The following is a 114,105-nucleotide window of genomic DNA, read 5'->3' as shown; positions in this document are numbered from 1 at the left end:
TCGCGGCATCGTCATGCATCCGCAGCACGCGGCAATCGACAAACCGGTCGCGAAACAGCCGATGCTCGATCTGGTCGACCGCCAGCCGGATCAGCCCCAGCGCATGGCCATGGCCGCGGGCCGATGGCCCCGAAATGTCGAGCGCCCCGACGATCGCACCGCGCGGATCGAGGATCGGCGTCGCCGCACAGCTGAGCACCGCATGTTCGGCAAAGAAATGCTCGGGGCCGTGCACCGCGATCGGGCGACGCTCGGCGATGGCGGTGCCGATCGCGTTGGTGCCGGTGCTCGCCTCGGTCCAGGAGACGCCGGGCCGGAGCGCCACCTGCGCCGCGCGCGACAGGAAGCCGGTATCGCCGATCGTGTCGAGGATCATGCCGTCCGCGTCGGCTAGGATCACGACGCTGCCCGTATCGCGCGCCTCCCCCGCCAGCATCTCCAGCTCGGGACGGCACAGGCGGCGCAACGACTCGCGACGCTGGCGCAGCGCATGGAGCTCGTTTTCGGCCAGTGGTCCGCCACCCTGAAGCCTTCCCTGCGCCAGCCCCATGTCGGTGCAGCGCAACCAGGATCGCAAGACCGGCTGGCGCACGGTTTCGAGGGGCAGTTGCCCCTCGTCGAAATAGGCGCGTCGCCCCTGTTCTATACCGGCGCCGTCCATCGCCGCATCCTCTTCCCACTGTCGCAAGTTGCGACACCGGCGCGGCTTCGGCGTCGCGCCCTGCAACACATGCTACGCCTCGGCCCCGGAAAGTCCACCACGTCCCCTACACTTCGTGGCGCAACGTCTTGCCCCTCACGCACGACGGGCAGACCCTTGGGTCATAACAGACCAAGGAGAGGTTCGATGACGATTCAGGAAGCCATCAAGGCGCGCACCGCGCCGTTCAAGCAGCGCTATGGCAATTTCATCGGCGGCCGCTGGGTCGATCCGGTCGATGGGCGCTGGTTCGACAACCGATCCCCCATCGACGGGCAGGTAATCTGTCAGGTCGCGCGCAGCCAGGCCGCCGATGTCGAACTCGCGCTCGATGCCGCGCACAAGGCGAAGGACGGCTGGGGACGCACCAGCGTCGCCGAACGTGCGCTGATCCTCCACCGCATCGCCGACCGGATGGAGGAGAATCTGTCGCTGCTCGCCACCGCCGAGACCTGGGACAATGGCAAGCCGATCCGCGAGACGACCGCCGCCGACCTGCCGCTGGCGATCGACCATTTCCGTTATTTCGCTGGGTGCATTCGCGCGCAGGAGGGCGGCATTTCGGAGATCGACCACGACACGGTCGCCTATCACTTCCACGAACCGCTCGGCGTGGTGGGGCAGATCATCCCGTGGAACTTCCCGCTGCTCATGGCCTGCTGGAAACTCGCACCCGCGCTGGCGGCGGGCAATTGCGTGGTGCTCAAACCCGCCGAACAGACCCCCGCCTCGATCATGGTGCTGGCTGAACTGATCGCCGACCTGCTGCCCGATGGCGTACTCAACATCGTCAACGGTTTCGGCGTCGAGGCGGGCAAGCCGCTGGCGCAGAACCCGCGCATCGCCAAGATCGCCTTTACCGGCGAGACAACGACCGGCCAGCTCATCATGTCCTATGCGTCGGAAAACCTGATCCCCGTCACGCTGGAACTAGGCGGCAAGAGCCCGAACATCTTCTTCGCCGACGTGGCGGCCGAGGATGACGATTATCTCGACAAGGCGATCGAAGGTTTCGCCATGTTCGCGCTCAATCAGGGTGAGGTCTGCACCTGCCCCAGCCGCGCGCTGGTCCACGAGTCCATCTATGACCGCTTCATGGAAAAGGCGGTCGCCCGTGTCGAGGCGATGATCCAGGGTGATCCGCTTAACCCCGCCACCATGGTCGGCGCGCAGGCCTCGCAGGAGCAGATGGACAAGATCCTCGGCTATCTCGACATCGGGCGCGGTGAAGGGGCCAAGGTGCTGACCGGCGGCGAGCGTAACCGCCTCGAGGGGCTAGAGGGCTATTACGTCAAGCCGACCGTGCTGAGCGGTCATAACAAGATGCGCGTGTTCCAGGAGGAGATTTTCGGTCCCGTCGTCTCGGTCGCGACTTTCAAGGATGACGAGGAAGCACTGCGCATCGCCAACGACACGCTCTTTGGCTTGGGTGCGGGCGTGTGGACCCGCGACGGCACCCGTGCCTATCGCATGGGCCGCGCGATCCAGGCGGGGCGTGTGTGGACCAACTGCTACCATGCCTATCCCGCCCATGCGGCGTTCGGCGGCTATAAGCGGTCGGGCATCGGGCGCGAAACGCACCGCATGATGCTCGATCACTATCAGCAGACCAAGAATCTGCTGGTCAGCTATTCGGCCAAGAAGCTCGGCTTCTTTTGACCGTGATCAAGGCGGGGGCGGCCCGATGCGCCGATTCCCGCCTCATTCTCATCCGACAGGAGAAATCTCATGACGAAGACGATGAAGGCCGCGGTCGTTCGGGCATTCGGACAACCGCTGACCATCGATGAAGTCCCCGTTCCGGAAGTCAGCGACGGCATGATCCAGGTCGCTATCCAGGCATCCGGCGTCTGCCATACCGACCTCCACGCCGCCGAGGGCGACTGGCCGGTCAAGCCCAACCCGCCCTTCATTCCGGGGCATGAGGGCGTCGGCTATGTCTCGGCGGTCGGCAAGGGCGTGAAACACGTCAAGGAAGGCGACCGGGTCGGCGTGCCGTGGCTCTACACCGCCTGCGGTCGCTGCACGCATTGCCTGGGCGGCTGGGAGACGCTGTGCGAAAGCCAGCTCAACACCGGCTATTCAGTCAATGGCGGCTTTGCCGATTATGTCATCGCCGACCCCAATTTCGTCGGCCGCCTGCCCGCCAATATCGGCTTCATCGAGATCGCACCGGTGCTGTGCGCCGGGGTCACGGTCTATAAGGGGCTGAAGATGACCGATACCAAGCCGGGGGATACGGTGGTCATCTCCGGCATCGGCGGCCTTGGGCATATGGCGGTGCAATATGCGGTCGCGATGGGGCTGAACGTTGCCGCTGTCGATGTCGACGACGCCAAGCTCGACCTCGCCCGTCGGTTGGGGGCCAAGGTCACGGTCAACGCCCGGACCGAGGCGGATCCGGCCGCCGCGATCAAGCGCGAGACTGGCGGCGGGGCGCAGGGTGCGCTGGTCACGGCGGTCAGCGAAAAGGCCTTTGCCCAGGCCGTCGGCATGATGGCGCGCGGCGGCACCGTGGCGCTCAACGGCCTGCCGCCCGGCGACTTTCCGCTCAACATCTTCGGGCTGGTGCTGAACGGCATCACCGTGCGCGGATCAATCGTCGGCACCCGGCTGGACCTGCAGGAGTCGCTCGACTTCGCCGCAGATGGCAAGGTCAAGGCGACCGTATCCTCCGCTCCGCTCGCCGAGGTCAACCAGGTGTTCGACCAGATGCGCCGGGGCCAGATCGAAGGCCGCATCGTCCTCGACCTGACGGCCTGAAATCGCGGTGGGCGGTGGCCCCGGCCCCGCCCACCAGCGTTGGAGAAACAATGACTGATCGTATCGCGTGCGCCGCCCTTCGTTCCCGTATCACCGATGCGGACACCGCCGCCGCCCTGATCCGCCCCGGCGAGACCGTGGCGGCCAGCGGTTTTACCGGATCGGGCTATCCCAAGGCGGTGCCGCAGGCATTGGCGCGTCGCATCGCGGCCTCTCATGCCGAGGGGCAGCCCTTCCGCGTCAACCTGTGGACCGGTGCTTCAACCGGGCCGGAACTGGACGGCGCACTGGCGGCGGTCGACGGCATTGCCCAGCGGCTGCCCTATAGTGGCGATCCCGTCGCTCGCGAGAAGATTAATCGCGGCGAGATCGACTATCTCGACATGCATCTGAGCCAGGTCGCGCCGATGGCGTGGGAAGGCGTGCTGGGCACGCTCGACACCGCGATCATCGAAGTGTCGGGCATCCGCGCCGACGGCTCGCTCATCCCCTCCTCCTCGGTGGGCAACAACAAGACTTGGGCAGACCGCGCGGCCCGCGTCATCCTGGAGGTCAATCGCTGGCAGGATGCGGCGCTGGAGGGGATGCATGACATCTATTATGGCACCCGTCTGCCGCCTGCCCGGGTGCCGATTCCGCTGGTTCGCCCCAACGACCGGATCGGCACGCCCTATCTAGCCTGCGATCCCGACAAGATCGTCGCCATCGTCGAAACGGACGCACCCGACCGCAACCTGCCCTTCGCCGCGCCCGACGATACCGCGCGCGCCATTGCCGGGCATATCATCGAATTCCTGACCCATGAGGTGTCGCGCGGCCGCCTGCCCGCCGCCCTGCTGCCGATCCAGTCGGGGGTGGGCAATATCGCCAATGCCGTTCTGTCGGGCCTGATCGACGCGCCGTTCGACCCGATGACCGCCTATACCGAAGTGATCCAGGACGGGATGCTTGACCTGCTCGACGCTGGCAAGCTGCGCATGGCATCGGCCACCGCCTTCTCGCTCAGCCCGCAGGCAGCGGCGCGGATGAATGCCAACATGGCCGCCTATCGCGACCGTATGATCCTGCGCCCGCAGGAGATCAGCAACCATCCCGAACTCGTCCGCCGCTTGGGGTGCATCGCGATGAACGGTCTGATCGAGGCGGACGTCTATGGCAACGTCAACTCAACGCTGGTCATGGGATCGCGCATCCAGAACGGAATCGGCGGGTCGGGCGATTTCGCCCGCAACGCTTATGTCTCGATCTTCATGACGCCCTCGACCGCCAAGGGCGGCAAAATCTCCACCATCGTGCCGCAGGCGGCGCATGTCGATCACATCATGCAGGACGTGCAGGTGATCGTCACCGAACAGGGGCTGGCCGACCTGCGTGGCCTGTCGCCCCGTCAGCGGGCCACGGCCGTGATCGAACGCTGCGCGCATCCCGATTATCGTCCCATGCTCGCCGATTATGCCATGCGCGCCGAGGGCGGGTCCTATGGCCTTCATGCCCCCTCGCTCCCCGCCGAAGCGCTGTCCTGGCATCGTCGTTATATGGAAACAGGAACGATGTTGCCGTCTTGACGATGGTCAATGTCGCCAAGGGGCAGACGCACCATGGTCGCAGCCATCGAGGAGAACATCATGACGATCGCCGACACCGAGTTGCTTGTCACCCGCCAAGGCGTGCGGCTGCACGTTCGCCGCGCGCGCGTCGAGGATGAAACGGCGCTGGCCGCCTTCTTCACCCATGTCTCGCCCGAGGACCTGCGTTTCCGCTTCCTGACCGGCGTGCGCGAGGTCAGCCATGAGCGGCTGAGGAGCATGATCGACACGAATGACAGGCACACCGAAAGTCTGATCGCCTTCGCCGACGACGGATCGATCCTGGCGGCGGCGATGCTGGCGGGCGACGACAGCTCGACCACGGCCGAAGCCGCCATCGCCATCCGACACGATATGAAGCGGCAGGGTATTGGCTGGACGCTGCTCGACCAGCTGGTCGAACACGCGCGGCGCATGGGATATCGCACGATCGAGGCGATCGAGGACCGCGAAAACCGCTCCGCCATTATGATCGAAAAGGAGATGGGCTTCGAACCTCATGCGGTCGAAGGCGCCCCCATGCTGGTCCTGCTGAGACGACACATCGCGTGACGCGGGTGCGGGTTGATGGCGAAGCCCTATCCTATCGAACACCCGACAAACCGATCGCCCCGGCACCAGCGGATACCAGTACATGGGCCTGACGGACCGGATCAGACGGTGCTACGGACGATCCCCGCAGCATAAGAGGTACGGTCCCACCCGGCCTTTGCATGACATGGCGGTTAGTCGCGCAACAACGAACGGACGATTTCGGCAACCATGGGCTGGCGGCGTCGATGATAGCGGCGCCAGCCTCTGCGCAATAGGCTGATGTTCTGGAGATCGACCGCCGCTGAAAGCCGGGCGAGCTCGTCGATCGTATCCGCCATCAAAACGGCCTCGACCAGACGGACCGCATGGAGGCGTGCGTTGATGTCACGAATGGCCCGTTGATGCTCCTCGTTGCGCGACGCTTGTGCCAACCGCATGGTGAGGGCCGCCGTCGCTGTCGCGGTGTCGACGGCAGGCCCCGGTTCGGTGAGGCCACCCGAAAGCCTGCCCGTCGCCGATCGCAGAATGATCGCGATGACGTCCTCGTTCCAGCGATAGAGGTCGGCGAGCGCGGGCGCGTCGATCATCGGGACATGGAAGCCGCCGCCAGGGCGGGCATCGACCAACCCTGCGCCGCACAGCTGGTTCAACGCCTCGCGCACGGGCGTCGCGCTGGTGGCAAGGCCATCCGCCAGCACGGCCGGGTCGAGCCGCGCGCCGGGTCGCAGGCCGCGCGTCAGGATCACCCGCCGGACCGCGTCATGGACCCGCTCGGTCGTCGCGCCGGCGTTCATCCGCCCGGCCGTTGCCCGGCGACGAAGGCCGCGACCATCTCTTCCTGGTCGGGCCGGAGCGCATCGACCGGGCCGATCGCCGCGTCAACGTCGCCTCCAAAGAGGATAGACGGGCATTGGCCCTCGTAATTGCCTAGATTGGGTCGATGCTGACGATAGCCGACCAGCGCTGCCAGTTCGGGCGTGAAGGTTCGCGCCACCGCCGGTGGATAGGCGAGCCACTGGTTCTCATAGGGCTTCAGCCATCCCAGTGCATAACCGACCACCACGCCCCGCCGTACTGCGTCGCTCCGGTTCGGCCCCGCGCCGTGCAGCGTCGAGCCCAGGAAGAGCAGCGCCGAGCCCGGCGCCATCACCGCCGCGCACGGCGGCGTGTCGGGATCATGGCTTGTCGCGTGCCTGCCATGGCTGTGCGGCCAGACGAGGGTGGCGCCATTGTCGGCCTCGAACGGCGTCAGCGGCCAGATCACGTTGACGAGATACTCCATCGCGCCCGGCTCGACCCGCCACATGTCCTGGTCGCGGTGCGGGACCTGCTGCAGCGCGCCCGGATGGACGGCGATCGCTTGCGCGACATTGAGCTGGATCGTGTCGCACCATGGCGCGAGCAAACCCTCCGCCACCTCCCGCACCAGCGGATGCGGAACTCGTGGGGGGTGCGAAACCCTGACGGCGGTGAGAATGGCGACCGCCGCCACTATTACCTGCCGCCTGCCTATTTCGAGGGCAAGCTGGTGTATGAACGCTACGCGATCAAAGGCGTCGTGGACTCCTAGGCCCGCAGAGCCGATCATCGGTGTCCGTCAAACCGAGGTATAATCAGTCGCACAAGCTCAGCTTCCTGCGCAGCCAGACCGAGCCGCTGGTCCACGAACTCATCGCCGTCTGGCCGCGCGATACGCGCTTTGCCCAGCGCTGCTTCGAGCTGCTCCGCCAAGCCTATGTCAACGTCCGCTATTCGCCGCATTACAAGGTGACGCCCGCCGAGCTGGAATGGTTGGCCGAACGTGTCGAGCTTCTCCAGCAGCTGGTCAAGGATGCCTGCGAGGCACGGCTCGCCTCGGGCTGATCGCCTGATCTCCAGATAGAAAGAGGAACTGGCGCCCCGGGCGCTGGCGCACCCGGTCGTGCTCTTGCGGCACGCCGCCGAGCCGCGGCTGCGTCTCGGCCATTCGGCGTCGATCACTGGCGCGGGGACACGGTCGCCGCTTGCGCGGCGGCGTCGTGGTCTGTGCCTCCCCGGTCAGCGGGAGTGGCCGGCGCGCCCTCCTAGGCCCGGCGCGGCCGGCGGCAACCCGCAAGCCTTGCGGGTGCTCCAGTGCCTTTCGCCCTGCGGTGCCGCCGCCCGCTCGAACCGGGCCTTCCGGTCGCTCGTCGCCGCCCGTCCCCCGCTGTCCGGGGAGCCATGCTGGGCGGGGAAAGGAGATCGGGACATGCACAGCAACAAATCTTCAAATCGCTTCCGGCTGGGCTGTGCGCATGCCATGCTCCGTGCGATGAAGAAGGACGTCTATGAATCGCGGCTGCACGCGTTGCAGCTGGCGCTGGTCGAGACCCAGGTCGCGGCGGCGGAGAGTGGCGAGCGGGTGGTGATCCTGTTCGAAGGGCGCGATGGCGCGGGGAAGGACGGCACGATCAAGCGAATGGTCGAGCATCTGTCGACCCGGTCGACGCGCGTCGTGGCACTGCCCAAGCCATCCGATCGCGAACGGTCGCAATGGTATTTCCAGCGCTATGTCGCGCATCTGCCCGCGGCGGGCGAACTCGTGATCCTGAACCGGTCTTGGTACAATCGTGCCGGTGTCGAGACGGTCATGGGGTTCTCGACCACGACCGAACAGGAATCGTTCCTGCGCGATGCGCCAGATTTCGAACGGATGCTGATCGAAAGCGGCATCCGGCTGGTCAAGCTGTGGCTCGACATTTCGCGCAAGGAGCAGAAGGAGCGGCTGGATGCACGGCGGACCGATCCGCTCAAGAAGCTGAAGGTATCGGACCTTGACGCGGTGGCACAGGAGCGCTGGGACGATTACTCCGCCGCGCGCGATCGGATGCTGTCGCGCACCCACACCGCGCTGTCGCCGTGGCACTGCATCCGTGCCGACCGCAAGAAACAAGCGCGCATCGCCGCGCTCGCCCATGTCGTAGCGCGGATCGCGCCGGACGAGGTCGCCCACGGGCAGGATTTGCCGGACCCGAAGGTGCTGTTCGCGTTCGAGGAGAGCGCGACGACCGACGGGCGGTTGGCGCGTTGACGCCGAACCCTCGCCAAGTTCTCACCGTCACCCCGGCCTTGAGCCGGGGTCCCGCTTCCTACTGACGGTCAGAAGAAGAAGCGTGACCCCGGGTCAAGCCCAGGGTGACGAGCGTTTGGGTTGCTATCGAAACGCCCCGTCAGAAACTATACGCCACCCCGACGGCGCCCAGCCACTGGTTGCTCGACCCGTTGCGCGCGACGAGCGGGCTGTCGGCGAAGTCGTTCAGCAGCTTGCGATAGACGACGGTGCCGAACAGCTGCCAGCCCGAGCGCAGGTCGCCGCTGATCGAATGGCCGGCCAGCGCGCCCAGCGTCCAGTTCTTCCACCCGCTGCGCGCATTGTAGATCGGCAGGCCGCTGGCGAGCGATTGCGCCTGATTGACCGAGAAATAGCGGTCCGCATAGCCTTCGCCGACCCGCTCGGCCGACACGAACACCCCGGCGATCGCGCGCAGGCTGAGCGGGGTGACGTAGTTGATCGTGGGGGCAAGGACGGTCGATTTGTGGCCGCCGGCGACGTCCTTGCGATAGCTGAGCGAGGCCGACAGGCGATCGAACTGCGACGTGATGACCCCGGTCTTGCCGATGCCGACATAGCCGCCCAGTTCGATCGCGGTGCCGACGGTGCCGAGCGCGCGGACCTGTGCATCGTCGATGCCCTTGGTCGAATTGCGGTTCAGATTGACCACCGCGATCGGCCCGGCCTGAATGTCCCAGGTGGGGCCGACGCCGTCGCGGATCAGGTCGACGCTGGCGCGGTTCCCCGCCAACAGGAAGTTGAACCCCGATACGCGCCCGGTCGCGGCGGGCACCGGCGAGAAGCTGTAATCGTCCGACCCTTCGTAATCGGGCAGCACCGCGGCACCCAGGCCGACGACGTAGAAGTCGCCGCCTGTGTCTTCGTTCGGAACTGCCGAAGCGGGCACCGCCGGCCCCGTCGCATCCTGGGCAAAGGCGGGCATGGCGACGGTCGTGGCGAAGATAGCGGCGAGAATGGCGCGCAAGGGCGTAGCTCCGGATGAATGTTGCTGGAGCGTAACGCTGTCCCGAACGCTTCGGTCCGTATGGAAAACTATAGCAGGTAGCGAATCCGCACCTGTTGCATGGTTGCATCATCCGCCAGCGGGAACTCCGCCGCGCTGAACTTGGGCGGGCCGAAGCGGATTGCTGGATTGCGGGAGAAGCCGAAGCCTTCGCGCGGAACGCCGGCGAAGGTGTCGAGCTTGGCGTTGTTGTTCTCGTCGTGGATCACCGACACGGCGTAATCGCCGCGGCCGAGGCCGGCGATGCGCACCCCGCGTTCGCCGGCGGCAAAGGTGCGGGTGACGGCGTTGCGGTCGTCGGTGCAGCCCGGAAAGTTCTTCGGATCGGCGGTCAGGCAGAGCAGGATCACGCCCTTGGTCGAGCGCAAATCGCTGATCCGGACGTCAAGCGTGCCCGTCGGCATGGCCCCCGGCAGCGTCGCCAACGCCAGCGCCGCTGCGCTCACGCGCCGCACGACGTGCGAGACGCGCGCGTTCCTTTTCGAAGTCGCCGAGACCGCCATCGGTGCCGCACACCCGGTCCCAGAAACGGAAGTACAGTCCGAAATTGCAGCCATAGCGCTCATGATGCCTCTGATGATGGCTGGCGGTAATCAGCCAGCCGCCCAATCGTCCCGTCCACATGAACCGGGGAAACATCTCCCACCCCATGTGGTTCGTCACGCCCATAACCGTCATGATCGTCAGCACCAATGCCAGTGCGCCGATGTGGATCGGAATCAGGAAAACCAGTAGCGGAATTACCACAGCGCCGGTCAGCGCCTCGATCGGATGGAACGCCATCGCCGCCCATGCGGTCGGCGGGCGGCTGGCATGGTGGACGGCGTGTGCGATCCGGAACCATTTCGGCCGGTGCATCCAGCGATGCGTCCAGTAGAACCACGTATCGTGCGCGAAGAGGTACAGCAGTACCGACAGCGGCAGATACCAGAGCGGGTAGGCGTCGACCTGGCGGTAGATCTGCGTCCAGCCGCGATGCTGCCACCCCCATGCGACGATACCGGCGGGGATGCCGTAGATCGCCGCGGACAGCAGCGACCAGCGGATTTCCTTGCCGATCTGCGCATCGAGCCCGCGATACAACCCGGGATGCCGCGCCCGCGTGGCGAACGCGAAGCCGGCCGAGGCGAGCAGATAGCGTACGCCGACGATGACCGTCATCGCCACGGCGGACAGCAGGATGGCCAGCGGGATCGACATGGGAGGGCTGTAGCGGATTGTGGAGGCGGAGAACAGGCTTACATCCTCCCCACGAGGTGGGGAGGGGGACCGCGCCCGCAGGGCGTGGTGGAGGGGGTATCGGCCGCATAGGACACCCCTGCATTTGCGGCGAAGCCCCTCCACCAGCTTCGCTGGTCCCCCTCCCCGCACAGCAGGGAGGATGTGAGTCGTGGCGTTGCTACTGCTGCCCACCTCCCCTAGGGCGGACCCCATGCCCACCATCCATCAATGCGACCTCGCCATCGTCGGCGGGGGATTGTCCGGCGCGCTGATCGCGCTGGCGGCGGCGAAGCGGCGGCCCGATGCGCGTATCCGCCTGATCGACGGCGCGGCGCAGTTCGGCGGCAACCATGTCTGGTCGTTCTTCGGCAGCGACGTGTCCGACGCGCATCGCGCGCTGGTCGCGCCGCTGGTCGCCTATGGCTGGCGCGGCTACGACATCGCCTTTCCGGCGCTCAACCGCACGCTCGACACGACCTATTATTCGATCACGTCGGAACGGCTCGACACCGTGCTGCGCCAGAGCGTGTCGGACGAATCGCTGATGCCGTCGGTCCGTGTGCTAGGCGCTAGCCCGACCGCGGTGGTGCTGGCAGATGGCGACCGGGTCGAGGCGCAGGGGGTGATCGACTGTCGCGGTCCCGGCGACCTGTCGCTGCTCGATCTGGGCTGGCAGAAATTCATGGGGATGGAGCTCACCACCGCCTATCCCCACGGCGTCGAACGTCCGATCGTGATGGACGGCTCGGTCGAACAGCTTGACGGCTATCGCTTCCTCTACGCCCTGCCGTTCGACGCCTCGACGCTGTTCGTCGAGGACACCTATTATAGCGATACCCCCGACCTCGATACGCAGGTGCTGGCGGCGCGCATTACCGCCTATGCCGCGGCCAAGGGCTGGGACGCCGCCACGGTTGGACGCAGCGAGACCGGGGTGTTGCCGGTCGCGATGGGCGGCGATTTCGAGGAATATTGGCGGTCGGGCGGCAACCGCGTGGCGAAGGGCGGGATGCGCGCCGGGCTGTTCCACCCGCTGACCGGCTATTCGCTGCCCGACGCGGTGCGCCTGGCGCATCTGGTCGCCGACAGCGGCGACTGGTCGGGCGGTGCGCTGCACACGCTGACCCACGATCACGCCGCGTCGCTGTGGAAAAAGCGCGGCTTCTACCGGATGCTCGCGACGATGTTGTTCCGCGCGGCCGAACCGGCGGAACGCTACCGCGTGCTCGAACGCTTCTACCGGCTGGACGCGGGGCTGATCGGGCGCTTCTATGCCGGGCAGTCGACGCTGCTCGACCAGGCGCGGGTGCTGACCGGCAAGCCGCCGGTGCCGATCGGCCGGGCGGTGAAGGCTTTGATGGGGAGACAGGGGTGAAGACGGCAGTCGTAATCGGCGCAGGGTTCGGTGGTCTCGCGCTCGCCATCCGGCTGCAGTCGGCAGGCGTGCAGACCACGTTGGTCGAAGGGCGCGACAAGCCCGGCGGCCGCGCCTATTATTGGGAGCGCGACGGCTTTGTCTTCGACGCCGGCCCCACCGTCATCACCGCCCCCGAAGCGCTGCAGGAATTGTGGCAGCTGACCGGCCGCGACATGGCCGAGGACGTGACGCTGGAAGCGGTATCGCCCTTCTACCGGCTCAACTGGCCCGACGGGACCAATTTCGATTACACGAACGACGACACGCTGCTGCGCTCGGAGATTGCGAAGCTCGATCCGGGCGATCTTGCCGGATACGCCCGCTTCCTCGAATATTCGGCGGGGGTGTATGAGGAAGGCTATGTGAAGCTCGGCCATGTGCCGTTCCTCGACTTCGCGTCGATGATCAAGGCCGCACCGGCGCTGGCGAAATACCAGGCATGGCGGTCGGTCTATTCGATCGTGTCGTCATTCGTGAAGAACGACAAATTGCGCCAGGCGCTGTCGTTCCACACCCTGCTGGTCGGCGGCGATCCGATGAAGACCAGCAGCATCTATGCGCTGATTCACAAGCTGGAACGCGACGGCGGTGTGTGGTTCGCGCAAGGCGGCACCAACAAGCTGGTCGCGGGGCTGGTGCGGTTGTTCGAGAAGCTGGGCGGCACGATGATGCTCGGCGATCCGGTGAAAAGCATCGACACGCTGGGCGACCGCGCCACGGGCGTCACGACGCAGGGCGGCGTGGTGATCGGCGCCGACATGGTCGCGACCAACGCCGATATCGTCCACAGCTATCGCGACCTGCTGGCCGGATCGCGCAGCGCGCAGCGCCGGGCGCAGAAGCTGGAGAAAAAGCGCTTCTCCCCGTCGCTGTTTGTCGTGCATTTCGGCATCAAGGGCACGTGGCCGGGCATCCCGCACCACATGATCCTGTTCGGCCCGCGCTATAAAGGGCTGCTCGCCGACATCTACGACCATGGCGTGTTGAGCGAGGATTTCTCGCTCTATCTCCACCATCCGACCGTCACCGATCCATCGATGGCGCCGGAGGGACATTCGACCTTCTACGCTTTGTGTCCCGTGCCCCACACCGGCAAGTTCCCGGTCGACTGGGACCAGATCGGCCCGATCCTCGAAAAGCGCATCCTCGACGAGGTCGGGCGGCGGCTGATCCCCGATATCCACGAGCGGATCGTGACGAAGTTCAGTTATATGCCGAGCGACTTCACCCGTGATCTGAATGCGTGGCAGGGATCGGCATTCTCGCTGGAGCCGATCCTGACGCAGAGCGCGTATTTCCGGGCGCATAACCGGGATGATGATATCCCGAACCTGTATGTGGTCGGCGCGGGGACCCATCCGGGTGCGGGGATTCCGGGGGTGGTCGGGAGTGCCAAGGCGACGGCGGGGCTGATGCTGGGTGGGGAGGACTGACCACCCTCACCCCGGCCACTCCGTTTGGTTCGAGCAGCTTCGAGCTTGTCGAGAAGCGTCCGAACGCCCGAGTTTGGGGCAACCACTTCTCGACTTCGGTTCTCGACAAGCTCGAACCTGCGCTCGAAGCAAACGGGTCGGAGCGAAGGTCACTTCCCCGTTCGTGCTGAGTAGGGATAGAGCGCCCTTGCCCTGGTCCTTCGATACGCCGCTTCGACAGGCTCAGCGGCTACTCAGGACGAACAACGGAAGGGAGGCCACCTCCTACTTGCTCCCCTAACCCCAACCCCGTTCGGTTCGAGTAGCGATCGAGCTTGTCGAGCGCGCGTATCGAGAACGGGGTTCCGCTGGGCAGGCGTTCTCGACAAGCTCGAAGCTGCTCGAACCCAACGGAAAGTGGCAGAGGTCAGACCAACCTTGCCCCCCCTCCCCCAATCGCCTAACCCCGCGCGTATGAAGCGTCTGGCCATCTATTGCGGGTCCGCGACCCCCGCCGATCCCGTATATATCGACTCCGCCCGCGCCGTCGGCCGTGCCCTCGCGAAAAGCGGCATCGGCGTCGTCTATGGCGGCGGCAAGCTCGGACTGATGGGCGCGGTCGCCGATGGCGCGATCGAGGCCGGCGGCGAGGTCATCGGCGTGATCCCGACCGCGCTGGTCAAGGCGGAGGCCGCGCACAAGGGCCTCACCGAACTCCACGTCGTCGACACGATGCACCAGCGCAAGCAGGCGTTCACCGACCTGTCCGACGGCTTCGTCACCATCCCCGGCGGCACCGGCACGATGGACGAATTATGGGAGGCGATGAGCTGGGCGCAGCTCGGCTATCATGCCAAGCCGGTCGGGCTGCTCAACGTCGCCGGATTCTACGACCATCTGATCGCCTTCGTCGCGAAGATGGCGGAGGTGGGTTTCATGCGGCCGATGCATCGCGACATCTTGATGGTCGCCGACACGCTCGACGTCCTGCTCGACAAGATGTCCGCGCACGTCCCGGTGCAGGCGATCATCCATATGAGCAGCAAGGACCTTTGATCCCGCCCCGCGCCGACCTCGTCGCGCACGCCCGCGACACGATCGCGCGCGGCTCGAAAAGTTTCGCGGCGGCGAGCAAGCTGTTCGACCCGGTAACCCGTGAGCGGGCATGGCTGCTCTATGCGTGGTGCCGGGCGTGCGACGATTTGGCGGACGGGCAGGATCTTGGCCACGGCATGCAGCGCGTCGACGATGCGCAGGCCCGGTTGGCGCTGATCCGCGAACGCACGGCGCAGGCACTGGCGGGACAGCCGACCGGCGATCCGGCATTCGACGCGTTGGGCTTGGTCGCGGCCGAGGTCGGCCTGCCGCACCGGCTGGTGTACGACGTGATCGACGGGTTCCAGCTCGACGCCGATGGCTGGCAGCCGGTGACCGAGGGCGATCTTTACCAATATTGCTATCATGTCGCCGGCGCGGTCGGTGGGCTGATGGCGGTGGTGATGGGCGTTCCCGCCGGGGACAAGGACACGCTCGACCGCGCCTGCGACCTCGGCCTCGCCTTTCAGCTCGCCAATATTGCGCGCGATGTGGCCGAGGATGCCGATGCCGGCCGCTGCTACCTGCCACTCGACTGGCTCACCGAACAGGGCATCGATCCCGCCGACCCGATGGCGACGCCCGACCGGGTGGCGGTGCTCGCCCGGCGGATGGCGGCACGCGCCGCCTGCCATGAGGACAGCGCGCGCGTCGGTGCGGCGCGACTGGCGTGGCGCTCGGCATGGGCGGTGCTGGCCGCCGCCGACATCTATGGCGGCATCGCGCGCAAGGTCGCCGCCGCCGGCCCCGCCGCGTGGGACCGTCGCCAGACGACATCGAAGGGCGAAAAGATCGCGGCGATCGCCCACGCATTCGTGGCGGCACGCTGGCGCCCGGCGGTCGATACGCCCCGTGATCCGGTGCTTTGGACGCGGACCATCTGAACTTCCGTCATCCCGGACTTGATCCGGGGTCCCACTTCTTTACAGCGGTCGAGAAGAAGCGGGACCCCGGCTCAAGGCCGGGGTGACGTTGGATTTGAGGTAGGCTTCACTCGTCCTCCGCCTTGTCGGTGGCCACCGTGATATCCCGCCCCAACAGGTGCTGCACATAAATCCGCTGCACCAGCACGAACAGGACGATGGTCAGCGGCGCCGCCAGCAGCACGCCGATGAAGCCGAACAGCAACCCCATGCCGATGACCGAGAACAACAGAACGGCAGGCGGCACGTCGACCGCATGTTTCTGCACGATCGGTTGCAGGATATTGCCCTGAATCTGCTGAACGATCAGGAACAGGACGATCGTCCACAGCGCGGTCGAGGGGGACTGGGTGAATGCCAGCATCACCGCCGGCACGCCGGCGATGATCGGGCCGACGAACGGCACGATGTCCATCAATCCCGCGATCAGGCCAAGACCGATCGCGGCGGGCACGCCCAGCAGCCATAGCCCGGTGCCGGTCAGCACCGCGACGACGATGATCGCCACCGCCTCGCCCTTCATCCACCCGCGCAAGCCCCCGGCAGCGTCGTCCACCGCCTGCCGCGCGACCGGTTCGGCCGACGGCGGCACCAGCTTCACGAGGCCACGGCGATAGAGTTCGGGGTCGGCCGCAAGGAAGATCGCCCCGACCAGCACCAGCACCGCGTCCGACAGGCCCGACCCGATCGACAGGACATAGGTGCCCGCGCGCGACATGATCGTCGACAGGTCGCTGCTGCCCTGCGACAGCAATTCGCGCGCCGGCTCGCCGATACCCCAGCTGTCCAGCTGCCGCTGGATCGCCTGCAACGCCGAGGGAATCTGTTCGCGGATCGTATCGAACTGATCGACCAGCTGCGCGCCGAAGCCGAAGAAGATACCGATCACGATGCCCAGCATCACCACGACCGACAACGCCAGCGCCAGCCCGCGCGGCAACTTGGTCCAACGCTGGATACGATTGGCCCCCGCGCTGAACAGCACCGCGATCACCGTCGCGGCGAAGACCAGCAGCACCAGCCGCATCATGCTGACCACCAGCCACGCTGTGCCGATGATCGCCAATACCATAACGGTCATCGCCGCGACCCGCCCGTAGCCGGGCATCGACCGCTGCGTATCGCCATCCGCCATAGGATTTCCCCCTTTACGCGACTCCAACGGACGGCAACCCCGCGCGTTCCGGTTCGCCTGCGTTACGAAATGCGCCGATCTATTGCGGATCACTCGCAACCGGATTGCATCGAATACGATCCATGGCTAATGCGACCCAATTGCAGTAATGCTTGGGGGATAAGGTGAAGCGTTTTTGGGTTTCGGTCGCGACGGCGGCAATGGTCTCGGTCCCGGCGCTGGCGCAGGACAGGACGGAGGCGCCGGAGGACGACGAGATCATCGTGCAGGGCCGTGCCCAGCAGCTTTATCGCGCCCTCATCACCACCGTCGGCAAATCGGCGCAGGACCCGCTCGACATTCCGCAGGCGTTGCAGGTCATCAATTCGGACCTGTTCATCGACCAGGGTGCGCGCGACGCGACCGACATCTACCGCAATATCTCGGGCGTCAGCGCGTTCAGCTATGCCGGCGTCACCTTTCGTGGGTTCCGGCAGGACCAGTCCTTTTATGACGGGCAACGCGGCAATCCGTTCGTCGGCTTCTCGGTCCCGCAATTGTTCAACATTGACCGGGTCGAGGTGCTGAAGGGGCCGGCGGGGCTGTTCTTCGGCCCCGGATCGCCCGGCGGCATCATCAACTACGTGTCGAAGACGCCATCGAACCGCGCAGCGCTTCGCACCGTCGTTACCGCCGGCAATTACGACCGCTATGGCATTTCGGCAGAGGCGACCAATCGGATCGATGCCGATGGCGTGGTCAGCTACCGCATCGGGGGCTTCTACGAAGCGATGCAGCCCTATCGCTTCAACACGCTCAACAAGTCGCTGATCGGCGATGCCGGCCTGTCGATCCGTACCAATCCCGGCGGGCTGCTGACCGTGCAGGTCACCACCTATGACAATTATCTGCGCGCCAATCGCCTGCGCGGGGTGCTGGTCGACGACAGCGGCCGGTTCCGTACCACGATCCGCTGGAACGCCAATGAGCAGAGCGATTTCCTGCACCTGACTTCGACCGCGACCCAGGCGCGCTATGCGACTACGATCGGCGATGCGATCACGTTCGATGTCGGCGCGCGATACTTCAAGGCGACCGAGCGGCAGAAATATCACGAACCGCGGGGGTCAAGCGCAACCAATCCCGACCTCGTCCTGCGGGAATTCCGCGATCAGGTCCGCCCGGTCGACGGCCTGTCCTTCGCTGCCAATGCCTCTGCCAAGGCGTTGCTGCTGGGCATGGAGCACCGGTTCCAGGTCGGCGGCGACTGGTATCGCGAAACCAACATCCTGCAATCGCGCATTCTCAGGAATGGCGTGCTGCCCTTGAGCCTCAGCCGCCCGGTCTATGGCCGGTCGGATGGCGATGCGGCGCGGGCGATGGCGCTGCCCTTCACCGTCACCGACACGCGATCGACCCGCTATGGCTTTTATGCGCAGGACCAGATCGCCCTGACCGACCAACTGCTGCTGGTAGGGGGCATGCGCTACGACCGGTTCGATGACGGCGTGACCGTGGCCACCGCCGACCGAGTCACCAGCCGCTCGCAATATGCCGACAGCGACGTCACCTTTCGCGGTGGCGCGATCTACAAACCGCGCCAGGATCTTTCGCTCTACGTCAGCTGGTCGCAGGGGTTCGAACCGCAGCCCAGCGCATCGCAGGCCACCGATGCCGGCGGTCCGTTCGCGCCGATCACCGGCAACCAATGGGAAGGCGGAGTCAAATCGCGCCTGTTCGATGGCCGGCTACAGGCGAATGCGGCCGCCTATCGCATCGTCCGCCGCAACATCCTGCAGGTCGACGCCTCCCTGCCGCCGGTGCGCGGCGTCGATCAGCTCCGCCCGATCGGGGAGGTGACCAGCAAGGGGTTCGAATTCGACCTGACCACCGACATCACGCGCGATTGGGTGCTGCTGGTCAATTACGGCTATAACAACGCGCGGATCACCGGCACCGCGCCGGGACAGGCGATCACCAACGCGGTCGGCACCCGCTTTGCCAATGCGCCGGCGCACAAGATCGGTTTCTGGACCCGCTACCAGGTGCCGGTGATCGGGACCGCCCTTGCGCTGGGCGGCGAGCATGTGTCGCGGCGGATCGACCTGTCGGGGCAGACGGTCCGGCCCTACACCATCTTCGACGCATCGATCACCAAGCATTTGGGCTTTGCCGAACTGATGCTCAGGATCGATAACCTCTTCGACCGGGTCTATGCCGCCTCGGGCTTTTCGGCACAGACCGGCCAGTTCCCCGGGGAACCGCGCACCGTCTTTGCCGAACTACGCGCGAAGTTCTAATCCCCACGCATCGATCGCCGCCCAGCCGGCGATCCCCTTCAACGTCCGCGCGCGTGCCACCGTCATCCCGCCCAGCGCGATGACGGGCACGGGCGCAGCTTCGCTCTTTCCAACAGGTATGGTTCGTCATGAAGATCTGGAGATCAGGCGATCAGCCCGGGCACGCGCGCGCCACGGATCAGGCCCTGGAACCGCACCCGCCCCAACGCGGGCGCACCGGGATGCGAGCGGGTGGCGAACACCGGCGAGACGAAGATGGCGTCGACGCCCGCCTGCTCGGCGGCAATGCGTTCGCGCATCGAATGGACCGGCCGCGTCGCCAGGCCCGTGGCGTTCCGGGCCGTCCGCCCATGCACTCCGTTTGCGCCGGGAAAGGCTGGCCCCGCGACCAGCAGCACCAATGCCCGCGCCCGCGCGATCCGCCGCACCTGTTCGAACAAGCGCCGCCGTTCCCCCGCGGGCGTGGCATAGTGCCGGAACACGACCCCGCTCCCCCGCGGCAGCTGCGCGACAACCGCCGGCAGTGCCTCGCCCAGCCGTTCGTCGGTCATCAGCCAGCGGGTCGGCAAAGGGTGGCGGCGGCGCATGGCGGCCTCTATAGCGCGCGCGATGACCAAAACCGACACGCTTGCCGCCATTCGCGACCGGATTGCCCATGCCGAATCGATCGCGCGCCGGGACAAGGGCGCGACGACGCTGATCGCGGTCAGCAAGACCCACGACGCCGCCGCCATCCAGCCGCTGATCGACGCCGGCCAACGCGTGTTCGGCGAAAATCGGGTGCAGGAGGCGCAGGCGAAATGGCCTGCGCTGATCGACACGACGCCGGGCATCGAACTGCACCTTGTCGGCCAGTTGCAATCGAACAAGGCAGAGGACGCCGTGCGGCTGTTCGATGCGATCCATTCGGTCGACCGCCCGTCGCTGGTGGCCGCGCTGGCCAAGGCGATCGAGAAGACCGGCCGCACCCCCGCCTGTTTCATCCAGGTCGATATCGGCGACGAACCGCAAAAGGGCGGCTGTGCGCTCTCCGACCTGCCTGCGTTGCTTGCCGAGGCGCAGGCCGCCGGGCTGCCGATCGCGGGGCTGATGTGCGTGCCGCCCGCGGGCCTCGACGCCGCGCCCTATTTCGCGCTGACCGCCAAGCTGGCGCGCGACCATGGGCTCACCGGGCTCAGCATGGGCATGTCGGACGATTTCGAAACCGCCGTAACGCTCGGCGCCACCCATGTCCGCGTCGGATCGGCGCTGTTCGGCGCACGCGGCTGAGAGGAAGAAACGATGACCCGACCGCAAGCCTTGTTGTTCGATTTCGACGGCGTGTTGCTGGAGAGCGAATTCGCCGGCAACCGCCAGATCGCCGAGTTCCTGACACAGGCCGGTCATCCGACCAGCGCCGCCGATTCGATGGCGAATTTCATGGGGCTGTCCGGCACGCACTTCACCCAGGCGATCGAACGCTGGGTCGGCGGCCCGATCCCCGACGGTTTCTACGAAGCGCGCACCATCGAGGATGCGCGGGTGCTGGAAGAGGGCGTCGACGCGGTGGCCGGGGCGATCGCCTTCGTCCGCTCGCTCCCCGCCGACCTGCCGCGCGCGATCGTGTCGTCCAGCACGACGCACTGGATTTCCACGCATCTCGACCATCTCGGCATTCGCGATGCGTTCGGCGACCATATCTATAGCGGCAAGGAGCATGTCGCGAACGGCAAGCCCGCTCCCGACCTGTACCTCTACGGCGCCGCCCGGCTGGGCGTGCCGATCGAGCAATGCGCGATTCTCGAGGATTCGCCGGTCGGCGTTACCGGCGCCGTGGCATCGGGCGCGCGGGTCATCGGGCTGTGTGCGGGCACGCATTGCGGCGTCGGTCATGACGAGCGCCTGCGGGCGCTGGGCGTGACGGAGATCGCGCATGGCTTCGATGACGTGACGCGGATGTTGGGGCTGGAGGCGGTTTCGGCCTGACGTGCCGGCTTGGTGACAGACGCTGGAGGAAACGTCACCCCAGCGAAGGCTGGGGTCTCAAGCGGCTCCTGCTGCGTGCTATCACCGGGAAATCCCGGCCTGCGCCGGGATGACGTCCGGTTCGATCGGGGTGAATCACCCCAAGAAGATCGATTCACGCGAAGGCGCGGAGAGGGGTGCGCTCGTTGCCACGCCCGCGCGATCGGCAGACAACTACGCCCGGTTCTACCGCCTATGGGGCCGCTGGCGCGGAGGACGTTGCGCCGGGCGAAACCCCTCTACGCCTCCGCGTCTCCGTGCGAAATCTACCTTCTTCGCGTCATCGCGCCTTCGCGTGAACCCGATCAGCAGACGCGACGTCAGCGATTACTCACCCTTCTTGGCCGCCTGTTCCGCCGCGGCCGGATCGACCGACGGCGCGCCCGATGCCGGGGTCGCGGCATTCACCACGTCGGCAGTGTTGGCCGGCGCACCCTCGGCGACGTTGCCCTCGGCCTCGGTCGCAGGCGCGGCACCGGCGGCGGGAGCGGCCGGAAGCGGCAGGTTCGAACCCTGCGAATTGAGATAGGCGATCACGTTCGCCCGGTCTTCCGCACTGCCGAGACCCGCGAAGGTCATCTTGGTCCCCGGCGCGTACTTGCGCGGGCTGGTCAGCCACGCGTTCATCGTGTCGAAGTCCCAGTTGCCCGGAATGCCGGTCAGCGCGCTCGAATAGGCGAAGCCCGCCAGATGGCCGTGCTTCTTGCCGATCACGCCCCACAAATTCGGGCCGATGCCGTTCGCCCCGCCCTGGTTCACCGTGTGGCACGCGGCGCATTTCTTGAACACTTCCGCACCCTTGGTCACATCGGCGCTGGCCAGCAGCGTCGCGATCGGCACGGCCGCTGCCGCGCCGCCACCGGCCTCGGCGGCACCCTCGACCGGGTAGCCCGGCTTTTCAGGGGGACCGGAATGGAACACCATTCCGCTGGCGATGCCCAGTCCAAGGGCGGCGGCGCAACCGGCCAATACCCAACCTGCGATGGTGTTCGTCCGGTCGTCCATGCCCTGAGCCGTCTCACCTAAAATGGTTTTATTTGGCGCCATGCTTAGAGGCGGCTGCCAAGACTGGCAAGACAGGCTTGCCGCTTGGCGCCCGGACCGATAATCGGCGACCCCCATGCATAAATATGCCGCTCCGGCGCGCCCGCTGGTGGCGCGGATGATCGAAGACGCTGCGCGCGAACCCCGTCGCGCGGTCGCATTTCAGGGCGCGCCCGGCGCCAATTCGCACGTCGCGCTGGCGCAAGCCTTTCCCGACGCGCTGCCGCTGCCCTGTTTCGGCTTTGCCGACGCGATCGATGCGGTGCGCGGGGGACAGGCCGATTGCGCGATCATCCCGATCGAAAATTCGCTGCATGGCCGCGTCGCCGACATGCATTTCCTGCTGCCCGAATCGGGGCTGGTCATCACCGGCGAACATTTCCTGCCGATCCGCCATGCGCTGATGGGGCTGGGCCCGGTCGAGGGCGTCCGCCAGGCGATGAGCCACGAACAGGCACTGGGCCAGTGTCGCCACTGGCTGAGCACGCGCGGGATCGAGCCGGTGGCGCATCCCGACACGGCGGGCGCCGCGGCATCGGTCGCGGCGATCGGCGACCCCACCGTCGCGGCGCTCGCCCCGCCGGCGGCGGCCGACCTGTACGGTCTGCAGCTGCTGGCCGACGACATTGCGGACGCCGATCACAACACGACGCGCTTCGTGGTGCTGGCCCGCGCCGCGCCGCCCGAACCGCCCGCCGGGCCGTGCATGACGACGATGGTGTTCGAAGTGAAAAACGTTCCCGCCGCGCTGTATAAGGCGATGGGCGGCTTCGCGACCAACGGCGTCAACATGACCAAGCTGGAAAGCTACCAGCGCGGCGGCAGCTTCGCCGCGACCGAATTCTTCTGCGACATCGAAGGGCGTCCAGGTGAGCCGCATATCGACCGCGCGCTGGAGGAACTGCGGTTCCACAGCAAATGGGTGCGGTTGCTGGGGAGTTACGGGCGGGCGCGGGAGCGGGGGTAACGCTTCGCTATCCCGATAAAACCCGTTCGGTTCGAGCAGCTTCGAGCCTGTCGAGAAGCGTCTGTCGAGAACTCCCCGTTTGGGGCAGCCCCTTCTCGACTACGGTTCTCGACAGGCTCGGACCTCCGCTCGAAGCAAACGGATGGGGATGAAGGATCGGAGGGGGCGGATTACTCCCCCACCCAAGCCACCAGCAAACTCCGTGCAATCGCATGCGCCGGCGGCGCGATGAACCGCGCCGTTTCCCCCGCCAGCGCCGCACGAACCTCCTCACGCGTCGCCCAGAACGCATCCTCCAGCTCGGTCGTGTCGATCCGCAACGTGTCGTCCTTCGCCGTCGCGATGCAGGCGATCATCAGCTGCGACGGGAACGGCCAGGGCTGGCTGGCGACATAGCGCACCACGCCGACCCGCACGCCCGCCTCCTCCATCACCTCGCGCTCGACCGCTTCCTCGATCGACTCGCCGACCTCGATGAACCCGGCCAGCGCCGAATAACGCCCCGGTGGCCAGCTCGGCTGCCGCCCCAGCAGCACGCGGTCACCATGCTCGATCGCCATGATCACCACCGGATCGGTACGCGGGAAATGCAACGCCCCGCACCCGGCACACGACCGCGCCCAGCCAGCGCGCGCAACCACGCTCGGCGTACCGCAGCGCGCGCAAAAGCGATGCCGCGCGTGCCAGTCGATCAGGCTGCGCGCGACGCCGTATAGCGCGACGTCCGCCGCCGGCATCGCTGCCAGCACGGTCATCAGCGTCGGCGACCGCATCGCCGGGGCGGTCGCTTCCCCGTCGCCGATCGCGAACAGCGGCGCGCCGTCCAGATAGCCGAGCAGCAGCGCATCGTCCCGCGCCGGGTCCATCGGTATTAACGCCAGCGACCCGTCGTCGCCGACCGATGGCTCCAGCCCGGCAAGCAGCAACAACCGCGCCGCCGGATCGGCCAGCGCCCGTGCAAACGCGGCAGGGTCGTCGCGCTCGTGATCGGCGCGGACCAGCGCCGCGCCGGTAAACCCGATCATCGCAACGGCTGCGCCAGATCGCTGGCCAGCGCCTTGACCAGATCGTCGCGGAGCGGAAACTTGTCGGCGGGGAAGTAATTGACCATCACCGTGCCGCGCAGCTGCCGCACCGGATCGACGAACCCGACGGTGCCCGCCGCGCCGCCCCAGCCGTAGGTACCCTTGGCCGGCCGGCCCGGCAGCGTCTCCAGATAGACCGAACCGCCGGCGCCGAAGCCCATTTTCGGCCCCGCCTGTCCCCCGGTCGCGCCATCGACGCCGCCGAAGGTCACGCCGGTCGGCAGCAGGTTGGACATGCCCAGCGCCACCGTCTCGGGCTTCATCACCCGCTTGCCGTCCAGCGTCCCGCCATTTTGCAGCATGTGCAGGAACCGGTCGTAATCGCCGGCCGACATGACCAACCCCGCACCGCCATAGGGGAAGCTCGGCGGCGACAGCCAGACCGACGTCGCCGCCGGATCGAGCGGTACCAGAGTGTCGCCCGCCCACGCATAGTTGGTCGCGAACCGGCCCTTTTCCGACTGCGGCACCGTCCAATAGGTCGACCGCATGCCCAGCGGGCCGAACAACCGCGTCTGCAGGAACTGCTCGAACGACATGCCCGACGCCACCTCGATCACCCGGCCCAGCACATCGAGCCCGATCGAATAGCTCCACTTGGTCCCCGGCTCGGCGATCAACGGCAGCGTGGCGACGCGGTCGGCGAATTCCTTCAGCGACTTCGGCCGCGCCTGCGCCATCGCGACCTCCGCCTGCGCGTTGACCGCGGCAGGGACGATGCCCAGCCGCTCATATTCCTTGAGGAGCGGCCCCTTGGTGACGATGCTGTAGCCGAGCCCGGCGGTATGGGTCAGCAGGTTGCGTACCGTGATCGGCTTCGTCGCCGGGCGGCTGGCGAGGCTGGTGTCAGGGTCGGTCAGCACCTTCATCGACTTGAAGCCGGGGATGAAGTCGCTGATCGGCTGGTCGAGCTTCAGCTTGCCGTCCTCGACCAGCATCATCGCCGCCATGCCGGTGATCGGCTTGGTCATCGAATAGACCCGCCACAGCGAATCGACGGTCGCGGGGCTGGCGGTGGCATCGGTCGCGACGCGCCCGGCGGCCTGCGCGCTGGTCCAGTCGGGGCCACCGACGACCACGACCATGCCGGGCACCTTCTTCTGCGTGACGTAGCTGCGGACCATCGCCTCGGTCGCGGGCAGCGCGCGCGCCGCGGGCCGTGCCGGCGCCCGCGGCGGGGCGGCCTGTGCCCACACGATCGCCGGCTGTACCAGCAGTAGCGCGCCCGTCAGCGCCAAGGCATTCCGCATCCGACCGTAGTTCGTCATCGCATTCCCTCCACCACCGGTATCGCCCGCGCGAACAGCGTCGGGAGGCCCGCGTCGGCGATATCTGCCACCGGCCACCATTCGCCCTGCGCGGTGTCGTCCGCTGCATCCGCCACCATGACGGTGCAGGCAAGATCGAAATGGGTAAAGCCATGCCGAACCACGCCGACGGTACGCCAGTCGGCCGCTAACGGTGCCCCCTCCACCCCCGGTTCCCGATCGACCCATGGCCCGGTCGGCAGTGCCCGCATGCCGCCCAGCAGCCCCTTGTCCGGTCGCCGTACCAGCAGCACGCGCCCCTCGCGCTCCGCCCAGAACAGGGTGCCGAACCGCTGCGGCTTCGCTTTCTTCACGGCCTTCACCGGAAAGGCATCGGCCGCACCCATCGCATAGGCCGCGCAATCGTCGCGCAGCGGACACAGCAGGCAGCGCGGGCTGCGCGCGGTGCAGACCATCGACCCCAGGTCCATCATCGCCTGCGCAAAATCGCCGGCTCGTTCGTCCGGGGTGATCGTGTCGGTCGCGGCGCGGATCGCCGGGCGCACGCCGGGCAGCGGATCGGCGAGCGCGAACAGCCGTGACACGACGCGTTCGACATTGGCATCGACCACCACCGCGCGCCGCCCGAACGCGATTCCCGCGATCGCCGCGGCGGTATAGTCGCCGATGCCGGGCAGCTTGCGCAGCTCGGCCTCGGTATCGGGCAAGGCACCCCGTGCCGCGACGACCCGGGCACAGGCCAGCAAGTTACGCGCCCGCGCATAATAGCCGAGCCCCGCCCATGCCGCCATGACATCGGCATCCTCAGCCGCCGCCAGCGCCGCGAACGACGGCCAGCGCGCGGTCCAGGCCTCGAAATAAGGGCGGACACTGGCAACCTGCGTCTGCTGCAGCATCACCTCCGACAGCCAGACGCGATACGGGTCGGGCGCGGGCGTGCCGGGCGGGCTGCGCCATGGCAGGCTGCGATGGTTGCGGTCGTACCAGTCGAGCAACCGTTCGGCGACAGAGAGATGCTTGGCGTCCACGCCGGCTCTATGGCATGGAGTGCCGACAATGACGACGCGTCCCCGCCCGAAGCCGACGATTCCCGAACCCCGCCGCCGTGGTGGTGCGCGGCCCGTTGCCGAATTGCTGCCTGACATCGGCGGCGCGGCATTCCGCAAGTTCGGCTTCGTGCAATCGGCGGTGGTCAGCCGCTGGGGCGAGATCGTCGGCGAACGCTTCGCCCGCGTCTCCGCCCCCGAATCGATCCGCTTCCCGCCGGGCAAGCGCGGCGACGGCACGCTGACGCTGATCGTGTCGGGCGCGCACGGCACGATGATGCAGCATATCGCGCCCGAGATCGTCGAACGGGTCAACCGCTTCTTCGGCTATCCCGCGGTCGCCCGGTTGCAGTTCCGCCACGGCGAGGTGCGCGCACGCCGCGTCGCGCCCGCACGGCGCGAACCGCCGCCGGTGCCGGCCGACATGCAGGAAAGCCTGCGCGACATCGCCGACCCCGAACTGCGCGAAGTGCTTGCCGCGCTGGCCGGCGCGGTCGCAGCACCTCCTCCTCCGGCCATTCCGATCCTTGGCAAGGTCCGCTGATGCGTATCGTCATCCTCGTCTTTTCGTTCCTGTTCGCGCTGTTCGGCATGCCGCCGGCCAAGGCGCAGGGTACGCGCAACTGGACCAACACCGTCGCGATGCTGCCGACCGGCGGGGTCAGCATCGGCAACCCGATGGCGCGGGTGCAGCTGGTCGAATGGGCCAGCTATACCTGTCCGCACTGCGCCGCCTTCGCGCGCGATGCGAAGCCCGAACTGACCGCGCTGATCCGGTCGGGCCGGGTGCGGGTCGAATATCGCACGTTGCCGCGTGACGCGCTGGACCTGACCGCGGTGGTGCTGGCGCGCTGCGGCGGCCCGAACCGCTTCATCACCGCGCACGACGCGATCTTCGCCCAGCAGCAGGCGATGCTCGACAAGGCCGAGGCCTTTGCCGCGACGCCCGCTGCACAACAACCGACCGCGACGATCGCCAAGCGGCTGGAACAGCTGGCCGATGCGACGGGCCTGCGCGTGCTGCTGCGCGGCCACGGGCTCGACGATGCGACGATGACCCGCTGCCTGAACGACGAAGCCGGACAGAAGCGCGCGATCGCCATAGCCGAAGCGGCGCAGGCCGCCGGGGTCGAAGGCACGCCCAGCTTCGAAGTGAACGGCAAGAAGGTCGTGGCCCATGACTGGGCGACGCTGAAGCCGTTCCTGACTGCCTCCTGATCCCTGAAAAGAGAGTAGCCCTCATGCGTTTCGCACTCCCCCTGATCGCGCTCGGCCTGTTGTCGGCCTGTGGCGGTGGCGATGTCGGCACCGGCGCCAATGGCAGCGCCGCCGCGCCGGTCGCCAATGTCGCGGCGCCCGCTGGACAGAAATGGACCGACATGGTCGCGGTGACGCCCGAGGGTGGCTATCGCATCGGCAACCCCGATGCAGCGGTCAAGCTGGTCGAATATGGCTCGCGCACCTGCCCGACCTGCGGCGCGTTCGGCCGCGAAGCCAACGAACCGCTCATCGCCAACTATGTGTCGACCGGCAAGGTCAGCTTCGAATTCCGCGACTTCGCGGTCCACGGCGCGCCCGACCTCGCCGCCGCGGTGCTCGGCCGCTGCAACGGCACGGCGACCTTCTTCCCGCTGCTCGAAGCGATGTATCAGGATCAGGCGGCGACGCTCGACCGGATGCAAGCGATCCCGCAGGCCGAACAGGCGCGGCTCCAGTCGATCCCGCCGCTGCAGGCCGTTACCGGCTGGGCCGATGCGGCCGGCTTCGTCGATTTCGTGAAGCAGCGCGGCGTGCCCGAGGCCAAGGCGCGTGCATGCCTCGCCGACCAGAAGCTGCTGCAACAGGTGGTCAAGATCACCGAAGAGGGTGGCGCGACCGTCACCGGCACCCCGACCTTCCTGATCAACGGCGAGCGCGTCGAAAACGCCGTCACCTGGGCGCAGATCGAAACGGCGCTGAAGGGCGCCGGCGCCTGACGCGGTGGCCGCGGGCGACGACGCGGCCACGCTGCCCACGCCGGGGCTGACGCTCCGGCGGCTGCGGCTCAGCGGGTTCAAGAGCTTCGTCGACCCCGCCGACCTGGTGATCGAGGGCGGCCTGACCGGCGTCGTCGGCCCCAATGGCTGCGGCAAGTCGAACCTGCTCGAAGCGCTGCGCTGGACCATGGGCGAGAACAGCGCGAAGTCGCTGCGCGGCGCGGGCATGGACGACGTCATCTTCGCCGGCACCGAGACCCGCCCGCCACGCGATTTCGCCGAGGTCGCGATCCTTGCCGAGGATGCGGCGGGCGACGAGGTGGAGATCGTCCGCCGGATCGAACGCGGCGCCGGCTCCGCCTATCGTATCAACGGCCGCGACGTGCGGGCGAAAGATGTGTCGCTACTGTTCGCCGATGCCGCGACCGGCGCGCATTCGCCGGCATTGGTCAGCCAGAACCGCATCGGCGCGGTCATCGCCGCCCGCCCCGCCGAACGCCGCGCGATGCTGGAGGAAGCCGCCGGGATTGCCGGGCTGCATGTCCGCCGCCGCGATGCCGAATCGAAACTGCGCGCGACCGAGGCGAATCTCGACCGGCTTGGCGAGATGGCGCAGGAACAGGACGCACGCGCCGCAGCGCTGCGGCGACAGGCAAAGGTCGCCGCACGCTACCGCGAACTGACCGACGCGATCCGGGTGGCGGAGGCGCGGGCGATCTTCGCCCGCTGGCGCGATGCCGCTGCCGCCGCCGATGCCGCCACTGCCGAAGCGAAAGCGGCCGAGACGCAGGTCGCGGATCAGGCCGGCGCGCAGGGCGAAGCGGCGAACGCCCTGTCCGCCGCCACGCAGGCCCTTGCCACCGCCCGCGCCGATGCCGAGCGCCTGCGTCAGCAGGTCAGCGACGTCGGCCATGCCCGCGAGCGCGTGCAGGCGCAGGCCAATGCGGCAACCCGGCGGCTGGCCGATCTGACCGCGCAGGCCGTCCAGCTGGGCGAGGATCGTGCGCGTGAGGCGGCACTGGCGGGCGATGCCGATGCCGCGGTCGCCCGGCTGCTGGCCGAGCGGGAGCAGTTGGAAACGACGCTGGCCGATGGCGCGGCCACGCTGCCGACGCTCGACGCCGCGCTGTCCGACGCGACGCAGCGTTCCGCTACGGCCGACGCCGCCCATGCCGAGGCGCTTGCCGCGCAGGCCGCTGAACTCGCCGAAGCGCGGGTCGCCACCGCCGCGCACGACGCCGCTCGCGCCCGGCTGGACCGCGTGCGGCGGGACGAGGCGCGGTTGCTTGCCGAACAGGCGGCGTTGGCGGCGGTCGAACCGCTGTTTGCCGAGCGACACGCGGCGGCCGGGCGCCGCACGTCGGCGCTGGCCGATGCCGATACCGCCCGCGCCGCCATCGCCACGGCAGATGCCGGCGAACGATCGGCGCAGGAGGCACGCGGCCGGGCACAGGCCGACCGCGCCGCCGCTGCCGCCGAACTGGCCGCGATCGATAGCGAGATCGCCGCGCTCGACCGTGCGCTTCGCCGCAGCGGCCGCGCGCGGTTGATCGATTCGGTGATCGTCGAGCCGGGGTTCGAGGCGGCGCTGGCAGCAGCGCTTGGCGACGATCTCGACGCCGGGACCGATCCGGCCGACGACCGCTATTGGGACGGTGCTTCCACCGGACCCGACGGTCCGCCGGTGCCGATCGGGATCGGCCGGCTGTCGGCGCATGTCACCGCCCCGGCGCTCGCCCGACGACTGGCGCAGGTTCTGGTGGTCGAACGCGACGAGGGCACGCCGCTGGCGGTCGGGCAGCGGCTGGTGACACTGGACGGGGCGCTGCGTCGCTGGGACGGGTTGTGCAGCCGGGCCGGTTCGGGTGCCGCGGCGGCGGAACGGCTGGCGCGCACCAACCGCCTGCGGATGCTGCGCGACGGGCGACCGGTGCCGATCGAGCGGCGCGACGCCGCCGACGCCGCGCTGGCCGCGGCCGATGCCGCGATCGGCGGCGCGCGTGCCGCGCTGACCGCCGCGCGCCGTGCGCTCGACGCCGCCGAAACCGCCGCGCGCGACGCCGCCCGGGCCGAGGACCGCGCCACCGCAGCGATCGAACGCGCCGAGGCCCGTGCCGACGATATCGCGGCACGGTTGCGCCGGCTGCGCGGTGAACTGGCCGAGGCGCTGGCCCATGCCGATCGCGCCGCCATCGCGGTGGGTGCGCTGCCCGATCGCACCGTGGCGGCGGGACAGGTCGCGCGTCTGATGGCCGAGGCGACCATGGCGCGGACGCACGTCGCCGACGCCCGTGCCGCCCGATCGGCGCTCGACGCCGCGCTGGTCCGCGATCGCGACCGGGCGGCGGCGGCGGCAAGCGAAATCGCATCGTGGCACGCCCGCGCGGCCGACGCCGCCGGCCGCATCGGCGAAATCGACCAGCGGATGGCAAGCATCGCCGCCGACCGCGACGCCCTGCGCGACCGCCCCGCCGCGCTAACCGCCGAACTGGCACGGATCGATACCGACTTCGCCCGGCTTCGCACCGCCGCCGCACAGGCCGCCACCGCCGAATCGGCTGCGGACACCCGTCTGCGCGCCGCCGAACGCGCCGCCAGCAGCATCGCCGAAGCGCTGGCCGCCGCCCGCGAAACCCGCGCCGGTGCGGCCGCACGCGCCGAAGGTCATGAACAGCGTCGGCTGGAAATGGGCCGGCTGTCGGGCGAACGCTTCCAGTGCCCGCCAGCTTTATTGCCGCGGATCGGGTTCGTCGGGGCGGAGGTCGGCGATGCCGCCGCGGAAAGTGCCGCCTATGACCGCCTGCTCGCCGACCGCGACCGGATCGGCCCGGTCAACCTGATCGCCGAAACCGAACTGGCCGAACTCGAAGCCGCGCAGGGCGAAACCGCCGCCGAACGCGCCGAACTGGCCGAGGCGGTGCAGCGGCTGCGCGGATCGATCGGCACACTGAACCGCGAAGGGCGCCAGCGGCTGCTGGCGGCGTTCGCCGCGGTCGATGCGCATTTCCGTCGGCTGTTCGCCGCGCTGTTCGAAGGGGGTCAGGCGCAGCTCGAACTGGTCGATGCCGACGATCCGCTCGAAGCGGGGCTCGAAATCCTTGCCCAGCCACCGGGCAAGCGGCTGCAATCGCTGACGTTGCTGTCGGGCGGCGAACAGGCGCTGACCGCGGTCGCACTGATCTTCGCGCTGTTCCTGACCAACCCGGCGCCGATCTGCGTATTGGACGAGGTCGACGCGCCGCTGGACGACGCAAACATCGACCGCTTCTGCGATCTGCTCGACCGGATGGCGGCCGATACCGACACCCGCTACCTGATCGTCACCCACAATGCGGCGACGATGAGCCGCATGCACCGCCTGTTCGGCGTGACGATGGTCGAGCGTGGGATCAGCCGGCTGGTCTCGGTCGATCTGGGTGGCGCGACGACCCTGTTGGCGGCGGAATGAAGGACGTTATCCGACCCATATCCCTCACCCCAGCGCAGGCTGGGGTCTCCCGGTAATGGAGCGCGCGCCTCGCCGCAGGAGACCCCAGCCTGCGCTGGGGTGACGTTTTGGGCTTGGGAACGCCCCCTACTGCCCTGCCTTCACCACCGCCCGAAACTCCTCGCGCGTAATCTTGCCGTCCTTGTTCTGGTCCATCAGCGCGAACGCGGTGGCGAGGCCGCTAGCCGCCTGCCCCTTTTGCGACGGGTCCTCTTTGGCCGCCTCGGCATCGATCTTGACGCTCATCGCGTCGAACTCGGCCTTGCCGATGACCCCGTCCTTGTCGGTGTCGAACAGCGCGAAGAACTCGGTTTCGTCTTCGGGCGCCGGTTCGACGACCGGCGCCGGTGTCGGCTGCGCCGGGGCGGGAGCGGTCTGGAGCGCGAGGGCGAGGAGCGCGAACAACATCGGGGCAGCTTCTTTCCACGAGGGGCGATACGGCGCACGATTGCACCGCGTCCCCGCCGGCGCAAGCGCACGTCCTTGCGTGGCGGCCCCGCGTCGCCTAACCGCGCGCCGAACCGTTGCACATAAGGAGCCTGCCCCATGGCCGAGTCCATCAACCGCGTCGTACTCGCCTATTCGGGCGGCCTCGACACCAGCGTCATCCTGAAATGGTTGCAGCAGGAATATAAGTGCGAGGTCGTGACCTTCACCGCCGATCTCGGTCAGGGCGAAGAGCTGGAGCCGGCGCGCAAGAAGGCCGAGCTGATGGGCATCAAGCCCGAGCATATCTTCATCGACGACCTGCGCGAGGAATTCGTTCGCGACTTCGTCTTCCCGATGATGCGCTCGAACGCCTTGTACGAGGGGCTGTACCTGCTCGGCACCTCGATCGCGCGCCCACTGATCGCCAAGCGCCAGATCGAGATCGCGCGTCAGGTGAACGCCGATGCGGTCAGCCACGGCGCGACCGGCAAGGGCAACGACCAGGTCCGCTTCGAACTGGGCTATTACGCACTGCAGCCTGATATCAAGGTCATCGCGCCGTGGCGCGAATGGGACCTGACCAGCCGCACCGCGCTGATCGCCTTTGCCGAACAGCACCAGATTCCGGTGCCCAAGGACAAGCGCGGCGAATCGCCCTTCTCGACCGATGCGAACCTGCTGCACACTTCGTCTGAGGGGAAGGTGCTGGAGGACCCTTGGGACGAAGTGCCCGACTATGTCTTCTCGCGCACCGTCAGCCCGGAGGAAGCGCCCGACACGCCGCAGGTCATCACCGTCGCGTTCGAACGCGGCGACGCGGTCGCGGTCGATGGCGAGGGGATGTCGCCCGCCACGCTGCTCGCCAAGCTCAACGACCTTGGCCGCGCGCATGGCATCGGTCGCCTCGACCTGGTCGAGAACCGCTTCGTCGGCATGAAGTCGCGCGGCATGTACGAGACGCCCGGCGGCACGATCCTGCACGCCGCGCACCGCGCGATCGAACAGATCACGCTCGATCGTGGTGCCGCGCACCTGAAGGACGAACTGGCGCCGCGCTATGCCGAGCTGGTCTATAACGGCTTCTGGTTCTCGCCGGAGCGCGAGATGCTGCAGGCCGCGATCGACCACAGCCAGCACAAGGTGTCGGGCGAAGTCCGCCTCAAGCTGTACAAGGGCGGCGTCCATGTCATCGGCCGTCGTTCGCCCAATTCGCTCTACAGCGAAAAGGTCGTGACGTTCGAGGACGATCAGGGCGCCTATGACCAGCGCGATGCGGCGGGCTTCATCAAGCTCAACGCGCTGCGCCTGCGTCTGCTGGGGCGCCGCGACCGCTGATCCGTGAAACGGGCCGGGGCGACCCGGCCGGTTACTTTGCGCGCGGCTGGTCGAGCAGCGCGGCGAAGAACGACGTGACCGCGACCTGTACGCCCAGGCACGCGAGCAGCATCGACGGAATGGTCAGCCGCATCAGTTCGCCCGGTACCAGTGCTCCGAACCCGGTCTGCGCCCAGAGCCAGGTCGAGGTCGCCGCCCCGCCCAATCCGGCCAGCAGCAACACCCCCCCGACGATGCAGCCGCGCTCGACGGTCAGTGCGCTGCGGATGCGCTGCATCGCCCCGCTTTCCGGCCACATGCCGGTCAGGATACCATATTGGCGCGCCAGCACCGCTAACCCGATCATCTGGCCGCCGATGATCGCGGCCATCGCCGCGAAGATCATCGTGTGCGGTCCGAACTCGACCCCGTTCAGCCGGATGTCGCCACCGGCGAGCATTCCGACCGCGACCATCCCCACGATCAGCAGCGCCAGCCCCGGATAGAAGAACAGGAAGCGCGGCGCATAGAGCAGCAGGAAGCGCAGATGCCGCCATCCGTCGCGCCATGTGCGCAAATGCGGCGGGCGCGACCGGCCATCGGGCACCAGCGTCGTCGGCACCTCGGCGATGGCGAACCGGGCGATCGATGCCTTGACCACCATCTCGCTGGCAAATTCCATCCCCGGCGCGGTCAGCCCCAGTTCCAGCGCACGGTCGCGGCGGAACGCGCGCAGCCCGCAATGGAAATCGCCGACCGGCGTCCCGAAAAACGCGCGGCCGAGCAGGCTCAGCACCGGATTGCCGAGGAAACGGTGCAGCACCGGCATGGCGCCGGGCGCGATCCCGCCCTGAAAGCGATTGCCCATCACCAGATCGGCGCCGCCCCGCAACCGTTCGACGAAGGGCAACAGGCTGCCGAAGTCATAGCTGTCGTCGGCATCGCCCATCGCCACGAACTGGCCGCGCGCGGCGGCGATACCGCCAGCCAGTGCCGCACCATAGCCGCGCGCCGGCACGTTCACGATCCGCGCGCCCATCGCATTGGCAATCTGCAGCGATCCGTCGGTCGATCCGTTGTCGGCGACGATCACCTCGCCCGCGATGTCGTGCGCGTCGAGAAACAACTTCGCCTTCTTGATGCACACCGCCAGCGTCTCTGCTTCGTTCAGGCAGGGCATGACGATCGACAGTTCGACCGCGACTTCCTCGCGAATGGCGTCGCTGGTTGCAATGGGCAGGCGGACGGCGGGCATCGGACGCTCCAGCGGCGGACTATCGCGACCGTTATTCCTGTGAAACGACGAAGACTCGGTTAACGCTATACCGGAAATTAAGCATGATCCGGTCATGTCGGCGGCTATGACGCCCGCCCCCCGCGCCCCGAGCCCCCGCTTCTCCTGGCCCGTGCTGGCGCTCGCGCTGGGGCTGACCGTGCTGCTGACGACCGCTTGGACGATCAAGGACTGGTCGGCGCTGCGGTGGCTGCGCCTGCCCGACAATGACGACATGATGCGTATCGCCGAAATCCGCGACTGGATCGGTGGGCAGCGCTTCAACGACCTGATGCAATATCGCCTGGGGCCCCCGGGCGGTGCGCCGATGCACTGGTCGCGACTGGCCGATGCGGTGCCGGCGGCGATGATCCTGCTGCTGACACCGCTGCTGGGCACCCATGCCGCCGAAGTCGGTGCGATGATCGCGTGGCCGGCGCTGTTGTTCTGCTGCTACCTGTTGCTGGCAGGGCAGATCGCGCTGCGCCTGCACGGCCCCGCCGCGCGACCGGTTGCGGTCATCCTTGCCGCACTCGCCTTTCCGACGATCAGCCTGTTCCTCCCCGGCCGGATCGATCACCACGCCTTGCAGATCGTGTTGATGCTGGCGCTGGTCGATGGCCTGCTGCGCCGGCCGTCGCTAGCGACCGGCGCGGCGATGGGAGTGGTCGCGGCGGCCAGCCTTGCCATCGGCCTCGAATCGGCGCCCGAACTGGTCGCGGTGATGGCGGCGCTGGGCTGGCTGTGGCTGACCGGCGCGGCGGACGAGGACGCCCGCGCGCTGGGCTTCGGACTCGCGCTGGCCGGTGCGACCGGGTTCATGCTCGTGTTCATGCACCCCGATGCCTGGCCGCGCGAATGGTGCGACGGCTTCACCCCTGCCTCGACCAGCGCGACGCTGGCGCTCGGCGCGGGTTGGATCGCGCTCGGTTTCGCGGGTCGCTGGATGCCGACCATGCCGCGGCGCCTCGCGGCCGGCACGGTGGTCGGGATCGCCGTGGCGCTATCGGTATCGCGCACGTCGATGGTGTGCCTCGCCGGCCCGTACGACGCGCTCACCCCGTTCCTGAAGGACGTGTGGATGAGCAATGTCAGCGAAGCGCGCGGCCTGTTCGTCGGACAGGATACGCTGGGCACGATCGTGGCCTATGGCGCGGTATCGCTGCTCGGCAGTACGCTGGCGGTGGTGCAGGCCGTGCGCGGCGGCTGGCAGGCACATCGCGCCATTGCCTTCGCGATCGTGCTGGTCATCAGCGCGGTCGCCGCGATCCTGCAGATCCGCGTCACCTATATCCTCGCCGGACTGGCATCGATCCCCTTCACGATCGCCATCGCCGCGACGCAGGGGCGCCCCGAACGGATGGCCGCGCGCCTGACCCTGTGGGTGCTGGGCGCGGGCGTGACGTATCTGGCGATCTCGAAGCCGATGGATGGCGCGCTGGCCAAACCGATCCTTGCTGCCCGGGCGGATATCGGCCGCTGCACCACCGCCGAACAGTTCCTGACGATCGCGCGACAGCCCAAGGGACTGGTCGCGGCACCGATCGACCTCGGCTCCTATCTGATCGGGATGACGCCGCATCACGTATGGGCGGCGGGCTATCACCGCAACAATGCCGGCAACATGGCGGCCTATCGCTTCTTCCTCGCCCGCCCCGAACAGGCGGCAGCGATGGCGCAGCGCACCGGCGTCGATTACGTCGCGCTGTGCCCCGACGTCATGCGCGAACTGGCGTTGCAACGCTATCGCCCCGGCAGCCTCGTCGACGCGCTGCAATCGGGCCAGGTTCCCGCGTGGCTGGAACCGATTCCGGTCGGCGGATCGATGCTGTTCTTCCGGTTACGCGGACGCTTGCCGGATCGTACCGACCGCCTCTAAAAGCGGCCGATGCAGGGGGACAGGCTCAACTGGTGGCAGACGCGGTGGTTCGTGGCGCTGATGGCCGTGCTGGCGATCGTGCCGCTGCTGTGGCCCGACATCCCGCCGATGGTCGATTTGCCGGGCCATATGGGCCGGTATCGCGTTCAACAGCTGTGGAATACCGGACAGGCGCCATGGTTCCACGACTGGTATAATTTCGACTGGAGCCTGATCGGCAATCTCGGCGTCGACCTGCTCGTCTGGCTGCTCGAACCGCTGATCGGGCTCGAGCCTGCGGTCAAGCTGATCATCCTGACGATCCCGGCGCTGACCGCGGTCGGACTGTTGTGGATCGCGCGCGAAGTGCATGGCCGCATCCCGGCGACCGCGCTGTTCGCGCTGCCGATCGTCTACAGCTTCCCGTTCCATTTCGGTTTCGCCAATTTCGTGCTGTCGATGGCGCTTGCGCTCAACGCCTTCGCATTGTGGCTGCGGCTGGGGCGGCAGGGGCGGCTGGTACTGCGCGGCGTCGTGTTCGTACCCATCGCCGGGCTGATCTGGCTGACGCACACCTTCGGCTGGGGGACGCTGGGCGTACTCGCCGCCTCGGCCGAGTTGATCCGCGAACATGACAAGCGTCGCAACTGGTTCGCCGCCGCCTTCCATGCCGGACTCCACTGCCTCGTGCTGGCGCCGCCTGCGCTGCTGATGCTGCTGTGGCGGTCGGGCGGGCATGTCGGTGGGCAGACCGCCGACTGGTTCAACTGGCGCGCGAAGATGTTGTGGATGACCATGGCGCTGCGCGACCGGTGGCAGCTCTACGATCTCGCCTCGGTCGCGGTCTTCTATCTCGTGCTGTTCAAGGGGGTGCGCGACCCGAATATCGGCTATTCGCGCAACCTCGGCCTGTCGGCACTGTTCCTGATCGCAGTCTATATCCTGTTGCCGCGCATCGTGTTCGGGTCGGCCTATGCCGATATGCGGCTGGTCCCCTATCTCTTCGGCATTTGCCTGATCGCGCTCCGGCCCAAGCCGGGCACTTCGATCCGCCATGCGTCGGTGTTGGCGGCGATCGGCCTCGCCATCTTCGTCGGACGGATCGGCGCGACCACCGCCAGCTTCTGGCTGTACGACCGCGCCTATGATCGCGAACTGGCGGCGCTGGATCATGTGCCGGTCGGCGCGCGGCTGGTCACCTTCGTGGGCGAGACCTGCTACAACGAATGGCGCATGACCCGGCTGCAGCACTTCCCCGGCCTCGCGCTGGCGCGGCGACAGGCTTATGCCAATGACCAATGGTCGATGGCCGGCGGCCAGCTGTTGACCGTCAAGTACAAGGCGGCGCGCGGCTTCTCGCACGATCCGTCCGAGCTGGTGACCGACGTCAAATGCCCGCGCGAATATTGGCGGCCGATCGCCGGCGCGCTGTATAAATTCCCGCGCGACGCGTTCGATTATGTCTGGCTGATCCGCCCGCCGAAATACGACCGCCGCCTCGAACAGGGGCTGATCCCGGTGTGGCGCAACGGGACGAGCGCGGTGTTCCGCATCGATCACCGCGTGCCGCCGCCCGACCTGACATGGAGCGATCTGGGCAATCGTCCGTTCGCAAAGCCCCGCCGTCGCCCGATGCGCGAGATGGCGGCAAACGACTTGGTAAGGAGACGCTGATGGACCTGTTGAACAATGCCCTGAACCTTGCCGGGCGCTTCGACCTGCCCACCATCGCCGAAAAGGCGGGCATTTCCGCCGAACAGGTGCAGACCGTGCTCGGCCTGCTGGCCAAGTTCGCCGGCCATGCCGATCCGGCGCAGGAAGCCGCCGACCATAGCGGCGTGTCGCGTCACCAGATCGAGGCGGTTCTGTCCGAAGTCGGCGGTCCCGATGCGCTGGGCCAGTTCGCGCAATTGCTCGGCCTCGACGTCGATCCGGCGGCACGCGGCGGTATCGGCGATCTGCTGCCGGGCGGTCTGGGCGGGATGCTCAGCCGGAAGTAAGGCGAACACCCCATTCGCCCCGGACGTCATCCCAGCGAAGGCTGGAATCTCCCGGTTATAGCGCGGGGCAGGAGCCGGTTGAGGCCCCAGCCTTCGCTGGGGCGACGTCTCTGGTGACCGTATCGGAGGTTGGTGAACGCCGCACCTACCCCCGCCGAAACGGCGTCATTTCCTGCAAAAACGCCTGTTCCTGCCCGACCGCCGCCCGTTCGCGCTCCAGATACTCGGCCACCGCCGCCCGAAACCCCGGATCGGGCAGGAAATGCGCCGACCAGGTCGTGACCGGCACATAGCCGCGCGCCAGCTTGTGCTCGCCCTGCGCGCCGGCCTCGACCCGCTGCAACCCGCGCACGATCGCGGCATCGATCGCCTGATAATAGCATAGCTCGAAATGGAGGAACGGCACCTCCTCCACCGCGCCCCAATAGCGCCCGTACAGCGCGTCATCGCCGATCAGGTTCAGCGCCCCCGCGATCGGCCGCCCATCACGCTCGGCAAGGATCAGCAGCACCCGATCCGCCATCGTCTGCGACAGCAACGAAAAGAACCGCCGCGTCAGGTACGGCCGGCCCCATTTGCGGTTGCCGGTATCCTGGTAGAATTCCCAGAACGCGTCCCAATGCGCCTCGGTCAGCTCGGCCCCGGTCAGGTGGCGTATCGTCAGCCCCTCGACCGCGGCGGCGCGTTCCTTGCGGATCGCCTTGCGCTTGCGACTTGCAAGGTCGTTCAGGAAATCGTCGAAGCTGCCATAGCCGCGATTGGCCCAGTGGAACTGCGTCCCCGACCGGATCAGCCACCCCGCCGCCCGAAACGCCGCCAATTGTCCCTCGTCGACGAAGGTCGCATGCGCCGACGACAAGCCGTTCTGCCGCACTACCGCCTCGATCCCGCCGATCAGCGCGGGTGCCTGCGTCGCATCGCGCAGCAGCAGCCTGGGTCCCGGCACCGGGGTGAACGGCGCCGCGATCTGCAGCTTCGGATAATAGTCGCCGCCGGCCCGCTCCCATGCGTCGGCCCACGCATGGTCGAACACATATTCGCCCTGGCTATGCCCCTTGGCATAGGCCGGCGCGATCGCTTGCGGCACGCCATCGGCATCGTCGACGATGATCGGCAGCGGCTGCCACCCCGATCCGCCGCCGACGCTGCCCGATTCCTCGAGCGCCGAGAGGAACGCATGGGACAGGAACGGATTGCCCGTGCCCGCGCACGCATCCCACTGGTCGGCAGGAACGGCGCGGACGCCCTCGGCGATGCGGGCGGTGATGGTCGTCACGGAAAGGAAGATAGGGGCGATGGCATGGGTCGGGTAGTCCCCAAGTCGACACCGCACCGCTGCACGTCACCCCGGCGCAGGCTGGGGTCTCCGTCGGCTCCTGTCCCGCGCTCCAACCGGGAGACCCCAGCCTGCGCTGGGGTGACGTCGGTGGCCGCGCGGGATCACCCCTTCGTCACCTTCAACCCGTCGCGGAACAGCAACTCGCGCCGCGGCACGGGAATCTCGATCCCGTTCTCCTTGAACAAATCCCACAGCCGGTTGAGCACGTCCGACCGGACATTGCCGACGCCCTGTTCGGGATCGCTGATCCACGCCAGTATCTCATGCTCGACGGCATATTCGCCATAGGAGATCAGCCAGACATTGGCCGCCGGACTGCGCAGCACGCGCGGGCTCTCGGTCGCCGCCTGCAGCATCAGCTTCTGCGCCAGCCGCAGGTCGGTCTCATACCCGACCCCCACCGGGATGCGGACGCGGACGTTGCGGTCGGAAAAGGACCAGTTCTCCACCTCCTGCGTCATCAGGTTTTCGTTGGGGATCAGGTGTTCCTTGCCGTCGCGGGTGATGACCGACACTGCGCGCACGCCGATCTTGTTCACCCACCCGAAACTGTCGCCGACCACGATCACGTCGCCCGGCTTGATCGAGCGGTCCATCAGCAGGATGATCCCGGCGATCAGGTTGCCGACCGTCTTCTGCAACCCGAAGCCGACGGCAAGGCCGAGGCCTCCCGAAAAGATCGCGAAGGTTGTCAGGTCGATGCCGAGCAGGTCGATGCCGAAGAAGAACGCGGTGATGACCACCGCGATCGACGCCAGCTTCTGCGCCAGCAGCTTTTGCGCGGGGTCGAGGCTTTTCGCCTGCCCGACGCCATGTTCGACCAGCTTGTTGGCGATGCGCACCACGGCATAGAGTACGACCGCGGTCAGCAGCGTGCTGACCAACGCCAGCAGCGACAGCCGGCGGCGCCCGATCGAAAACCCGATCGCGTCGAGCGTCGTCGTGATCGGCTCCAGCCCGCCGACCGATCCCGACAGTACCGCGACGAACAGGATTGCCGCGACCGCCCATGCCAGCCAGCGTGCCAGATTGACTCCGCGCAGCAACTGCATCGCCAGCCGCGCTACCGCCGCGCCCAGCGCGACGCCGACGACGATATCGGCTAGCGCCCCCCAGTCGCGCCCCTGCGCCACCACCGCCAGCGCCAGCACCGCGACCAGATGGCGGACGATGTCGCACATCCGCGTGGCCAGCCCGACGGCATGGTCGGGCACCCGCTCGCGCCACAAGGCGGTCAGATGCGGCCCGGCCCAGCGTCCCGCGAACCAGCCGAACGCCAGCGCCAGCAGCACGAAGCCGAGCGCGATACCGCCCTCGGCCAGCTGCCATCCATCCCCCACCGGCAGGCCGCGCGCGGCCAGCCATGCGGCGGCCTCGCTCACCGCGCCGCCCGGTAGCGGGCGAGGCCGGCATCGAGGTCGGCGATGAGGTCGGCGGGGTCTTCGAGGCCGATCTGCAACCGGATCATCGGCCCCTCCGCTTCCACGCGGGTGACGCTGCGATAGCGATGCGGATCGATCGGCAAGGCGAGGCTTTCGAACCCGCCCCAGCTATAGCCGATGCCGAACAGCCCCAACCCGTCGATCAGCGCGACCCGCCCGGCATCGCTGCCGCCGTTCAGGACGAACGCGAACAGCCCGGCACTCCCCCGGAAGTCGCGCGCGAAAATCTCGTGCCCCGGACAGCCCGGCAGCGCCGGATGCAGGACGCGGGCGACGCCGTCCTGTTCGGCCAGCCACTTCGCGATGCGGATCGACGAGTCGCCATGCTGCTTCAACCGCACCGCCATGGTGCGCAGGCCCCGCGCGCCCAGCGCGGCATCGTCCGGCCCGACATGCTGGCCCAGCTGATAGGTCGCGTCGCGCAACGCCTGCCAGTGCGACGCGACCGCTGTCGCCGATCCCAGCATCGCGTCCGAATGGCCGACGACATATTTGGTGCAGGCCATGATCGTCACGTCGACGCCGTGCGCCATCGCCGGGAACAGCAGCGGCGTGGCCCAGGTATTGTCGAGGATCGTGGTGATACCGCGTTCGCGCGCGATGTTCGTCATCGCTGGCACGTCCTGCACCTCGAAGGTCAGGCTGCCAGGGCTTTCGAGGAACAGCACCTTCGTGTTCGCCCGGATAAGCTGGGATATGCCCGCACCCACGACCGGATCGTACAGCGTGGTCTCGACCCCGATCGCCTTCAACATGCCGTTGGCGAAGGCGCGCGTCGGATCATAGGTACTGTCGGGCAGCAGCAGGTGATCGCCGGGTTTCAGGAACGCGAGCAACGCGGTAGTGATCGCCGCCACGCCCGACGGATAGAGCAACGTGCCCTCGGCACCCGGCTCCAGCTCGGTCAGCGCCTCGGCCAGCGACCATTGCGTCGGGGTGCCGCGCCGGCCGTAATAGAGCTTGTGGTGCGTGTTCGCGCCCGCCGCCGCGCGCAGGTCGGCGACGTCGTCGTACAGGATCGTCGACGCGCGCCACACGGGCACGTTGACTACGCCCGCGGTCCATTCGGGCCGCCGCCCGCCGGTCACGACGCGCGTTCCGGGCGATTGCGGTCGGTCGGACGCGCTCATGCCGTCACCTTCGGCGTCTGGGGGTCGGCGGCCCATTCGGTCCAGCTGCCATCGTACAGCGCGGCATCGCGGCCGAGCAGGTGGAGCGCGAAGGCGGGGATCGCCGCGGTGATCCCCGACCCGCAGGTCGTGGTGATCGGTCGGTCGAGATCGATGCCCGCATCGGCGAACAGCGCCGCCAGCTCCTCCGGCGACCGCCACGTCCCGTCGCCCTGAAAGAAGCCCGCATAATGCAGGTTGATGCTCCCCGGAATATGCCCCGACGGCAGTCCGCGCGGATCGGCCTCGCTCCCGTCGAACCGCGCCGCCGAGCGCGCATCCACCAACTGCGGCGTATCGTGGTCGAGGCCGGCCAGCACCATCGCCTTGGTCCGCACCGGCGCCAGATCGGGATCGGCACCGAAGCGGGTCGATGTCGCCGCGTCCTCGCCCTCCTCGACCGGCCGCCCCTCGGCACGCCACTTGGCCAGACCGCCGTCGAGGATCGCGACCGGCAATCCGCGCGCGAAGCGACGCAGCAGCCACCACGCGCGCGTCGCGGTATGGTGCGGTGAGTTGTCATACAGCACGACCTGCGCGTCGTCGCCGACCCCGATCGCCCCCAGCCGTTCTGCCAGCTTGTCAGCGGCGGGCAGCGACGTCGCCTGCCCCGTCGACAGCGCGCGCAGATCGAGGAACCGCGCACCCGGAATATGGCCTGCGCGATACTCCGCGGCTTCGTCGCGCGGCGGGTCGGGCTGGACGGGGACGAACGTCGCGTCGAGGACGATCAGCCCGGGCGTACCGAGCCGGTCGGCGAGCCATGCGGTGGAGACGAGCGGTTGCATCGGGCAAGGCTTAGGCCCGTGGCCCACATGGTCAAGCGTCGCGCACGCGGTCGACATTTATCCCGCGTCCCATCGGCGACTGTGCTGGCCCACACCGCCGCGCCACGCGGCCACCCTAAATCCTCCTCTGCAAGCAATCTGACGCACGCGCGTCACCAAGCTGCAATGGATTGCCGATAGCGGCCCCGACCAAGGCGGCACGTCGATGCCCGCCATTCAAGGGGAATTCACATGTTGCCGCTTTCGCGCCTGCTTCGCGCCACGACCTCGCTCGCGCTCGTCACCGCCATGCCCGTCGCCGCGCATGCCCAGACCAGCGGCGGCGCGCCGGAGGCCGAAGCGGACGAGATCGTCGTCAACGGCACCTATGCCCGCAGCCTGTCGGCGGCGATCGAGACCAAGCGCCGCGCCGACCACGGCGTCGATTCGATCAGCTCGACCGATATCGGCAAGTTCCCGACGCAGAACGTGGCCGAAGCGCTGCAGCTGGTTCCCGGCGTCGCGATCACCCGCCCGCGCGGCGAGGGGCTGTATGTCAGCGTGCGCGGGCTGGGACCGCAGTTCCAGAATACGCTGCTCAACGGGCGCAGCGTCGCGCTCAACGACCTGATCGAGAATGGCGGCGCGCAGGGGCGGCAGTTCCGGTTCGAAATGCTTCCCGCCGAGTTCACCAGCAGCATCGACGTGGTGAAGACCCCGACCGCCGACATGACCGAAGGCGCGCTGGGCGGCAATATCGACGTCAAGACGTTCCGTCCGCTCGACATCGGCAACACGACCACGCTGAACCTGCGCGGCACCTACACCACCCAGACCGAGAAGGTGAAGCCGAACGCCACGGTGCTGACCAGCGCGACGACCGCCGACGGCACCTTCGGCATCTTGGCGGGTGCGCAATATTGGGGGAAGGCGGTTCGCAACGATCGCTTCATGAACTTCGGCTGGCTGCTCAACCGCTATACCGCCAGCAGCGCGGGCGGCCTGCCCACCGGCATCTATTCGCCGACCCGCACCCGTCCGACCGTAGAAACCGAGGATCGCAAGCGCATTTCCGGCATCGTGTCGGCGCAGTGGCGGCCGACGGCCGAGCTGGAAACCGTGCTCGATGTGATCGCGACGCGGCTGGACGTCGCCTATGACGAATTCGGCCTCGACATCTATCCCGACGATTCGGGGACGTCGGTGGTGCCGGGAACGGCGGTGATCGAGGGCGACACGCTGGTCGCCGCGACGATCAACCGCGCGCGCTTCATGGCGTCGCGCGAATACAGCCTCAACCGTCACGAGTTGCTGACGGTCGGCCTCAAGCAGTCGTGGAACCGCGATCGCTGGCATCTGGGCGCCAGCGCCAACTGGTCGTCGGCGCACAGCTTTCACCCCGATTACCGCGAAGGCACGGTGCGCAGCCGCGCCTTCTTCAACGCACCGCTGACCTATGACGCCCGCGGCGGGTACAAGGTGCTGCCGACCTTCACCACCACGGTCGACCCGACCGATCCGGCCAGCTACGCACTGTTTCCGTTCAATATCGCACCGAAGGACAGCAAGGACCGCGACGTCTATACGCGCGCCGATATCGGCTACGACATGGGCGGTTTCCTGACCAAGCTGTCGGCGGGCGGCGAATATCACTGGCGCAAGCGCGACTATTTCCGGCGCGACTATAACGTCAACCCGGCGGCCAATACCCCGCTGACCAGCCTCGGCAGCGGCGCGTACGAGGCGATGCCGTTCGACGATTTCCTGAAGAACGTCAGCGGCAATGCCCCGCGCAACTGGCTGGTGCCGGTAACCTCGGCCTATGTGAACGCGTTCTTCACCCCCGCGGTCGAAAACGGCGCGCTGACGCTCGGCGACCGGCGCTCGTCGTTCGTCACGACCGAAAAGATCGCCGCCGCCTATGTCCGCGCCGATTACGGTTTCGATGCCGGCACGGTGCCGGTCAGCGGCAATGTTGGCGTGCGCTATGTCCATACCGATCAGGTGGCGAGCGGGACGCTGACCAGCGGCAACACCGCGACGCCAGCGAGCTTCCCCAAGACGTTCGCCAACTGGCTGCCCAGCTTCAACCTGCGCGCCGACCTGACCCCGACGATCGTCGGCCGTCTGGCGGCGAGCCGGGTGCTGACCCGCCCCAACGTCACCGACAGCGCACCGCGCATCACCGTGTCGACCGATGCGCCGACCGCCAGCGGCGGCAACCCGCAGCTCGTCCCGTTCCTCGCCACCCAGTTCGACGGGTCGCTCGAATGGTATTTCACCCGCACCGGCATGTTGTCGGGCGCAATCTTCTACAAGGCGATGGACGATTACATCACCCAGCAGAATACCGAGATCACCATCCCAGGCCGCGGGCTCGTCCGCCTGTCGACGCAGGTCAATGGCGGCGACGCCAAGGTGTACGGCGCCGAAATCGCCTATAGCCAGGTGTTCAGCTTCCTGCCCGCGCCGCTCGACGGGCTGGGCGTGCAGGGGTCGTACACCCATACCTCGGTCAAGGCGGACTATACCGCGGGCTCGCGCGCGATCCGCGACCAGTTGATCGGGTTGTCGAAGAACAGCTTCAACCTCGTCGGCTTCTACGACAAGGGGCCGATCGCGGCGCGGTTGTCCTATGTATGGCGCGACAAATATCTGTCGAGCACCGGCAGCACGGTACAGGCGCCGACCTATGTCGATGCCTTCGGCTCGCTCGACGGCAATTTCTCGGTCCGTGCGACCGAGCAGGTGACGTTCAGCCTCGAGGGGATCAACCTCGCCGGGGCGCGGCAATATACCTTCAACGACAGCCAGGCGCGGTTCGGCGAGATCAACTATTACGGCCGGACGATCCTGTTCGGCGTGCGGGCGGCGTTCTGATGCGTGGCCCCGCCCTGCTCGCCGCTGCCGTCGCCTGCATGGCGACGGCACCGCGCCCGCCGCTCAGGATGAACGATGTGCAGGTCATCGGATCGCACAACAGCTTCAAGGCGCGGATTCCCGACGCGGTCCTCGCCGCGATCCGGGAGCGCGCGCCGCAGGAGGCGGAGGCGCTGGATTACGATCACCTGTCGCTCACCGCGCAGCTCGATCGCGGCGTGCGACAGCTCGAACTCGACATCTTTGCCGATCCCGCGGGTGGCCGCTATGCCGACCCGGCCGGGGAGCGGATTGCGAAGGCGGCGGGCGAGGCGACCGGGTTCGACCGCGCGGCGATGCTGCAACCGGGGTTCAAGGTCTTCCACATCCCCGATATCGACTATCTGTCGGGCTGCGTGACGTTTCGCCGGTGCCTGAAGGAAATCGACGACTGGTCGCGGGCGCATCCCGGACACCTGCCGATCATGATCACGATCAACGCCGCCGACAAACCGTCGGGGCGGGCGGGGATCGGCGATCCGCTGCCGCTGACCGCGCCGTTGCTCGACGCGCTCGACGGCGAGATTCGCGCGACGCTGGCGCCGGGGCGGGTCATTACCCCGGACGAGGTGCGGGGGAAGGCTTCGACGCTGCGCGATGCGGTGCAGGGGACAGGCTGGCCGACGCTGGAGCGCACGCGCGGGCGGCTGTATTTCGTGCTCGACGTGCGGCCGGAGGTGGGCGAGCTGTACCGCGCCGGTCATCCGTCGCTGCAAGGGCGACCGATCTTCGGCTGGTATGACCCGGCGACGCCCGAAGGCGTGGTGCAGATCGTGCAGGACCCGCTGGTCGACGGCGCGAAGATTCGCGACTGGGTGCGCGAAGGCGTGATCGTGCGCACGCGCAGCGATCTGCCGACGACCGATGCCCGCGCCGGGAGTCACGCCCGCGCCGATGCGGCGGCAGCGAGCGGGGCGCAGGCGGTCAGCACCGATTATTATCCCGGCGCCCCGTCCCGCCCGGGAATCAGGTTCGCGGTGACGCTGCCCGGCGGGGTGATGGAACGCTGCAACCCCCGATTGCGGCCGGAGACGTGTACGCTGCGGTGACTTCGGACGCGCCACCGTCCGATCAGGGTCGCTCGCGGCATCCTTGAACAGGTGCCCGGTCGGCTTTAGACGTCGATCGAACGGAACAGGGGGATCGCATGGCGTTGTTCGGCTATGCCCGCGTATCGACGGTCGAGCAGGACCTCGCCATCCAGGAAGCCGCGCTGCGCGCCGCCGGGTGCCAGGCGGTGCGATCGGAAAAGAAATCGGCGAGCGGCCGCAGCGGGCGGACCGAACTGCAGATCCTGCTCGACTTCCTGCGCGAGGGCGACACGCTGGTCGTCACCCGCATCGATCGCCTTGCCCGGTCGATGAAGGATCTTCAGGACATCGTCCACGAACTGAAGGGACGCGGCGTGATGCTGCGTGCGACCGAACAGCCGATCGACACCGGCACCGCGGCGGGCAAGGCGTTCCTCGACATGCTCGGCGTCTTTGCCGAGTTCGAGACGAACCTGCGTCGCGAACGGCAGGCGGAGGGCATCGCCGCGGCCAAGGCGCGCGGCGTCTACAAGGGCGGCAAGCCGCGCATCGACCCGGAAACGGTCCGCAAGCTCGCTGCCGAGGGCATGCGCCCATCGCATATCGCGCGCGAACTGGGGATTTCGCGGGGGACGGTGTACCGGTTCCTGCCCGCCGCGACAGGCGGCGGATGAGATAGGGCGACGTGATCGCTACCCTGCCGCTGCCAGAACTTGATGATCGGACCCGCTATTGCACCGTGGTGTCGGCGATTGCCGGTTCCGCTATCCGCCCGCGACGGCGCTCCTGCGCCTTCCGCTCGGCGGCGGTCTGAACCACCGCACGATCGGTACCCGGTTCGATCCGTTGTTCCCAATATCCGGCAGCGACCACGCCACCCAGCGCAAGCGCGCCGAACGTCGCGACGATCAGAAACTCGTTGCGCGTCTTCATAGGCACGGTTGTCCTCTAGCCGACGCAGAGATTGCGCCAGCGGGACAAACGGTGTCGGACCGGATTGGCTCCGTCGCCGGGGCGGGGGATCAGAGCAGCGCGATACTGTCCGCATCGACCAGGTCGACGGCGATCAGCGTCCCGACCATGCGGACACGCTTCTCGACTTCGTCGACCGGGGTACGGTGCAGTTCGAGCTGATACCGCCCGCCGGCATCGCGGCGGAGATAGAAGGCGCCGCCGTCGCGGACCAGCGTGCCGGTCTCATCGATCCGGCCGCCGATCTCCGCCGGCATCCGCGCTTACTTGTCGCGTTCGGCGCGCTTGCGATCGGCCTTGCGCGCGCGGCTGATCGCGGCGGCACGCTCACGTGCGCGCTTTTCCGACGGCTTTTCGTAATGCCGGCGCAGCTTCATTTCGCGATACACGCCTTCGCGCTGAAGCTTCTTCTTGAGTGCACGGAGCGCCTGGTCGACGTTATTGTCGCGGACGATGATCTGCATGGGGGGTAAGCGTCCTCAAAAGAATCGGGTGTGGGCCGGGGATTCGCGATTCCCGGCCTATCCACTGCCGCCTATTACGAATAGTGTGGGTTTGGCAATCGTCTCCTGTCGATCCGGTCGCGGAATCGACAGGATTCGCCGCGCATGCAGCCGCCGGACGGGCGGTCAGGCGTCGATCGCCGCGTCCGACCCTATGATCCGCGACACATTCACTTCCAGCCAGTCGGTCAGCTGCGCAACATGCGCCGCTGCTTCCTCACCGAGCGGGGTCAGGGAATAGTCGACATGCGGCGGCACCGTGGCGTGCGCGACGCGGCGGACCAGCGCATCGCCCTCAAGCAGCTTCAACGTCTGCGCCAGCATGCGTTCGCTGACGCCGTCGATCCGGCGGCGCAGCGCGCTGAAGCGGTGGGTACGTTCGCGCAATACCAGCAGGACCAACACGCCCCACTGGCTGGTCATGTGCCGCAGGATCGCGCGCGAGGGACAGGCGGCGGCAAGCACGTCGCCGCGACGGATGCGATCGGTCAGGCTTTCCATACTAACAAAAATATCCGTACTTATCTTTCGTAAGTGCCCCATCTAGATTGTATGGGTCCATCCAACAAGGAGCCATCCCCCATGACCTTCGCCATCACCGGTATCTCCGGTCAGCTCGGCCGCCTGATCGCCGATTCGCTCGCTACCCGTGCCCCCGACGTGCCTCTTGTCGGCCTTGCCCGCACGCCCGATTCGGTAGCGATCGACGGCGTCGACGTCCGCCGCTTCGACTATGATGACCCCGCCACCCTCGTTCCAGCGCTTGCCGGCGTCGATACGCTGATGCTGGTATCGTCGAGCGCGGTGGGCCAGCGCGAGCGACAGCACCGTGCGGTGATCGATGCGGCGAACGCGGCAGGGGTCGGACGCATCGTCTATACCAGCCTGTTGCACGCCGGCACCTCGGCGCTGTCGCTGGCCGACGAGCATGTCGCCACCGAACGCGCGCTCGCCGGAGCGGGGATTGCCCACACCATCCTGCGCAACGGATGGTACACCGAAAACTACACCGCGTCGGTGCCCCCTGCCCTCGCGCACGGTGCGTTCGTCGGCAGCGCGGGCGACGGCCGCATCGCTTCGGCCGCGCGCGCCGACTATGCCGACGCGGCGGCGGCGGTGCTGGTCGAGGACGGTCATGCCGGGCAGGTATATGAACTGGCCGGCGACAACGCCTATACGCTGACCGACCTCGCCGCCGAATTGTCGCGGCAGGCGGGGCGCGACATTCCCTATGTCGACCTGCCCGAAGCCGACTATGCCACCGCACTGGTCGGTGCCGGCCTGCCCCAGCCGCTCGCCGCCGCGCTGGCGAGTTATGATGTCGCCGCGGCGGGCGGGGCGCTGTTCCATGACGGCGACGCGCTGTCGCGGCTGATCGGTCGCCCGACCACGCCGCTCGCCACCTCGATCGCGGCGGCGTTGCCGCGGTGAGGCAGTCGCTCCCCATGCGAGCGACGCGGGGAGCGCGCGGCTATTTCCGCCCCACCCGCCATGCGAGGAACGACTCGACCGCATCGGTCTGGATCAGGCGGACGCCGTGATCGGCCAGCCGCCCCCACACCGCCTGCGGATCGCGCGCGGCTTCGGCATCGCCGCCCAGGCCGGTGACGAAACCCTTGAACAGTGTGTTGACCCAGACCGGCATGCCCAGCCGCCGCGCTTCGGCGGTAATCGCTGGCAGCGTGGCGAGCGGCACGACCGGCAGCTCGACCGCCACCGGCTTGCGCGCACCGCTCGTCTGCCGGCGCAGCGTCGTGACGACGTCGGCCGCGTGAGGGTCGGCGGTGGTCGGGATCACCGCGAACGGTACCCGGTCATAGGGCGGCATCGGGGCCAGCGGGGGCGAACCGACCCCGGCAAAGGTCTTGACGATCACCCGGTCGGTCGCGCCGGCACGGACCACCGCGTCGACGACCTCGCCATAGATCGCGTCCTTGACGTCGAGGTTCAGGACGATGCGCCCCTTGGCCAGTGCCAGCAATTCGTCCAGCGTCGGCACGCGTTCGTCGGTGACCCTCGCCCCCTCCCCGCCTTCGTCGTCGCGCAGATGGAGCGCGCGGACCTGCGCCAGCGTCAGGTCGGCGACGCGCCCGGTGCCGTCGGTGGTGCGGTCGACGCTGTCGTCATGCACCATCACCAGATACCCGTCGCGCGTGCGGCGGACATCGGTCTCCATCACCTCGACCCCCAGCGCCGCACAGCGCAGCAGCCCGGCACGCGAGTTTTCGGGCGCGGTGCCGAGGCCGTGCGCCGGGGCGGCAGCATGGCAGCCGCGATGGGCGATGGCGATCATACCACCCTTCGGATCGGCGATGCGGCGCAGCGTTTCGGCCGGCCCGGCCTGCGCCGTCGAAGCGACGGTGCAGGCGAGGAGAGCGGCGAGCAGCGGGCGGATCACCACGACCGGCTCACGATCAGGCGGACGTTACGCCCGAACAGCGGCCGGCCGAAGATCGCGGTCGGCACACCCTGTCCGAAGCGGTCGCCGGCGGTATTGCCCTCGGTAAAGCCGTGCGCGTTGGTGATGTTGTCGCCGACGACCTGCACCTGCCACGGCCCGCGGGTCGCGGTGGCGCCCAGCCCGAACGCGCCATAGGCGGGCAGCGCGGTGCTGTTGAAGAAGTCGGTATAGCGCCGGCTGACATAGTCGTAGCGGCCATAGACGCTGACCCCGGCGTCCGCGACCGCGAAGTCGATTGTCGGGCGGACGTTCAGGAACAGCTTGGGCTCGCGGATGATCTGCTTGCCGCTCGCCCGGCTGCCATCGGCGCCGGTGTTGCTGCTGAAATTCAGGTAGCGCGGATTCTGGAACGTGACCGATCCGGCGAGCGAGAAGGGCCCGGCGAGCCGGAGCTGCCCATCGGCCTCCAGTCCGCGGGTTTCGGCGGTGCCGATGAAGTTCGTCACCTGGTCCGCGCGTCCGGTCGCCGGGTTGAAGGCGGCGAAGCTGGCGTTGAGCGGATCGAATTTGGTGTAGAAGCCGGTAACATAGAGATAGGAGCGCCCGGCGGCGAACTTCACGCCCGCTTCGTACAGTTTCGCCTTCGTCGGCACGATCGCGGCGACCGGATAGTTCAGCGTGATGGTGGTGTTGGGCGGCACCTCCAGCTGCGATGCGCGGATATAGGCGCCGATATTGCCGGTCGCGTCGTAATTGGCGCCGACCGTCCAGTTGGTCGCCTGCTGCTTGAGCTTCAGCGTGCCGATCGCGCCGGTGAACCCGCGCGTGCTGTTGTCGGCCAGCGTCGTCGGATCGCCGAGGTCGTACGCAGCGGTCAGGCGCCCGAACCCGTCATAGCTGTACCATTCGTGGCGGATGCCGGCGTCGATGCGCAGCCGGTCGGTCACGTCCCACGTATCGGTGCCGTACAGCGCGAGCAACTGCCCATCGGCGCCGCCCCCGCCCAGCGTACCGGCATTGGCCAGCGCACCATGATCGGTGACATAGCCCAGCACATTGCCGGCTGCGTCATAGGCGGCGAGGTCGAGCGTGCGCGGCCGCGACTTCACCTCGATCAGCAGGTTCTGGTACGCGTTGAACGTCTTCTGCCCCCATAGCGAGCCATAGATGCCGGCGCGCACGTCATGGGTGCCAAAACCGGTGTCGAACCGGTGCGTCACCGACACGTCGCCCTGCGTCGAATGGAAGTCGTTCTCGATCGAACGATACTGCGCCTGCATCACCAGCCCCGAATCGGCGGCGGGATTGTAGGCGCTCTGCCCGGCGGTGCCGGCGATGCTGTAGCCGAGCCGCGCGACGTTCGCGCCGAACGCAGTCGTCGCAGCGCTGCGATAATTGCCGGCGAAGGTCGTGGCGTCGACCGGGTTGGAGGTTGAATAAAAGGCGTCGAAATGCAGCTTGCCCTGCGTCACCCCGCCCTTGGCCGAGACGTGCCAGTCGCCGAAATCGCCCTCGTAGTTCAGCGCGACGTTGCCGAAGCGCAGGTGCCGCCCGTTGGACAGGTCGCCGCGCTGGTTCTGGATCACGCCGGCGCCGTCGCGATATTTGATGTTCACGTCGCGCAGCGCCGGGCTGTTCAGCGTGCCGGTGAAATAGTCGATATAGCGGTCGAGGCTGACCGACGGATCGCGCGGATCGGCGGTCGGGATCGACAGGTAGAAGACGTTGTGATCGTCGGTATATTGCCCCGACAGCTTGACGAAGCCGTTGGCGAGATCGTGGCGCAGGTTCGCGCGGATCTGCCCGCCGCGGTCGCTGGGGAACCCCGAATTGCGATAGCCCTCATGATGGCGCAGGAAACCGCCGACCGCATAATAGGTATCGTCCGACACCGGACCCGCCTGATACGCGTCGAGGCGGTAAAGCCCGGTGTCGCCCAGCGTCAGCTGCGCCTTGCCGCGCGTCGTCGCCGTGCCGGTGACGGTGATGACGTTGGCGATCGCCGCCGCGGTGCTGGCATAGATCGGCGCCGGCCCGCCGCGCACGACCTCGATCCGGTCGGTCATCAGGTCGAGCCGGTTCATCCCGTCGCCCTGGTTGAAGAAATAGCCGTCCAGTTCCTGGAACAGCGGCAGGCCGTCCTGCTGGTAATAGAGGAACCCGCGATCGGTCGGGATGCCGCGCACGCGGGTGATGTTCTGCACCTCACCGCCGGTCGCTTCGGCATGGATGCCGGGCAGCGTGCCGATCAGGTCGGTGGTGCTTTTCGGCGCCAGCTTCTGAATTTCGGCCTGGTTCATCGAATTGACCGCATAGGACACGTCGAAGCGCCGCTGCTGCCGCGCCGATCCGGTGACGATGATGTCGGACGGTGCCGCGTCGTCGGTGGCGGCGGCCGGCTCGACCTTGGCCGGCGTCGTCTGCGCCATGGCAGGATGGATGACGACGAGCAGCGCGCATAGCGCCGCGCCGCCCAGAAGATTGCGTTGCATGGATAGGCCCCCCGAACTGTCGATGGCGGGCCATTGGCCGGGGAATGTGACGCTTTTATTTGCTTACGTGCAATTAAATCGAAGCGGGACTTTCATAGTTCCCCCTCGTCCACCCCGGCCTTGGACGCGGTGACGGTAAGAAACAAAATGGTCATCCCCGCGCAGGCGGGGATCCATAGACGCAACGGTAGCGACCCTTGTACGAACGTCAGCGTGTATGGATTCCCGCCTGCGCGGGAATGACCAGGGTGCCTACACCGCCGCCGTCACCGCATGAATCGGTATCATCGCCGCGCCGATCACCACCGCCGTGCTGCCGATCGTCGAGGCGCGTACCGGGGGCAGGGGCGCGCGATACTTGCCGTCGCGGCGGCGATTGAGCGATTCGAGCCCCGCTGCGATCCGGTCGAGCAGCGGCAGCGGCAGCGCACCCGACACGATGATCGCACCGGGATCGAGCCAGACGATCCCGCTCAGCACCGCCTGTTCCAGCTGTTCGATCACCCGGTCGCACCACCGGTCGATGACCACATGGTGGCTGCCCAGCAAGGCATCGACATCGGCCAGCGAATCGATCGCTACCCCCGCGGCGCGCAACGTGCGCAGCAGGTCGATGCCCGACGGTCGTTCGCCATCGCCGGGGAACAGCCGCCCGACCTCCCCCGCATTACCATGCTCGCCGAGGAACAGGTCGCGCTCGGCGATCAGTCCGCCGCCGATGCCGTGCCCGAGGAACAGGGTCAGTACCGACCGATAGCGGCCGATCACCCCATCCTGATAGAATTCGGCGAGTGCGGCGACGCTCGCGTCGTTCTCGATCCATACCGGCATGCCCAACACGTCACCGATGATATCGGCCAGCGGCACGTCGTCCCAGCCCGCCACCCGGTCGACCACCGCGCGGCGATCGCGTTGCCCATGCAGCGCATAGCCCGGCACCGCCACCCCCATGCCGAGGAACTTGCCGCGCATGAACCCGTGCGCGGCTGCCAGCGCCTGTAGCCGCGCCGCGACCGCATGGGCGAACACGCGCGGATCGGGGCTGTCGAACGGCGTCGCGTCATGCACCAGCGGCCGACCGCGAAAATCGACCAGCGCCAGTTCGAGCCAGCCGGGATGCGGCGTCGCGCCGATCGCCCAGCCCCCCTGCCCCGAGATCGTCAGCGGCACCATCGGCCGCCCGCGCTGCACCGCTTCCGCCGATTCGCCTTCCTCGACCAGCCCCAGCGCCAGCAACGACTGGGTCAGCCGGGTCATCGTCGCGCCGTTCATCCCCAGCACCTGCGCCAGGCGGGTGCGCGATGCCGTCCCCTCGATCCGCAACTGCATCAGCACGCGCCGCTGCGGTTCGTTCAGCGGGATCGGCGGGCGGCGCAGGCGGGACATGGCGGCAGTATATAGTTCCGGCGTGTCAAATAAATGAAATCGGGGGGTGATAGGGGCGAAACCCGCTTCGTCACTCCCGCGCAGGCGGGAGTCCATAAACGTGACGTGGCGCTTCCCGCCGCAAGGTCGGCGTCTATGGATTCCCGCCTGCGCGGGAATGACGATCATTCCCCCAAATCCATCGAGCCATGCCCGCACCCTCCTCGCTCCCCACGAAGATCGGCTACAGCGTCGGCAATCTCGGCAAGAGCGTGGTGTGGACCAGCTTCGAGAATTTCATGCTGTTCTACCTCGTGTCGATCGCGGGGTTGCCGCCGCTGGCGGCGGGCGGGTTGCTGGCGGGTGCGATGGTGTGGGACGCGCTGTTCGACTTCGGCATCGCGCTATGGGCCGATGCGCATGGCGGGCGCGACCGGTTGGGGCGGTTGATCCTGCTGGGCGTACCGCTGTGTGCGGGCGGGTTCTGGACGGTGTTCGCGCTGGACGGGCCGGGGGCGATCGCCGCAGCTGTGATGGTGTGCCGGATCGGCTATTCGTTGTGCGATGTCGGGCACAATACGCTGCTGGTGCGCGTCGCGCGCACGCCCGGCGACGCGACGACGGTATCGGGACTGCGACTGATCTTCAGCGCGGGCGGCGCGGCGCTAGTGGCGCTCGCATCGGGGTGGACCCTGTCGTCGTCCGGTGCGGCGGCGCGGCAGGATGCCTTCGCCAGCGGCGCGTTGGTCGGCGCGCTGCTCTATGCATCGACGCTGATCGTCGCCCGGATCGCGACCCGGCACTTGGCCCAGCCCGGTGGCGAAGCCTCACGCGCGCCGATCGCCCCGGTCGCCCGCGTACGCGGCCTGTGGCGCACCCCGGCCGTTCGACAGGCGCTGCTGGTAGTGGCGGTACAGGCGGGGATGGTACCGCTGTTCCTGCGCACCCTCCCCTTTTTCGGGCAGGCGGTGCATCACGACCCCAGCTGGGCGGGCCCGGCGCTGGCGACGATCACGCTCGGCCAGTCGCTGTCGCTGCCGGGGTGGATGGCGCTCGCCCGTCGCTGGAACCCTGTCGCGATCGCGCGGGTCGGGCATGGCCTTGCTCTTGCGGCGATGCTCGGGCTGGCGATCGGATCGCGCGGAATGAAGGGTACCGCGCTGCTGGTGCTGCTGGGCGCCGCGCTGTCCGCCGGCAACATCGCGATCTGGGCGATGCTGACGCTGGCAGTGCAGCGCTCGATCGCCGGCGGCTCGCCCGGCGAGGCCACACCGGTCGGGCTGTTCCTCGGCGTATTGAAGGGCGCCGCGGCGCTCGGCAACCTTCTGGCGGCGACGATCGTGTGGTGGACGGTGGCACCCGATGGCGGGGTGATCGCCGTCCCGGCGCTGACCGCCTGCGTGTCGCTGGTGCCGGTCGCGGGCTGCGCGCTGGCGCTGTGGTTCCTGCGCGATCGCTGCGAAAGCGCGACCCGCTGACAAAGTCACCACGCCGGTAACCGTATATTATCCAGTAACGTCCATACCGTACCGAACGAAGGGTCGGGGGGACACCGCATGCATTCGATCAACCGGATGGTATTGGCTGCAATCGCCGCAATCGCGCTGCTGGTGCTCGTCTCCGGCGGGGCCAGCGTCTGGTCGAACGACCGGCAGGCGGACGCCCGTGCGAACATCACGCGCGGATCGGCGCTGCTGCGCGATCACATGACCGCCGACATGATGCACGATGCGGTGCGCGGCGACGTGCTGTCGGTGCTGCGCGCGGCGTCGGCCGGCGACCTGAACCTGGCCGAGAGCCGCAAGGCGCTGACCGAAGACGCAGCCGCGCTGCGCAAGGCGCTGGCCGCCGACGCTGCCTATGCCGACGCCCCGAATATCGTGGCGCAGGCCAACCGCATCCAGCCGCAGGTCGATACCTATATCGCCACCGCACAGCGCATCGCCGATGCCGCCGCCACCGACCCCGCCCGCGCCTCTGCGCTGCTGCCCAGTTTCCTGAAGGCGTTCGAGGACCTTGAGGGCGGCATGAGCACGTTGTCCGACGCGATCGAGGCGCATCTGGCCGACGTGTCGGCAGAGGCGACCGCGATCGCCCGCCTTGCCAACATCCTGCTCGCCGTCACGACCTTCGCAACGTTCGGCGTGATCATGGCGGTGGGATTCGCCAGCCGCCGCTTCGTCGTCGCGCCGCTGCTGGCGCTGGTCGACACGCTCAAGCGGATGACGTCGGGCGACATGGCCGTCACGGTGCCCGCGACCGGGCGACGCGACGAACTGGGCCAGCTTGCCGGTGCCACGCAGGCGCTGCGCGACCAGCTGGTCGCCGCCGAACACGCCAAGGAAGAACAGACGGTGTTGATCGTCGACAGCTTCGGCAAGGCGCTGGCGCGGCTGGCCGAGGGTGATCTGGTCGCGCGGGTCGATGCCGATCTGACCGGGCCGTTCGCGCGGATCAAGGCCGATTTCAACGCCGCCGCGGCATCGCTGCAATCAACGCTCGCCACCGTGACCGAGGCGGCGAGCAGCATCAACAACGGCGCCGACGATATCCGCCAGGCGTCCGACGACCTGTCGCAACGCACCGAGCAGCAGGCCGCCAGCCTCGAACAGACCGCAGCGGCGATGGACGAGATCACCTCGACCGTGCGCGAAACCGCCGCCGGCGCGTCGCAGGCCAACCGCATCGTCGGCGAGGCGCGGGCCGAAGCCGACCAGTCGGGCGAGATCGTCCGCCGCGCAGTGGAGGCGATGAACGGCATCGAACGCGCTTCGGCCGAAATCAGCGACATCATCAGCGTGATCGACGGCATCTCGTTCCAGACCAACCTGCTGGCGCTGAACGCCGGGGTCGAGGCGGCACGGGCTGGGGATGCCGGCAAGGGGTTCGCCGTCGTCGCATCGGAAGTCCGCGCGCTGGCGCAACGCTCGGCCGAAGCGGCAAAGGACGTGAAAACCCGCATCACCGCGTCGTCGAGCCAGATCGGCGCCGGCGTGCAGCTGGTCGGCGAAACCGGCGACGCGCTGGGCCGCATCATCAGCCGCATCGGGCAGATCGACGCGCTCGTCGCCACCATCGCCACCTCGGCCGAGCGGCAGGCGACAGGCCTGCAGCAGATCAATACCGCCGTGTCGGAAATGGACGGCATGACGCAGCAGAATGCGGCGATGGTCGAGGAAGCGACCGCCGCGGTCCGCAACCTCGCCGCCGATGCCGACGGCATGACCCGCCAGATCGCCAGCTTCCGCATCGGCGACACCGTCCACCGCATCCCCCCGCCCCGCGCGCCGCAAAAGGCGGCGAGCGTGGTGCCGATGCGCCCGCGCAGTGCGGGAAACACCGCGCTGGCGGTGGCGGAGGAAGACTGGTCGGCGTTCTGATCCCGCTCTACGCCACCGGCAAGGTCAGCCGGAACACCGCCCCCTCCCCCGCATCCAGCGCGATTCCGCCGCGATGCGCCTCCAGCAGCGACCGCAGGATCGGCAGGCCCAGCCCGGTGCCGCCGGCGGCACGGCGTGTGGTGAAGAACGGTTCGAACACCCGGTCGCGGTCGCCCGGCGCGATGCCGCGGCCATCATCGGCGACCGTCACCACCACGCATTCGCCCTCGACCCGCGCCGCGATCGCCACCCGCCCCGCCCCCGCCTGCCGGCTATTGTAGATCAGCGTCGACAGCGCCGCCTCCAGCACCCCGCGCGGGACCGCGACCGGGGGCAGCACGTCGTGCGACAGCGTGACGGCGGGCGTAGCGCGCGCATCGGCGGCACAGCGCAGCACATCGAGCAGGTCGCTCGCCACTCCCGCCTCGCGCGTCGCCATGTCGGCGCGCGCCAGTTCGAGTAGCCGGCTGACCAGCAGGTTCAGCCGGTCGGCATCGGCGGCGATGTTCGAAAGGAACCGTTCGCGATCCCCCGCGGCCATGTCGCCATGGTCCTGCAACAGTTCCACCGCGCCGCGGATACCGGCCAGCGGCGTCTTGAACTCGTGGCTGACGGCATGGGCGAAGTCGCGCAGATAGCGTGAGCGGTGGGCAATCGCCTCCGCCATCACGCGAAAATCGCGGTACAGCGCCTGGATTTCGATCGCGGCCGTCGCCGGCGGGTCGGGCACGCTGCCCCCGCCGCCCGCCACCGCGCGCGTCGCATCGCGCAGCGCCTCGACCGGGCGGACGATGCCGCGCGACAACAGGCCGCTCAACACCACCAGCGTGACGAAGATCGCGACGATGCCGAACAGGATCTTGCCGCGATCCTCGTGCAGCCCGACGAACAGGCTGCGCGGCGACCGTGCCAGCAACAGGACGCCGATCACCCGCCCGTCGACCACGATCGGCCGCGCATGGTGGATGCGCAGGTTCGATGCGCGGCTGAGCCATTCGAACGGATAGTCGGGGCGATAGGCGGCGTTGCGCCGGAGCGTCGTCAGCGACCGCCCTTCGCGCGCCGCGCGTAGTTCGGGCAGGTCGCCATAGCCGCGCCCCGCCGGCCCCCGCGCCAAGATCCGCCCGTCCGGCGCCAGCAGCTGGATCGACGCCAGCGTCGTCTCCGCCGTCATCCGCAGCACCGGCGCGAGCCGCGCCGCCCAGACGCGCATCGCCGCATCCTCCTGCCCCAGCAACACCCGCGGCGCCGGGCGTTCGGGTAGGATGCGGGTCAGCCGCAGGTCGAGCGTCGAGGCATAGCGCCCGCGATCGATCCGCGCGTCGCGTCCGCCGGGCCACGCGCTCGCCCCCGCCGCCGCCAGCGCCGCGCTCTGCGCCACCAGCTCGGCCTCGGTCTGGCGCAGCAGGCTGTTCTCGTACACCCGCAGGAACAGCGCGCCGACGCCGGGCAGCGCCGCGACGAACAGGAACGTCGCGAGCAGGATCGTGCGCAGCCGCAGCCGGGGCCAGTGCCGCCGGACGACGGCGCGCAAGCCTGCGATCATCCGCCGCAGGTGCCCAGGCGATAACCGATGCCGGCGCGCGTCTCGATCACGTCGTCGCCGCCCGCCGCCGCGAATTTCGCACGCAGGTTGCGGACATGGCTGTCGATCGTGCGGTCGGTGATCGCGAAGCCCGGCCCGTGCAGCCGGTCGATGATCGCGTCGCGGCTGAACACCTTCGACGGCATCGCCAGCAGCGTGCGGAGGATGCCGAATTCGGTCACGGTCAGCGCGACCGGCGCCCCGCCCCAGCTCGCCTGCCACCCATCGGGATCGAGCCGCAGGCGTCCGTGCTGGATGGCGACAGCGGCGCTGTCGACCGCGGGCGGGCGAGCGCCGACGCGGCGCAGGATCGCCATCACCCGCGCCACCACTTCGCGGGGGGAGAACGGCTTCACCACATAATCGTCGGCACCCAGCTCGATCCCCAGCACCCGGTCGATCTCGTCGTCGCGGCTCGACAGGAACAGGATCGGCACGTCGCTGTCGGCGCGCAGCCGCCGGCACACCTCGATCCCGTCCATGCGCGGCATGTTGATGTCGAGCACGACCAGATCGGGCGCGTGCGCCGCGACCGCCGCCAGCGCCGCATCGCCATCCTCGGCCTCGACCGGGGTCAGCCCGGCCTTGGTCAGGGCGAACGCCAGCAGCTGGCGGATGTGCGGATCGTCGTCGGCGATCAGGATCGTGCGCGGCATGGGGCACTGGATCAGCGCCATCGCGGCCGCCGTCAAGGCTGCACCGACGGCACGGGCGACGACGGTATGACCAGTCCCCGACAGTCGCGCCGGTACCGATCGGCCGGCCCCTTGCGATCACCCGCCAGCGCGCGGGCCGCGGACAGCCGGCGGGCACCGCGCGGGGTCCAGCTGGTCCACCGGGACTGCCGCCACGCCAGATCGTCGTACAGCTCGACGCGCACCGCCCGGACGCCGGCACGCAGCGCGGGGTGCCGCGTCCGCCGCTCCAGCGCGATCACCGGCAGCAGCGCGCCGTCGCCGACCGCGCGCAGATAGCACAGGTCGACCTGCCCCGCCCGGCCATGATCGACGCTCCACTGCGCCGCGGTCGCGCCCAGATCGACGAACGCGCACACGCTCAGCACCAGCCCCCCGGCCAGCGCATTGCCGTTGATCAACCACCGCGCGCTCCGCTGCGCCAAAATCCGCCAGCAGATCAGGATCAGCCCCAGCGCGACCAGCCCCATCCACAGCAGCGCCGCGATCCGCCACGCGGTCAGCATCGATTCACCGATATAGTCGAGCGTGCGCAACACGCTGGAGGCGACCAACACTAGGTTCTGCGCGACCCACAACGTCACCAGCCGCCGCGCCCATGGGTTCGCCGCACTGGCGCTGCCCGGACGCAGCATCGCCAGCGCCAGGAACCCGGCCAGCGCGGCGGTACCGATCAGCGGATAGGCGCCGCGATGGGCATATTCCGCCGCGCTCATCCCTTCGGGCAGCGGCGCCCCGCTCCACAGGAACGCGATGTCGAGCCCGTTCTGCACCGCGAAGAGCAGGTTGAAGAGCCCGAGCGCGAGGAGGACCGACGGCAGCGACGTTCCCGGAATCCGCGGTTCCGGATCGGGCAGCGCGGCCGCGGCACGCAGGACCGCGCGCTGCGGCCGAAACGCCGGCCAGAGCAGCAGCGCGACGACAGCGCACAGCACCACCCGCCCGACCGGCGGCAGGCTGACGCCGGTAAACGCCTGTTCGACCAGCGGGTTGGCGGCGGCGAACAGCGCCACGAACACCCCGCCCCCGATCACCGGCAGCGCCAGCGTCGCGACCAGCGCGCGCGCCGACACGCCCTTCGCCCGGGGGCGGGTGGCAAGCCGGTGCAGGTCCATCAGCAGTTTCAGCGGCCCGCTCGCGCCATGCAGCAGCAGTCGTACGCTCCAGCGCCACGCATCGTCGAACCCCGCCGCGCGCGGCAGCAGCGCGGCGACCGACAGCGCCGACCAGAACAGCACCCATGCCAGTCCACTCGACGCATCGAACAGCGCGACCGCGAACAGCGTGGCGAATGCGACCGCCACCCACGCCCCCCGCCTTGCCCGCACGTCGCGCCGCGTGGCGAGCAGCGCCAGCAGCCACGCGCCGGCAAAGACGCCGACGGTGGCCCCGCCCGCATCGATGGGAAACAGGCGGTCGAACAGGAACACCAGCGCGCAGGTCGCGGCGGCCTTGAGCAGGAAACTGAAACGCATCGGCGGCTCCGAACGGGAGGGGAGCCGGTGGAGTAGACGGACGGTATCGGGCGGGGATGGCGCGCTCGGGGAGCTTTGGCGCAGCACGCGTGCAGATCGGGTGCAGGCCGCGATCGAACGGCGACCCTACCCGTCGTAGCGGGGCAGCTTGTCCAGTGCCTGCAAGAACCCCTTCGCCTGCGCGCGCAGTTCCTGCTGCGTCGTCTCGGCCATCTTGTCCCACGTCCGGTACGGCATCGCCATGCGCGGATTGTCGCCGAATTTCCCCCGATTGCGGACGAGAAAGTCCCAGTACAGCGCGTTGAACGGACACGCATCGGGACCGGTGCGCTGCTTCACGTCGTAGCGGCAATGCCCGCAATAATCCGACATCCGGTCGATATAGGCGCCCGACGACGCATAGGGCTTCGTCCCCAGCAACCCGCCATCGCCGAACTGGCTCATCCCCAGCGTGTTGGGCAGCTCGACCCATTCATAGGCGTCGGCATAGACCTCCAGATACCAGCGATGCACTTGGCTCGGCTCGGCCCCGATCAGCAGCGCGAAATTGCCGGTGACCATCAACCGCTGGATATGATGGGCATAGGCATTGGACAGCGTCTGGCCGATCGCCTGGGACAGGCAATGCATCTCGGTCTCCCCGGTCCAGTAGAAGCCGGGCAGGTCGCGCTTGGCGTTCAGGAAGTTGCGCTCGACATAGTCCGGCCCCTCGCGCCAATAGATGCCGCGGACGAACTCGCGCCAGCCGATGATCTGGCGGATGAAGCCTTCCGCCGCGTTGATCGGCACCTTGCCCGCGGCATATTCCTTCTCGACCGCGCGACACAGGTCGAGCGGATCGAGCAGCCCGGCATTGATGTAGGGCGACAGGACCGCGTGCCACAAATAGGGCTCGTCGGTCAGCATCGCGTCCTGATTGTCGCCGAAACCGGGCAGTGCTTGGGCGAGGAACGCGCGCTGCTGGCGCAGGGCATCCTTGCGCGTCACCGCGAAGTCGAACCCGTCGAGCGTTCCGGCGTGGTCGCCGAACCGCTCCTCGACCAGCGCCAGCACTTCCTGCGTCACGTCGTCCGGCGCGAACGACAATGGCCTCGGCATCAACAGATCGCGCTTTGCCGGCTTGCGATTGTCGTGGTCGAAATTCCATTTGCCGCCGACCGGCTTGTCCCCGTCCATCAGCAGCCCGGTTTCGCGCCGCATCTCGCGGTAGAAAAATTCCATGCGCAGCGCGCGCCGATCGTCGGCCCATGCATCGAACCGGTCGTGCGAACACAGGAACCGGGTGTCGGGCCGAATCGTCACGGGGATGCCGAAGATCGTCTCCCACGCGTCGAGCATCGCCTGCACCCGCCATTCGCCGGCTTCGGTGACGACGATTCGGGTCGGATCGTGGCGCTCGACCGCCCGCGCAATTTCTGCAGTGAAGCTGCCGGCATTGTCGGGATCGTCCAGCCGGACGTAATCGACGTCCCAGCCCTTGTCGGCCAGCGCCGCGGCATGGTGGCGCATCGCAGCGAACAGGAACGCGATCTTCTTGGGGTGATGGCGGACATAGGTCGCTTCCTCCACCACCTCCATCATCAGGATCGTCGTGTGGTCGGGGTCGGCATCCGCCAGCGACGACAGCGAGAGCGACAATTGATCGCCTAGCACCGGGATCAGCACCCGTTCCATTCGTGCGCCGTCCCTTCTACATACGCGGCCATGGACCCGAAATTCCTTGGCCAGGCCAGCCCGCTTCCCAGCTCTCCGGAAGCCGCCGAACTCGATTATGTTCCCAACCCGCGCGCCACGCCGTATCTGGTGCGGTTCACCGCGCCCGAATTCACGTCGCTGTGCCCGGTCACCGGCCAGCCCGATTTCGCGCATCTGGTGATCGATTACGTGCCCGCCGCGACGATCGTCGAATCCAAGTCGCTGAAGCTGTTCCTCGGCGCGTTCCGCAACCACGCCGCGTTCCATGAGGATTGCACCGTCGGCATCGCCGAGCGGCTGGTGGCGGAGATGCAGCCGGTGTGGCTGCGCATCGGCGGCTATTGGTATCCGCGCGGCGGCATTCCGATCGACGTATTCTGGCAATCGGGCGAACCACCGAAATCGGTGTGGATTCCCGATCAGGCCGTGCCGGGATATCGCGGTCGCGGCTGATCGTCGCACGCTTGGGGCAACTCGCCACGCGAATCGTGTCGCAGTGCACAATCCGTGCAACCATTCCGGGTGTCGAAATGTTTCCCTTTGCGGACACCGCGCTTTGCCGGCGGTTCCCGCAACGCCACAAAAGGAACGCAGATGGACCGGACGGTCGCCCTGGAATCGCTCGATCGCATCGCGCTGATCGGTAATTTCCTGCCCCGCAAATGCGGGCTGGCGACGTTTACGACTGATACGTTCAATGCGTTGCGCGACCGATATCCGACCCTCGCCGTCGACGTCTATGCGATGGACGACCGACCCGGCGCGTACGACTATCCGCCGGAGGTGACCCATGCGATCGCACAGAACGACCGCATCGCCTATCTCGACGCCGCCCGCCGGATCGAAGCGAGCGGGGCGCAGGCGGTGTGGGTGCAGCATGAATATGGCATCTATGGCGGGCCGGCGGGCGAACATATCGTCGCGCTGCTTGACCGGGTAAACGTCCCCGTCGTCATCACGCTGCACACCATCCTCGAACATCCCAATGCCGACGAACGCCGCGTGCTCGAAGCGTTGCTGCGCCGCGCTGCGAAGGTGATCGTGATGGCCGACAAGGGCCGCGAAATCCTGATGCGGGTCCACGGCACCGACGCGCGCAAGATCGTGACGATTCCGCATGGCGTCCACGACCGCCCGTTCGTCGAACCCGGATCGATGAAGGCGCGTTTCGGCTGGACCGGGCGTCCGGTCGTGCTGACTTTTGGCCTGCTCGCTCCGAACAAGGGGATCGAGACGATGATCGAGGCGATGCCGACCGTCGCCGCATCGCACCCCGACGCGCTGTATGTCGTACTCGGCGCCACCCATCCGCATCTGGTGGCGCATGAGGGCGAGGCGTATCGCGACCGGTTGAAGGCGCAGGCCGCCGATCTGGGCGTCGCCGACAATGTCTGCTTCCTCGACGGCTTCGTCGAGCAGGACGAACTGCTCGACTATCTCCAGGCCGCCGACCTGTACGTCACCCCGTACAGCAACCCGGCGCAGATCACCTCGGGCACGCTGTCCTATGCGGTCGGCGTGGGCAAGGTCGTGGTATCGACCCCCTATGTCCATGCGACCGAAATCCTCGCCGACGACCATGGCGTGATCGTCGACTTCGGCGACGCCGCCGCCTTTGCGCGCGAGATCGTCGACCTGCTTGGCAACGATGCACGGCGCAACACGCTCGCTTCGCGTGCCTATGCGCGCGGCCGGACGATGCTGTTCCCCTGCCTTGCACAGGCGGCGATGACCGAAATTCAGCAGGCCGTAGCTGCCCGTCCCCGCCGCGTGCGTCCCAGCGCCGACCTGACCGCCCTCGCGCCCGACTTCGCCGCGGTCGAACGGATGAGCGACGCGACCGGCATGTTACAGCATTCGATCTATTCGGTGCCCGATCGCCGCCATGGCTATTGCATCGACGACAATGCTCGTGCGCTGATCCTGATGTCCCAGATCGACGACCTCGATCCCGTGCTGCGCGACAAGTGGACCACGATCTACGCGTCGTTCCTGCAATATGCCTGGAACCCCGATCGTCGGCGCTTCCGCAACTTCATGAACTTCGACCGGACGTGGTGCGAGGATGAAGGGTCGGAGGATTCGAACGGCCGCACGCTGTGGGCGCTTGCCATCACCGCGCGCGATGCGCAGGCGCGCAAGCATCGCGACTGGGCGATGTCGCTGTACGAACAGACCGCGTCGATCGCGCTCGACCTCGGCAGCCCGCGCGCGCGCGCATTCGCCATGCTCGCCGCGGTGGCGATGCTCGACGTCAATCCCGGTCATGCGCTCTCGACCGAGATTGCGACCCGCTTCGGCGAGGAACTCGTCACCCTGCTCGACGCGACCCGCCGCCCCGAATGGCAGTGGTTCGAAATCGTGCTGGCCTATGACAATGCCCGCCTGCCCGAAGCGATGATCCGCGCCGGCAAGGCGCTGAAGCGCGACGACTTTCTGCGCGTCGGGCTCGACACGCTCGACTGGATCGTCGCGCGCCAGACTTCGCCCGAGGGTCGTTTCCGCGCGGTCGGAACCGAGAGCTTCGGCCGTCCCTATGCCGAACCGCTGCCGTTCGACCAGCAGCCGCTGGAAGCGCAGGCGACCGTCGAAACCTGCGCCGCGGCGTGGGAAGCGACCGGCGACGTCCGCTGGCGCGACGAGGCGATCAAGGCGTATAACTGGTATCTCGGCGCCAACGATCTCGACCTGCCGCTGGCGACGGTCGGTGACGGTGGCTGTTTCGACGGGCTGATGCCAACCGGATTGAACCGCAACCAAGGGGCGGAGTCGATTCTCGCGCTGCAATTGGCCTCCTGCGCCATTTCCGCCCTTTCAAAGGGACGCGCATCCGTGGCAGACCCGCGCCGCGCCGTGGCCTGACCGGCCACGGCATTTGCCGGGACTATTGGACGCGCGAATGCTGGATATCTACAACCACCCTATGCGGCTCTACGCCGACCCTTCGCGCGTGGTGGTGCGCCCGTTTCACATTGCGTGGCAGCGCAACGGTTCGGCCCCCAGCCGGACCGAACGACTGGTCGGCGAAGTGCTGTCGATGTCGCCCGAGGAAACGCGCGCGCAGCTCGAAACCGTGCTCAAGGACTTCGAAGCACGGCATTGGCAGACGCGCCGCGTGTTCATGACCCGCTATGACGAGATCGAGGCGGTGCTCGGCCTGAACGGCGCCGAGATCGGCGACGAGAAGCGCCAGTTGATCGGCGCCTATTTCTGCCACGAATACAGCTATGCCGCCGCCGCGTTGATGAACCCCAGCGCGGTGCCGCATTTCGACCAGACCGGCATGCCCGAGGGGTCGCTGCGCATCCTGATGTCGCTGCGCGCGGTCGGCGAAGGGCATATCTCTTCGGTCGCTTTCCGCGAAGGCATCATCACCGACGAGAACGAGCTGGTGCTGGCGCCCGAACCGCCCTTCGCCACCGCTGCCGACGCGATCGGCGAAGAGGACGAAGCGCCCGAGGGTGAGGTCACCGTCTTCCGCCACCGCGATTCGACCCTGTCGGGGACGGTGATCTTCCCGATCACCCAGGCGCAATCGAAGGGGCTGGAGGACATGCGCCTCGTCCACTTCACCCATGATGACGGCACGTCCGAATGGCTCGGCACCTACACCGCCTATAACGGGTCGATGATCCAGTCGGAACTGCTGCGCACCCGCGACTTCCGCGCGTTCGACCTCGTGCCGATGACCGGCAGCGCGGCGCGCAACAAGGGCATGGGCCTGTTCCCGCGCAAGGTGAACGGCCAGTATATGATGATCGGCCGGCAGGACGGCGAAAACCTGTTCCTGATCAAATCCGACACGCTGACGCACTGGGACGAGGGGCAGCTGCTGCTGAAACCCGTTTACCCGTGGGAGCTGGTCCAGATCGGCAATTGCGGCCCGCCGATCGAGATCGATCAGGGCTGGCTACTGCTGACCCACGGCGTCGGCGCGATGCGCAAATATGCGATCGGCGCGGTGCTGCTCGACAAGGACGATCCGTCGAAGGTGATCGGCCGCACCCGCGAACCGATCCTTGCCGCAGCGAACGAGGACCGCGAGGGTTACGTCCCCAACGTCGTCTATTCATGCGGCGCGCTGCGCCACGGCGACCGCATCTTCATTCCGTACGGGGTTGCGGATAGCTCGGTCGCGTTTGCGTTCGTGACGATCGAGGCGCTGCTCGCAGCGATGTGAATACTGCAACGCACGTCATCCCAGCGAAGGCTGGGATCTCCCCGTGGCAAGCGCGGCTCGTCTGCCGCGGAAGATTCCAGCTTTCGCTGGAATGACGTTCGTGGAGAGCAGGAAGGCGAGAGCCCGCTTCTGCCCAGCCCCCTACAGCCGATGCAACGCCTGCGTCGCGCTCCCCAGTACCGCCGCCCGGGCGCGCAGGCTCGCGACCAGAAACTCGGTCTGCGCATGCAGGAACCGCCGCGGCGTCGTCCCCAGCACCGCATGCGCATCGCGCAGGAAATGCGACGCGCTGACATAGCCCGGATCGATGTTCGAATAATCGATCTCGCCCTTCGCCTCGATCAGCGGGACCAGCGACCGCAGGAAGCGCGAGCGGATCATCAGCGTTTTCGGCACGAAGCCGAAATGCCGCTTGGACAACCGCCGCAGCCGTTCGGGCGAAATGCCCCAGCTTTCGGCGACCTCGGCGATCGCATCGGGCGTGTCGTGCGTCACCAGCCGCGCCACCGCCCGGATCAATGCCTCGTCCGCGCACGGTGGCCCCATCTCGCCGAGTAGAAACGCGTCGAGCGCCGGCTTCACCCCCTGTTCGTCGCGCACCGCCGACAGCGTCGCGACCAGCCGCTGCGCAAAGCCCGCATCGACACTGCCGAGCGGCACGATCCGGTCGGCATAACGATCCGCCCCGCCGCTGAAGAAGCGCGACCAGCCCAGCGCGCTGATCCCGAACCCGATCATCACCCCGCCATTGGTGACGGTATGGATCGCATGGCTGCTCGGCCCGAACAGGCTCGTCTGCGGCAGGGGATCGCATTTGAACCGCCCGATCGACACCGCGATCGGCCCGGCGCCCAGCGTCACCCGGACATTGGCGGTACCCGGCAGGAACCAGTTCTCCAGCCCCATCGCCGCCGGCCCGCTGGCGGCATAGAGGTGATAGCCGGTGACATAGTCGCCTAGCGCCGCCGCGGGCTGGTCATAGCGGATCGCCATGCCCGGCGGCATCGCGAACAGCGACGGGGGGATGCCGGGCGTCTCCGTCCCGCCGGTTACATGCTCGATCGCCACGCCGTCCTACCCGCGGAACAATCCGCCCAGCACGCCGCGCAGCAGCCCGCCGACGATTCCGCCGCTCTTTGCCCGACCGCCGCGCGTGGTGCCGAACACCTGCTTGCCGATTTCGTTAACGACGATCCGCCCGACCGCCGACCCCGCCGATCGCGTAGCCGACTGGGTGGCGCGCGCCCAGGGGTTGTTCGCTGCCTCGCGGTCGGCGGCGCGCGCGGCCTTTTCCGCCTCGCGTGCGTCGCGGTCGGCGGCGCGTTGCCCGGCGATCCGCTGGCGCTCCGCTTCCTTGGCGGCGCGCGCGTCCTCCTTCGCCTTCAAGGCGGCATTCTTGTCGGCAGCGACCTGTGCCTTGGCGGCGGCCGCTGCGGCAGCGGCCTCCTCGGCCTTGGCGCCCAACAGTTCGGCCGCCGATTCGCGGTCGATCGCAGTGTCGTAGCGGTCGCCGATCGCATCGGTCTGGATCAGCACGCCACGCTCGACCGGCGTGACCGGCCCAACCCGCGACCGGGGCGGACGAATCAGCGTGCGCTCGACCGGACTCGGCGATCCATCGGCCTGCAATACCGACACCAGCGCTTCGCCGGTCTTCAGCTCGGTGATCGCCTGCGCGACGTCGAGCTTGGGATTGGGGCGAAAGGTTTCCGCCGCCGCCTTGATCGCCCGCGCTTCCTTGGGCGTGAACGCGCGCAGCGCGTGCTGCACCCGGTTGCCCAGCTGCCCGGCGATCGCGTCGGGAATGTCGATCGGGTTCTGCGTCACGAAATAGATGCCGACGCCCTTCGACCGGATCAGCCGCACGACCTGTTCGACCTTGTCGACCAGCGCGTCGGGCGCATCGTCGAACAGCAGATGCGCCTCGTCGAAGAAGAACACGAGCTTCGGCTTGTCGGAATCGCCCACCTCGGGCAGCGTCTCGAACAATTCGGACAGCAGCCACAACAGGAACGTCGCGTAGAGCCGCGGCGACGCCATCAGCTTGTCGGCGGCCAGCACCGACACGATCCCGCGCCCGTCGTCGGCGACTTTCATGAAATCGGCGAGGTCGAGTGCCGGTTCGCCGAAGAAGCGGTCGCCGCCTTGGGTCCGCAACTGCAACAGCGCGCGCTGGATCGCGCCGACCGACTGCTTGCCGACATTGCCGTATCGGGTGGTCAGCTCGTCGGCGCGCTCGGCGCAATGCGCCAGCATCGCTTGCAGGTCGTCGAGGTCGAGCAGCAGCAGCCCGTCTTCGTCGGCGACGTGGAAGGCGATGTTCAGCACCCCTTCCTGCACGTCGTTCAGATTGAGCATCCGCGCCAGCAGCAGCGGCCCCATTTCGGAAACGGTGGCGCGGATTGGATGTCCGGCTTCCCCGAACAGGTCCCAGAACACCACCGGCGTATCGCGATACTGCCAGTCGTTATCGCCGATCGCGGCGGCGCGCTCGGCAAAGGCGGCATGCGGCTTGGCGGTGGCGCTGCCCGCCATGGCGATGCCCGACAGGTCGCCCTTCACGTCGGCGACGAACACCGGCACCCCGGCAGCGGAGAAATTCTCGGCCAGCCCCTGCAGCGTCACGGTCTTGCCGGTACCGGTGGCGCCCGCAATCAGCCCGTGGCGATTGGCGCGCTTGAGCACGAGCGACTGGCGGATGCCGTCGGCGGTCGCGCCGAGGAAGAGTTCGGTGTCGGTCATGGCCTGTCCCAGATGATGCGCAGGATATGGACCGGGATCGCGGTGCAGGCAAATCGCACCATCGTACGAAAAAGGGCGGTGGAATGCTCCACCGCCCTTTTTCGTGGTTACTTGGCGGCGTCGATGCCGACCGGCACGAACGCGGCCATCGGCGACCCGGGCAACTGTGCGTACATCAGCACCTGCTTCGCCCCGGCGGCGCGCGCCTGCTGGATCGCGCGGATCAGCTCGGCTTCCGACGTCACCGGCTGGCGGTTGACGGTCTGGATCACCACCCCGCGGCGCAGCCCCTTGGTGGCGGCATCGCTGTTCGGATCGACATCGGCGATGACGACGCCGCGGATGGTCGTGTCGAGCCGCAGCTGCCGCGCGATCGCCGGGGTCAGCGGCTGCACGACCAGCCCGGCGGTCGCGGCCAGACCGGTCGTCGCGCGCGGAGTTTGCGGCGCGGTGTCCGGATCGAACTGTTCGGTCTGTGCCGCCAGTTCGTCGTTCGACGGGCGCGTTCCGAGCGTGACCGGCAACTGCTGGCGCTTGCCATCCCGCAACACGTCCAGCGTCACCCGGCTACCCGGCGCCTCGTTACCGACCAGATAGGTCAGCGACTGCTGCGCGGTGATTTCCTTGCCGTTGACGGTCAGGATGACGTCGCCCGGACGGATACCCGCCTTTGCCGCCGGCGACGCGGGAGTGACGCCGTTGACCAGCGCACCGCGATCCTTGGGAATGTTCAGCGCGGTGGCGATATCGGCGCTGATCTCCTGCTGGGTCAGGCCCAGATAGCCGCGCGACACCGACTGACCCTTCATCAGCTTGTCGACGATCGGCTTGGCTTGTTCGGCGGGGATCGCGAAGCCGATGCCGATGTTGCCGCCGGTCGGCGACAGGATCTGCGAATTGATGCCAATGACGTTGCCCTGCATGTCGAACATCGGGCCGCCCGAATTGCCGCGGTTGATCGCGGCATCGGTCTGGATGAAGCGGTCATACGGCCCCTGTCCGACGCGGTTCAGCGCCGACACGATCCCGGCGGTGACCGTGCCCGACTGGCCCAGCGGGTTGCCGATCGTCAGGATCCAGTCGCCGACCCGTGCCTGTCGCGAATCGCCGAAGCGGACATAGGGGAAGGTCGCGCCGTCGATCTTGAGCACCGCCAAGTCGGACAGCTCGTCGCGACCGACCAGCCGCGCCTTATATTCCTTCTGGTCGGCCAGCGTCACGGTGATCGATTCGACCGTCGCGCCCTGCGCCCCGGCCGACACCACGTGATTGTTGGTGACGATATAGCCATCGCTGGAGATCAGGAACCCCGACCCCAGCGACTGCGCTTCCTGCGTGCGGGGCGCGGCCCCGCCGCCGCCGCGACCGCCGAAGAAATTCTCGAACGGCGTGCCCGAGAACGGGTTCGCCTGCTGCTGCACCGTAATGCGCTGCGTGGTGGAGATGTTGACGACCGCGGGCGACAGCCGCGCGACCATGTCGGCAAAGCTCATCGGCGCTCCGGCGCGCGGCGCCGAGACGGCATTGATCGCGCCCGGTTCGTTCTGCGCGGTCTGCGCATCCGACGGGTTGAGCGTCAGGGTGGCGGCAGCACCGCCCAGCAGAAGTGCGGATGTAATGGCGTAGGCGTAACGCACGGTTGGATGGTCCTCTCGAATTAGGCTCGCCCCTTCGGGAGCGGGCCTGCCACTACGTTGCTGAACGCGGTTTGAATGTCCGGAAGCGCCTCAGCGTTCCCGGCCACCGAATTCGCGGAGATAGCCATTTTCCGGCGACAGGATGATCGACGTCGATCCGCTCTGCCCCGGCGCCCCGGCAAAGGTCGTGCGATACGACTGCATCGCCCGCCAGAAGGCGTAGAAATCGGCATCCTTGCCAAAGCTCGCCGCATAGATGCGCGCGGCCTCGGCCTCGGCATTGGCACGCACGACCTGTGCGTCGCGCTGCCCCTGTGCCTGGATCGTCGCCGCTTCCTGTTCGCGGGCCGACCGCATCCGTGCCAGCGCCGAATCGAGCGGGCTGCCGGTGGGCAGGTCGGCATGCTTGATCCGCACGTCGACGATCTCGGCGCCATATTGCCGCGCGGTCCGCTGCAGCGCGTTCTGGATATTGTCCATCACCGCGCCGCGCTCGGGGGTCAGCAGCGACGCGAACGTCCGCCGGCCGAGTTCGGCACGCAGCGCCGACGACAATAGCGGTTCGAGCTGGTTGGCGACGCGCTCTTCGGTATTCGCGGTCGATCCGGTGGAGATCACCGCCTGCAACGGATCGACGATGCGGAACCGGGCAAAGGCGTCGACCTCCAGCCGCAGCTGGTCGGTGGACAGCACCGGCTGGTTGTTCAGCTCGATATCGAGCACGCGCTTGTCGATCCATACCACGCGGTCGAAGAACGGAATCTTCGCGACCAGCCCGGCGCCGGTGCGCCCGAACGGCTGGTCGGCGCGATACGGGTTGAGGATGCCGACCGGCTGCTGGAAGCGCAGGATCACCGCCTGCCGCGTCTCGGGCACAATCACCACGGTGCTGAACAGCAGGACCGCCAGCACCAGCAGGGCGATGCCGATCCCCATCGGGTTGCGCAGCACGCGGTTCATCGTGCCGCTCCCGTCGGTTCGGGGGCCGGCGCGGCGGCTGGCGCCTCCGGTTCGGGCGTCGCCTGTTGCTGGCGGCGAACCTCGGGCAGCGGCAGATAGGCCTGGACGCCGGGCTGGACGATCGTCTTGTCGGCGCGGTTCAACACCTGCTCCATGGTCTCGTAATAGAGCCGCCGCCGGGTCACGTCGGGGGCCATGCGATATTGCTCGTAGATCTTGTCGAATTCGGTCGCGTCACCCTGCGCCCGCGCGATCACCTGCTGCGCATAGGCGCGTGACCGATTCAGGTTCGACTGCGCCTCCTGCTGCGCCGCCGTTACCGCCTTGAACGCATTGTCGACTTCGGATGGGGCCGCCGCCTTCTGGATGCTGACGCCCAGCACACGCACGCCCGACTGATATTCGTCGAGCAGCGCCTGCATGCGGGTCTGTACATCCGCCTCGATCTCGCCGCGGCCCGGCCCGATCGCCTGGGTCAGGTTCTTCGCGGCCACCGCCGCGCGCATCGAACTTTCGGCGACGGCGCGCACCGTTTCCTGCGGGTTCTTGATCTCGAAGACGTAATCTTCCGGTGACTTGACGTTCCAGCGCACCGAATAGGCGAGGTCGACGATATTCTGGTCACCGGTCAGCATCAGGTTCGGCTGACTGCCGCCACCCGCCGGAAAGCTCTCGGTCCGGGTATTCTGCACATCCTCCACCTGCACGCGCATGATCGGCGCGGGCAGCGTGAACTGGATACCGGAGTTCAGCGTGCCGGTATATTTGCCGAACATCGTCACGACGCCGCGTTCCTGCGGGCCGATCGAATGGAAGCTGGTAAAGGCGATCCACACCAGCACCAGCGCGGCGACCGCCGCCAGCCACAGCCGCCCGGCATTGGCCGGAAACGACGGACCGCCGCCCGGGCCGCCGGTGCGCGCCCGCTTCAGAAATTCGTCGAGCGAGGTCGATCCGCCGATCTTGCCGCGCTTGCCCGCCGGGGGCATCGACCACGGGTTGCGCGGGCCGTCATCGCCCCCGCCGCCGCCCGATCCGTTCCCCGAATCGCCACCGCCGCCCCATGGGCCCTTGTCGCTCATTCTGCAGCACCTTGCGCGCGTGCGCGCCGCCCCATGATCCATCGCATCTGTCCTTTATAGGGGGCATCCGTCCGTTTTACAGTGGTAACGCGCCGCCCGGTCGCTACATCGCCGCCATGGCTTCCGCTTCGAACCCCGCCGCCGCGCTCGACGCGCTGCTCGGCCCCGTCGCCGCCGGCCGCGCCACGGCGCGCGTCACCGGCGATCAAGCGAGCATCATCCTCGACGTGACCGGCCTGCCCCCCGCGGCGCGCGACGCGCTGGAGGCCGATGTCCGCGCCGCCGCCGCTGCCGCCCCCGGCATCGCCACCGTCCGCATCGCGCAGACCAGCGAGCGCGTCGCGCAGCGCATCGTGGCGGTGGCGAGCGGCAAGGGCGGCGTCGGCAAATCGACACTGTCGGCCAACCTCGCCATCGCGCTGGCGCGGTCGGGCCGCAAGGTCGGGATGGTCGACGCCGACATCTACGGCCCCTCGCAACCGCGCCTGCTGGGCGTGGAGGGGATCAAGGCGGAGGCGCACGACAAGAAACTGGTGCCGGTCGCGACGCCCCATGGCGTACCGCTGCTCTCGATGGGCCAGCTGGTCCCCGCTGGACAGGCGATCGCGTGGCGCGGGCCGATGGCAGCGGGGGCGCTCACCCAGCTGGTCGACGCCCATTGGCAAAGCGCGGACACACTGATTGTCGACATGCCGCCGGGCACCGGTGACGTGCAGCTGACCATGATCCAGAAGCATCGCCCCGCAGGCGCGTTGATCGTGTCGACGCCGCAGGACCTCGCGCTGATCGACGCGACCCGCGCAATCGACCTGTTCGTGAAAGCCGGGGTGCCGATCATCGGGCTGGTCGAGAATATGGCCGGCTATGTCTGCCCCCATTGCGGCGAAGCGTCTGACCCGTTCGGCAATGGCGGTGCGGAGGCCAAGGCGCAGGCGCTCGGCATCCCGTTCCTCGGCCGCGTGCCGCTGACGCTGGCGATCCGCACCGCGTCCGACGCCGGCGTGCCGCCCGCCGCCGGGAACGGCGCGGAGGCCGATCCGTTCATGTCGATCGCTGCAAAGGTCGGCGACTGGCTGGCGAGGAACTGACATGCTCGACGATGACGGCATCCGCAATCTGTTGACCGAGGCGCGCACGATCGCGCTGGTCGGCGCCTCGGACCGCCCCGACCGGGCGTCGTACGGGGTGATGGCGTTCCTGCAGGCGCAGGGCTACCGCGTGATCCCGGTCAATCCGCAGATCACCGGCGAGCATCTCCACGGCGAGTTCGTCTTCCGCGACCTCAACCAGATTGGCGAACCGATCGACATCGTCGATATCTTCCGCAATTCGGTCGCGGCCGGCGAGGCGGTCGACGCCGCGATCGCGGTGGGGGCCAAGGCGGTGTGGATGCAGCTGGGCGTGGTCAACGAGGAAGCTGCCGCGCGTGCCGAGGCCGCGGGGTTGCAGGTGGTGATGGACCGCTGTCCGAAGATCGAAATTCCGCGGTTGGGCATTGCCGCGGTCGGGTAGGGCTCTCTCCTCACACGTCCCGTTAGGTTAGAGCAGCTTCGAGCCTGTCGAGAAGCGTCCGTCGAGAACTCTTCGTCTGAGGCACCCCTTCTCGACTGCGGTTCTCGACAGGCTCGAACCTGCGCTCGAAGCAAACGGGGAGCTTTAAACCCGTCCCCCCAACATCCGTGCGAACAACCCCAGCATCCACCCGGTCGCCATCACGAACAGCGCCGGATCGTACCTTGGCCCCTCGTCGCGCAGGAACGCATGCTGCGCGTTCACCTCATGCCACGCATACACCGTCCCCGCAGCCTCCAGCGCGCCGCGGATCGCCTCGCGTCCGGCATAGGGCACATGCGGGTCCTGCCGCCCCCACACGAACAGCATCTCGGCTCCGATCTCGCCGATCCGCGCCAGGCTGTCGTCGCTGCGCCCTTCGCCCAGCGTCCCCGAATGGATATCGGTCGGATAGAAGCACGCCGCCGCCAGCACACGGCGATCGAACGCCGCACGATAGGCGAGATGCCCGCCCAGGCACACGCCCGCCACCCCGATTCGCCCCGAACACGCCGGATGCGACTCCAGAAAATCGAGCACGACCCCCGCATCGGCATCGAACCCGGCGACCGGCTTGATGAATTTCAGGTCGTTGCCGCGATCGGTGCCGTCCTTGTCATAGGCCAGCACCGTCCCCGGCGCCTCATATTCATGATAGACCTCGGGCACCGCCACGACATAGCCATGCCCGGCGATGAACGCCGCCAGCCGCCGGATCGGCGCGGTCACCTGATAGATTTCCGAATACAGCACCACCCCCGGAAACCGCCCCTCGTCCGCCGGGCGAAAGACATGGGTGCGCATCACGCCGCTTGTCGCGCAGGGCAGGTCGGCGAATTCGTGTGCGTGCAGGATCATGGCCGCGCCGTGCCGCCGGCGGGATCGCTTGGCAAGGGTGGAACGGGGTCGGTCGGCGACGTCACCAGCTCCAGCCGCTGCGGCACCGTTCCCATCTCGATCCCCTCCGCCCGAAACCGGGTGAGAATGTCGAGCAGCACGTTGCTGCGCGCGCCATAGGCCGCCCGCGGCGAGGCGACGTGCGCGAAACAGTTGAACGCGATCTTCCCGTCGGTGATCGCATCGATGAACGCCGACGGCGCCGGATCGCTCAACACCGCCTCCTCGCGCGCAAACGCCTCCAGCACCAGCGCCCGCACCCGCGCCGCATCGGTGCCCAGCGGGACCGAAAACTGGATCTGCACGCGACCCAGCGGGCTCGCCAGCGTCTTGTTCAGCACCGATTTGGTGATGAGTTCGGAATTGGGCACGATCAGCGTCGAATGGTCGGCCAGCGTGATCTCGGTCGATCGCACGCTGATCCGCTTTACATCGCCCTCGTCGGTGCCGACGCGGATCAGGTCGCCAATCTTGATCGGGCGTTCGGCGAGCAGGATCAGGCCCGAGACGAAATTCTGCGTGATCGCCTGCAGGCCAAAGCCGATTCCGACCGACAGCGCGGACAGCAGCAGCGCGATCCGCTCCACGCCGATGCCGAGCGACGCCAGCGCCCAAATCACTGCCAGCGCGATCCCGACATAGCGCGCGACGAGGCTGACCGAATTGCGCCCGCTGCCATCGAGGTCGGTGGCCGGCAGATACCGCCCCTCCAGCCAGCGCATGAAGGCGCGCACCAGCGTCAGCCCGATCGCCAGCACCGCGACCGAGCGCAGGATCGCGCCGGGCGAAATCGTCACTCCGCCGACCTGCACCCCGCGCGCCAGATCGCCCAGCCGGGTGAACATGTCGGCGACGCCGCTGCCCCCCAGCGGCAACAGCCACAGCGCCAGCGCCAGCACCGCCAGCAGCACGCGCAGCACGCCCGACAGCAGTACCCCGAACTGGTCGACCGTCCCGCCGCGCAGTCCCAGCCCCCGGGTCAGCGCCACCCCCAACCGGCTGCCGCGTTCGAACACCGACGTCGCCACGTCGTCGATCGCGACCAGCACGATATAGACCGCCGCGCCCAGCACCAGCGTCCACGCCGCCATCTGCCCGACCGACAGGCTGAACCCGATATAGCCCGCCGCCAGCGCCAGCAGCGCGACCCCGGCGATGCCCCATGCGAACAGCGTGATCGCCGCCAGCCCGGTCTGCGCCGGGGCATCGTCGGCCGTATTCGCCTCGGCGCGCATCCGGCCCAGCGCGAACAGGCCGCCGGCGATCAGCAGGATATGCGCCAGCGCCTCCAGCGCGGCGGTGGCGGCGCGCGCGGCCGCGCTGGTCCCGATCGCGACATTGGCGGCATCGAGCGCGATGGCCGCACCCGCCAGCAGCGCGAGCAGGAACGAGTAGGGCCGCAACCGGCTGGCCACGGCATCGCCGACCGGCGCGATCCGCCAGCTGGGACTCCCGCGCATCAGCACCGCGCCCAGCACCGAACTGGAAAAGGCGGCGATGCCGATCGCCACCCACCACTGGTTCAGCATCGCGTCCCAGCTCGGTGCGACCCACCCGGCCCAGCGCAGCCCGGTCAGCAGCGCGGCGGCAGCCAGCAGCGGCGCCAGCGTGCCGACCACCACCCGGCCCAGCGCATTGGCCGAACGCCGCACCCGGCGACCCGGCGCGCCCTCGATCAACAGCCGCTGCGCCGCCCGCCCCGCCGTCAGCCGCGCCGGCCCCAGCAACAGGATCGCGACCGCAAATCCGAGCAGCGCCGGCCATATCCGTCCTGGTGTGGCGGTGCCGATCGCATCGACCTCTGCCGCGATGAAACGTTCGACGCGGTGGACGTCGCGCGGCACGGCGCGCAGGATCGCACTCCAGAACGCCGGGGTCAGCGGAGAATTGCTGCGCCCGAACCATTTCTGGCTCAGCTCGGCCGCCTGTCCTTCCTGAATCTCGTCGATCAGCTGCTGCGCTTCGACCGACAACAGCTTCGCGCGCTTGGTCGCCGAATCCAGCGCGGTGCGCTGTTTACCCAGCGCAATACGTTCGTCGCGGATCGCCGGGTCTTCGCCCGACGTCGCCGGGCCCAGCTGCGCCAGCCGCGCATCGATCCGCGCCAAGTCGCCGGTCAATTGCTGCGCGGCGTCGAGCGTCGCGGCACGTACCGCCTGCGCCCGACTGCGCAGGTCGTCGCGTTGCCCGCGCTCCAGCCGGGCGTCGAGCGCACCGTCGACCAGCCCCAGCTCGCTGGTCGCCTGATCGAGCTGCGCGCCATAATCGGGCGCGGCGCCGGTCTGGGCGATGGCAGGGACCGTCGCCACGATCAGCAGCAGCGACAACAGGCTACGGAGCAGCGACCGGGTCATCGCCCCCGCCTATCCTGCTTCCATCCCCTCGACAATCGCCCCCATGGCGAACCGCCCCCTGCGGCGTTACAGGAGGCGATGCTTCGCATCACCGAACTCAAACTACCGCTCAACCATCCCGAAGAGGCACTGGCGGCCGCGATCCGCGAGCGGTTGCGGATCACCCCGCGCGACCTCATCCGCTACACGATCGCCCGCCGGGCGCACGATGCGCGCGACAAGGACGATATCCAGCTCGTCTATTCGGTCGACGTGACGGTAAAGAACGAGGGGCAGGTGCTGGCGCGCACCCGACGCGACCGCACCGTCGGGACGACGCCCGATACCGGCTATCGCTTCGTGACGAAGATGCCCGCCGATTATGCCGGGCCGCGCCCGATCGTCGTCGGCGCGGGCCCCTGCGGGTTGTTCGCCGGCCTCATCCTCGCGCAGATGGGGTTCCGCCCGATCATCCTCGACCGTGGCAAGGTGGTGCGCGAACGTACGCAGGACACCTGGGGCCTGTGGCGCCGCAGCGAGCTGAACCCCGAATCGAACGTGCAGTTCGGCGAAGGGGGTGCCGGCACCTTTTCCGACGGCAAGCTGTGGAGCCAGATCAAGGACCCACGCCATCTGGGTCGCAAGGTGCTGACCGAGTTCGTAAAGGCCGGTGCGCCCGAGGAAATCCTGACCGAAGCGCATCCGCATATCGGCACCTTCCGCCTCGTCACCATGGTCGAATCGATGCGGGAAACGGTAGAGGCGCTGGGCGGCGAGTATCGCTTCTCGCACCGCGTCGACGATCTGGAGCTGGAAGAGCGCGCCGATGGCACGCGGCGGCTGGTCGGACTGAAGCTGTCGACCGGCGAGACGCTGGCCACCGACGCGCCGGTGGTGCTGGCGCTGGGGCATAGCGCGCGCGACACCTTCCACATGCTCCACGACCGCGGCGTCGCGCTGGAGGCGAAGCCGTTTTCGATCGGGGTGCGGATCGAACACCCGCAAAGTTGGATCGATCAGGCACGCTTCGGCGCGTGCGCCGGCCATCCCGATCTCGGCGCGGCCGCCTATACGCTGTCGCACCATTGCACCAACCAGCGCACGGTCTACAGCTTCTGCATGTGCCCCGGCGGCACCGTCGTTGCCGCGACGTCTGAACCCGGCCGCGTGGCGACCAACGGCATGAGCCAATATTCGCGCAACGAACGCAACGCCAATTCCGGCATCGTCGTCGGCATCGATCCGGCGCGCGACTATCCGGGGCACCCGCTGGCGGGAATCGCGTTCCAGCGCCACCTAGAGGAACGCGCCTATGCCGCGGGCGGCGGCGATTACCGTGCGCCGGCGCAGCTGGTCGGCGATTTCCTCGCCAACCGCCCTTCGACTGGCTTGCGAAGCGTCATCCCATCCTATCGTCCGGGCGTAAACCCGACCGACCTGAACGCCTGCCTGCCCGAATTCGCGATCACCGCGCTACGCGAGGCGCTGGTCGCGTTCGGACGGACGATTCCGGGCTATGATCACCCCGATGCGGTGATGACCGGGGTGGAAACACGGACATCGTCGCCGGTGCGCATCTCGCGTGGCGACGATTTTCAGAGTATCAATACCTCCAACCTGTTCCCCGCAGGCGAAGGAGCCGGCTATGCCGGCGGTATCCTCTCGGCGGCGGTCGACGGGATCAAGGTCGCAGAGGCGGTCGCCCGCGCCATGATCGCGGCGTAGGGGTCAGGCGATCGGCATCACCGGCGCGGCGACCGACAGCAGCACGGCGGACACGAACAGCGCGCCGAACACGGCGGCGACATGGTGGCGAAGGGTATCGGTGCGGATCATGATGGTCACTTCCTGTTGCCGTGCGAACCGTTTCGCCGGCTATGCACCATGCTTTGCAGAGGATGTGCCAGTTTCATAAATATATGTTTTTGCTTGATTTTATTCGCAGGATGATGCGAGTGTTGCAATTCACACGGCGCCAGACACCATCGATCAGCAAATTTCACCAACCATCCGGTCGCGCCCTTGTCGCTTGGCCGTATATAGCAGGGCATCGGCCCGCACGATCGCATCCCGCAGCGTTTCGCCCGGTGCGATCGACACCAGTCCCGCCGACAAAGTGATGCCTTGGATCACGGTATCGCTCTCGCGCAGACGATAGCGTCGCTCGCCCACCGCGCGGCGCGCGCGCTCCAGCAGCAGTTGCGCCTCGCCAGCATCGACCCCGCCTAGTAGCAGCGCGAATTCCTCGCCACCATAGCGCGCCACCAGATGCCCGGCGCATTCGCGTGCCAGCGTGCCGGCGATCGCCTTGAGCACCCGGTCGCCGACCGGGTGACCATGCTGGTCGTTGACCGTCTTGAAATGGTCGACGTCGCACATCGCGACATGAAACGGACCCTCGATCTGGCCGTCCAACGCCTCTTCGAACGCACGGCGATTGGGCAGCGACGTCAGCGGGTCGCGCCGGGCATCGTCGTGCGCGGCGGCAAGCTGTTCGCGCAGTTCGCTCGCCTCGCGCGTCGCCTGTTCGAGTCGCGCCTCGGCAACCTCGACCCGTGCGCGCATCGCGGCGGTGATCCGCGCCAGTTCGGTGAACGACATGTCGGTGCTGTCATCGGGGACCGATCGGCGCAGCGCATCCTCGCGCGCGGCCAGGTCGCGCCCGAAATCGCGCGTTTCGCTGCGCATCGCCGACACCATGGTTTCGAACCCGGCGACCTGGCGCCGGGTTTCGACGACCAGCGCCTCGGCGGAGGCCGCGGCATTGGTCGCCGCATCGTTCGGTTCGACCAGCGTGGCGACGGCCGGCGGAACCGGACCGGGCTGGATTGTGAGCGCAGGCGACAGCGTCATGTGCGCCGCCCCCTCGATCATCGTGCCCAGCGCCTCGACCTCGCTGCTGGTCATGCGAATGCCGCCGTCGGTGCGCCGCGCGACCTCCAGCGCCAGCGGGCCCGCCGGATCGTGTATCACGCGATAGCCGAAGCTGTAGTTGAGCGGCGTCGGCTCCAACCGCTGTTCCTCGAGAAAGGCGAGGACCGCGTGGATCAGGCCGTCGCCGACCGATACCGTGCCATCGCCGATCTTCTCGAAATACACGTCCGTCCTCCGCCGCACTACTGCGCCCCCGCACAGATTGGTGCCAAAGGACTAGGCCTGCGAATGCTAAGATCGGGTTGCGGCGACGTTAACCGACCATCTACGATTGGCGGACGGCGGTCAGCGCGCGAGGGCCAGCCCGCGAACCGCCGCCAAGGTGGTGCGCACATGGTCCGCCGGGTTCATGTCCGAATGGACGAACGCGATCCGGCCTGCACGATCAATGACATAGCTGGTGCGGGTGGTCATCGTCCGCGCCTTGCCGTCGGCACCGGCGGGACGGTTGAGCGCCACGTCGAACCCCTGGATCACCCGCGGCCCCGCGCTGGCGACGGCGAAGCGGCCGGCGCAATGCGCCTTGGAAAATTCCTGGAGCTTGTCGATACCGTCGGCCGACATGCCGATCACGGTCGCGCCCGCCGCCTTGAAATCGTCGACCGCGTCGGCAAACGCCTTCGCCTCGGCATTGCAGCCGCCGGTGAACGCCGCCGGGAAGAAATAGAGTACGACCGGCCCCTTGCGCAGCTGCGAGCGCAGGTTGAGCGTGAACGCCTTCCCCGCGATAGCCGCCTGTGTGGTGAAATCGGGCGCCTTGGCCCCCGGCGCCAGCGCGGCGGACAGCGGGGCGGCGAACGGCAGGGTCAGGGCGGCGGCGAACAGGGCGAGGCGCATCGGCAGTTCCTTGAGCGAATTTCGCTATACCCTACCAGCTTCGGTGACCCGCGCCAGCGGATGTACGTCAACGGGTAAAGGCGATGCCCAGCCGCGCCGACGAACTGCGCAGGGCATAGTCGTCGATCGCCTCGCCATAGCCGCTGAAGGCCTGCCCGAACACGTAGAAGCCGGTCCCTGCCCCGAGTCGCGCCAGCGGATAGGACGCGAACAGCTCGCCCGCGCGCCGCCGCCCGGTCGGGTTGCGCAGCGACGCGGCGATACGCAGCCCGTCGACCTGCCCGATCGCCGCCCCCAGCGACACATTGCCCCAATAGCGGTCGAGGTCGCGATAGCCGGTGCCGACATAGCTCCATAGCTTCGGCGTCGCCTCCACCTGCCAGCCATCGCCGATCGGCAGGGCATAGCTGGCAGAAACGAAGAGGCGGTTCACGTCGATCGACCCGGCATCGCGCCCGTTCGAATCATGGGCATAACCGCCCGCGGCGACGATCCGGTCGGTCACGCGGCGCTGATAATAGACTTCGGGGCTGTAGTTGGTGCTGCGGAACGGCCCCGACGACCGGTCGATCGCCCAGAACATCGTCTGCGTCCACGCAAGGCGTACATCGTCGAGCACCCCCGCCCCGTCGAACGGGCGGAACGCGAGGCTGACCTGCAGCTTCGCGCCATCCGATCCCAGCCCGAACGCGCCATAGATCGGTTCGTGCGGTTCGAACCGGTCGAGGAAGCCCGCCCGGTTCCCCTGCGCGGTGGCGACCTGCGTCTCGCCCGCCGGTGTCGATTCGGCCGGGGTGCCGATCGCGGCCTGTTGGACGGGAACGATGCGATACCGCAGCTTCGCAAAGCCGCCGGGGGCGATTCGCGTACGCGCCGCGTCGACCGGTTCGATCCGCAGAGTCGCGCGGTCGGCGGTCACCACCTCCATCGCCTGCGGTTCCGCATCCGCGGGATCGGTGCCTTCGTTCAGCACGAACACGCTCACGCCCTCTTCCGCGTCGGCGAACGAAGCCGGGGGTTCGGCGACGATGCGCAGTTGCGGTTGCGCGGCGAGCAGCAGGGCGAGGGCGATCATCTGCCCCGTTTGCCAGCCATTTGCGACGATCGCGAGCATCGTTTGCGCTTTGGGGGCCGCTCCGCCTATCTGGCGCCGTTCTCCAAGCCAAAGGCACGCCATGCCCGTCACCGCCGCCGACCTGACCCTTGCCGCCCAGCTGGCCGATGCCGCCGGCGCCGCGATCCGCCCGCGCTTTCGCAGCAGCTACGGCCTCGAGATCAAGGACGACGCCTCGCCCGTCACCCTTGCCGATCGCGAGGCGGAGGCGGCGATGCGTACGCTGATCGAGCGCGAACGCCCGTCGGACGGCATCCATGGCGAGGAATATGGCGTGTCGGAGGGGACCAGCGGCCGCATCTGGGTACTCGACCCGATCGACGGCACGCGCTCGTTCATCGCCGGGCGGCCGATCTTCGGCACGCTGATCGCGCTGGTCGAGGATGGCTGGCCGGTCCTCGGCATCATCGACCAGCCGATCCTGCACGAACGCTGGATCGGCGCGGTCGGGCGGCCGACGACCTTCAACGGCCAGCCGGCGCAGACCCGCCGCTGCCGGACCCTTGCCGATGCGCTGCTCGCGACGACCAGCCCGGCGCTGTTCGACGACGGCCAGCTGCACGGGTTCGAACATGTCGAGGCGAAGGTGCGCTCGACGGTGCTGGGCGGCGACTGCTATTCCTATGGCACGCTGGCATCGGGCCATATCGACCTGGTGGTCGAGGCGGAGTTGAAGCTCCACGATTTCGCCGCGCTGGTACCGGTGGTCGAAGGGGCGGGCGGCACGATGAGCGACTGGTCGGGCGACCCGCTCCACGCCGGCAGCATCGGCGAGGTTATCGCGCTGGGCGATGCGGCGCGACTCGAGGATGTCGTCGAACTGCTCGGTTGCCGCGGCCACTGACCATTTTCTTCGCAACCGGGGGGCGGTCGCATCGTTGGGGATGCACGTCACCCATTCAAGCGAAGGAACGACCCATGGGCCTGTTTTCCAAGGATATCGCGACGCTCGACGACCTGTTCGTCCACCAGCTGCAGGACGTCTATTACGCCGAGAACCAGATCATGAAGGCGCTGCCCAAGATGATCGAGAAGGCGACCGACCCGGAGCTGAAGGCCGGGTTCGAAAAGCATCTGGCCGAAACCGAAGGGCAGATCCGCCGGCTGGAGCAGGTGTTCCAGCTCCACGGCGCGACCAAGAAGGCGGTGACCTGCCCGGCGATCGACGGCATCATCAAGGAAGCCAACGAAGTCGCGGGCGAGATCGCCGACAAAAAGGTGCTCGACGCCGCGCTGATCGCCTCGGCACAGGCGGTCGAGCATTATGAGATCACGCGCTACGGCACGCTGATCGCGTGGGCGCGCCAGCTGGGCCGAGAGGACTGCGCCGCACTGCTGGCCGAAACGCTGGCCGAGGAACGCGCTACCGACGAAAAGCTGACGACGATGGCCGAGCACAAGGTCAACGCGCAAGCCGAACTGGCCGAGGCGTAAGGGGTGCGGGGCGGTGGTCTGCCGCCCCGTTCCAAGTCGGACAGACATTCTGTTCGTTGGATGCAGGACTACCGCCCCATCCCTTGCCGTCATTCCCGCGCCGGCGGGTATCCCCATCCGCCTGCGTCGCGCATGAAGTCGCAACCTAAACGGCTATGGATTCCCGCCTTTGCGGCAATGACGAAGACAGCTGTCATTCAACGTCGCGTCCCGATCACCCCGTCGGCGCCGACAGGATCGTACGCGGCTTGCGGGTGCAATATTGCTGCGACCCCAGCAGCCCACATTGCCGCCCGTCCTGCTTCAACCCGTCGGCCTTCCGATCGAACGTTGGTTCGTCGTCGTCACCCAGCCGGAACCGCTCGCTGCGCCGTTCCGGACAGCTAAGCGCCCGCGGGGTGAGGACGCAATTGACCGGGTCGGCGACGCCCAGCTTGGCCGGCGCGGGTGCCGCCTGCACCATCAGCAACAGCAACAGTACAGACATAAGGCTTCCCCCTGAAAAGACCGTTCGTTCCGAACGATTTGGCGGAGGATAGGTTGCTGCCGTGTTACCGCGCCAGCGGCCGTGCCCGCCCCACCGTGCCACCACGCCGGGTGGAGGCGGTGACCCCGACGAAACCACAGCCCTGCAGGAACGCGCCCGTACCGCAGGATGCCCCCGGCACCGCCAGCAACCGCTCGCGCTCGCCAAGCGCATCGACGATGTTCGGATCGCCCTCCGCCCGTGGCAGGACCAGCGGTGCGCGGTACCGGTCGGCGTGGCGCGCGGCGCACACCACGATCTCGTCGGGATCGGCGTCAGTGCGGCACGGCTGGATCACCTGGGTCGCCGCACGCGCACGGGCGATCATCGCCGTCGTGGCATGGCCGTCCTGTACCATCGCCAGCACCAGCATCCACGCCGTCATGCCCACGCCTTTCGGGAAGGATAGACACCACTTATCCGACGACGCGACTTGCCCGGCAAGAGCATGTCGCCTATCGCGCGTTTAATCCGTTTAACGGCTAGGAGCTTCGTCCCAATGCAGCCTGTCAGCAACACCCTCGACCGCGTGCTCGTCCTCGAAATGGTGCGCGTCACCGAAGCGGCGGCGATCGCCGCATCGACGCTGGTCGGGCGGGGCGATGAAAAGGCCGCCGACGCCGCCGCGGTCGAAGCGATGCGCGCCGCGCTGAACGAACTCTACATGGACGGCACCGTCGTCATCGGCGAGGGCGAGCGCGACGAGGCACCGATGCTGTTCATCGGCGAGAAGGTCGGTATCGGCAAGGGACCGGAGATCGACATCGCGCTCGATCCGCTGGAAGGCACCACGATCTGCGCGACCGCCGGGCCGAACAGCCTCGCAGTGTTGGCGATCGCGGAGAAGGGCGGCCTGCTGAACGCCCCCGACGTCTATATGGACAAGATCGCCTGCGGTCCGGGCTATCCCGAGGGGATCATCGACCTCGACCGCTCGCCGACCGAAAACGTGACCGCGATCGCCAAGGCCAAGGGCGTCGATCCGCACGACATCATCGTCTGCGTCCTCAACCGTCCGCGCCACGAAGCGATGATCGCCGAGCTGCGTGCGGTCGGGTGCGGCGTGATGCTGATCGGCGATGGCGACGTCGCCGGCGTGATCGCGACCAGCGATCCCGACACCACCATCGACCTGTATATGGGCCAGGGCGGCGCGCCCGAGGGCGTACTGGCCGCCGCGGCGCTGCGCTGCGTCGGCGGGCAGTTCAAGGGCCGGCTGCTGTTCCGCAACGACGACGAACGCGCCCGCGCGGCGAAGTGGGGCGTCACCGACCTCGACAAGCAATACGACCTGACCGAACTGGCGCGCGGCGACTGCATCTTCGCGGCGACCGGCGTGACCGATGGTTCGCTGCTGAAGGGCGTGAAGCGCATGCCGGGCAAGATGACCACCGAAAGCGTCGTGATGCGCGCCAGCTCGGGCACGGTCCGTTGGGTGAAGGGCGAGCATCGGTTGTAAGACTTACGCGCATTGAACGTACCCCCGCGCAGGCGGGGGTACGACGATGGGGGAAGGGCGCCACGCAACCCACGGGTTCAGGCCGCGTTCAATGCCGCGATTCTACCCCGCCCGCATGACCTGGAGACGCCCCATCCGCCCGATCGCCCTCGCGCTCGCCCCCGTTCTCGCCATCGCCGCCCCGGCGGCGATCCATGCGCAGGCGCCGCAGAACGACCTCGCCTCGGTCCAGCGGCACCTTGCCGCAGCGCAGACGATGACCGCGGACTTTACCCAGACCGACCGCAACGGTCGCGTCCTGTCGGGGCAGCTGACGCTGAAAAAGCCGGGCAAGATCCGCTTCCAATATGAAAAGAGCGTGCCGATCCTGCTCGTGTCCGACGGCAAGTCGCTCTACTTCCTCGACTATCAGGTCGGACAGAAGCAGCGTTGGCCGATCGGCAACTCGCCGCTCGGCATCCTGCTGAACCCCGAACGCGACGCATCGAAATTCGCGCGCGTCGTGCCGTCGAACGACCCGCGCATCGTCAGCGTCGAGGCGTACGACCCGAAGCGTCCCGAATATGGCCGGATCACGATGATCTTCGCGCGCCAGTCCTCCGCCCCCGCGGGGTTGATGCTGCAGGGTTGGGTCGCGCTGGATGCCCAGGCGAACCGGACGACGGTGCGGCTGACCAACCAGCGCTTTAACGTGCCGGTCGCCGACAGCGCGTTCAGGTTCAACGAACCCCGTCGCGTCCGTCGCTGACGACCCGTGGCCCAGCTGCGACCAATTGAATACGGAATTTCAAAAATAACGCGTGCGTTCATGTTGGCGACAGGTTTGCGGCCCTATTGCTGCTGACGCGGTGTTGGGGCGCGTCCGGGATTTTCCCCCCTGTTGCCCGGGTCTCCAACGCCCGCCTGCGTGACCAACGCTAGGTCGGCCCTCGCTCCATGCCCCCGGAGCGGGGGCCTTTCCTTTTGCGGTGCGTATCGGCCCGCAGCGGCAGCGTTCGCTATCTGGCGCAGGCGCGCCCGCGACGATACAGGCATCGCCATGGACACACTTTCGGTCGCTTCGTGGAACATCAATTCCGTCCGCTTCCGCATGGATATCGTCGAGCAGTTCCTGCGCGACGCGCAGCCCGATGTGCTGTGCCTGCAGGAAACGAAGGTCGAGAATCGCGACTTCCCGCACGAACCGCTGCGGCGGCTGGGCTATACCCATATCGCGATCAACGGACAGCGGATGCACCACGGCGTCGCCGTCGTGTCGAAGGTACCGCTGGTCGAGGATGACCGGCTCGACTGGCAGGCCAATGGCGAGGCGCGGCATCTCGGCGTGCGGCTGGCGAACGGCTTGCGGATCGAAAACGTCTATATCCCGGCGGGCGGCGACGTGCCCGACCGCGAGGTGAACCCGAAATTCGGCCAGAAGCTCGACTTTCTGGAACGGATGACGACGTGGTCGGCGGGGCTGGCGGGCATCCCGACGCTGCTGGTCGGCGACTTCAACGTCGCCCCGCTCGAAAGCGACGTGTGGAGCCACAAGCAACTGCTCGACGTCGTCAGCCATACGCCCGTAGAGGTCGCGGCATTGGCGCGGTTGCAGGCGGCGAACGACTGGGTCGATCTCGGCCGCCACTTCGTGCCCGCCCCGGCGCGGCTCTACACGTGGTGGAGCTACCGCGCGAAGGACTGGGCGGCGTCGGACCGCGGGCGGCGGCTCGACCATATGTGGGCCAGCCGCGACGTCGCGGCCCGGGCGACGGCGCACCGCGTGTACGAGCATGCGCGCAGCTGGCTGAAACCCAGCGATCACATCCCGATCGTCACGGAGTTCCGGTTTTGAGTGAAACTCGTGACGTTGCCCGGGCGATCGACGCGCTGCGCCGCGGTTGGGCCATCGCGATTCATGCGCCGGGGGAGCCGCCGCTGACGCTGTTGCCGATCGAAACCGCCGATGCGACTCGGCTCGACGCGTTCGACCCTGCGGGCACGGCGCATATCCTGCTGTCGTTCGGGCGGGCCGAGACGCTGCGCATCGTCAACCAGCGCGCGGCGGCCGAACCCGACCAGCCGGTATCGATCCGGCGCGAGGCATGGACCGACTTCGCCGCCGCGACCGCGCTGGCCGATCCGCAGCTCGACCTCGCCACGCCGATGAAGGGGCCGTTCCGCGGCATCGAGTCGCCCGCGCCACTCGCTGCCACCGCCGCGCTGCGCCTCGCCCGCATCGCCGGATTGCTGCCAGCGTTCGTCGCAGGCGGCGTGGGGGCCGAAGTGACGATTACCCCGGCGGCGATCGACGCACATGAGGATGCCGACCGGCTGACCATCGTCGCCCGCGCGAAGCTGCCGGTCGCCGGCGCCGAGTCGAGCGAGATCGTCGCGTTCCGCACCCCCGATGCGGCGGGAGAGCATGTCGCGCTGGTCATCGGGCAGAGCGACGGGCGGCCGCCGCTGGTACGGCTGCATAGCGAATGCCTGACCGGCGACGTGCTCGGCAGTCTGAAATGCGATTGCGGACCGCAGCTGCACGCCGCGATCCACGCGATCGCCGACGCCAGTTGGGGCATCCTGCTGTACCTGCGGCAGGAAGGACGCGGGATCGGGCTGGTCAACAAGCTGCGCGCCTATGCGTTGCAGGACCAAGGGTTCGATACGGTCGATGCGAACACCCGCCTGGGCTTCGCGATCGATGCGCGCGATTTCGGGGTTGCCGGGCGGATGCTGTCACTGCTGGGGCAGGATCGCATCCGCTTGCTGACCAACAACCCGGCCAAGGTCGCGGGGCTGGAAGCGGCCGGCATCACCGTGGCCGAACGTGTGCCCCACCATCTGCCGCCCAACCCGCACAATGTCGGCTATCTGGCGACCAAGCGCGACCGCACCGGGCATCAGTTGTAGGTTACAAACGTCATCCCAGCGAAGGCTGGGATCTTCTGGTGGTGGTACGCAGCAAGAGCCGCGAGAGACCCCAGCCTTCGCTGGGGTGACGTTAACGGCTCTCCGATCGTAGATATGCGATCAGGTCCGCGCGCTCCATCGGATCGCGAACGCCAAGGAATGCCATCCGCGTGCCCGGCACCACCCGCACCGGCGCCGCAAGCCACGCGTCCATTCGCGCATCGTCCCAGCGCCCGCCATGGTCCTTCAACGCCTGGGTATAGCCGAAGCGGGGATCGCCCGCGACCGCACGACCGAGGATGCCGTGCAGATTGGGGCCGGCCAGCGCCTGCCCGCCCTTGCCGATCGTATGGCACGCGGCACACTGCCCGAACGCCCGCCGCCCTGCCTCCACATCGGCGACGCGCAGCAGGGCGGGAAGGTCGGCGGTCTTGCCCGCCTTGGCGAGGCGTGCCGCGCGATCCCCATCGCCGCCGCCGCATCCGGCCAGCAGCAGCACCGCGATCAGGACCCGCATCACCGGTTCCGGCGCAGCGTCGTCCACGCGATTCGCTGCAGCGCGACCGCCTGTTCCCCGGTCAGCCCGAGATCGGCGGCGGCGCGCTCCTCGGCGCCCAGCCGGCGGACGTCATATCCGGTGACCCGCCCGAAGATCGTCAGCGCCTCCAGATAATAGCCCGCACTGCTGCCATGATACTGGTCGTCGGCCCACAGTCCCAGCTTGCCCGGATCGACGCCGTCATAGGGATTGGCATCGGCCACCCGCATCGCGATCGCGCGGTTCCATGCGCTGCCGACGGGAATCGTGCCGGCAATACCCGGCGTGGTCCGCGCGACGCGCCGGTTGGCCTTGGCCAGGTCCTGCGCCATCGCCGTTATCGGCTTGCCCGACCATGGGCTGCCGGGACGATAGGTCAGATCGGCGCGCGACCAGGTTTCGACCAGCTTCACCGACGCCTGCGGATTGCGCGCGCGGACCAGCGCGGCCAGCTGTCCGGCCGCTTCGCCGTGGCGGGTGACATCACCGGGGCGATCGGCGTCGAGCGTCGAATAGCCCTGCAGGATCACCACGTCCCAGCGCCGGTCGATCGCTGCGCGCTTGTTGGCGTAATGGAACGCCAGGTCCTTGCCGGGCGAGGTTTCGAGCGACACCGTCCAGTCGAGCCCGGCCTGTTCGGCAAAGGCGCGGAACAACGCGGGCACGCCGCCGATCCCCTCGCCATTCAGGTCGGTGACGCTGTCGGGTCGATACTTTTCGACCGGGGAGCCCGCGCCGAAGGTGAAGCTGTTGCCGATGAACAGAATGTCGCGCGCCGTTGCCGGGACAGCGGCCAGCGACAGGGCGAGGAGGCCGAGAACGAAACGGTACATACGCACAGGCTATAGCAGATCAGGCGGCGGCGGCCGCAAATTCGCTGCGCAGATCTTCGATCGTCATCAGCAGGTGGCGGGTCAGCATCGCACGCACCGCATCGGCATCGCGTGCCAGCCATGCGTCGAGCAGCGCGCGATGTTCGCTATGCGCCCGGTTGCCGCGACCGGCGGGGCGCAGATGCGCGACGACATAGCGCTCCGCCAGTACCGACAGCCGCTGCACCAGATCGATCGTCAGGTCGCGCCCCGCCGCCGCGACCAGCGCCGCGTGGAACGCGCGGTTGCGCGCCGCCGCGTCGAGCAGATCGTCGCTTGTTCCTTCCTCCAGCCGTTCGAACGCCTCCACCGCCGCCGCCCGATAGCGGTCGTCGGCATGGCGCGCGGCATAGGCGACGGCACTGGGCTCGACGGCAAGGCGCAGTTCGTAGATTTCCTCGGCCTGCGTGGCCGACATCGGCCGCACGGTATAGCCGCGATTCGCCTGTCCGGCGACCAGCCCTTCCTGTTCCAGCCGGGCCAGCGCCTCGCGCAGCGGAATCTTGCTGACGCCCAGCTCGCTTGCCAGCGCATCCTGCCGAATCGGCACGGTTTCCGGGAGTGCCCCGCTGACGATGCGTTCGCGCACGATTTCGAACACGCGGTCGGACAGGGTTCGAACGACGATGGTCACGCTGCAGTCCCTTTGCAAAGCGGTCCGTTGCCGGAACATGGACGAGAGGTAACGACCCGTTGGCGGGTCATCCGAAAGTAGTACATATTCAAAAAATACTAGTGCGAGCAATCCTTTCCGTGACAGCGGTTACCTTATTCGCTTCGCGGGGGTAGCGGACACGCTCTGGCGCATTGCCGCTTGTCGACCGTCGCGGCGCGTGGGAGCAGGGCAGCCGATGTACGCGTCCCGCCGGTTGCTCCTGTCCTGTTGCCTGATCCTGGCGAGTTGCGTCGGCGGTGGCGATCGCCGGGAGGCATCGCCGCCACCGTCACGATCGCGACCGATCGCGCAGCGTCCGTCGGGGCCGGTTACCCTGCCGACGGTGACGTCGCGCGATACCCAGCAATGCTTTGCCGACCTGTCGCAGGCCGAGGTGCGGTTCAGTCCCTTGCCCGATCGCGATTACGGGTCGGGCTGCGTCGTGCTGGGCGCCGTCCAGTTGCTCGAAATCGGGGTGCCGGTGAATGGATTGAAGGCGATACGCTGTCCCGCCGCCCGCGCGCTGGTCGGCTGGGTCCGGCACGGCGTCCGCCCCGCCGCGCGGCAGATATTGGGCAGTGAGGTGGTGCGGATCGACAGCTATGGCACCTATGTCTGTCGCGGCATCATCGGCGGCGGCCCGCGCTCGGCCGGGCGGGTGTCCGAACACGGCCTCGCCAATGCGGTCGATATCGGTGGATTCACGCTGGCCGACGGGCGCAGGATCGTGCTGGAGCGAGACTGGAACAGCGCCGACCCGCAGGTCCGCGAATTCCTGCGCATCGTCCACCGGTCTGCCTGCAAGCGGTTCGTCACCACGCTCGGCCCCGACTATAACGCCGCGCACCGCAATCACTTCCATTTCGACATGGGCGGGCGGCCGCTCTGCCGTTGATGCATCGTGCTTGCCGCCATTCACAGGCGTGCTTACAACCCTGTCACCTATGACCGATACAAAAGTACCGTCCCGCGTGTTCCGCGGGGCCAAGCAGGAAGCCGAAGCGGCCCGCGCGCAGCTGTCGACCCCCCAGACCGAACACCCCGCCTATCGACTGGCGTTCCAGGACATGGAATTCCTGCTGCGCGAGGATTTGCGGCCGGTGCGGTTCCAGCTCGAACTGCTCAAGCCCTCGCTGCTGCTCGACGAGGCGAACATCGCCTCGACCTTCGTCATCTATGGCTCGGCGCGGATTCCCGAACCCGAAAAGGCCGAGGTGCTGCTCGACCTCGCGCAGGACGACAAATCGCGCGCGATCGCCGAGCGGATCGTCGCCAAATCGCATTATTACGATGTGGCACGCGAACTCGCGTTCAACGCCAGCCAGTTCCCCGACGACGTCAACGGCAAGCGTCACTTCGTGGTCTGTTCGGGCGGCGGCCCGTCGATCATGGAAGCCGCCAATCGGGGCGCGAACGAAGCCGGTGCCGAATCAATCGGGCTGAACATCGTCCTGCCGCACGAACAGGCGCCGAACCCGTACGTCACCCCGGCGCTGTCGATGCAGTTCCACTATTTCGCGCTGCGCAAGATGCACTTCCTGCTGCGCGCCCGCGCGGTGGCGGTGTTCCCCGGCGGCTTCGGCACGTTCGACGAGAGCTTCGAGCTGCTGACACTGATCCAGACCGGCAAGATCGAGCCGATCCCGGTGCTGTTCTATGGCCGGGAGTTCTGGGACCGGGTCGTCAACTGGGACGCGCTGGTCGAGGAGGGCGTGATTTCGGAGCGCGATCTCGACCTGATCACCTTTGTCGAGACGGCGGAGGAAGGGTGGAATGTGGTGAAAAAGTTCTACGCGGATCGGAAGTAGGGCGGACCTGATCCCCTCCATGGGAGGGAGGGCGTGCGTTTAGCCCATCCCTCCGCCTACACCCTCACTCCCGCGCAGGCGGGAGTCCATATGCACTATCGTTGCGGATCGAACCGAAGCGCCAGCGTTTATGGATTCCCGCCTCCGCGGGAATGACGAAGATCGAACGGCACCGCCAGGATCGATCCGCCCCCTACCGTGTCAGCGCCTCGGCGATCAGCTTGCGCGTGTTGTCGATACCGTAGAGTGCGATGAAGCTGCCCATCCGCGGCCCCTGCGGCGTGCCGAGCAGCGTTTCGTAGCAGGCCTTGAACCAGTCGCGCAGGCTTTCGAAGCCGGCGGTCTTGCCGATCTCGTACACCGTGTTCTGAATGTCCTCAGGCGTAGCATCGGCCGGCATCGCCGTCAGATCGGCATCGAGCCGTTCCAGCGCCGCTCGCTCCACCTCGGTCGGGGCGCGGCGTTCGGGCTTGTCTGCCACATCGCGGACATAGGCCAGCGCATGGTCGATCAGTGCGTCGAGCGCCGGATAGCGCTCGGCAGAGGCATCCTCGACATAGTTCGCCAGATAGCCCCACACCTGCGGCTTGGTCGCCTCGCCCATCACCCCGACCAGATTAAGCAACAGCCCGAACGTCACCGGCAGCGTGTCGGCGGGCGGCGGGCCGCCGTGAATGTGGTGGACCGGGTTGCCGAGCTGCTGCTCTACCGGCTGACCGGCGTAATTGGCACGGAACTGCCAATATTCGTCGATCGCGCGCGGGATCACGCCCAGATGCAGCTGCTTGGCCTTTTTCGGCTCGCGATAGGCGTAGAAGGCGACGCTTTCGGGCGGACCATAGGTCAGCCATTGTTCGAGGCTGAGGCCGTTGCCCTTCGACTTCGAAATCTTCTGCCCATGTTCATCAAGGAACATCTCATAGTTAAAACCCTCGGGCGGGCGGGCGCCCAGCACACGCGCGATCTTCGACGACTGGGTCACCGAATCGATCAGATCCTTGCCCGCCATCTCGTAATCGACGCCGAGTGCCGCCCAGCGCATCGCCCAGTCGACCTTCCATTGCAGCTTCGCACCGCCCGACAGCACCGATTGCTCGACGCGGGTGTCGCCATCCATGAACGCGACCATGCCGGCGTCGGCGTCCAGCACCTCGACCGGCACCTGCAATACGATGCCACTGGTGGGCGAAATCGGCAGCACCGGCGAATAGGTCGCGCGACGTTCGGCGCCCAGCGTCGGCAGCATGATGTCGAGGATCGCCTGCATGTTGCGCAGGACGTCCTTCAACGCATCGTCGAATTTGCCGCCGCGATAATAGTCGGTCGACGACGCGAACTCGTATTCGAAACCATATTGGTCGAGGAACGCCCGCAGTCGGGCGTTGTTATGCGCCGCGAAGCTGGCATGTGTGCCGAACGGATCGGGAATTTCGCTCAGCGGCTTGCCGAGATGTTCGTGCAGGATGTCGCCGTTCGGCACATTGTCCGGCACCTTGCGCAGGCCGTCCATATCGTCCGAAAACGCTATGAGGCGCGTCGGCTGGTCCGACAGTTCCATAAACGCCCTGCGCACCATCGTCGTGCGCAGCACCTCGTTGAACGTGCCGATATGCGGCAGACCCGACGGTCCATAACCGGTTTCGAACAGGATCGGCACACCACCCGGTTTTCCGTCCGGATAGCGCTTCAAAATCTTGCGCGCCTCCTCATAGGGCCAAGCCTTTGAAACCAATGCTGCATTGCGAATGATGGGGTCGGTCATCGGTCCCAGATACGCGGTCGGGCGCGATATTTCCACCAGTTGCGATGCAACCTTGTCACGCGTTGGGCGTAGCGTGGAGCAATGATCGTATCCGACGCACCCCGCCTGCCGCGCATCGTCGCGGAAGTATGGAAACCGGCGCTCGCGCTGTTCGTTTGGGATGTGATCGTCACCGTCATCTATTTCGTGCTGCCGTTCAAAGCGCCATCGCTGCCGCTGACCATCTTCGGTTCGGCGCTGGCGCTGTTTCTCGGCTTTCGGGTCAATTCCGCCTATGCCCGCTGGTGGGAAGGGCGGTCGCTCTGGGGGCTGATGATCAATGCGTCGCGCAACCTGGCGCGCGCGGCAATCGCGTTCATCGGTCCGGAAGATGACGGGCCGAAGCGTGACCTGAAGCGATCGATCGTGCTGCGCCACGTCGCGTATGTCCATGCGCTGCGCTGTCAGTTGCGGCGGCTGGATTCGAAGGACGAGGTGCACCGGTTCCTGTCGCGCGACGAGGCGGGCGATCCGCTGGGTCGTACCAACGTCGCCAACGGGCTGCTCGACGGCACCGGCGAACGGATCGCAGAGGCGCAGCGCCGCGGCTGGATCGACAGCATCCAGCAGACCAGCCTCGAAAGCGTCCTGATCGACATCGCCAATGCGCAGGGCGGCATGGAGCGGATCAAGAACACGCCGCTGCCGGTGCAGTACCGGTTTCTGCCGTCGCTGTTCACCCGGCTGTTCTGCATCGTCCTGCCGATCGGGCTGGTCGAGACACTGGGCATCGCCACGCCGCTGGGGTCGGGACTGGCCGGACTGATGTTCCTTGCGGTGCTGCAGATCGGCGAGGATCTGGCCGATCCGTTTGCGAATACGGTGCACGACCTGCCGCTGACCGCGATGTGCCGGACGATCGAGATCGACCTGTTGCAGGCGATCGGCGACCCGGCGCCGGAGCCGCTGAAGCCGGACAAGGGCGTGCTGTGGTGATGGAACGGGCAAGCATCTGAAGCAGTTGGGCTGTCCAGAGAGGATAGCCGACGGCCGACGAACATACACCGACGAAGAAGATGGCGGCGAATGCCGAAAGGGGCCTGACGCTGCGCGAGAAATTCGATCGCGGCGGGACCGAAGTCGGGGTCAACCGAGCGAAACAGATCACCGGGGGCGGGGCGATTTCGGATGCCGACGTGAAGTCGATGCACAGCTATTTCGCACGGCACAAGATCGATAAGGATACCAAGGCGCATAGCTGGGGCGACGATAACGACCCGTCGGCGGGGTATATCGCGTGGCTGCTTTGGGGTGGTGACGAGGGTAAGGACTGGGCGGAACGGCAGCGGGCGAAAATCGACTAAATCCCCCCGGCACGGGGAGAATTTTAAGCGTTCCGCTTCCGTTCCCGGGTCTGCCGCGCTAAGGCTGCGCCATGCTCCCCTATCCCGCCCTCCACGCCAGTCATTCCGGCGTCTGGATCGCGACCGGTGACGGCACACGCGAAGTCAGCCGGGGGGAGGCGATCGCGCTGGTCGCGGACACCCCGACGATCGTCCTCAACGCGGCGCTGATCGGGCAGCGGCTGGGTTATGCCGAGCTATCGGGGCTCGACCTGCTCGAATTGTTCGCCTTCGTTCATCCGGCACGTTTTGCGGTGCCGACGCCCAAGGGGCTGGCGCAGGCGCTCGGCCTGCCGCTACCGACCGACGAAGCGGCGGTGGCCGGGTTGCTGCGCCGGGCGGCGGAAGCGCTGATCGCGACCACGTCGGCGCCATGGCCCGAACAGGAGGGGGCATGGACCGCAGCGCAATCGCTGTTCCGCCTGCGCTGGCCATGGGCGCCAGCATTGGGGCAGGTGCTGCCCAAGCCCGATACCGCCGAACGCTGGCTGTTCAGCAAGCTGCCCGAATGGGAAGAGGCGCCGCCCCGCGCCAACCCGCGCACCGTCACGCTAGCACCCGATGCGGTCGCCGAACGGCTGGCCGACCTGACCGGCAGCGCGGCGGAGGCCCGGCCGGGACAACGCGCCTTCGCCGCCGCCGCGACGCAGGCGTTCGCTCCCCGCGCGGCGCGCGACACGCCGAACATGGTGCTGGCGGAGGCGGGGACCGGGATCGGCAAGACGCTCGGCTATCTCGCCCCCACCTCGCTGTGGTCGCAGGCCGCCGATGGCGCGGTGTGGGTGTCGACCTTTACCAAGGCGCTGCAACGCCAGCTGGCGCAGGAAAGCGTCCGCGTCTTCCCCGATGCCGCCGAACGCCGCGAAAAGGTGGTGACGCGCAAGGGGCGTGAGAATTACCTGTGCCTGCTGAACCTCGAGGACGCGCTGCAAGGCGGGTTTCAGGGGCGGGCGGCAGTGCTGGCGCATCTCGTCGCGCGCTGGGCGGCGTATAGCGCCGATGGCGACATGATCGGCGGCGATCTACCCGGTTGGCTGCCGACGCTGTTCCGCCGCAACGGATCGACCGCGCTGACCGACCGGCGCGGCGAATGCATCTATGCCGGCTGCCCGCATTACCGGAAATGCTTCATCGAGCGCGCAGCACGGGCGTCGGCACAGGCCGATATCGTCATCGCCAACCATGCGCTGGTGATGGTCAACGCGGCGCGTGGACGCGAGACGGGGACGCGGCCGACCCGCTATGTCTTCGACGAAGGCCATCACCTGTTCGAGGCAGCCGACGCGATGTTCTCCGCCGCGCTGACCGGCATGGAGGCGATCGAGATCCGCCGCTGGGTCCTCGGTCCCGAAGGCGGCGGGCGCGGGCGACGGCGGGGACTCGCGGCACGGCTGTCCGATGTCGCCAGCTATGACGCTGCGGGGGGCGAGGCGATGGCGGCGGCGGTCGACGCCGCGCGGCTGCTGCCCGCCGATGGCTGGCTGGCGCGGATACAGGAGGGCAATCCGTTCGGTCCGGTCGAGGAACTGCTCGCCTGCGTGCGTGGCGCGGTGTTCGCCCGCGCCAAGGATGGCGAAGCGGGATACGGGCTGGAAACCGAACTCAGCGAACCGCCCCCCGAGCTGATCGACGCCGCCGGCCCCGCCGCGCAGGCATTGGACGCGCTGCTGCGTCCCCTCATTGCGCTGGGCAAGCGGCTGGAGGCGGTGCTTACCGAAGGGCCGGACTGGATGGACGGTCCCGCACGCGCCCGGATCGAGGGGGCGATCGCCTCGCTCGGCTGGCGGGCGGAGACGGTAGCGGCATGGGGCCGGCTGCTCGCGCGGATCGGCGGGCCGGTCGATCCCGATTTCGTCGACTGGATGACGGTCGACCGGGTCGAGGGGCGCGAATACGACATGGGGCTGCACCGCCACTGGCTCGACCCCACCCGCCCGTTCGCCGAAACGGTGCTGAAGCCCGCGCATGGCGTATTGGTGACGTCGGCGACACTACGTGCGGGCGGCGACTGGGACGTGGCCGATGCCCGCGTTGGCGCGCCGCACCTGATGCGCCCGCCGAGCCATTTCGAGGCGCCGAGCCCGTTCGCCTATGCGAACCAGGCCGAGGTACTGATCGTCACCGATGTGAAGCGCGGCGACCTGCCCGCGCTTGCCAACGCCTATGGCCGGCTGATCGTCGCCGCGGGCGGCGGCACGCTGGGGCTGTTCACCGCGATCCGGCGGCTGCGCGGGGTGCATGCGCGGATCGCCGACCGCCTGGCGCGCGACGGACTGCCCCTCTATGCCCAGCATGTCGATCCGATCGATACCGGCACGCTGGTGGATATCTTTCGCGACGATCCCCGCGCCTCGCTGATCGGCACCGATGCGCTGCGCGACGGGGTCGACGTGCCCGGCCATTCGCTGCGGATGGTGGTGATGGAGGGGGTGCCGTGGGTGAAGCCCGGCGTCCTTCACGCCGCGCGGCGGTTGGCGGGCGGGGGCAGCGCCTATGACGACCGGATGGTGCGCGCACGGCTGGCACAGGCGTTCGGGCGGCTGATCCGCCGGGCCGACGATCGCGGACTGTTCGTGCTGTTGTCGGCCGCGATGCCGTCGCGGCTGCTCGGCGCGTTTCCGGAAGGGACGCCGGTCACGCGCTGCACGCTGGACGAAGCGGTCGCGCGCGCCCTTTCCTTGGGCACCGAAGTCGGGCATGGGGCGCAGGCCCTGCCGATGGAGCCGCCCGTATGAAGACGCTGACGCTGCTGCGCCATGCCAAGTCGGGCTGGGACGATCCGGCGCTCAGTGACCATGACCGCCCGTTGAACGCAAAGGGGGCGCGCGCTGCGACCGCAATGGGTGCGCAGGTCCGGCAGCTGGGGCTGAAGTTCGATCATCTGGCGGCCAGTTCGGCGAGGCGCGTCGTCCAAACGCTCGATCATTTCCGCCGCGGCTACGGCACGCTGCCAGATGCACGGCACGACCGTACGCTCTACCTCGCCTCCGCCGGAACATTGCTCGACGCGATCCGCAAACTGCCCACCGGTGTCGAGCGCGCGCTGCTGGTCGGGCATAATCCGGGGCTCGAAGACCTCGTGCTGCTGCTGTCGGCCGAGAGCAATCCGCTGCGCGGCGCGGTGGAGGAGAAGTTTCCGACCGCCAGCGTCGCGGTGCTCGAACTTGATGGCGATTGGGCGGGGGCGTGCGACGGGTGCGGGCACCTGACGACCTTCGTCCGCCCGCGCGATCTCGATCCGTCGCTCGGGCCGGGGCACGATTAGGGTCGGATTCGCTCCCCTGCGGTTGACGCGCCGGGCGATGCCGACCTCCTTGTCCGTCAGCGGAGTCGGGCGATGCATCGACCCTGTACGACATCCGGGTCCATTTCGTTGCGCGGCACAGACCGCTAGGCTACGTCCTCAATCGTGAAGGACCACCCGGCCGACCCTTATGCAGCGCGCGTCGCGATTTGCGAGCTGCTGCAGCGTGTCGGAACGGCGGATCGGGCGGCGTTGGGGACGTTGTACGAACTCACCGCATCCTCGCTATTCGGCATCTGCATGCGGATTTGCGAGGAGCGAAGCGCAGCCGAAGATGTCCTGCACGAAGTATATCACCTGATCTGGACGCGCGCCGGCAGCTTCGTTCCGACCGCCGCCCATCCGATGTCGTGGCTGGGCACCATCGCCCGCAACCGGTCGATCGATTGGGTGCGCGGTTACGGCAAACGGATGACGCGGCCGATCGAAGACGCCGACGACATTGCCGACGACACGCCGGACCAGCTGGCCATGCTCGAACGCACCGAAGAGGCGCAGCGTCTGTACGACTGCCTCGATGCGCTGGACCCCCGGCAGCGGGATACCTTGCGCACGGCCTTTTTCGGCGGACTGACCTATGCCCAGCTGGCCGAGGACAACGGCGTGCCTGAACCGACCGTGCGCAGCTGGGCACGTCGCGGCCTGCTGAATTTGCGGGGATGCGTCGGTGACGGCTGAGGATGATGCGCTGGCCGGCGAACTGGCCCTCGGCCTTCTCGAAGGGGACGAACGGGCACAGGCCCTGCGTCGGACGCTATCCGATCCCGACTTCGCGCGGGCGGTCGAATGGTGGCGCGTGCGTTTCGCCGACTTGCTGGTCGAATATCGTCCCGTTGCCGCACCGGCGGGTCTGATCGACGACATCGGCGTGCCGACGGCACCGAAGACGCGCGGTGGCCTTCGATTGGTCGTCTCGAGCGCGCTCGCCGCTGCTGCTGCGGCTGTCCTGGTGATGGTCCTGCGGCCGGCCGAAACCGTGTTGCCGCCGCCGATCGATCGAGCGACGACGGTAACGCTGCTCGCCGCGCTCCAACCATCCGACGGGACGGGAACGCCGATCAGCGCGGTCGTCGACGGCGGCGCGGGACAGGTCCGCGTGGTCGCCACCGGCATTGCACCCGCCGGCAAGGCGGCGCAGCTTTGGGTCATCCGCGATGGCGTGCCGCGTTCCCTCGGGCTGTTGTCGGGCAGCGGGACGACGCGCCTCGCGCTGCCGCCGACGGAGCGAGCGGCGTTGCAGCCGGGGCTGGTGCTCGCCATTTCGATCGAGCCGCCGGGCGGGTCGCCGAAGGCGACACCGACAGGGCCGGTCGTCGCAAGTGGACCGCTGACCGCGATTTAGAACGGACCGTTCGCGAAACCCGTCAGCGCGCCGCCAGCCGCCGGGCGAAATACACTTCGACGGCACGCTCCACGCTTTTCGCAATCGCGCGGCGGCCTTCGGCGGAGTCCAGCCGCTGCGCGTCCGCCTCGTTCGACAGATAGCCGGTTTCGAACAGGATCGAGGGCAGGTCGGGCGCCTTCAGCACCATCAGTGACGCCATGCGGTGATAGTTCGGCTTCAGCGGGATGACCCCGGTCGCCTCGCGTCCCAGCAGGCGGGCGAACCCGGCCGAGGCGTTCATCGTCTCGCGCTGGGTCAGGTCGATCAGGATCGACGAAATGTCGGCGCTTTGCCGGCCGAGATCCACCCCAGCGAGGATATCGGCCTTGTTCTCGCGTGCCGCCAGCCGGGCGGCCTCGCGGTCGGACGCGACCTCTGACAGGGTATAGATGCTCGCACCGGTCGCGTCGGGGTTCTCGGCGCTGTCGCAATGGATCGAGATGAACAGGCTGGCCCCCAGCCGCCGCGCGATCGCATAGCGTTCCTGCAGCACGAGGAACTCGTCGCGGTCGCGGGTCAGCGCCACCCTTACCCGCCCGCTCGCCAGCAGCGAATCGCGGATCGCGCGGGCGGTCTTCAGCGTCAGGTCCTTTTCCTGCATGCCGCCATGCGGAGAGATCGCGCCGGGATCGTGCCCGCCATGGCCGGCATCGATCACCACCAACGGCCGGTCGGCATCGCCCTCGATCCAGGGAAGCCGCTGGCCACGACGGCTGCGGGGCACGGGGACCGAAGCGGTGGCACGCTGGCGACGGTCGACGATCATCGCCGCCGACGACCATGCCGGCACGACCGTCGCCATCGCCAGTTGCGGCTGGAACCGCATCCGCCCCGCGGTGGTCGCCCGCGCGAAGCGATCGGGCGCGACGCCGCGCAGCGTCAGCGTCAGCCGCCGGCCGTCGTCGGAAAACCGCCCGTCGGTGACAACCGCCGGTTCGGTCAGGTCGAACACGATGCGGCCGCCGCCGGTGCGCGGGCCCTGTCGCACCGCCCGTACCGCGCCGCCCGCTTCGCTGCGCCCGCCCGGCCCCACGCCGTCGAGGTCGACGACCAGCCGGTCGGGACTGCCCAGCGCGAAGCTGGCGGCACCGGCAGCGGGCGCGTCGAGGCGGATGGTGATGCGGTCCCGGGCGACGTCGACCGTGTCGACGCTCTGCGCCGCGACAGGCAGGCCGAACCAGATCGACAGAAAGGCCATCCACGCGCCCATCGGCGCGCTATGCCGTCCAATCATCGTTTCGGTCCAGCGCGAATCCATGGGAAGAGCAGCCCGCTTTTCGTTTGTTCGGAGGCATTTTGCTACGCCCGACCGGTTCAACCCACGGTGAACCAGCACGCTGAATCCGGCTTTAACCATTTATTCTTGTTTGCTTCGGTAGCGTAATGAACCCGCTACGGCTGTTGCCGTTGGCGATGCCGGGTGCTACGCCCCCGGTTACGTCGGTCCCGAACCTGGTTCGGGGAAACCGATGCGACACCCCCAAAGCGTACCCGCCCCGGGGGTCTAATCAGGTTGATGTTTGCATGTGGCAAGTTCCGTCCCGTACCGCCTGCGCCGCTATCGCGGCCGGCGTCGGGACGACGATTGTCCGTCCGGAGCTTTCCGGACTGCCCATGCCAGCAGACGCATATCCCAGCAATCGCGCGCAGGCACCGGGCATGATCCCCGCCGCGCGTTTAGGCGCGCCGACTGGCACGGCCGTCCCGCGCGCCCGGAGACACTATCATGACCACGCGGATGTTGATCGACGCACGCCACCGGGAGGAAACCCGGGTCGCCGTCGTCAAGGGTAACCGGATCGAGGAATTCGATTTCGAATCGGCCGAGCGCAAGCAGCTCAAGGGGAATATCTATCTTGCCAAGGTGACGCGGGTCGAACCGTCGTTGCAGGCGGCGTTCGTCGATTACGGCGGCAACCGCCACGGCTTCCTCGCCTTTTCCGAAATTCACCCCGATTATTACCAGATTCCGAAGGAAGACCGCGACGCGTTGCTGGCCGAAGAAGCCGCACACGCCGCCGAGGAAGCCGCGCTGCGTGCCGGTGACCATGACGACGACGTCGATTACGACGATCACGACGACGAGCATGAAGGCGGCGTCGAAATCGTCGAGCGCGACGAGGATGACGACGACCATCACGACGACGAGGACGGCGAAGCCCCGGCCCGCCCGGCGCGCAAGGGCGGCGGCGATGATGCCGCGGTCGAAGCGCTGCGCCAGCGCCGGCTGAACCTGCGTCGCCGCTACAAGATTCAGGACGTCATCCGCCGTCGGCAGGTGCTGCTGGTGCAGGTCGTGAAGGAAGAGCGCGGCAACAAGGGTGCAGCGCTGACCACCTATCTGTCGCTCGCCGGCCGTTACTGCGTGCTGATGCCCAACACCGCGCATGGCGGCGGCATCTCGCGCAAGATCAGCTCGGCCGCCGATCGCAAGCGGTTGAAGTCGATCATGGCCGAACTGACGCTGCCGGCGTCGATGGGCTGCATCGTCCGCACCGCGGGGCTTCAGCGCAGCCGCCAGGAGATCAAGCGCGACTTCGACTATCTCGCCCGGCTGTGGGACGGCATTCGCGACCAGACGCTGACCTCGTCCGCGCCCGCGCTCGTCTATGGCGACAGCGACCTGATCAAGCGCGCGATCCGCGACATCTACAACAAGGACATCGACGAGGTGATCGTCGAGGGCGAAGGCGGCTTCCGTCACGCCAAGGACTATATGCGGCTGCTGATGCCGGCGCATGCCCGGCGGGTGAAGCAATATGCCGACGCCGTACCACTGTTCCAGCGCGCGCATGTCGAGGATCAGCTGGCCGCGATGTACAATCCGGTCGTGCAGCTGAAATCGGGCGGCTATCTGGTCATCAACCCGACCGAAGCCTTGGTGTCGATCGACATCAACTCCGGCCGGTCGACCCGCGAACACAATATCGAACAGACCGCGACCGCGACCAACCTGGAGGCAGCGCAGGAAATCGCGCGCCAGCTGCGGCTGCGCGACATGGCCGGCCTCGTCGTCATCGACTTCATCGACATGGACCACGGATCGAACGTCCGTAAGGTCGAGAAGGCGATGAAGGAGGCACTGAAGAACGATCGCGCCCGCATCCAGGTCGGTCGCATCTCCGCCTTCGGCCTGATGGAAATGAGCCGCCAGCGGCTGCGCACCGGCGTGCTCGAGGCTTCGACTCGCCAGTGCCCGCATTGCGAGGGCACCGGCCTCGTCCGTACGGCATCGTCGGCGGGCCTGTCGGCGCTGCGCCTGATCGAAGACGAGGCCGCGCGCGGTCGCGGGTCGCTGATCGTGCTGCGCGCCAGCCAGGAGGCGGCCTTCTACGTCCTCAACAAGAAGCGCGCCGACATCGCCGAGGTCGAGGACCGCTATGGCGTGACCGTCGAGATCGTGCCCGATGCCGAGATCGAGGGCGCGCGCATGGCGGTCGAGGCTTCCGGCCCGCCGCCCGCGCATCCGCCCAAGATCGAGCCGCTGGTCGTCATCGACGACGAAGACGACGCCTATGACGATGTCGAGGACGAGATCGAGGACGACGTCGAGGAAGAGGCCGCCGAGGAAACCGCGCGTCCGGCACGCAGCGACGACGATGGCGAAGGTCGCGGCAAGCGCCGCCGCCGCCGCCGTGGCCGTCGCGGTCGCAACCGTGACGAAGACGGTCAGGACGAAGCCGAAACCGGCGAAGCCGAAGACGCCGACGAGGGCGAAGACGACGACACCGCCGAGGATGCCGATGGCGATGCGGCGAACGACACCCCGGTCGAGGCCGAGCAGGGCGACGAAGGCAACAAGCGCAAGCGCCGCCGTCGTGGCCGGCGCGGTGGACGCCGCGGTGAAGGCGCGTTCGACGCCGCCGATGGCGCCGGCGCCGTTGCCGACCTGCCTGCCGATGACGATGCGGTGGCCGAGGCTGCGGTCGAAACGCCGGTCGATGCCGAACCGGTCGTCGAGGCGGAACCGACCCCGGCCCCCAAGCGCACCCGTCGCCGCCCCAGCGCGCGTGCCAAGGTCGAATCGACCGACTCGACGCCTGCCGAACCGGTGACGGTCGAGGCCGGCGATGCCGCGCCGATCGTGACGCCGGAACCGGTCGAAACACCGAAGGTCGAAGCCGAACCGGCCGCCGAAGCGCCCAAGCCGAAGCGCACGCGCCGTCGCAAGGCCGACACCGAAGCCGCGGTCGAAGCGCCGGTCGTGGCCGAACCGGCTCCGGTCGAAGCCGAGGCCGAGCCTGCGCCCAAGAAGCGTCGTGCGCCGCGGCGCAAGGCAGCGGAAGCGGCTCCGGTCGAAGAAGCACCCGCTGAGCAACCGGCAGCGGTCGACCCCGCCGCCGCCGAACCGGCCGAAGCGGGCGCTGACGAAGCCGCCGATGGCGAAAACCCCTCGCCGCGCCGCGGCTGGTGGCAGCGCACCTTCGGCAACTGATCACCGGAAAGTAGCAACAGAAAAGGGGCGGCATCCGGTCGGGTGCCGCCCCTTTTTTGTCTTGGGTTCCGCTGTCGGCCTTCTGCACTCCATCGGAGCTAACGTCATCCCAGCGAAGGCTGGGATCTCCCGGTGATAGCGCACAGCAGGCGCCGCTGGAGGCTCCAGCCTTCGCTGGAGCGACGTTCGCGGCCATGTGAGATAGTGCGCAGGCCGCTCGGGATTTGGCGATGAACGCCGATCTCCGCCATTCTCGCCTCCGCGGGAATGACGCAGGAAGCCGAGCCGAAGCTCCCCTCAATCCACCCGATCGCGCACCAGTGCGTCGCACGCCACGTCGATGTGCACCGCCAACCCCTCGGGGCGCCACGCCCGCGCGATATGCCCGGCCAGCTGCTGTTCGATGCTCAGCGCCGCCAGCCGCGTGCCGAACCCGGTCGCCTTGGGCTCGCCCGCGATCGTCGGCCCGCCCGTCTCCTGCCAGTCGATGCCCAGCACCCCGTCGTGGCGCACGGTGCGGATCGACACTCGGCCCTCCGGGGTCGACAGCGCACCATATTTGGCGGCATTGGTCGCCAGTTCGTGGAAGATCAGCGCCACCGGCGTTGCTCCCCGATCATCGATCGGCACGTCGTCGCCCGCGATCTGCCATTGTTCGACGGCATAGGGCGAGAGCAGTTCGCGCAGCACATGGTGCAGCGTCGCCTCACCGATCAACGGGCGCGACACGTCGCTGTGCGGGCGCGCCAGATCGTGCGCCGCGCCCAGCGCCGCGATCCGCCGCGCCAGATCGTCGGCAAAGCCGCGCACCGCCGGCATCTGCCGCGCCGACATGCGCACCAGCCCGCTGACGATCGCGAAGATGTTCTTGATCCGGTGGCTCAGTTCGCGGCTGAGGATATCGTTCTGTTCGGCGGCGCGCTTGGCCGAATCGATATCGGTACAGGTACCGATCCAGCGGACGATCGCGCCGTCGCCGTCGCGCACCGGCAACGCGCGCCCCAGTACCCAGCGATACTGCCCGCTATGGTGCCGCAGGCGATATTCGATCTCGTAATCGTCGCCGGTGGCAAGGCTATGGCGCCACCGGCTCCACGCGCGATCCTGATCGTCGGGATGGAACATGCCGTTCCATCCTTCCCCATCGGTCGACCCTTCGGGCATGCCGGTGAAGCGGTACCACTGCGCGTTGTAGAAATCGTGATGGCCGTCGGGCCGCGTCGCCCATACCATCTGCGGCATGGCATTGGTCAGCGTGTCGAGTTCGGCACGGGTCGCGGCGCGCGCGGTTTCGGTCTGGCGCTGCGTCTCGTCCTGCGATGCGATCGCGATCCAGCGCCCTTCGCCGGCCGGGCGGACCGCGAAGTCGACGGGCCCGGCCGGCAGGGGCAGCGTCAGCGCGAACGGACGCTCCGTCGCGATATCGGCCGTCCACTTCGCACGCGCGTCGTCGCACGCGCCGCCGGCACAGAATGCCCATAGATCACAGTCGACCTCGGCACCGATATCATGCTGCCAGCGCCGATTGGTCCACAGCAATCGCCCGCGATCATCGACGATACATGCCAATATCGGCATCGCATCGGCAATATCGAACCAGATCGGCGCGGTCGGATCGATCGCGACGGTGTGCGTCATCTTGTCATCCGTTCAAAGTCGGCGGCACGATCATGTACCGCTGGAAATCGCGTAAGCGTGCTATCGTGGGCATATCGTACCGATCCGGTGTCGGAACCCGAATATCGGTACGATCCGTCGTGATCGATGATAAACAATTGGTATGCGATCGCCATATCGACGATCCTTTGCAGAATAATTATCTGGAAAAGTCGAATACTGCGGCCATCACTATTGACCTGTCGTCGGACACGCCGCATTTCGCAGGCATTGAGGGAGATCTCCATGACCGAAGACGGTTCCGAACTGAACGCGATCGAACTGGCCACCGAACTTACCATCGCCTGGTTGAACAACGGCAACAACCGCGTCGCGGCGGAGGATGTTCCGGCGTTCCTGCAGACGATGCACGCGACCGTTCTCGGACTGGCGTCGGGTACCTCCGAGCCGGAGGAAACCGCACCGCAGCAGGACCATGTCGCTGCCGTGTCGGTCCGCAAGTCGCTGGCGTCGAAAGACCACATCATTTCGATGATCGACGGCAAGCCGTACAAGACGCTGCGCCGTCACCTGGCGGGCCACGGCCTGACCCCGGAAACCTATCGCGAGCGGTACGGCCTGCGCGCCGATTACCCGATGGTTGCCGAAACCTATTCGCAGAGCCGTCGCGACATGGCGAAGCGCATCGGTCTGGGCCGCAAGGCGCGCACGACCGAAGGTGCGACGGATGCCGCCGCCGACGATGGGGGCGACGCTCCGCGCCGCCGCGGGCGCAAGCCCAAGGCCGCCGAATAAGCGCTTGAAGGGGTGGCCGATCGGCCGCCCCTTTTCGCATCAGGCGATGGCGACCGCCCGATCGTCCTGCCACATATGGGTGCACAGCTGTGCCTCGGCGGTATCGTCCGCCGTCAGCGCCGCGACCGTTACCCAGCCCTCGCCGCGCAATCGCGCCGCCACCGCCGGATCGGTACCTGCGGGCAGAAACAGCCGCCGCCGATCCTTGGCGCCCAGTCCCGCGTCGAGCAGCGCATCGGCGTAGAGCGAGAAGCCGACCGCCGGCTCCTCGCGGCCATCGGCATGGCACACGGCATAGGTGCCGCCGCGCCCCACCTCGCCCAACACGCCCTGAGCGAACAGCGAAAAGCCGAGCCAGCTCTGATATTCGAAGCCGTGCCGCTCGGTCGGGTCGAGCGTGACGCCGACATTGCCGGGCAGTGCCGCCGCCACCGCCTCGATCGCGTCCAACCGCGATGCCAGCCGCCCGGCGGTGTCGGTCGCGCGCAACCGCGGCAGCGCGGTGGCGAACGGGCCCGCAGCCTCGACCAGCGGCAGATAGGCGGGATCGATCGCCGCGACGCGTCCGGCGTCCTTGCCGTCGAGCGCGGCGATCAGAGCGTCGTGCTGCGGCCCCGGTGGATCGCCCGCCAGCGTCGCGACCAGATCGGGCAGGGTGAAGTCGATCGAGATGCCGGTGACCCCGGCCGCCCGCAACGCCTCGACCGCGACGGTCACGATCTCGGTCGAGGCGGCGACGCTGTCGAGCCCGATCAGTTCGGCGCCGATCTGTCGCCGGGCGCGCCGCGGAGCCAGTTCGCCCGCGCGCAGCTTCAGCACCGGCCCGGCATAGGACAGCCGTACCGGGCGCGGATGGTGGCCCATGCGCGTCGCGGCGATCCGCGCGACCTGTGCGGTGATATCGGGCCGGATGGCGAGCGTGCGCTGGCTGACCGGATCGACGAAGCGCACGGCATCGGTCGCCGCCGTGCCCTTCAACCGCCCGGCCAGCCCCGCCTCGAACTCGGCGAGCGGCGGGTCGACCTGTTCATAGCCATAGCCGTGCGCGACGCCCAGCACCGCCCCTTCGAACCGGCGCAGGCCGTCGGCAGCGGGGGGCAGGCGGTCGTGAAACCCTTCGGGCAGGAGGCCGGTGTCGTTCATGGCGTTTCCCCTAGCGGGTGCGGGCCGGCCGGGAAAGCGTGGACGACATCCGCCATGCCAACCACGTCACCCCGGACTTGACCCGGGGTGACGGGTGAAGGACAGTCCAAACGCAAACGGGCTGCCGGATCGTTCCGACAGCCCGCCCACGCACACGCAAACCGATCAGAACTTGAGCGACATGACCGTCTTGACGCCCGGCAGGGCGCGGACCTTGGTGACCAGTTCCGGCGTCACCGCTTCATCGACCGACAGCAGCACCACCGCCTCGCCCCCGGTATCGCGGCGGCCGAGGTGGAAGGTACCGATATTAACGCCCGCCTCGCCCAGCGTCGTGCCGATGCGACCGATAAAGCCCGGCGCGTCCTCGTTGACGACGTAGAGCATGTGGCCCGCCAGATCGGCCTCGACCTTGATGCCGAACAGCTCGACCAGCCGCGGCTGGGCATTGCCGAACAGCGTGCCGGCAACCGAGCGTTCGCCGGCATCGGTCTTGAGCGAAACGCGGATCAGCGTGTGGTAATCACCCTCGCGGTCGTTGCGCACCTCGCGCACCTCGATCCCGCGTTCCTTCGCGAGGAACGGGGCGTTGACCATGTTCACCGTGTCGGACTGCACGCGCAGGAACCCGGCCAGCACCGCGCCGACGATCGGCTTCTGGTTCAGCTCGGCCGCCGCCCCTTCGCTATGCACCGACACCCGCGCGATCGCGCCGGTGGTCAGCTGCCCGACCAGCGAACCCAGCTTTTCGGCCAGCGCCATATAGGGTTTCAGGCGCGGCGCCTCTTCCGCCGACAGCGACGGCATGTTGAGCGCGTTGGTGACGCCGCCCGACACGAGGAAATCGGCCATCTGTTCGGCGACCTGGATCGCGACATTGACCTGCGCCTCGCTGGTCGACGCGCCCAGATGCGGGGTGGAGACAAAGTTGGGCGTGTTGAACAACGGCGATTCCTTCGCCGGCTCCTGCACGAACACGTCAAGCGCCGCGCCGGCGACATGCCCGCTGTCGAGCGCGGCCTTCAGCGCGACCTCGTCGATCAGACCGCCCCGCGCGCAGTTGATGATCCGCACGCCTTTCTTGGTCTTGGCCAGATTTTCCGCCGACAGGATGTTGCGGGTCTGGTCGGTCAGCGGTGTGTGCAGCGTGATGAAGTCGGCGCGCGCCAGCAGCTGGTCCAGCTCGACCTTTTCCACGCCGATCTCGATCGCGCGTTCGGGCGACAGGAACGGGTCGAAGGCGACCACCTTCATCTTCAAACCCTGCGCACGATCGGCGACGATCGAGCCGATATTGCCCGCGCCGATCAGGCCGAGCGTCTTGCCGGTCAGCTCGACGCCCATGAAACGGTTCTTTTCCCACTTGCCGGCTTGGGTCGAGGCATCGGCCTCAGGCAGCTGTCGGGCGAGCGCGAACATCAGCGCGATGGCATGTTCGGCAGTGGTGATCGAGTTGCCGAACGGGGTGTTCATCACGACGACACCGGCGGCGGATGCGGCAGGGATGTCGACGTTGTCGACGCCGATCCCGGCACGGCCGACGACCTTCAGATTCTTGGCGGCGTCGAGGATCGCCTTGGTCACCTTGGTCGCGCTGCGGATGGCGAGGCCGTCATAGTCGCCGATGATCGCCATCAGCTCTTCGGGCGTCTTGCCGGTGATCTCGTCCACCTCGACCCCGCGTTCGCGGAAGATCTGGGCGGCTTTGGGGTCCATTTTGTCGGAAATCAGAACTTTAGGCATGTCGTGTTCCTTCTCCCTCTCCCCTTTAGGGGAGAGGGCCGGGGAGAGGGGAAGTAGGGGAGCGGGCGGAGAGGTGGCGTGCATGCCTCTCTCCCAACCTCTCCCCTGAAGCGGAGAGAAGTTAAGCGGCCGCCTTCGCGGTGGCGTAGGCCCAGTCGAGCCATGGCCCGAGCGCCTCGATATCCGCGGTATCGACGGTCGCACCGCACCAGATGCGCAGGCCCGCCGGCGCGTCACGATATCCCGCAACGTCATACGCCGCACCTTCGGCCTCGAGCAGCGACGCCATCTTCTTGATCAGCGCCTCGTCGGCCCCCTCGACGGTCAGGCAGACGCTGGTCTTCGACCGGGTCGCCGGATCGGCGGCGAGGTGGCCGAGCCAGTCACGCTCTTCGACGATCTTGTCGAGCGCGGCGGCATTGGCGTCGCTGCGCGCGATCAGGCCATCGACGCCCAGCGACTTGCCCCATTCGAGGCTGAAGATCGCATCCTCGACCGCCAGCATCGACGGGGTGTTGATCGTCTCGCCCTTGAAGACGCCTTCGGTCAGCTTGCCCTTCGACACGAGGCGGAAGACCTTCGGCAGCGGCCAGGCGGGGATGTAGCTTTCCAGCCGCTCGACCGCACGGGGCCCGAGGATCAGCACGCCATGCGCGCCCTCACCGCCCAGCACCTTCTGCCAGCTGAACGTGGCGACGTCGATCTTCGCCCAGTCGATGTCATAGGCGAACACGCCGGAGGTGGCGTCGGCGAACGACAGCCCTTCGCGGTCGGCCGGAATGAAATCGGCGTTAGGCACCCGGACACCCGACGTGGTGCCGTTCCAGGTGAAGAGGACGTCATTGGTCCAGTTGATCGCGGTCAGGTCGGGCAGCTGGCCATAGTCGGCGCGCACGACCGTCGGATCGATCTTGAGCTGCTTGACCGCATCGGTCACCCAGCCTTCGCCGAAGCTTTCCCAAGCGAGCGCAGTGACGGGCCGCGCGCCCAGCATCGTCCACATCGCCATTTCGAACGCGCCGGTGTCGGAACCGGGGACGATGCCGATGCGGTGAGTGTCGGGGAGCTTCAACAGCTCGCGCATCAGGTCGATGCAATATTGCAGCCGCTGCTTGCCGATCTTCGAACGGTGCGACCGGCCGAGGCTGACGGGGTGGAGGCGGTCGGCGGACCAGCCCGGCGGCTTGGCGCAAGGCCCGGACGAGAAATACGGGCGAGCGGGGGTCGTAGCCGGCTTAGGCGGAAGATCGGTCATGTAGTCTCTCCTCACAGAGAGCACGCGCTGCGTTGGGACAGCGTGGCCCGTCGCGGGCATTAGCGGCGGTGGCGGCAGGATACAAGCGACAGATCGGACGAGATCGGTGTCATGCCGTGGACACACTCTGTCACAGAACGCGACGAATGCCGGAACGGAACCCGGCCGAGGGCGTTGCCAAAGCCTTAGTTATGTACGGAATGGCCATGCTTCCTCCCACCGTCCTGATCGTCGAAGACGAGATGCTGGTCGCGATCGACCTTGAAGCGTCGCTGGAGGAACATGGCTATCGGCCGGTCGGCATCGCCGCCGACATGTCGCGCGCACTCGAACTCGCGTCGGTCCGTCCGGACGTCGCGCTGGTCGACTGCAACCTGCGCGACGGGCCGACCGGGCCGACGATCGGGCGGATGCTCGGCAAGAATTACGGTACCACCGTCATCTTTCTCACCGCCAATCCGGCGATGCTCGACGACGGCATCGACGGTGCCCTCGGCGTCGTGTCCAAACCGTGCGGGTATGAATCGGTCGGTGAAATCGTCGATTTCGCGGTGCGCGCGCGTCGTGGCGACCGGTCGCAGCCGCCCACGGGCATCAAGCTGTTCGAAGCCTTTCCGGAATTTCGCGCATCGGCTTAATCCGCCGTTCAAGCGGCGGGCGGCATCGCGGCGTTGACCCGTGTCCGCCGCATCGC

The 114,105-nt window shown here is 67.7% G+C and carries 100 protein-coding genes and 1 pseudogene; 51 read left to right on the top strand and 50 right to left on the bottom strand.

All coding sequences use genetic code 11. From position 1 onward, the window contains the following. Window positions 1-688: sigma-54-dependent Fis family transcriptional regulator (locus tag MF610_RS11550; protein ID WP_242196514.1), on the bottom strand; the 688-nt coding region annotated here is incomplete at its 3' end. A gap of 159 nt (window positions 689-847) precedes the next feature. On the opposite strand from MF610_RS11550, the gene adh reads away from it, so the two are divergent. The 4 genes from adh (at window position 848) to MF610_RS11530 (ending at window position 5,601) form a co-directional block, all read left to right on the top strand. Then, the gene (gene adh / locus MF610_RS11545; RefSeq protein ID WP_242196511.1) at window positions 848-2,359 is read left to right on the top strand and encodes an aldehyde dehydrogenase; all 1,512 of its coding nucleotides are present in this window, start codon (window positions 848-850) and stop codon (window positions 2,357-2,359) included. Window positions 2,360-2,428: 69 nt separating this feature from the next. Further along, on the top strand, window positions 2,429-3,463 hold the full coding sequence (gene adhP / locus MF610_RS11540; RefSeq protein WP_242196509.1) for an alcohol dehydrogenase AdhP: 1,035 nt from the start codon (window positions 2,429-2,431) through the stop codon (window positions 3,461-3,463). 50 nt (window positions 3,464-3,513) lie between these two features. Continuing rightward, window positions 3,514-5,028: an acetyl-CoA hydrolase/transferase family protein gene (locus MF610_RS11535; RefSeq protein ID WP_242196506.1), complete on the top strand. Its 1,515-nt coding sequence runs from the start codon at window positions 3,514-3,516 to the stop codon at window positions 5,026-5,028. Between the two features lie 60 nt (window positions 5,029-5,088). Next, a complete protein-coding gene (locus tag MF610_RS11530) occupies window positions 5,089-5,601 on the top strand; it encodes a GNAT family N-acetyltransferase (protein ID WP_242196503.1) in 513 nt (170 codons plus the stop codon). 173 nt (window positions 5,602-5,774) lie between these two features. Here MF610_RS11530 and MF610_RS11525 read toward each other — a convergent pair whose 3' ends face one another. Both MF610_RS11525 and MF610_RS11520 read right to left on the bottom strand, forming a co-directional pair. Beyond that, window positions 5,775-6,377 carry a GntR family transcriptional regulator gene (locus MF610_RS11525; protein WP_242196499.1) on the bottom strand — a complete coding sequence of 201 codons (603 nt, stop codon included), beginning with the start codon at window positions 6,375-6,377 and terminating at the stop codon, window positions 5,775-5,777. Then, window positions 6,374-7,024: pseudogene (locus MF610_RS11520) on the bottom strand (phytanoyl-CoA dioxygenase family protein); the annotation flags it as partial. The gene MF610_RS11525 and the pseudogene MF610_RS11520, both read right to left, overlap by 4 nt. A gap of 149 nt (window positions 7,025-7,173) precedes the next feature. On the opposite strand from MF610_RS11520, the gene MF610_RS11515 reads away from it, so the two are divergent. Further along, window positions 7,174-7,446, top strand: a complete 273-nt coding sequence (locus MF610_RS11515; RefSeq protein ID WP_242196496.1) for a HEPN domain-containing protein — start codon at window positions 7,174-7,176, stop codon at window positions 7,444-7,446. Window positions 7,447-7,810: 364 nt separating this feature from the next. Beyond that, window positions 7,811-8,632, top strand: coding sequence for a polyphosphate kinase 2 (gene ppk2 / locus MF610_RS11510; protein ID WP_242196493.1), 822 nt, complete (start codon window positions 7,811-7,813; stop codon window positions 8,630-8,632). 139 nt (window positions 8,633-8,771) lie between these two features. Here ppk2 and MF610_RS11505 read toward each other — a convergent pair whose 3' ends face one another. The 3 genes from MF610_RS11505 to MF610_RS11495 all read right to left on the bottom strand — a co-directional run bounded on the left by MF610_RS11505 (window position 8,772) and on the right by MF610_RS11495 (window position 10,871). After that, window positions 8,772-9,638 (bottom strand): MipA/OmpV family protein, encoded by an 867-nt coding sequence (locus MF610_RS11505; protein ID WP_242196490.1) that lies wholly within the window; start codon window positions 9,636-9,638, stop codon window positions 8,772-8,774. A 68-nt stretch (window positions 9,639-9,706) separates the two neighbouring features. Next, window positions 9,707-10,102, bottom strand: a complete 396-nt coding sequence (locus MF610_RS11500) for a DUF2141 domain-containing protein (RefSeq protein ID WP_242196488.1) — start codon at window positions 10,100-10,102, stop codon at window positions 9,707-9,709. After that, window positions 10,062-10,871: a sterol desaturase family protein gene (locus MF610_RS11495; RefSeq protein ID WP_242196573.1), complete on the bottom strand. Its 810-nt coding sequence runs from the start codon at window positions 10,869-10,871 to the stop codon at window positions 10,062-10,064. The genes MF610_RS11500 and MF610_RS11495 overlap by 41 nt, the downstream gene beginning before the upstream one ends. Before the next feature lie 238 nt (window positions 10,872-11,109). On the opposite strand from MF610_RS11495, the gene crtY reads away from it, so the two are divergent. The 4 genes from crtY (at window position 11,110) to MF610_RS11475 (ending at window position 15,706) form a co-directional block, all read left to right on the top strand. Next, window positions 11,110-12,273, top strand: a complete 1,164-nt coding sequence (gene crtY, locus MF610_RS11490; protein WP_242196485.1) for a lycopene beta-cyclase CrtY — start codon at window positions 11,110-11,112, stop codon at window positions 12,271-12,273. Then, window positions 12,270-13,748, top strand: coding sequence for a phytoene desaturase (locus MF610_RS11485; RefSeq protein ID WP_242196482.1), 1,479 nt, complete (start codon window positions 12,270-12,272; stop codon window positions 13,746-13,748). Before crtY ends, MF610_RS11485 begins: the two co-directional genes overlap by 4 nt. A 453-nt stretch (window positions 13,749-14,201) precedes the next feature. Then, complete coding sequence (locus MF610_RS11480) at window positions 14,202-14,783, top strand: LOG family protein (protein WP_242196479.1); 582 nt, start codon at window positions 14,202-14,204, stop codon at window positions 14,781-14,783. Further along, on the top strand, window positions 14,780-15,706 hold the full coding sequence (locus tag MF610_RS11475) for a phytoene/squalene synthase family protein (protein ID WP_242196477.1): 927 nt from the start codon (window positions 14,780-14,782) through the stop codon (window positions 15,704-15,706). Before MF610_RS11480 ends, MF610_RS11475 begins: the two co-directional genes overlap by 4 nt. A 106-nt stretch (window positions 15,707-15,812) precedes the next feature. Here the strand turns inward: MF610_RS11475 and MF610_RS11470 are convergent, their stop codons facing one another. Continuing rightward, entirely contained in the window at window positions 15,813-16,880 is a 1,068-nt protein-coding gene (locus tag MF610_RS11470; protein ID WP_242196474.1) for an AI-2E family transporter, read from the bottom strand. 164 nt (window positions 16,881-17,044) lie between these two features. Here MF610_RS11470 and MF610_RS11465 point away from each other — a divergent pair, with 164 nt between their 5' ends. Continuing rightward, window positions 17,045-19,159 carry a TonB-dependent siderophore receptor gene (locus MF610_RS11465; protein ID WP_242196471.1) on the top strand — a complete coding sequence of 705 codons (2,115 nt, stop codon included), beginning with the start codon at window positions 17,045-17,047 and terminating at the stop codon, window positions 19,157-19,159. 143 nt (window positions 19,160-19,302) lie between these two features. Here MF610_RS11465 and MF610_RS11460 read toward each other — a convergent pair whose 3' ends face one another. Further along, window positions 19,303-19,746: a thiamine phosphate synthase gene (locus MF610_RS11460; protein ID WP_242196466.1), complete on the bottom strand. Its 444-nt coding sequence runs from the start codon at window positions 19,744-19,746 to the stop codon at window positions 19,303-19,305. A gap of 22 nt (window positions 19,747-19,768) precedes the next feature. On the opposite strand from MF610_RS11460, the gene MF610_RS11455 reads away from it, so the two are divergent. Continuing rightward, window positions 19,769-20,428 (top strand): YggS family pyridoxal phosphate-dependent enzyme, encoded by a 660-nt coding sequence (locus MF610_RS11455; protein WP_242196463.1) that lies wholly within the window; start codon window positions 19,769-19,771, stop codon window positions 20,426-20,428. A 12-nt stretch (window positions 20,429-20,440) separates the two neighbouring features. Then, entirely contained in the window at window positions 20,441-21,124 is a 684-nt protein-coding gene (locus tag MF610_RS11450; protein WP_242196460.1) for an HAD family hydrolase, read from the top strand. A 366-nt stretch (window positions 21,125-21,490) separates the two neighbouring features. Here the strand turns inward: MF610_RS11450 and MF610_RS11445 are convergent, their stop codons facing one another. Beyond that, a complete protein-coding gene (locus MF610_RS11445) occupies window positions 21,491-22,168 on the bottom strand; it encodes a c-type cytochrome (RefSeq protein ID WP_242196457.1) in 678 nt (225 codons plus the stop codon). Between the two features lie 115 nt (window positions 22,169-22,283). Between MF610_RS11445 and MF610_RS11440 the strand changes: the two genes are divergently transcribed. Next, a complete protein-coding gene (locus MF610_RS11440) occupies window positions 22,284-23,174 on the top strand; it encodes a prephenate dehydratase (RefSeq protein WP_242196454.1) in 891 nt (296 codons plus the stop codon). A gap of 170 nt (window positions 23,175-23,344) precedes the next feature. Here the strand turns inward: MF610_RS11440 and nudC are convergent, their stop codons facing one another. From nudC to MF610_RS11425, 3 genes are read right to left on the bottom strand one after another with little or no spacing between them, the layout of a single operon-like run. Then, a complete protein-coding gene (gene nudC / locus MF610_RS11435; RefSeq protein ID WP_242196451.1) occupies window positions 23,345-24,199 on the bottom strand; it encodes an NAD(+) diphosphatase in 855 nt (284 codons plus the stop codon). After that, the gene (locus MF610_RS11430; RefSeq protein WP_242196448.1) at window positions 24,196-25,527 is read right to left on the bottom strand and encodes a serine hydrolase domain-containing protein; all 1,332 of its coding nucleotides are present in this window, start codon (window positions 25,525-25,527) and stop codon (window positions 24,196-24,198) included. Before MF610_RS11430 ends, nudC begins: the two co-directional genes overlap by 4 nt. Then, window positions 25,524-26,555, bottom strand: a complete 1,032-nt coding sequence (locus tag MF610_RS11425; RefSeq protein WP_242196446.1) for an A/G-specific adenine glycosylase — start codon at window positions 26,553-26,555, stop codon at window positions 25,524-25,526. The genes MF610_RS11430 and MF610_RS11425 overlap by 4 nt, the downstream gene beginning before the upstream one ends. Window positions 26,556-26,583: 28 nt before the next feature. Between MF610_RS11425 and MF610_RS11420 the strand changes: the two genes are divergently transcribed. Genes MF610_RS11420 through MF610_RS11405 form a run of 4 tightly spaced genes read left to right on the top strand, consistent with a single transcriptional unit; the run spans window position 26,584 to window position 31,997 of the window. Continuing rightward, complete coding sequence (locus MF610_RS11420) at window positions 26,584-27,117, top strand: DUF721 domain-containing protein (RefSeq protein WP_242196443.1); 534 nt, start codon at window positions 26,584-26,586, stop codon at window positions 27,115-27,117. Next, the gene (locus MF610_RS11415) at window positions 27,117-27,791 is read left to right on the top strand and encodes a thioredoxin domain-containing protein (RefSeq protein WP_242196441.1); all 675 of its coding nucleotides are present in this window, start codon (window positions 27,117-27,119) and stop codon (window positions 27,789-27,791) included. The genes MF610_RS11420 and MF610_RS11415 overlap by 1 nt, the downstream gene beginning before the upstream one ends. A gap of 23 nt (window positions 27,792-27,814) precedes the next feature. Continuing rightward, window positions 27,815-28,549, top strand: a complete 735-nt coding sequence (locus MF610_RS11410) for a thioredoxin domain-containing protein (protein WP_242196439.1) — start codon at window positions 27,815-27,817, stop codon at window positions 28,547-28,549. A 46-nt stretch (window positions 28,550-28,595) separates the two neighbouring features. Then, window positions 28,596-31,997: a chromosome segregation SMC family protein gene (locus MF610_RS11405; RefSeq protein WP_242196570.1), complete on the top strand. Its 3,402-nt coding sequence runs from the start codon at window positions 28,596-28,598 to the stop codon at window positions 31,995-31,997. A 126-nt stretch (window positions 31,998-32,123) separates the two neighbouring features. Here the strand turns inward: MF610_RS11405 and MF610_RS11400 are convergent, their stop codons facing one another. Then, window positions 32,124-32,444 carry an EF-hand domain-containing protein gene (locus MF610_RS11400; protein WP_242196436.1) on the bottom strand — a complete coding sequence of 107 codons (321 nt, stop codon included), beginning with the start codon at window positions 32,442-32,444 and terminating at the stop codon, window positions 32,124-32,126. A gap of 138 nt (window positions 32,445-32,582) precedes the next feature. Between MF610_RS11400 and MF610_RS11395 the strand changes: the two genes are divergently transcribed. Continuing rightward, entirely contained in the window at window positions 32,583-33,800 is a 1,218-nt protein-coding gene (locus MF610_RS11395) for an argininosuccinate synthase (RefSeq protein ID WP_242196434.1), read from the top strand. A 31-nt stretch (window positions 33,801-33,831) separates the two neighbouring features. On the opposite strand, the gene MF610_RS11390 is transcribed toward MF610_RS11395, so the two are convergent. Beyond that, window positions 33,832-35,034, bottom strand: a complete 1,203-nt coding sequence (locus tag MF610_RS11390; protein ID WP_242196432.1) for a glycosyltransferase family 2 protein — start codon at window positions 35,032-35,034, stop codon at window positions 33,832-33,834. A 106-nt stretch (window positions 35,035-35,140) separates the two neighbouring features. Between MF610_RS11390 and MF610_RS11385 the strand changes: the two genes are divergently transcribed. The 3 genes from MF610_RS11385 to MF610_RS11375 are packed head-to-tail and all read left to right on the top strand — an operon-like array spanning window position 35,141 to window position 38,910. Next, on the top strand, window positions 35,141-36,931 hold the full coding sequence (locus MF610_RS11385; protein ID WP_242196430.1) for a hypothetical protein: 1,791 nt from the start codon (window positions 35,141-35,143) through the stop codon (window positions 36,929-36,931). A 9-nt stretch (window positions 36,932-36,940) separates the two neighbouring features. After that, the gene (locus MF610_RS11380) at window positions 36,941-38,584 is read left to right on the top strand and encodes a hypothetical protein (protein ID WP_242196428.1); all 1,644 of its coding nucleotides are present in this window, start codon (window positions 36,941-36,943) and stop codon (window positions 38,582-38,584) included. Then, window positions 38,584-38,910, top strand: a complete 327-nt coding sequence (locus MF610_RS11375) for a hypothetical protein (protein WP_242196426.1) — start codon at window positions 38,584-38,586, stop codon at window positions 38,908-38,910. The genes MF610_RS11380 and MF610_RS11375 overlap by 1 nt, the downstream gene beginning before the upstream one ends. Window positions 38,911-39,055: 145 nt before the next feature. Here the strand turns inward: MF610_RS11375 and MF610_RS11370 are convergent, their stop codons facing one another. From MF610_RS11370 to MF610_RS11355, 4 genes are all read right to left on the bottom strand, one after another. Further along, entirely contained in the window at window positions 39,056-40,186 is a 1,131-nt protein-coding gene (locus tag MF610_RS11370) for a GNAT family N-acetyltransferase (RefSeq protein WP_242196424.1), read from the bottom strand. Between the two features lie 164 nt (window positions 40,187-40,350). Then, window positions 40,351-41,631, bottom strand: coding sequence for a mechanosensitive ion channel family protein (locus MF610_RS11365; RefSeq protein ID WP_242196422.1), 1,281 nt, complete (start codon window positions 41,629-41,631; stop codon window positions 40,351-40,353). Continuing rightward, the gene (gene metC, locus MF610_RS11360) at window positions 41,628-42,821 is read right to left on the bottom strand and encodes a cystathionine beta-lyase (RefSeq protein ID WP_242196420.1); all 1,194 of its coding nucleotides are present in this window, start codon (window positions 42,819-42,821) and stop codon (window positions 41,628-41,630) included. The genes MF610_RS11365 and metC overlap by 4 nt, the downstream gene beginning before the upstream one ends. After that, window positions 42,818-43,648 carry a sulfurtransferase gene (locus MF610_RS11355; RefSeq protein WP_242196418.1) on the bottom strand — a complete coding sequence of 277 codons (831 nt, stop codon included), beginning with the start codon at window positions 43,646-43,648 and terminating at the stop codon, window positions 42,818-42,820. Before MF610_RS11355 ends, metC begins: the two co-directional genes overlap by 4 nt. A gap of 231 nt (window positions 43,649-43,879) precedes the next feature. Here MF610_RS11355 and MF610_RS11350 point away from each other — a divergent pair, with 231 nt between their 5' ends. From MF610_RS11350 to MF610_RS11340, 3 genes are all read left to right on the top strand, one after another. Beyond that, the gene (locus MF610_RS11350) at window positions 43,880-46,507 is read left to right on the top strand and encodes a TonB-dependent receptor (protein ID WP_242196416.1); all 2,628 of its coding nucleotides are present in this window, start codon (window positions 43,880-43,882) and stop codon (window positions 46,505-46,507) included. Next, window positions 46,507-47,595, top strand: a complete 1,089-nt coding sequence (locus tag MF610_RS11345) for a Ca2+-dependent phosphoinositide-specific phospholipase C (protein WP_242196413.1) — start codon at window positions 46,507-46,509, stop codon at window positions 47,593-47,595. Before MF610_RS11350 ends, MF610_RS11345 begins: the two co-directional genes overlap by 1 nt. Window positions 47,596-47,693: 98 nt before the next feature. Beyond that, window positions 47,694-48,251, top strand: a complete 558-nt coding sequence (locus MF610_RS11340) for a recombinase family protein (protein ID WP_242196410.1) — start codon at window positions 47,694-47,696, stop codon at window positions 48,249-48,251. 55 nt (window positions 48,252-48,306) lie between these two features. On the opposite strand, the gene MF610_RS11335 is transcribed toward MF610_RS11340, so the two are convergent. The 4 genes from MF610_RS11335 to MF610_RS11320 form a co-directional block, all read right to left on the bottom strand. Beyond that, entirely contained in the window at window positions 48,307-48,510 is a 204-nt protein-coding gene (locus MF610_RS11335; RefSeq protein WP_242196408.1) for a hypothetical protein, read from the bottom strand. A gap of 89 nt (window positions 48,511-48,599) precedes the next feature. Next, complete coding sequence (locus tag MF610_RS11330; protein ID WP_242196405.1) at window positions 48,600-48,806, bottom strand: DUF5818 domain-containing protein; 207 nt, start codon at window positions 48,804-48,806, stop codon at window positions 48,600-48,602. A gap of 6 nt (window positions 48,807-48,812) precedes the next feature. After that, entirely contained in the window at window positions 48,813-49,013 is a 201-nt protein-coding gene (gene rpsU / locus MF610_RS11325; protein ID WP_116842203.1) for a 30S ribosomal protein S21, read from the bottom strand. Window positions 49,014-49,178: 165 nt separating this feature from the next. Continuing rightward, window positions 49,179-49,553, bottom strand: coding sequence for a winged helix-turn-helix transcriptional regulator (locus MF610_RS11320; protein ID WP_242196402.1), 375 nt, complete (start codon window positions 49,551-49,553; stop codon window positions 49,179-49,181). 81 nt (window positions 49,554-49,634) lie between these two features. Between MF610_RS11320 and MF610_RS11315 the strand changes: the two genes are divergently transcribed. Next, window positions 49,635-50,483, top strand: a complete 849-nt coding sequence (locus tag MF610_RS11315; RefSeq protein WP_242196399.1) for an SDR family oxidoreductase — start codon at window positions 49,635-49,637, stop codon at window positions 50,481-50,483. Between the two features lie 40 nt (window positions 50,484-50,523). On the opposite strand, the gene MF610_RS11310 is transcribed toward MF610_RS11315, so the two are convergent. The 3 genes from MF610_RS11310 to MF610_RS11300 form a co-directional block, all read right to left on the bottom strand. Then, window positions 50,524-51,453: a glycerophosphodiester phosphodiesterase family protein gene (locus MF610_RS11310; protein ID WP_242196397.1), complete on the bottom strand. Its 930-nt coding sequence runs from the start codon at window positions 51,451-51,453 to the stop codon at window positions 50,524-50,526. Further along, window positions 51,447-53,945, bottom strand: coding sequence for a TonB-dependent receptor (locus MF610_RS11305; protein ID WP_242196393.1), 2,499 nt, complete (start codon window positions 53,943-53,945; stop codon window positions 51,447-51,449). The genes MF610_RS11310 and MF610_RS11305 overlap by 7 nt, the downstream gene beginning before the upstream one ends. A 252-nt stretch (window positions 53,946-54,197) precedes the next feature. Beyond that, window positions 54,198-55,331: an ROK family transcriptional regulator gene (locus MF610_RS11300; RefSeq protein ID WP_242196391.1), complete on the bottom strand. Its 1,134-nt coding sequence runs from the start codon at window positions 55,329-55,331 to the stop codon at window positions 54,198-54,200. Window positions 55,332-55,519: 188 nt separating this feature from the next. Here MF610_RS11300 and MF610_RS11295 point away from each other — a divergent pair, with 188 nt between their 5' ends. Both MF610_RS11295 and MF610_RS11290 read left to right on the top strand, forming a co-directional pair. Further along, on the top strand, window positions 55,520-56,788 hold the full coding sequence (locus MF610_RS11295; RefSeq protein ID WP_242196389.1) for an MFS transporter: 1,269 nt from the start codon (window positions 55,520-55,522) through the stop codon (window positions 56,786-56,788). Between the two features lie 78 nt (window positions 56,789-56,866). Then, window positions 56,867-58,690 carry a methyl-accepting chemotaxis protein gene (locus MF610_RS11290; RefSeq protein WP_242196386.1) on the top strand — a complete coding sequence of 608 codons (1,824 nt, stop codon included), beginning with the start codon at window positions 56,867-56,869 and terminating at the stop codon, window positions 58,688-58,690. A gap of 7 nt (window positions 58,691-58,697) precedes the next feature. Here the strand turns inward: MF610_RS11290 and MF610_RS11285 are convergent, their stop codons facing one another. The 4 genes from MF610_RS11285 to MF610_RS11270 form a co-directional block, all read right to left on the bottom strand. Then, the gene (locus MF610_RS11285; RefSeq protein ID WP_242196383.1) at window positions 58,698-60,236 is read right to left on the bottom strand and encodes a sensor histidine kinase; all 1,539 of its coding nucleotides are present in this window, start codon (window positions 60,234-60,236) and stop codon (window positions 58,698-58,700) included. Then, window positions 60,233-60,931, bottom strand: coding sequence for a response regulator transcription factor (locus MF610_RS11280; protein ID WP_242196380.1), 699 nt, complete (start codon window positions 60,929-60,931; stop codon window positions 60,233-60,235). The genes MF610_RS11285 and MF610_RS11280 overlap by 4 nt, the downstream gene beginning before the upstream one ends. A gap of 32 nt (window positions 60,932-60,963) precedes the next feature. Then, complete coding sequence (locus MF610_RS11275) at window positions 60,964-62,445, bottom strand: DUF4153 domain-containing protein (RefSeq protein WP_242196378.1); 1,482 nt, start codon at window positions 62,443-62,445, stop codon at window positions 60,964-60,966. A 126-nt stretch (window positions 62,446-62,571) separates the two neighbouring features. After that, entirely contained in the window at window positions 62,572-64,119 is a 1,548-nt protein-coding gene (locus tag MF610_RS11270) for a cryptochrome/photolyase family protein (RefSeq protein WP_242196375.1), read from the bottom strand. Between the two features lie 30 nt (window positions 64,120-64,149). On the opposite strand from MF610_RS11270, the gene queF reads away from it, so the two are divergent. The 3 genes from queF (at window position 64,150) to MF610_RS11255 (ending at window position 68,320) form a co-directional block, all read left to right on the top strand. Then, entirely contained in the window at window positions 64,150-64,593 is a 444-nt protein-coding gene (gene queF, locus MF610_RS11265; RefSeq protein WP_242196372.1) for a preQ(1) synthase, read from the top strand. Between the two features lie 141 nt (window positions 64,594-64,734). Continuing rightward, window positions 64,735-67,002 (top strand): glycosyltransferase family 4 protein, encoded by a 2,268-nt coding sequence (locus tag MF610_RS11260; protein WP_242196369.1) that lies wholly within the window; start codon window positions 64,735-64,737, stop codon window positions 67,000-67,002. A gap of 37 nt (window positions 67,003-67,039) precedes the next feature. Then, on the top strand, window positions 67,040-68,320 hold the full coding sequence (locus MF610_RS11255; protein WP_242196367.1) for a glycoside hydrolase family 130 protein: 1,281 nt from the start codon (window positions 67,040-67,042) through the stop codon (window positions 68,318-68,320). A gap of 141 nt (window positions 68,321-68,461) precedes the next feature. Here MF610_RS11255 and MF610_RS11250 read toward each other — a convergent pair whose 3' ends face one another. The 5 genes from MF610_RS11250 to hflK all read right to left on the bottom strand — a co-directional run bounded on the left by MF610_RS11250 (window position 68,462) and on the right by hflK (window position 74,741). Further along, window positions 68,462-69,388 carry a hypothetical protein gene (locus MF610_RS11250; RefSeq protein WP_242196364.1) on the bottom strand — a complete coding sequence of 309 codons (927 nt, stop codon included), beginning with the start codon at window positions 69,386-69,388 and terminating at the stop codon, window positions 68,462-68,464. 6 nt (window positions 69,389-69,394) lie between these two features. Next, window positions 69,395-71,062, bottom strand: a complete 1,668-nt coding sequence (locus tag MF610_RS11245; protein ID WP_242196361.1) for a helicase HerA-like domain-containing protein — start codon at window positions 71,060-71,062, stop codon at window positions 69,395-69,397. Between the two features lie 107 nt (window positions 71,063-71,169). Further along, the gene (locus tag MF610_RS11240; protein ID WP_242196358.1) at window positions 71,170-72,699 is read right to left on the bottom strand and encodes a Do family serine endopeptidase; all 1,530 of its coding nucleotides are present in this window, start codon (window positions 72,697-72,699) and stop codon (window positions 71,170-71,172) included. A 90-nt stretch (window positions 72,700-72,789) separates the two neighbouring features. Continuing rightward, window positions 72,790-73,659: a protease modulator HflC gene (gene hflC / locus MF610_RS11235; RefSeq protein WP_242196355.1), complete on the bottom strand. Its 870-nt coding sequence runs from the start codon at window positions 73,657-73,659 to the stop codon at window positions 72,790-72,792. Further along, on the bottom strand, window positions 73,656-74,741 hold the full coding sequence (hflK, locus tag MF610_RS11230) for a protease modulator HflK (RefSeq protein ID WP_242196353.1): 1,086 nt from the start codon (window positions 74,739-74,741) through the stop codon (window positions 73,656-73,658). Before hflK ends, hflC begins: the two co-directional genes overlap by 4 nt. 116 nt (window positions 74,742-74,857) lie before the next feature. On the opposite strand from hflK, the gene MF610_RS11225 reads away from it, so the two are divergent. Together MF610_RS11225 and MF610_RS11220 are read left to right on the top strand one after the other, a co-directional pair. Then, a complete protein-coding gene (locus tag MF610_RS11225; protein WP_242196350.1) occupies window positions 74,858-75,829 on the top strand; it encodes an Mrp/NBP35 family ATP-binding protein in 972 nt (323 codons plus the stop codon). Between the two features lies 1 nt (window position 75,830). Then, window positions 75,831-76,253, top strand: coding sequence for a CoA-binding protein (locus MF610_RS11220; protein ID WP_242196348.1), 423 nt, complete (start codon window positions 75,831-75,833; stop codon window positions 76,251-76,253). 144 nt (window positions 76,254-76,397) lie between these two features. Here the strand turns inward: MF610_RS11220 and MF610_RS11215 are convergent, their stop codons facing one another. Both MF610_RS11215 and MF610_RS19075 read right to left on the bottom strand, forming a co-directional pair. Beyond that, window positions 76,398-77,150, bottom strand: a complete 753-nt coding sequence (locus MF610_RS11215) for a dienelactone hydrolase family protein (protein ID WP_242196345.1) — start codon at window positions 77,148-77,150, stop codon at window positions 76,398-76,400. Further along, complete coding sequence (locus MF610_RS19075; protein WP_277924035.1) at window positions 77,147-79,543, bottom strand: DUF3772 domain-containing protein; 2,397 nt, start codon at window positions 79,541-79,543, stop codon at window positions 77,147-77,149. Before MF610_RS19075 ends, MF610_RS11215 begins: the two co-directional genes overlap by 4 nt. A 78-nt stretch (window positions 79,544-79,621) precedes the next feature. Between MF610_RS19075 and MF610_RS11195 the strand changes: the two genes are divergently transcribed. Beyond that, the gene (locus tag MF610_RS11195; protein ID WP_242196343.1) at window positions 79,622-81,247 is read left to right on the top strand and encodes an NAD(P)/FAD-dependent oxidoreductase; all 1,626 of its coding nucleotides are present in this window, start codon (window positions 79,622-79,624) and stop codon (window positions 81,245-81,247) included. A gap of 264 nt (window positions 81,248-81,511) precedes the next feature. Here the strand turns inward: MF610_RS11195 and MF610_RS19170 are convergent, their stop codons facing one another. The 3 genes from MF610_RS19170 to MF610_RS11180 all read right to left on the bottom strand — a co-directional run bounded on the left by MF610_RS19170 (window position 81,512) and on the right by MF610_RS11180 (window position 84,407). Further along, window positions 81,512-82,639: a GGDEF domain-containing protein gene (locus tag MF610_RS19170; protein WP_242196340.1), complete on the bottom strand. Its 1,128-nt coding sequence runs from the start codon at window positions 82,637-82,639 to the stop codon at window positions 81,512-81,514. A 102-nt stretch (window positions 82,640-82,741) separates the two neighbouring features. Continuing rightward, window positions 82,742-83,293, bottom strand: a complete 552-nt coding sequence (locus MF610_RS11185) for a peroxiredoxin (protein ID WP_242196338.1) — start codon at window positions 83,291-83,293, stop codon at window positions 82,742-82,744. 67 nt (window positions 83,294-83,360) lie between these two features. Continuing rightward, window positions 83,361-84,407 (bottom strand): phospholipase A, encoded by a 1,047-nt coding sequence (locus MF610_RS11180; protein WP_242196335.1) that lies wholly within the window; start codon window positions 84,405-84,407, stop codon window positions 83,361-83,363. Between the two features lie 61 nt (window positions 84,408-84,468). On the opposite strand from MF610_RS11180, the gene hisN reads away from it, so the two are divergent. Both hisN and MF610_RS11170 read left to right on the top strand, forming a co-directional pair. Continuing rightward, the gene (gene hisN / locus MF610_RS11175; protein ID WP_242196334.1) at window positions 84,469-85,251 is read left to right on the top strand and encodes a histidinol-phosphatase; all 783 of its coding nucleotides are present in this window, start codon (window positions 84,469-84,471) and stop codon (window positions 85,249-85,251) included. A gap of 74 nt (window positions 85,252-85,325) precedes the next feature. Next, window positions 85,326-85,841, top strand: a complete 516-nt coding sequence (locus MF610_RS11170) for a YciE/YciF ferroxidase family protein (RefSeq protein WP_242196331.1) — start codon at window positions 85,326-85,328, stop codon at window positions 85,839-85,841. Between the two features lie 214 nt (window positions 85,842-86,055). On the opposite strand, the gene MF610_RS11165 is transcribed toward MF610_RS11170, so the two are convergent. Together MF610_RS11165 and MF610_RS11160 are read right to left on the bottom strand one after the other, a co-directional pair. Beyond that, window positions 86,056-86,328 (bottom strand): hypothetical protein, encoded by a 273-nt coding sequence (locus MF610_RS11165; RefSeq protein ID WP_242196328.1) that lies wholly within the window; start codon window positions 86,326-86,328, stop codon window positions 86,056-86,058. A 64-nt stretch (window positions 86,329-86,392) separates the two neighbouring features. Then, entirely contained in the window at window positions 86,393-86,752 is a 360-nt protein-coding gene (locus MF610_RS11160) for a hypothetical protein (RefSeq protein WP_242196325.1), read from the bottom strand. A 114-nt stretch (window positions 86,753-86,866) separates the two neighbouring features. On the opposite strand from MF610_RS11160, the gene glpX reads away from it, so the two are divergent. The 4 genes from glpX (at window position 86,867) to ribA (ending at window position 90,718) form a co-directional block, all read left to right on the top strand. Further along, entirely contained in the window at window positions 86,867-87,826 is a 960-nt protein-coding gene (gene glpX / locus MF610_RS11155; RefSeq protein ID WP_242196322.1) for a class II fructose-bisphosphatase, read from the top strand. Window positions 87,827-87,941: 115 nt separating this feature from the next. Further along, window positions 87,942-88,574, top strand: coding sequence for a LolA family protein (locus MF610_RS11150; protein WP_242196319.1), 633 nt, complete (start codon window positions 87,942-87,944; stop codon window positions 88,572-88,574). 291 nt (window positions 88,575-88,865) lie between these two features. After that, the gene (locus MF610_RS11145; protein WP_242196316.1) at window positions 88,866-89,660 is read left to right on the top strand and encodes an exodeoxyribonuclease III; all 795 of its coding nucleotides are present in this window, start codon (window positions 88,866-88,868) and stop codon (window positions 89,658-89,660) included. After that, the gene (gene ribA, locus MF610_RS11140; RefSeq protein WP_242196313.1) at window positions 89,657-90,718 is read left to right on the top strand and encodes a GTP cyclohydrolase II; all 1,062 of its coding nucleotides are present in this window, start codon (window positions 89,657-89,659) and stop codon (window positions 90,716-90,718) included. Before MF610_RS11145 ends, ribA begins: the two co-directional genes overlap by 4 nt. 91 nt (window positions 90,719-90,809) lie before the next feature. Here the strand turns inward: ribA and MF610_RS11135 are convergent, their stop codons facing one another. From MF610_RS11135 to MF610_RS11125, 3 genes are read right to left on the bottom strand one after another with little or no spacing between them, the layout of a single operon-like run. Beyond that, window positions 90,810-91,235 carry a c-type cytochrome gene (locus MF610_RS11135; protein ID WP_242196310.1) on the bottom strand — a complete coding sequence of 142 codons (426 nt, stop codon included), beginning with the start codon at window positions 91,233-91,235 and terminating at the stop codon, window positions 90,810-90,812. Beyond that, window positions 91,235-92,089 carry an SGNH/GDSL hydrolase family protein gene (locus MF610_RS11130; RefSeq protein WP_242196307.1) on the bottom strand — a complete coding sequence of 285 codons (855 nt, stop codon included), beginning with the start codon at window positions 92,087-92,089 and terminating at the stop codon, window positions 91,235-91,237. Before MF610_RS11130 ends, MF610_RS11135 begins: the two co-directional genes overlap by 1 nt. A gap of 19 nt (window positions 92,090-92,108) precedes the next feature. Then, on the bottom strand, window positions 92,109-92,762 hold the full coding sequence (locus tag MF610_RS11125) for a GntR family transcriptional regulator (RefSeq protein ID WP_242196304.1): 654 nt from the start codon (window positions 92,760-92,762) through the stop codon (window positions 92,109-92,111). Window positions 92,763-92,979: 217 nt separating this feature from the next. On the opposite strand from MF610_RS11125, the gene MF610_RS11120 reads away from it, so the two are divergent. After that, on the top strand, window positions 92,980-93,678 hold the full coding sequence (locus tag MF610_RS11120; protein WP_242196302.1) for an extensin family protein: 699 nt from the start codon (window positions 92,980-92,982) through the stop codon (window positions 93,676-93,678). A gap of 49 nt (window positions 93,679-93,727) precedes the next feature. Further along, on the top strand, window positions 93,728-94,591 hold the full coding sequence (locus tag MF610_RS11115) for an LOG family protein (RefSeq protein ID WP_242196300.1): 864 nt from the start codon (window positions 93,728-93,730) through the stop codon (window positions 94,589-94,591). 193 nt (window positions 94,592-94,784) lie between these two features. On the opposite strand, the gene MF610_RS11110 is transcribed toward MF610_RS11115, so the two are convergent. Further along, window positions 94,785-96,353, bottom strand: a complete 1,569-nt coding sequence (locus MF610_RS11110; protein ID WP_242196299.1) for a lysine--tRNA ligase — start codon at window positions 96,351-96,353, stop codon at window positions 94,785-94,787. 81 nt (window positions 96,354-96,434) lie between these two features. Between MF610_RS11110 and MF610_RS11105 the strand changes: the two genes are divergently transcribed. From MF610_RS11105 to MF610_RS11080, 6 genes are all read left to right on the top strand, one after another. Continuing rightward, window positions 96,435-97,328 carry a bestrophin family protein gene (locus MF610_RS11105; protein WP_242196297.1) on the top strand — a complete coding sequence of 298 codons (894 nt, stop codon included), beginning with the start codon at window positions 96,435-96,437 and terminating at the stop codon, window positions 97,326-97,328. An 80-nt stretch (window positions 97,329-97,408) separates the two neighbouring features. Continuing rightward, complete coding sequence (locus tag MF610_RS11100) at window positions 97,409-97,696, top strand: hypothetical protein (RefSeq protein ID WP_242196294.1); 288 nt, start codon at window positions 97,409-97,411, stop codon at window positions 97,694-97,696. A gap of 71 nt (window positions 97,697-97,767) precedes the next feature. Then, window positions 97,768-100,470 carry an ATP-dependent DNA helicase gene (locus MF610_RS11095; RefSeq protein ID WP_242196291.1) on the top strand — a complete coding sequence of 901 codons (2,703 nt, stop codon included), beginning with the start codon at window positions 97,768-97,770 and terminating at the stop codon, window positions 100,468-100,470. Then, window positions 100,467-101,000: a SixA phosphatase family protein gene (locus tag MF610_RS11090; protein WP_242196288.1), complete on the top strand. Its 534-nt coding sequence runs from the start codon at window positions 100,467-100,469 to the stop codon at window positions 100,998-101,000. Before MF610_RS11095 ends, MF610_RS11090 begins: the two co-directional genes overlap by 4 nt. A 144-nt stretch (window positions 101,001-101,144) precedes the next feature. After that, window positions 101,145-101,717: a sigma-70 family RNA polymerase sigma factor gene (locus MF610_RS11085; RefSeq protein WP_242196284.1), complete on the top strand. Its 573-nt coding sequence runs from the start codon at window positions 101,145-101,147 to the stop codon at window positions 101,715-101,717. Beyond that, window positions 101,707-102,381, top strand: a complete 675-nt coding sequence (locus MF610_RS11080; RefSeq protein ID WP_242196282.1) for an anti-sigma factor — start codon at window positions 101,707-101,709, stop codon at window positions 102,379-102,381. Before MF610_RS11085 ends, MF610_RS11080 begins: the two co-directional genes overlap by 11 nt. 22 nt (window positions 102,382-102,403) lie before the next feature. Here the strand turns inward: MF610_RS11080 and MF610_RS11075 are convergent, their stop codons facing one another. Then, window positions 102,404-103,633, bottom strand: a complete 1,230-nt coding sequence (locus MF610_RS11075; protein ID WP_242196279.1) for an N-acetylmuramoyl-L-alanine amidase — start codon at window positions 103,631-103,633, stop codon at window positions 102,404-102,406. A gap of 528 nt (window positions 103,634-104,161) precedes the next feature. Here MF610_RS11075 and MF610_RS11070 point away from each other — a divergent pair. Then, entirely contained in the window at window positions 104,162-106,858 is a 2,697-nt protein-coding gene (locus MF610_RS11070; RefSeq protein ID WP_277924064.1) for an Rne/Rng family ribonuclease, read from the top strand. A gap of 297 nt (window positions 106,859-107,155) precedes the next feature. On the opposite strand, the gene MF610_RS11065 is transcribed toward MF610_RS11070, so the two are convergent. Continuing rightward, window positions 107,156-108,496, bottom strand: a complete 1,341-nt coding sequence (locus MF610_RS11065) for a sensor histidine kinase (RefSeq protein WP_242196273.1) — start codon at window positions 108,494-108,496, stop codon at window positions 107,156-107,158. Between the two features lie 264 nt (window positions 108,497-108,760). Here MF610_RS11065 and MF610_RS11060 point away from each other — a divergent pair, with 264 nt between their 5' ends. Continuing rightward, a complete protein-coding gene (locus MF610_RS11060) occupies window positions 108,761-109,270 on the top strand; it encodes a Ros/MucR family transcriptional regulator (protein ID WP_242196270.1) in 510 nt (169 codons plus the stop codon). Between the two features lie 39 nt (window positions 109,271-109,309). On the opposite strand, the gene MF610_RS11055 is transcribed toward MF610_RS11060, so the two are convergent. The 3 genes from MF610_RS11055 to MF610_RS11045 all read right to left on the bottom strand — a co-directional run bounded on the left by MF610_RS11055 (window position 109,310) and on the right by MF610_RS11045 (window position 113,411). Further along, complete coding sequence (locus tag MF610_RS11055; RefSeq protein ID WP_242196267.1) at window positions 109,310-110,413, bottom strand: ATP phosphoribosyltransferase regulatory subunit; 1,104 nt, start codon at window positions 110,411-110,413, stop codon at window positions 109,310-109,312. 165 nt (window positions 110,414-110,578) lie between these two features. Next, on the bottom strand, window positions 110,579-112,156 hold the full coding sequence (gene serA / locus MF610_RS11050) for a phosphoglycerate dehydrogenase (RefSeq protein WP_242196265.1): 1,578 nt from the start codon (window positions 112,154-112,156) through the stop codon (window positions 110,579-110,581). A 121-nt stretch (window positions 112,157-112,277) separates the two neighbouring features. After that, on the bottom strand, window positions 112,278-113,411 hold the full coding sequence (locus tag MF610_RS11045) for a phosphoserine transaminase (RefSeq protein ID WP_242196262.1): 1,134 nt from the start codon (window positions 113,409-113,411) through the stop codon (window positions 112,278-112,280). 206 nt (window positions 113,412-113,617) lie between these two features. Here MF610_RS11045 and MF610_RS11040 point away from each other — a divergent pair, with 206 nt between their 5' ends. Continuing rightward, entirely contained in the window at window positions 113,618-114,049 is a 432-nt protein-coding gene (locus tag MF610_RS11040; protein WP_242196259.1) for a response regulator, read from the top strand. Window positions 114,050-114,105 lie beyond the last annotated feature (56 nt).

It is taken from the genome of Sphingomonas hankookensis (assembly GCF_022664465.1).
Classification (GTDB): Bacteria; Pseudomonadota; Alphaproteobacteria; order Sphingomonadales; family Sphingomonadaceae; genus Sphingomonas; species Sphingomonas hankookensis.
This window is presented reverse-complemented; position numbering and strand designations above follow the sequence as displayed.

Coding starts and splice junctions, on each gene's coding strand:
- MF610_RS11385 (WP_242196430.1), top strand. CDS start 35,141: ATGACGCCCGCCCCCCGCGCCCCGAGCCCCCGCTTCTCCTGGCCCGTG.
- MF610_RS19075 (WP_277924035.1), bottom strand. CDS start 79,543: ATGACCCGGTCGCTGCTCCGTAGCCTGTTGTCGCTGCTGCTGATCGTG.
- MF610_RS11335 (WP_242196408.1), bottom strand. CDS start 48,510: ATGAAGACGCGCAACGAGTTTCTGATCGTCGCGACGTTCGGCGCGCTT.
- MF610_RS11305 (WP_242196393.1), bottom strand. CDS start 53,945: ATGCAACGCAATCTTCTGGGCGGCGCGGCGCTATGCGCGCTGCTCGTC.
- metC (WP_242196420.1), bottom strand. CDS start 42,821: ATGAGCGCGTCCGACCGACCGCAATCGCCCGGAACGCGCGTCGTGACC.
- ppk2 (WP_242196493.1), top strand. CDS start 7,811: ATGCACAGCAACAAATCTTCAAATCGCTTCCGGCTGGGCTGTGCGCAT.
- MF610_RS11460 (WP_242196466.1), bottom strand. CDS start 19,746: ATGCGCCGCCGCCACCCTTTGCCGACCCGCTGGCTGATGACCGACGAA.
- glpX (WP_242196322.1), top strand. CDS start 86,867: ATGCAGCCTGTCAGCAACACCCTCGACCGCGTGCTCGTCCTCGAAATG.
- MF610_RS11260 (WP_242196369.1), top strand. CDS start 64,735: ATGGACCGGACGGTCGCCCTGGAATCGCTCGATCGCATCGCGCTGATC.
- crtY (WP_242196485.1), top strand. CDS start 11,110: ATGCCCACCATCCATCAATGCGACCTCGCCATCGTCGGCGGGGGATTG.
- queF (WP_242196372.1), top strand. CDS start 64,150: ATGGACCCGAAATTCCTTGGCCAGGCCAGCCCGCTTCCCAGCTCTCCG.
- MF610_RS11195 (WP_242196343.1), top strand. CDS start 79,622: ATGCTTCGCATCACCGAACTCAAACTACCGCTCAACCATCCCGAAGAG.
- MF610_RS11150 (WP_242196319.1), top strand. CDS start 87,942: ATGACCTGGAGACGCCCCATCCGCCCGATCGCCCTCGCGCTCGCCCCC.
- MF610_RS11160 (WP_242196325.1), bottom strand. CDS start 86,752: ATGACGGCGTGGATGCTGGTGCTGGCGATGGTACAGGACGGCCATGCC.
- MF610_RS11070 (WP_277924064.1), top strand. CDS start 104,162: ATGTTGATCGACGCACGCCACCGGGAGGAAACCCGGGTCGCCGTCGTC.
- hflC (WP_242196355.1), bottom strand. CDS start 73,659: ATGAACCGCGTGCTGCGCAACCCGATGGGGATCGGCATCGCCCTGCTG.
- MF610_RS11340 (WP_242196410.1), top strand. CDS start 47,694: ATGGCGTTGTTCGGCTATGCCCGCGTATCGACGGTCGAGCAGGACCTC.
- MF610_RS11060 (WP_242196270.1), top strand. CDS start 108,761: ATGACCGAAGACGGTTCCGAACTGAACGCGATCGAACTGGCCACCGAA.
- MF610_RS11105 (WP_242196297.1), top strand. CDS start 96,435: ATGATCGTATCCGACGCACCCCGCCTGCCGCGCATCGTCGCGGAAGTA.
- MF610_RS11470 (WP_242196474.1), bottom strand. CDS start 16,880: ATGGCGGATGGCGATACGCAGCGGTCGATGCCCGGCTACGGGCGGGTC.
- MF610_RS11285 (WP_242196383.1), bottom strand. CDS start 60,236: ATGATCGCAGGCTTGCGCGCCGTCGTCCGGCGGCACTGGCCCCGGCTG.
- MF610_RS11180 (WP_242196335.1), bottom strand. CDS start 84,407: ATGCTCGCGATCGTCGCAAATGGCTGGCAAACGGGGCAGATGATCGCC.
- MF610_RS11320 (WP_242196402.1), bottom strand. CDS start 49,553: ATGGAAAGCCTGACCGATCGCATCCGTCGCGGCGACGTGCTTGCCGCC.
- MF610_RS11415 (WP_242196441.1), top strand. CDS start 27,117: ATGCGTATCGTCATCCTCGTCTTTTCGTTCCTGTTCGCGCTGTTCGGC.
- MF610_RS11530 (WP_242196503.1), top strand. CDS start 5,089: ATGACGATCGCCGACACCGAGTTGCTTGTCACCCGCCAAGGCGTGCGG.
- MF610_RS11130 (WP_242196307.1), bottom strand. CDS start 92,089: ATGTACCGTTTCGTTCTCGGCCTCCTCGCCCTGTCGCTGGCCGCTGTC.
- MF610_RS11145 (WP_242196316.1), top strand. CDS start 88,866: ATGGACACACTTTCGGTCGCTTCGTGGAACATCAATTCCGTCCGCTTC.
- MF610_RS11185 (WP_242196338.1), bottom strand. CDS start 83,293: ATGCGCCTCGCCCTGTTCGCCGCCGCCCTGACCCTGCCGTTCGCCGCC.
- MF610_RS11040 (WP_242196259.1), top strand. CDS start 113,618: ATGCTTCCTCCCACCGTCCTGATCGTCGAAGACGAGATGCTGGTCGCG.
- MF610_RS11290 (WP_242196386.1), top strand. CDS start 56,867: ATGCATTCGATCAACCGGATGGTATTGGCTGCAATCGCCGCAATCGCG.
- MF610_RS11450 (WP_242196460.1), top strand. CDS start 20,441: ATGACCCGACCGCAAGCCTTGTTGTTCGATTTCGACGGCGTGTTGCTG.
- MF610_RS11255 (WP_242196367.1), top strand. CDS start 67,040: ATGCTGGATATCTACAACCACCCTATGCGGCTCTACGCCGACCCTTCG.
- rpsU (WP_116842203.1), bottom strand. CDS start 49,013: ATGCAGATCATCGTCCGCGACAATAACGTCGACCAGGCGCTCCGTGCA.
- MF610_RS11095 (WP_242196291.1), top strand. CDS start 97,768: ATGCTCCCCTATCCCGCCCTCCACGCCAGTCATTCCGGCGTCTGGATC.
- MF610_RS11225 (WP_242196350.1), top strand. CDS start 74,858: ATGGCTTCCGCTTCGAACCCCGCCGCCGCGCTCGACGCGCTGCTCGGC.
- hisN (WP_242196334.1), top strand. CDS start 84,469: ATGCCCGTCACCGCCGCCGACCTGACCCTTGCCGCCCAGCTGGCCGAT.
- MF610_RS11295 (WP_242196389.1), top strand. CDS start 55,520: ATGCCCGCACCCTCCTCGCTCCCCACGAAGATCGGCTACAGCGTCGGC.
- MF610_RS11350 (WP_242196416.1), top strand. CDS start 43,880: ATGTTGCCGCTTTCGCGCCTGCTTCGCGCCACGACCTCGCTCGCGCTC.
- adhP (WP_242196509.1), top strand. CDS start 2,429: ATGACGAAGACGATGAAGGCCGCGGTCGTTCGGGCATTCGGACAACCG.
- adh (WP_242196511.1), top strand. CDS start 848: ATGACGATTCAGGAAGCCATCAAGGCGCGCACCGCGCCGTTCAAGCAG.
- MF610_RS11430 (WP_242196448.1), bottom strand. CDS start 25,527: ATGACGAACTACGGTCGGATGCGGAATGCCTTGGCGCTGACGGGCGCG.
- MF610_RS11330 (WP_242196405.1), bottom strand. CDS start 48,806: ATGCCGGCGGAGATCGGCGGCCGGATCGATGAGACCGGCACGCTGGTC.
- MF610_RS11375 (WP_242196426.1), top strand. CDS start 38,584: ATGGACCTGTTGAACAATGCCCTGAACCTTGCCGGGCGCTTCGACCTG.
- MF610_RS11315 (WP_242196399.1), top strand. CDS start 49,635: ATGACCTTCGCCATCACCGGTATCTCCGGTCAGCTCGGCCGCCTGATC.
- MF610_RS11445 (WP_242196457.1), bottom strand. CDS start 22,168: ATGGACGACCGGACGAACACCATCGCAGGTTGGGTATTGGCCGGTTGC.
- MF610_RS11075 (WP_242196279.1), bottom strand. CDS start 103,633: ATGGGCGCGTGGATGGCCTTTCTGTCGATCTGGTTCGGCCTGCCTGTC.
- serA (WP_242196265.1), bottom strand. CDS start 112,156: ATGCCTAAAGTTCTGATTTCCGACAAAATGGACCCCAAAGCCGCCCAG.
- MF610_RS11275 (WP_242196378.1), bottom strand. CDS start 62,445: ATGCGTTTCAGTTTCCTGCTCAAGGCCGCCGCGACCTGCGCGCTGGTG.
- MF610_RS11355 (WP_242196418.1), bottom strand. CDS start 43,648: ATGCAACCGCTCGTCTCCACCGCATGGCTCGCCGACCGGCTCGGTACG.
- MF610_RS11480 (WP_242196479.1), top strand. CDS start 14,202: ATGAAGCGTCTGGCCATCTATTGCGGGTCCGCGACCCCCGCCGATCCC.
- MF610_RS11045 (WP_242196262.1), bottom strand. CDS start 113,411: ATGACCGATCTTCCGCCTAAGCCGGCTACGACCCCCGCTCGCCCGTAT.
- MF610_RS11135 (WP_242196310.1), bottom strand. CDS start 91,235: ATGCGGGTCCTGATCGCGGTGCTGCTGCTGGCCGGATGCGGCGGCGGC.
- MF610_RS11065 (WP_242196273.1), bottom strand. CDS start 108,496: ATGACGCACACCGTCGCGATCGATCCGACCGCGCCGATCTGGTTCGAT.
- MF610_RS11390 (WP_242196432.1), bottom strand. CDS start 35,034: ATGCCCGCCGTCCGCCTGCCCATTGCAACCAGCGACGCCATTCGCGAG.
- MF610_RS11220 (WP_242196348.1), top strand. CDS start 75,831: ATGCTCGACGATGACGGCATCCGCAATCTGTTGACCGAGGCGCGCACG.
- hflK (WP_242196353.1), bottom strand. CDS start 74,741: ATGAGCGACAAGGGCCCATGGGGCGGCGGTGGCGATTCGGGGAACGGA.
- MF610_RS11170 (WP_242196331.1), top strand. CDS start 85,326: ATGGGCCTGTTTTCCAAGGATATCGCGACGCTCGACGACCTGTTCGTC.
- MF610_RS11270 (WP_242196375.1), bottom strand. CDS start 64,119: ATGGAACGGGTGCTGATCCCGGTGCTAGGCGATCAATTGTCGCTCTCG.
- MF610_RS11165 (WP_242196328.1), bottom strand. CDS start 86,328: ATGTCTGTACTGTTGCTGTTGCTGATGGTGCAGGCGGCACCCGCGCCG.
- MF610_RS11055 (WP_242196267.1), bottom strand. CDS start 110,413: ATGAACGACACCGGCCTCCTGCCCGAAGGGTTTCACGACCGCCTGCCC.
- MF610_RS11215 (WP_242196345.1), bottom strand. CDS start 77,150: ATGATCCTGCACGCACACGAATTCGCCGACCTGCCCTGCGCGACAAGC.
- MF610_RS11395 (WP_242196434.1), top strand. CDS start 32,583: ATGGCCGAGTCCATCAACCGCGTCGTACTCGCCTATTCGGGCGGCCTC.
- MF610_RS11380 (WP_242196428.1), top strand. CDS start 36,941: ATGCAGGGGGACAGGCTCAACTGGTGGCAGACGCGGTGGTTCGTGGCG.
- MF610_RS11525 (WP_242196499.1), bottom strand. CDS start 6,377: ATGAACGCCGGCGCGACGACCGAGCGGGTCCATGACGCGGTCCGGCGG.
- MF610_RS11110 (WP_242196299.1), bottom strand. CDS start 96,353: ATGACCGACCCCATCATTCGCAATGCAGCATTGGTTTCAAAGGCTTGG.
- MF610_RS11345 (WP_242196413.1), top strand. CDS start 46,507: ATGCGTGGCCCCGCCCTGCTCGCCGCTGCCGTCGCCTGCATGGCGACG.
- MF610_RS11420 (WP_242196443.1), top strand. CDS start 26,584: ATGACGACGCGTCCCCGCCCGAAGCCGACGATTCCCGAACCCCGCCGC.
- MF610_RS11410 (WP_242196439.1), top strand. CDS start 27,815: ATGCGTTTCGCACTCCCCCTGATCGCGCTCGGCCTGTTGTCGGCCTGT.
- MF610_RS11400 (WP_242196436.1), bottom strand. CDS start 32,444: ATGTTGTTCGCGCTCCTCGCCCTCGCGCTCCAGACCGCTCCCGCCCCG.
- MF610_RS11535 (WP_242196506.1), top strand. CDS start 3,514: ATGACTGATCGTATCGCGTGCGCCGCCCTTCGTTCCCGTATCACCGAT.
- nudC (WP_242196451.1), bottom strand. CDS start 24,199: ATGATCGGGTTTACCGGCGCGGCGCTGGTCCGCGCCGATCACGAGCGC.
- MF610_RS11120 (WP_242196302.1), top strand. CDS start 92,980: ATGTACGCGTCCCGCCGGTTGCTCCTGTCCTGTTGCCTGATCCTGGCG.
- MF610_RS11300 (WP_242196391.1), bottom strand. CDS start 55,331: ATGTCCCGCCTGCGCCGCCCGCCGATCCCGCTGAACGAACCGCAGCGG.
- MF610_RS11090 (WP_242196288.1), top strand. CDS start 100,467: ATGAAGACGCTGACGCTGCTGCGCCATGCCAAGTCGGGCTGGGACGAT.
- MF610_RS11115 (WP_242196300.1), top strand. CDS start 93,728: ATGACCGATACAAAAGTACCGTCCCGCGTGTTCCGCGGGGCCAAGCAG.
- MF610_RS11280 (WP_242196380.1), bottom strand. CDS start 60,931: ATGCCGCGCACGATCCTGATCGCCGACGACGATCCGCACATCCGCCAG.
- MF610_RS11440 (WP_242196454.1), top strand. CDS start 22,284: ATGCATAAATATGCCGCTCCGGCGCGCCCGCTGGTGGCGCGGATGATC.
- MF610_RS11245 (WP_242196361.1), bottom strand. CDS start 71,062: ATGACCGACACCGAACTCTTCCTCGGCGCGACCGCCGACGGCATCCGC.
- MF610_RS11455 (WP_242196463.1), top strand. CDS start 19,769: ATGACCAAAACCGACACGCTTGCCGCCATTCGCGACCGGATTGCCCAT.
- MF610_RS11100 (WP_242196294.1), top strand. CDS start 97,409: ATGGCGGCGAATGCCGAAAGGGGCCTGACGCTGCGCGAGAAATTCGAT.